At 72.2% G+C, this 115,343-nt stretch carries 89 protein-coding genes, 8 tRNA genes, 1 other RNA gene, 1 pseudogene and 1 riboswitch (1 of these 100 only partly in view); of the genes and pseudogenes, 55 read left to right on the forward strand and 44 right to left on the reverse strand.

All coding sequences use genetic code 11. The features are described from left to right. From ACIQPT_RS13535 to ACIQPT_RS13555, 5 genes are all read right to left on the reverse strand, one after another. Positions 1 to 2,066: DEAD/DEAH box helicase (locus ACIQPT_RS13535; RefSeq protein ID WP_401155615.1), on the reverse strand; the 2,066-nt coding region annotated here is incomplete at its 3' end. 239 nt (positions 2,067 to 2,305) lie between these two features. Further along, the gene (locus ACIQPT_RS13540) at positions 2,306 to 2,878 is read right to left on the reverse strand and encodes a hypothetical protein (RefSeq protein ID WP_401155617.1); all 573 of its coding nucleotides are present in this window, start codon (positions 2,876 to 2,878) and stop codon (positions 2,306 to 2,308) included. 167 nt (positions 2,879 to 3,045) lie between these two features. Beyond that, positions 3,046 to 3,420, reverse strand: a complete 375-nt coding sequence (locus tag ACIQPT_RS13545) for a fluoride efflux transporter FluC (protein WP_401155619.1) — start codon at positions 3,418 to 3,420, stop codon at positions 3,046 to 3,048. Between the two features lie 40 nt (positions 3,421 to 3,460). After that, positions 3,461 to 3,925 (reverse strand): CrcB family protein, encoded by a 465-nt coding sequence (locus ACIQPT_RS13550; RefSeq protein WP_401155620.1) that lies wholly within the window; start codon positions 3,923 to 3,925, stop codon positions 3,461 to 3,463. Then, complete coding sequence (locus tag ACIQPT_RS13555; RefSeq protein WP_032790371.1) at positions 3,922 to 4,272, reverse strand: metallopeptidase family protein; 351 nt, start codon at positions 4,270 to 4,272, stop codon at positions 3,922 to 3,924. Before ACIQPT_RS13555 ends, ACIQPT_RS13550 begins: the two co-directional genes overlap by 4 nt. A 112-nt stretch (positions 4,273 to 4,384) precedes the next feature. Here ACIQPT_RS13555 and ACIQPT_RS13560 point away from each other — a divergent pair, with 112 nt between their 5' ends. From ACIQPT_RS13560 to ACIQPT_RS13575, 4 genes are all read left to right on the forward strand, one after another. After that, complete coding sequence (locus ACIQPT_RS13560) at positions 4,385 to 6,046, forward strand: metallophosphoesterase (RefSeq protein WP_401155622.1); 1,662 nt, start codon at positions 4,385 to 4,387, stop codon at positions 6,044 to 6,046. Between the two features lie 80 nt (positions 6,047 to 6,126). Next, positions 6,127 to 6,199, forward strand: a tRNA-Glu gene (locus ACIQPT_RS13565). Positions 6,200 to 6,237: 38 nt separating this feature from the next. Beyond that, a tRNA-Asp gene (locus tag ACIQPT_RS13570) sits at positions 6,238 to 6,312 on the forward strand. 21 nt (positions 6,313 to 6,333) lie between these two features. Continuing rightward, positions 6,334 to 6,410: transfer RNA gene (locus tag ACIQPT_RS13575), tRNA-Phe, on the forward strand. A 38-nt stretch (positions 6,411 to 6,448) separates the two neighbouring features. Here ACIQPT_RS13575 and ACIQPT_RS13580 read toward each other — a convergent pair. The 3 genes from ACIQPT_RS13580 to ACIQPT_RS13590 all read right to left on the reverse strand — a co-directional run bounded on the left by ACIQPT_RS13580 (position 6,449) and on the right by ACIQPT_RS13590 (position 8,664). Next, the gene (locus ACIQPT_RS13580; RefSeq protein ID WP_401155623.1) at positions 6,449 to 7,321 is read right to left on the reverse strand and encodes a cytochrome c biogenesis CcdA family protein; all 873 of its coding nucleotides are present in this window, start codon (positions 7,319 to 7,321) and stop codon (positions 6,449 to 6,451) included. Next, complete coding sequence (locus ACIQPT_RS13585) at positions 7,318 to 8,148, reverse strand: DsbA family protein (RefSeq protein ID WP_401155625.1); 831 nt, start codon at positions 8,146 to 8,148, stop codon at positions 7,318 to 7,320. Before ACIQPT_RS13585 ends, ACIQPT_RS13580 begins: the two co-directional genes overlap by 4 nt. A 66-nt stretch (positions 8,149 to 8,214) precedes the next feature. Beyond that, on the reverse strand, positions 8,215 to 8,664 hold the full coding sequence (locus ACIQPT_RS13590) for a hypothetical protein (RefSeq protein ID WP_401155627.1): 450 nt from the start codon (positions 8,662 to 8,664) through the stop codon (positions 8,215 to 8,217). A gap of 133 nt (positions 8,665 to 8,797) precedes the next feature. Between ACIQPT_RS13590 and hrpA the strand changes: the two genes are divergently transcribed. From hrpA to ACIQPT_RS13605, 3 genes are all read left to right on the forward strand, one after another. Beyond that, positions 8,798 to 12,730, forward strand: coding sequence for an ATP-dependent RNA helicase HrpA (hrpA, locus tag ACIQPT_RS13595; protein WP_401155629.1), 3,933 nt, complete (start codon positions 8,798 to 8,800; stop codon positions 12,728 to 12,730). A 139-nt stretch (positions 12,731 to 12,869) separates the two neighbouring features. Continuing rightward, positions 12,870 to 12,944: transfer RNA gene (locus ACIQPT_RS13600), tRNA-Asp, on the forward strand. Positions 12,945 to 13,150: 206 nt separating this feature from the next. Next, complete coding sequence (locus ACIQPT_RS13605) at positions 13,151 to 13,444, forward strand: DUF6274 family protein (protein ID WP_401155631.1); 294 nt, start codon at positions 13,151 to 13,153, stop codon at positions 13,442 to 13,444. A gap of 581 nt (positions 13,445 to 14,025) precedes the next feature. Here ACIQPT_RS13605 and bldC read toward each other — a convergent pair. Beyond that, positions 14,026 to 14,232: a developmental transcriptional regulator BldC gene (bldC, locus tag ACIQPT_RS13610; protein ID WP_003949541.1), complete on the reverse strand. Its 207-nt coding sequence runs from the start codon at positions 14,230 to 14,232 to the stop codon at positions 14,026 to 14,028. A gap of 644 nt (positions 14,233 to 14,876) precedes the next feature. Next, a complete protein-coding gene (locus ACIQPT_RS13615) occupies positions 14,877 to 15,722 on the reverse strand; it encodes a hypothetical protein (RefSeq protein WP_401155633.1) in 846 nt (281 codons plus the stop codon). Between the two features lie 175 nt (positions 15,723 to 15,897). On the opposite strand from ACIQPT_RS13615, the gene ACIQPT_RS13620 reads away from it, so the two are divergent. Further along, positions 15,898 to 16,989, forward strand: coding sequence for a Leu/Phe/Val dehydrogenase (locus ACIQPT_RS13620; RefSeq protein WP_401155635.1), 1,092 nt, complete (start codon positions 15,898 to 15,900; stop codon positions 16,987 to 16,989). A gap of 315 nt (positions 16,990 to 17,304) precedes the next feature. Beyond that, on the forward strand, positions 17,305 to 17,562 hold the full coding sequence (locus ACIQPT_RS13625; protein ID WP_007447468.1) for a DUF3073 domain-containing protein: 258 nt from the start codon (positions 17,305 to 17,307) through the stop codon (positions 17,560 to 17,562). A gap of 135 nt (positions 17,563 to 17,697) precedes the next feature. Here ACIQPT_RS13625 and purM read toward each other — a convergent pair whose 3' ends face one another. The 9 genes from purM to purS all read right to left on the reverse strand — a co-directional run bounded on the left by purM (position 17,698) and on the right by purS (position 27,131). Beyond that, a complete protein-coding gene (gene purM / locus ACIQPT_RS13630; protein WP_401155637.1) occupies positions 17,698 to 18,771 on the reverse strand; it encodes a phosphoribosylformylglycinamidine cyclo-ligase in 1,074 nt (357 codons plus the stop codon). A 60-nt stretch (positions 18,772 to 18,831) separates the two neighbouring features. After that, positions 18,832 to 20,358 (reverse strand): amidophosphoribosyltransferase, encoded by a 1,527-nt coding sequence (purF, locus tag ACIQPT_RS13635; protein WP_401155639.1) that lies wholly within the window; start codon positions 20,356 to 20,358, stop codon positions 18,832 to 18,834. 331 nt (positions 20,359 to 20,689) lie between these two features. Beyond that, positions 20,690 to 21,544, reverse strand: coding sequence for an META domain-containing protein (locus ACIQPT_RS13640; RefSeq protein ID WP_401155641.1), 855 nt, complete (start codon positions 21,542 to 21,544; stop codon positions 20,690 to 20,692). A gap of 85 nt (positions 21,545 to 21,629) precedes the next feature. After that, positions 21,630 to 22,433, reverse strand: a complete 804-nt coding sequence (locus ACIQPT_RS13645; protein WP_401155643.1) for a sterol carrier family protein — start codon at positions 22,431 to 22,433, stop codon at positions 21,630 to 21,632. A gap of 10 nt (positions 22,434 to 22,443) precedes the next feature. Then, on the reverse strand, positions 22,444 to 23,298 hold the full coding sequence (locus ACIQPT_RS13650) for a M23 family metallopeptidase (RefSeq protein ID WP_401155644.1): 855 nt from the start codon (positions 23,296 to 23,298) through the stop codon (positions 22,444 to 22,446). 36 nt (positions 23,299 to 23,334) lie between these two features. Further along, positions 23,335 to 23,841 (reverse strand): ArsR/SmtB family transcription factor, encoded by a 507-nt coding sequence (locus ACIQPT_RS13655; RefSeq protein WP_401155646.1) that lies wholly within the window; start codon positions 23,839 to 23,841, stop codon positions 23,335 to 23,337. Positions 23,842 to 23,956: 115 nt separating this feature from the next. After that, on the reverse strand, positions 23,957 to 26,206 hold the full coding sequence (purL, locus tag ACIQPT_RS13660) for a phosphoribosylformylglycinamidine synthase subunit PurL (RefSeq protein ID WP_401155648.1): 2,250 nt from the start codon (positions 26,204 to 26,206) through the stop codon (positions 23,957 to 23,959). Then, entirely contained in the window at positions 26,203 to 26,883 is a 681-nt protein-coding gene (gene purQ / locus ACIQPT_RS13665) for a phosphoribosylformylglycinamidine synthase subunit PurQ (RefSeq protein ID WP_401155649.1), read from the reverse strand. Before purQ ends, purL begins: the two co-directional genes overlap by 4 nt. Next, the gene (gene purS, locus ACIQPT_RS13670; protein WP_401155651.1) at positions 26,880 to 27,131 is read right to left on the reverse strand and encodes a phosphoribosylformylglycinamidine synthase subunit PurS; all 252 of its coding nucleotides are present in this window, start codon (positions 27,129 to 27,131) and stop codon (positions 26,880 to 26,882) included. Before purS ends, purQ begins: the two co-directional genes overlap by 4 nt. Before the next feature lie 421 nt (positions 27,132 to 27,552). Between purS and ACIQPT_RS13675 the strand changes: the two genes are divergently transcribed. The 8 genes from ACIQPT_RS13675 to ACIQPT_RS13710 all read left to right on the forward strand — a co-directional run bounded on the left by ACIQPT_RS13675 (position 27,553) and on the right by ACIQPT_RS13710 (position 32,501). Then, positions 27,553 to 27,888, forward strand: a complete 336-nt coding sequence (locus ACIQPT_RS13675; RefSeq protein ID WP_401155653.1) for an Lsr2 family protein — start codon at positions 27,553 to 27,555, stop codon at positions 27,886 to 27,888. Between the two features lie 235 nt (positions 27,889 to 28,123). Continuing rightward, positions 28,124 to 28,195: transfer RNA gene (locus ACIQPT_RS13680), tRNA-Gly, on the forward strand. 79 nt (positions 28,196 to 28,274) lie between these two features. Further along, positions 28,275 to 28,347: transfer RNA gene (locus ACIQPT_RS13685), tRNA-Gly, on the forward strand. Between the two features lie 153 nt (positions 28,348 to 28,500). Then, a complete protein-coding gene (locus tag ACIQPT_RS13690; protein WP_401155655.1) occupies positions 28,501 to 29,526 on the forward strand; it encodes an ABC transporter ATP-binding protein in 1,026 nt (341 codons plus the stop codon). Next, positions 29,523 to 30,344 carry an ABC transporter permease gene (locus ACIQPT_RS13695; RefSeq protein ID WP_401155657.1) on the forward strand — a complete coding sequence of 274 codons (822 nt, stop codon included), beginning with the start codon at positions 29,523 to 29,525 and terminating at the stop codon, positions 30,342 to 30,344. Before ACIQPT_RS13690 ends, ACIQPT_RS13695 begins: the two co-directional genes overlap by 4 nt. A 1-nt stretch (position 30,345) precedes the next feature. Further along, positions 30,346 to 31,785, forward strand: coding sequence for a sensor histidine kinase (locus tag ACIQPT_RS13700; protein WP_401155659.1), 1,440 nt, complete (start codon positions 30,346 to 30,348; stop codon positions 31,783 to 31,785). Then, the gene (locus tag ACIQPT_RS13705) at positions 31,782 to 32,402 is read left to right on the forward strand and encodes a response regulator (RefSeq protein ID WP_401155661.1); all 621 of its coding nucleotides are present in this window, start codon (positions 31,782 to 31,784) and stop codon (positions 32,400 to 32,402) included. The genes ACIQPT_RS13700 and ACIQPT_RS13705 overlap by 4 nt, the downstream gene beginning before the upstream one ends. 23 nt (positions 32,403 to 32,425) lie before the next feature. After that, positions 32,426 to 32,501, forward strand: a tRNA-Gly gene (locus ACIQPT_RS13710). A gap of 55 nt (positions 32,502 to 32,556) precedes the next feature. Here the strand turns inward: ACIQPT_RS13710 and ACIQPT_RS13715 are convergent. From ACIQPT_RS13715 to ffs, 6 genes are all read right to left on the reverse strand, one after another. After that, positions 32,557 to 33,471, reverse strand: coding sequence for a phosphoribosylaminoimidazolesuccinocarboxamide synthase (locus ACIQPT_RS13715; protein WP_401155663.1), 915 nt, complete (start codon positions 33,469 to 33,471; stop codon positions 32,557 to 32,559). Between the two features lie 84 nt (positions 33,472 to 33,555). Next, complete coding sequence (locus ACIQPT_RS13720) at positions 33,556 to 35,010, reverse strand: N,N-dimethylformamidase beta subunit family domain-containing protein (protein ID WP_401155664.1); 1,455 nt, start codon at positions 35,008 to 35,010, stop codon at positions 33,556 to 33,558. A 192-nt stretch (positions 35,011 to 35,202) separates the two neighbouring features. After that, positions 35,203 to 37,041, reverse strand: a complete 1,839-nt coding sequence (locus tag ACIQPT_RS13725) for a hypothetical protein (protein WP_401155666.1) — start codon at positions 37,039 to 37,041, stop codon at positions 35,203 to 35,205. Between the two features lie 341 nt (positions 37,042 to 37,382). Continuing rightward, positions 37,383 to 38,633, reverse strand: coding sequence for a phosphoribosylamine--glycine ligase (gene purD / locus ACIQPT_RS13730; RefSeq protein ID WP_401155667.1), 1,251 nt, complete (start codon positions 38,631 to 38,633; stop codon positions 37,383 to 37,385). A gap of 277 nt (positions 38,634 to 38,910) precedes the next feature. After that, a complete protein-coding gene (locus ACIQPT_RS13735; RefSeq protein ID WP_401155669.1) occupies positions 38,911 to 41,202 on the reverse strand; it encodes a DNA polymerase III subunit gamma and tau in 2,292 nt (763 codons plus the stop codon). Between the two features lie 80 nt (positions 41,203 to 41,282). Further along, positions 41,283 to 41,377: signal recognition particle sRNA small type (ffs, locus tag ACIQPT_RS13740), an RNA gene on the reverse strand. A gap of 145 nt (positions 41,378 to 41,522) precedes the next feature. Between ffs and ACIQPT_RS13745 the strand changes: the two genes are divergently transcribed. Continuing rightward, a tRNA-Ser gene (locus ACIQPT_RS13745) sits at positions 41,523 to 41,610 on the forward strand. Between the two features lie 144 nt (positions 41,611 to 41,754). On the opposite strand, the pseudogene ACIQPT_RS13750 reads toward ACIQPT_RS13745, so the two are convergent. After that, a pseudogene (locus ACIQPT_RS13750) lies at positions 41,755 to 42,296 on the reverse strand (GNAT family N-acetyltransferase). After that, positions 42,281 to 43,267, reverse strand: a complete 987-nt coding sequence (locus ACIQPT_RS13755; protein WP_401155670.1) for an XRE family transcriptional regulator — start codon at positions 43,265 to 43,267, stop codon at positions 42,281 to 42,283. The pseudogene ACIQPT_RS13750 and the gene ACIQPT_RS13755 overlap by 16 nt, the downstream one beginning before the upstream one ends. Positions 43,268 to 43,774: 507 nt before the next feature. Here ACIQPT_RS13755 and ACIQPT_RS13760 point away from each other — a divergent pair. Then, the gene (locus ACIQPT_RS13760) at positions 43,775 to 44,200 is read left to right on the forward strand and encodes an ATP-binding protein (RefSeq protein ID WP_401155672.1); all 426 of its coding nucleotides are present in this window, start codon (positions 43,775 to 43,777) and stop codon (positions 44,198 to 44,200) included. A 1,356-nt stretch (positions 44,201 to 45,556) separates the two neighbouring features. On the opposite strand, the gene ACIQPT_RS13765 is transcribed toward ACIQPT_RS13760, so the two are convergent. Beyond that, a complete protein-coding gene (locus tag ACIQPT_RS13765; RefSeq protein WP_401155951.1) occupies positions 45,557 to 46,741 on the reverse strand; it encodes an aminotransferase class V-fold PLP-dependent enzyme in 1,185 nt (394 codons plus the stop codon). A 52-nt stretch (positions 46,742 to 46,793) separates the two neighbouring features. On the opposite strand from ACIQPT_RS13765, the gene ACIQPT_RS13770 reads away from it, so the two are divergent. Further along, on the forward strand, positions 46,794 to 48,212 hold the full coding sequence (locus tag ACIQPT_RS13770) for a PLP-dependent aminotransferase family protein (protein ID WP_401155674.1): 1,419 nt from the start codon (positions 46,794 to 46,796) through the stop codon (positions 48,210 to 48,212). A 23-nt stretch (positions 48,213 to 48,235) separates the two neighbouring features. On the opposite strand, the gene ACIQPT_RS13775 is transcribed toward ACIQPT_RS13770, so the two are convergent. After that, positions 48,236 to 48,793, reverse strand: coding sequence for a hypothetical protein (locus ACIQPT_RS13775; protein WP_401155676.1), 558 nt, complete (start codon positions 48,791 to 48,793; stop codon positions 48,236 to 48,238). A 170-nt stretch (positions 48,794 to 48,963) separates the two neighbouring features. On the opposite strand from ACIQPT_RS13775, the gene ACIQPT_RS13780 reads away from it, so the two are divergent. The 3 genes from ACIQPT_RS13780 to ACIQPT_RS13790 all read left to right on the forward strand — a co-directional run bounded on the left by ACIQPT_RS13780 (position 48,964) and on the right by ACIQPT_RS13790 (position 52,905). Further along, complete coding sequence (locus ACIQPT_RS13780) at positions 48,964 to 49,548, forward strand: TetR/AcrR family transcriptional regulator (RefSeq protein WP_218525748.1); 585 nt, start codon at positions 48,964 to 48,966, stop codon at positions 49,546 to 49,548. Between the two features lie 159 nt (positions 49,549 to 49,707). Then, positions 49,708 to 50,142 (forward strand): hypothetical protein, encoded by a 435-nt coding sequence (locus tag ACIQPT_RS13785; RefSeq protein ID WP_401155678.1) that lies wholly within the window; start codon positions 49,708 to 49,710, stop codon positions 50,140 to 50,142. 42 nt (positions 50,143 to 50,184) lie between these two features. Then, positions 50,185 to 52,905 carry a tetratricopeptide repeat protein gene (locus tag ACIQPT_RS13790; RefSeq protein ID WP_401155680.1) on the forward strand — a complete coding sequence of 907 codons (2,721 nt, stop codon included), beginning with the start codon at positions 50,185 to 50,187 and terminating at the stop codon, positions 52,903 to 52,905. Between the two features lie 121 nt (positions 52,906 to 53,026). Here the strand turns inward: ACIQPT_RS13790 and ACIQPT_RS13795 are convergent, their stop codons facing one another. After that, entirely contained in the window at positions 53,027 to 54,481 is a 1,455-nt protein-coding gene (locus ACIQPT_RS13795; protein ID WP_401155682.1) for an MFS transporter, read from the reverse strand. Between the two features lie 90 nt (positions 54,482 to 54,571). Here ACIQPT_RS13795 and ACIQPT_RS13800 point away from each other — a divergent pair, with 90 nt between their 5' ends. Next, on the forward strand, positions 54,572 to 54,967 hold the full coding sequence (locus ACIQPT_RS13800) for a MarR family winged helix-turn-helix transcriptional regulator (protein WP_401155684.1): 396 nt from the start codon (positions 54,572 to 54,574) through the stop codon (positions 54,965 to 54,967). Positions 54,968 to 54,975: 8 nt separating this feature from the next. Here ACIQPT_RS13800 and ACIQPT_RS13805 read toward each other — a convergent pair whose 3' ends face one another. Beyond that, positions 54,976 to 55,458 (reverse strand): hypothetical protein, encoded by a 483-nt coding sequence (locus ACIQPT_RS13805; protein ID WP_401155686.1) that lies wholly within the window; start codon positions 55,456 to 55,458, stop codon positions 54,976 to 54,978. 67 nt (positions 55,459 to 55,525) lie between these two features. Then, positions 55,526 to 55,924, reverse strand: a complete 399-nt coding sequence (locus ACIQPT_RS13810; protein ID WP_401155688.1) for a VOC family protein — start codon at positions 55,922 to 55,924, stop codon at positions 55,526 to 55,528. A 150-nt stretch (positions 55,925 to 56,074) separates the two neighbouring features. Here ACIQPT_RS13810 and ACIQPT_RS13815 point away from each other — a divergent pair, with 150 nt between their 5' ends. From ACIQPT_RS13815 to ACIQPT_RS13870, 12 genes are all read left to right on the forward strand, one after another. Beyond that, positions 56,075 to 57,139, forward strand: a complete 1,065-nt coding sequence (locus tag ACIQPT_RS13815; protein WP_401155690.1) for an Lrp/AsnC family transcriptional regulator — start codon at positions 56,075 to 56,077, stop codon at positions 57,137 to 57,139. A gap of 213 nt (positions 57,140 to 57,352) precedes the next feature. Beyond that, positions 57,353 to 59,239 carry a lysyl oxidase family protein gene (locus tag ACIQPT_RS13820; RefSeq protein ID WP_401155692.1) on the forward strand — a complete coding sequence of 629 codons (1,887 nt, stop codon included), beginning with the start codon at positions 57,353 to 57,355 and terminating at the stop codon, positions 59,237 to 59,239. Between the two features lie 454 nt (positions 59,240 to 59,693). Then, positions 59,694 to 60,422, forward strand: coding sequence for a Crp/Fnr family transcriptional regulator (locus ACIQPT_RS13825; protein WP_401155694.1), 729 nt, complete (start codon positions 59,694 to 59,696; stop codon positions 60,420 to 60,422). Between the two features lie 101 nt (positions 60,423 to 60,523). Continuing rightward, entirely contained in the window at positions 60,524 to 61,420 is an 897-nt protein-coding gene (locus ACIQPT_RS13830; protein WP_401155696.1) for a hypothetical protein, read from the forward strand. A 2-nt stretch (positions 61,421 to 61,422) separates the two neighbouring features. Beyond that, positions 61,423 to 64,113: a hypothetical protein gene (locus ACIQPT_RS13835; RefSeq protein WP_401155698.1), complete on the forward strand. Its 2,691-nt coding sequence runs from the start codon at positions 61,423 to 61,425 to the stop codon at positions 64,111 to 64,113. After that, positions 64,106 to 65,293 carry a hypothetical protein gene (locus ACIQPT_RS13840; protein WP_401155700.1) on the forward strand — a complete coding sequence of 396 codons (1,188 nt, stop codon included), beginning with the start codon at positions 64,106 to 64,108 and terminating at the stop codon, positions 65,291 to 65,293. Before ACIQPT_RS13835 ends, ACIQPT_RS13840 begins: the two co-directional genes overlap by 8 nt. Further along, the gene (locus ACIQPT_RS13845; RefSeq protein ID WP_401155702.1) at positions 65,290 to 65,841 is read left to right on the forward strand and encodes a Pycsar system effector family protein; all 552 of its coding nucleotides are present in this window, start codon (positions 65,290 to 65,292) and stop codon (positions 65,839 to 65,841) included. The genes ACIQPT_RS13840 and ACIQPT_RS13845 overlap by 4 nt, the downstream gene beginning before the upstream one ends. 120 nt (positions 65,842 to 65,961) lie before the next feature. After that, positions 65,962 to 68,241, forward strand: coding sequence for a VWA domain-containing protein (locus tag ACIQPT_RS13850; protein WP_401155704.1), 2,280 nt, complete (start codon positions 65,962 to 65,964; stop codon positions 68,239 to 68,241). A gap of 49 nt (positions 68,242 to 68,290) precedes the next feature. Beyond that, positions 68,291 to 72,268, forward strand: coding sequence for a tubulin-like doman-containing protein (locus ACIQPT_RS13855; RefSeq protein ID WP_401155706.1), 3,978 nt, complete (start codon positions 68,291 to 68,293; stop codon positions 72,266 to 72,268). Further along, the gene (locus ACIQPT_RS13860) at positions 72,265 to 74,979 is read left to right on the forward strand and encodes a hypothetical protein (protein WP_401155708.1); all 2,715 of its coding nucleotides are present in this window, start codon (positions 72,265 to 72,267) and stop codon (positions 74,977 to 74,979) included. Before ACIQPT_RS13855 ends, ACIQPT_RS13860 begins: the two co-directional genes overlap by 4 nt. Next, entirely contained in the window at positions 74,976 to 77,030 is a 2,055-nt protein-coding gene (locus ACIQPT_RS13865) for a hypothetical protein (RefSeq protein WP_401155709.1), read from the forward strand. The genes ACIQPT_RS13860 and ACIQPT_RS13865 overlap by 4 nt, the downstream gene beginning before the upstream one ends. Next, positions 77,027 to 79,024 carry a hypothetical protein gene (locus ACIQPT_RS13870; RefSeq protein ID WP_401155711.1) on the forward strand — a complete coding sequence of 666 codons (1,998 nt, stop codon included), beginning with the start codon at positions 77,027 to 77,029 and terminating at the stop codon, positions 79,022 to 79,024. The genes ACIQPT_RS13865 and ACIQPT_RS13870 overlap by 4 nt, the downstream gene beginning before the upstream one ends. 3 nt (positions 79,025 to 79,027) lie before the next feature. Here the strand turns inward: ACIQPT_RS13870 and ACIQPT_RS13875 are convergent, their stop codons facing one another. Both ACIQPT_RS13875 and cobN read right to left on the reverse strand, forming a co-directional pair. Then, positions 79,028 to 80,188, reverse strand: coding sequence for a DUF4037 domain-containing protein (locus ACIQPT_RS13875; protein WP_401155713.1), 1,161 nt, complete (start codon positions 80,186 to 80,188; stop codon positions 79,028 to 79,030). Positions 80,189 to 80,279: 91 nt separating this feature from the next. Further along, positions 80,280 to 83,885, reverse strand: coding sequence for a cobaltochelatase subunit CobN (gene cobN / locus ACIQPT_RS13880; protein WP_401155715.1), 3,606 nt, complete (start codon positions 83,883 to 83,885; stop codon positions 80,280 to 80,282). Between the two features lie 115 nt (positions 83,886 to 84,000). Beyond that, positions 84,001 to 84,080: riboswitch (cobalamin riboswitch) on the reverse strand. A gap of 246 nt (positions 84,081 to 84,326) precedes the next feature. Between cobN and ACIQPT_RS13885 the strand changes: the two genes are divergently transcribed. Genes ACIQPT_RS13885 through ACIQPT_RS13895 form a run of 3 tightly spaced genes read left to right on the forward strand, consistent with a single transcriptional unit; the run spans position 84,327 to position 87,900 of the window. Then, positions 84,327 to 85,625, forward strand: coding sequence for a cobalamin biosynthesis protein CobG (locus ACIQPT_RS13885; protein WP_401155717.1), 1,299 nt, complete (start codon positions 84,327 to 84,329; stop codon positions 85,623 to 85,625). Between the two features lie 44 nt (positions 85,626 to 85,669). Beyond that, entirely contained in the window at positions 85,670 to 86,296 is a 627-nt protein-coding gene (locus ACIQPT_RS13890; protein WP_401155719.1) for a precorrin-8X methylmutase, read from the forward strand. Beyond that, positions 86,296 to 87,900 carry a precorrin-2 C(20)-methyltransferase gene (locus ACIQPT_RS13895; protein ID WP_401155721.1) on the forward strand — a complete coding sequence of 535 codons (1,605 nt, stop codon included), beginning with the start codon at positions 86,296 to 86,298 and terminating at the stop codon, positions 87,898 to 87,900. Before ACIQPT_RS13890 ends, ACIQPT_RS13895 begins: the two co-directional genes overlap by 1 nt. Here ACIQPT_RS13895 and ACIQPT_RS13900 read toward each other — a convergent pair. Beyond that, positions 87,885 to 88,664 (reverse strand): cobalt-precorrin-6A reductase, encoded by a 780-nt coding sequence (locus ACIQPT_RS13900; protein ID WP_401155723.1) that lies wholly within the window; start codon positions 88,662 to 88,664, stop codon positions 87,885 to 87,887. The two genes, ACIQPT_RS13895 and ACIQPT_RS13900, sit on opposite strands and share 16 nt — an antisense overlap. 16 nt (positions 88,665 to 88,680) lie before the next feature. On the opposite strand from ACIQPT_RS13900, the gene ACIQPT_RS13905 reads away from it, so the two are divergent. The 9 genes from ACIQPT_RS13905 (at position 88,681) to ACIQPT_RS13945 (ending at position 96,183) form a co-directional block, all read left to right on the forward strand. Beyond that, positions 88,681 to 89,796 (forward strand): cobalt-precorrin-5B (C(1))-methyltransferase, encoded by a 1,116-nt coding sequence (locus ACIQPT_RS13905; protein ID WP_401155724.1) that lies wholly within the window; start codon positions 88,681 to 88,683, stop codon positions 89,794 to 89,796. 462 nt (positions 89,797 to 90,258) lie between these two features. Further along, positions 90,259 to 91,353 carry a MarR family transcriptional regulator gene (locus ACIQPT_RS13910; RefSeq protein WP_401155726.1) on the forward strand — a complete coding sequence of 365 codons (1,095 nt, stop codon included), beginning with the start codon at positions 90,259 to 90,261 and terminating at the stop codon, positions 91,351 to 91,353. 82 nt (positions 91,354 to 91,435) lie between these two features. Next, positions 91,436 to 91,672, forward strand: coding sequence for a FitA-like ribbon-helix-helix domain-containing protein (locus ACIQPT_RS13915; protein ID WP_401155727.1), 237 nt, complete (start codon positions 91,436 to 91,438; stop codon positions 91,670 to 91,672). Next, complete coding sequence (locus ACIQPT_RS13920) at positions 91,669 to 92,073, forward strand: type II toxin-antitoxin system VapC family toxin (protein WP_401155729.1); 405 nt, start codon at positions 91,669 to 91,671, stop codon at positions 92,071 to 92,073. Before ACIQPT_RS13915 ends, ACIQPT_RS13920 begins: the two co-directional genes overlap by 4 nt. A gap of 434 nt (positions 92,074 to 92,507) precedes the next feature. Beyond that, the gene (locus ACIQPT_RS13925; protein WP_007446295.1) at positions 92,508 to 92,672 is read left to right on the forward strand and encodes a hypothetical protein; all 165 of its coding nucleotides are present in this window, start codon (positions 92,508 to 92,510) and stop codon (positions 92,670 to 92,672) included. 11 nt (positions 92,673 to 92,683) lie between these two features. Continuing rightward, positions 92,684 to 92,977, forward strand: coding sequence for a Dabb family protein (locus ACIQPT_RS13930; RefSeq protein WP_015610041.1), 294 nt, complete (start codon positions 92,684 to 92,686; stop codon positions 92,975 to 92,977). A 199-nt stretch (positions 92,978 to 93,176) separates the two neighbouring features. Next, positions 93,177 to 94,073, forward strand: coding sequence for an RNA polymerase sigma factor SigF (locus tag ACIQPT_RS13935; RefSeq protein WP_401155731.1), 897 nt, complete (start codon positions 93,177 to 93,179; stop codon positions 94,071 to 94,073). 234 nt (positions 94,074 to 94,307) lie between these two features. Continuing rightward, positions 94,308 to 95,174, forward strand: coding sequence for an RNA polymerase sigma factor SigF (locus ACIQPT_RS13940; RefSeq protein WP_030579030.1), 867 nt, complete (start codon positions 94,308 to 94,310; stop codon positions 95,172 to 95,174). A gap of 133 nt (positions 95,175 to 95,307) precedes the next feature. Next, on the forward strand, positions 95,308 to 96,183 hold the full coding sequence (locus ACIQPT_RS13945) for a hypothetical protein (protein WP_401155733.1): 876 nt from the start codon (positions 95,308 to 95,310) through the stop codon (positions 96,181 to 96,183). 219 nt (positions 96,184 to 96,402) lie between these two features. Here the strand turns inward: ACIQPT_RS13945 and ACIQPT_RS13950 are convergent, their stop codons facing one another. Then, complete coding sequence (locus tag ACIQPT_RS13950; RefSeq protein WP_401155735.1) at positions 96,403 to 96,618, reverse strand: hypothetical protein; 216 nt, start codon at positions 96,616 to 96,618, stop codon at positions 96,403 to 96,405. Positions 96,619 to 96,843: 225 nt separating this feature from the next. Between ACIQPT_RS13950 and ACIQPT_RS13955 the strand changes: the two genes are divergently transcribed. The 5 genes from ACIQPT_RS13955 to ACIQPT_RS13975 all read left to right on the forward strand — a co-directional run bounded on the left by ACIQPT_RS13955 (position 96,844) and on the right by ACIQPT_RS13975 (position 102,553). Continuing rightward, the gene (locus tag ACIQPT_RS13955; RefSeq protein ID WP_401155737.1) at positions 96,844 to 97,356 is read left to right on the forward strand and encodes a MarR family winged helix-turn-helix transcriptional regulator; all 513 of its coding nucleotides are present in this window, start codon (positions 96,844 to 96,846) and stop codon (positions 97,354 to 97,356) included. 31 nt (positions 97,357 to 97,387) lie between these two features. Beyond that, positions 97,388 to 99,937, forward strand: coding sequence for an MFS transporter (locus ACIQPT_RS13960; RefSeq protein ID WP_401155739.1), 2,550 nt, complete (start codon positions 97,388 to 97,390; stop codon positions 99,935 to 99,937). A gap of 241 nt (positions 99,938 to 100,178) precedes the next feature. Further along, entirely contained in the window at positions 100,179 to 100,994 is an 816-nt protein-coding gene (locus tag ACIQPT_RS13965) for a YceI family protein (protein ID WP_401155741.1), read from the forward strand. A 37-nt stretch (positions 100,995 to 101,031) separates the two neighbouring features. Then, a complete protein-coding gene (locus tag ACIQPT_RS13970; RefSeq protein WP_401155743.1) occupies positions 101,032 to 101,502 on the forward strand; it encodes a PPOX class F420-dependent oxidoreductase in 471 nt (156 codons plus the stop codon). Positions 101,503 to 101,509: 7 nt separating this feature from the next. Next, positions 101,510 to 102,553 (forward strand): NAD(P)-dependent oxidoreductase, encoded by a 1,044-nt coding sequence (locus ACIQPT_RS13975; protein WP_401155745.1) that lies wholly within the window; start codon positions 101,510 to 101,512, stop codon positions 102,551 to 102,553. Positions 102,554 to 102,572: 19 nt separating this feature from the next. On the opposite strand, the gene ACIQPT_RS13980 is transcribed toward ACIQPT_RS13975, so the two are convergent. Together ACIQPT_RS13980 and ACIQPT_RS13985 are read right to left on the reverse strand one after the other, a co-directional pair. Then, positions 102,573 to 103,463, reverse strand: coding sequence for a TetR/AcrR family transcriptional regulator (locus ACIQPT_RS13980; protein WP_401155747.1), 891 nt, complete (start codon positions 103,461 to 103,463; stop codon positions 102,573 to 102,575). Between the two features lie 134 nt (positions 103,464 to 103,597). After that, on the reverse strand, positions 103,598 to 105,286 hold the full coding sequence (locus ACIQPT_RS13985) for an MFS transporter (protein ID WP_401155749.1): 1,689 nt from the start codon (positions 105,284 to 105,286) through the stop codon (positions 103,598 to 103,600). 204 nt (positions 105,287 to 105,490) lie between these two features. Here ACIQPT_RS13985 and ACIQPT_RS13990 point away from each other — a divergent pair, with 204 nt between their 5' ends. Continuing rightward, on the forward strand, positions 105,491 to 106,399 hold the full coding sequence (locus tag ACIQPT_RS13990) for an endonuclease/exonuclease/phosphatase family protein (protein ID WP_401155751.1): 909 nt from the start codon (positions 105,491 to 105,493) through the stop codon (positions 106,397 to 106,399). A 148-nt stretch (positions 106,400 to 106,547) separates the two neighbouring features. Beyond that, entirely contained in the window at positions 106,548 to 107,711 is a 1,164-nt protein-coding gene (locus ACIQPT_RS13995) for a serine hydrolase domain-containing protein (protein WP_401155753.1), read from the forward strand. Positions 107,712 to 107,736: 25 nt separating this feature from the next. Here ACIQPT_RS13995 and ACIQPT_RS14000 read toward each other — a convergent pair whose 3' ends face one another. From ACIQPT_RS14000 to ACIQPT_RS14025, 6 genes are all read right to left on the reverse strand, one after another. Beyond that, complete coding sequence (locus ACIQPT_RS14000; RefSeq protein WP_401155755.1) at positions 107,737 to 109,875, reverse strand: glycosyltransferase family 39 protein; 2,139 nt, start codon at positions 109,873 to 109,875, stop codon at positions 107,737 to 107,739. Next, on the reverse strand, positions 109,872 to 111,329 hold the full coding sequence (locus tag ACIQPT_RS14005; RefSeq protein ID WP_401155757.1) for a glycosyltransferase: 1,458 nt from the start codon (positions 111,327 to 111,329) through the stop codon (positions 109,872 to 109,874). The genes ACIQPT_RS14000 and ACIQPT_RS14005 overlap by 4 nt, the downstream gene beginning before the upstream one ends. A 26-nt stretch (positions 111,330 to 111,355) precedes the next feature. Continuing rightward, on the reverse strand, positions 111,356 to 112,969 hold the full coding sequence (locus tag ACIQPT_RS14010; RefSeq protein ID WP_401155759.1) for a sensor histidine kinase: 1,614 nt from the start codon (positions 112,967 to 112,969) through the stop codon (positions 111,356 to 111,358). A gap of 9 nt (positions 112,970 to 112,978) precedes the next feature. Next, positions 112,979 to 113,725 carry a response regulator transcription factor gene (locus ACIQPT_RS14015; protein WP_030576233.1) on the reverse strand — a complete coding sequence of 249 codons (747 nt, stop codon included), beginning with the start codon at positions 113,723 to 113,725 and terminating at the stop codon, positions 112,979 to 112,981. Positions 113,726 to 113,807: 82 nt separating this feature from the next. After that, positions 113,808 to 114,689, reverse strand: a complete 882-nt coding sequence (locus tag ACIQPT_RS14020; protein WP_401155761.1) for an amidohydrolase family protein — start codon at positions 114,687 to 114,689, stop codon at positions 113,808 to 113,810. 23 nt (positions 114,690 to 114,712) lie between these two features. Then, a protein-coding gene (locus tag ACIQPT_RS14025) for a DUF2797 domain-containing protein (protein WP_401155763.1) crosses the window boundary here: on the reverse strand, positions 114,713 to 115,343 show its 3' portion. 281 nt of this gene lie beyond the right edge of the window; only the last 631 of its 912 coding nucleotides appear in the window; the start codon falls outside the window, past its right edge — the gene reads right to left on this strand; it ends in the stop codon at positions 114,713 to 114,715.

Consider the following 115,343-nt stretch of genomic DNA (forward strand, 5'->3'; position numbering starts at 1 on the left):
GAGCGGAAACCACCCGACGGGCGCTCGTCACGGCGGTCGCGGTTAAACGCCGGACGGTCGTTGTCCCGACGCTCGAACGAACGGCCACCACGGTCATCGCGACGGTCGCTGCTGCCACCGGAGCGGAAACCACCCGACGGGCGCTCGTCACGACGGTCGCGGTTAAACGCCGGACGGTCGTTGTCCCGACGCTCGAACGAACGGCCACCACGGTCGTCCCGACGGTCGCTGCTGCCACCGGAGCGGAAACCACCGGAGGAACGGTCGTCACGGCGGTCGTTGCCGCCGCGGTAGCCGCCACGGTCGCCGCCGCGGTTGTCGCGGCGCTCGTAGTTGCCCCGCTCGTCGCGGCGCTGCTCGTCGCGGGCGGCCGGCTGCTCGGGGACGGAGACGGCTGCCACGAGGGCGGCCTCGGCCTCGGCGGCCACCTCGGCCACCGCGGCCTCGGGGTCGTCTCCCCGCTCGCGGGCGGCGCGGGCGACCAGGCGGTCGGCCTCCTCGCGCAGCTCGACGGCGCGGCGCTGGACGCGCTCCAGCTGCTTCGTCAGGTCGGCGGCCTCGCGCTCGGCCTGCTTGGCGGCGTTGTTCGCGGAGTCGGCCTGGACCTCGGTGAGCGAACGGGCGCCGGTGATCTCGGCGACCTCCGGCTCGAAGACGCCCGCGCCCTGGACGATGTGGCGCGAGGCGTCGACGCCCGCGTCCTCCATCAGGCGGAAGATCTGGCGGCGCTGGTGCGGGAGCGCCAGCGAGACGACGACACCGGACTTGCCGGCCCGGGCGGTACGGCCCGAGCGGTGCAGGTAGTCCTTGTGGTCACCGGCCGGGTCCACGTTCAGGACCAGGTCGATGCCGTCGACGTGGATACCGCGGGCGGCGACGTCGGTCGCGACGAGCGCGTTGACGTAGCCCTTCTTGAAGTCCTCCAGGACCCGCGTACGGGCGCCCTGGGTCATGCCGCCGTGCAGCGCGTCGGCCTTCACACCGGACTCGATGAGCTGCTCGGCGATGCGGTCGGCGCCCAGCTGGGTGCGGACGAAGATGATCGTGCGGCCCTTGCGGGCGGCGATGGCGGCCGTGACCGGCGCCTTGTCCTTCGGCTTCACGACGAGGACGTGGTGCGACATGGTCGTGACGTTGCCCTGGGCGCTGTCGACCTCGTGCGTCACCGGGTTGGAGAGGTAGCGCTTGACCAGCGTGCCGATCTCGTTCTCCATGGTGGCGGAGAAGAGCATCCGCTGACCGCCACCGGGGATCTGGTCGAGCAGCTCGGTGACCTCGGGCAGGAAGCCCAGGTCGGACATCTGGTCGGCCTCGTCGAGGACGGCGACCTGGACGCTCGCCAGGGAGCAGGCGCCGCGGTTGATGATGTCGCGCAGCCGGCCCGGGGTGGCGACGAGGACGTCGACACCGCGCTCCAGCGCGTAGATCTGGTTGCCCATCGACGTACCGCCGCAGACGACCTTCATCTTGAGGCCGAGCACGTCGCCGTACGGCTGCAGCGCGTCCGCGACCTGCATCGCGAGCTCACGGGTCGGGGTGAGGATGATGCCGCGCGGCTTCTTCTTCTCGGTGGTGCCACCGGAGAGCGAGGCCAGCAGCGGCAGACCGAAGGAGAGCGTCTTGCCGGAGCCCGTACGGCCGCGGCCGAGGATGTCCTTGCCGGCCAGGGCGTCCGGGATGGTCGCCGCCTGGATCGGGAAGGGGGCGGTCACACCGTTCTGCGCGAGCTTGCGGACGATGCCCTCGGGCAGACCCAGGTCGCCGAAGGTGATGGTCGGCTCGGCGGGGGCCTTGTCGGCCTCGTCGGCGGCGTCCACGATCGCCTCGGCGGAGGCCACGGTCTCGTCGGCGGCGTCCTTGGCCTTCTCGGCCTTCTCGGCGGGAGCCTCGGCCTGTGCGTCGGAGATGAAGTCGGCGACCGACTTCTCGGCGACGGGCTTCTCGACGACGATCGTCTCGGCGACGGCGGTCTTCTCGGCGGCCGGGGCGGTGGCGCCGGCGGGGGCCTCGGTCACAGCGGCCTCGACGAGCTCGATGAGCTCGGCGTTGTCGACGTTCTCGGGCATGACGGTGTGGTCAGAACTGGAAATTGACATGCGAAATGCGAAACCTTCCGGAGTCTCGGCACGCGCCCATAACTCCGTGATTCGCAATTTCGACCGCCTCAATGCGGTCCAGCCACGGCAAGGGAGAGTACGCGCCACACGGCGCTCTTCTGTGTCGGCGCCGGGCAATGGGATCAAACGATCTACTACCATACGCACTCTCACCCACATTGCGCAAACCGGCCGTGATGAACCCCCGGCTACACCGGCCCCACCTGCGGTGATGCCTCCGGGGTCCGCAGCGGCCCGGCGCCCTCCGGTCCGCTCATCGCATGGGTCCGCAGCTGCGCGGCGGGCGAGGCCGAGGGGGGCGGTTCCGGCGGATCCGTGGGCTCCGGCTCGGGCTCCGGGTCCGGGTCGGGCGCCGGTGGGGCCGGCGGCTCCGGCGACGTGGGCGGCGGCTCCCCGGGCCCCGGCGTCGAGGGCGTCGGCGAGGGCGGCGGGCCGCCCCTGGTGGGCGCAGGAGCACCCGGTTCGGGACGCGAGCCCTTGGGGGTGACGGACGGCGTAGCACCGGACGCGTCCGGGCTCGGGCTGCTCCCGGGGGCGGCCCGGTCCGAGTGGGGGTGGGCGTCCCCGACGCGCCCCCCGGCCTGCCCGGAGCCGGGCACCGTGTCCCCGGCCGGATCGGCGGCGGAGCCCTTCGGGCCGGCGGACCGCGAGGGGCCCGGACCTCCCGCGCCGTCCTCGCCGACGCTCATACAGCCGGTGGACGCGGCGATCGTCAACGCGGTGACGGCTGCCCAGCGGACAGGGGCGGACAACTGGCGCACGAGTGGCACCTCCGGGGCGGGAGCGAGGGAGCGGAGAGTGCGGCGCCGGGGCGGAGCGGGGAGGCGGGAGCGAGCGGTACGGCGTCGCACCGTGCCCAACTCCCCCGACCCCGCCGGAGACACGCCCGAAACGCCACACGCCCGCGCGACAACCGCCGAAAGCCCCGCTACCCCCCGAACCCGCCCGCCAGTTCCGCCCCCAGGAACACCGCGCCCAGGCCCGCCAGCAGCGATGCCAGTACGTTGGCCGCGGCCAGGAAGCCCCGGCCCGTCTCGGCCAGGCGGAGGGTCTCGTACGAGAACGTCGAGTACGTCGTCAGCGCCCCGCACAGGCCCGTCGCCAGCAGCGCGTGCGCGGGGGAGGACACCGCGGCGCCGGTCAGCAGCCCGAGCAGCAGGCTGCCCGCCGTGTTCGCCGCGAAGGTGCCCCACGGGAAGACGTACGGGACGCCCGGCCCCTGGTGCGCCTGCACCGCACGGTCCGTCAGATAGCGCAGGGGCGCGCCCACCGCCCCGCCGATCGCCACCAGCAGCCAGTTCACGCGCCCCGCCCTTCGACCCGGGCACCCCGGTCCAGCCGATTCACGCGGCCCGCCCCTCGTCCCGGGCACCCCGGTCCAGCCAGGTCCGTGTCGCCACGGCCGCCGCCCACACCGCCCCGAGCGCGGCCGCCACCGTCGTCACCGCGTACGCCGTCGCCACCGCGGCCTCCTGACGCACCAGCAGGTCCGAGACGCCGGCCGCGTACGTCGAGAAGGTCGTGAAGCCGCCGAGCACGCCGACGCCGAGGAAGGGCCGTACCAGGGGGTGGGCCACCCGGCCGCGTTCGACGGTGAGCACCATCAGCGCGCCGATCAGCGCGCAGCCGCTCACATTGACGACGAACACCGTCCACGGGAAGCCGCCCGCGCCGGGCCACAGCACCAGGGCCCCGTAGCGGGCGAGCGCGCCGAGCGCGCCGCCGGCCGCGACCGCCGCCAGCACCCGGCCCTGCGGGGCGGCGGGCGGACCGGGCTCCGGCAGCTCCCGCGGGGTCTGCTCGCTCACCCGTAGCCCAGGGCGTGGAGCCGCTCGTCGTCGATGCCGAAGTGGTGGGCGATCTCGTGGACCACGGTGATCTCGGTCTCCGCGACGACGTCCTCCTGCGACTCGCACATGCGCAGCGTCGGCCCCCGGTAGATGGTGATCCGGTCCGGCAGCACCCCGGCGTACCACTCGCCGCGGTCGGTGAGCGGGGTGCCCTCGTAGAGCCCGAGCAGGTCGGGATCGCCGGGCTCCGGTTCGTCCTCGACGAACACCGCCACGTTGTCCATCAGCCGCGTCAGCTCCGGCGGAATACGGTCCAGAGCCTGGCTCACCAGCTCCTCGAACTGTTCGCGCGTCATCTCCAGCACCCGGCCATTGTCACGTACGGGGGCCGGGTGCGGGCAGGTGGCGGCCGCCCCGCACTCATGACCGCGGCCGCCGTCCGGCATGGCGCGGGCCGTACCGGGGCATACGGGCCCAATGGTCCGCGTCCCGTTCCGTGCCGCAGCCGACCGCGTCCGGCACCGCCTCATCCAGCTCGTCCGCCCGAAGCCCCGGCCCCGCACCCCGGCCGGCTCCCGCACCGGCACCGCTGCCCCCGGCGACCTGACCGGCCCCGCCCGCCGCCCGTACCTCCGTGCCCTCGGCATGCTCGCCGTCGTCGTGCTGGGGGCCTGGCTGGGACTGCTCGCCGTGGGCAGCATCCATACGCCGGTCGGCCCCATGGACACCAACATGACGCTGCGCCCCTCCCTCACCGGCGGCAGCAAGATCAACGTGTCCCCGCTCGGCGCCCTGGAGCTGGACTCGCACACCGCGCCGCTCCGCCTGGACGTGGACGTGGACCGCCTCGACCCCGAACGCTCCCAGGCCCTGGTCGACCGGCCGGAACGGTTCTCCAGCCTCCAGGACGAGGTCACCCGGGACGTCGCCGCCGGCACCCGGGAGCTGGCCGTACGGTCCTGTGTCGCCGTCGTCTCCGGCGCGACCGCGCTCGGCCTCGCCGTCTACCGCCGCCCCCGCCGCGCCCTGGCCGCCGGCGGGCTCGCCCTCACCCTGCTGGCCGCGTCCGGCGTCAGCGCGTACGCCACCTGGAACCCGAAGTCCGTCCTGGAGCCGAAGTTCTCCGGGCTGCTCTCCAGCGCCCCGTCCCTGGTCGGCGACGCCCGCTCCATCGTCACCGAGTTCGACATCTACCAGCAGGAACTGGCCCGCCTGGTCACCAACGTCACCAAGCTGTACGACGCGACCTCCACCCTCCCCGTCTACCAGCCCGACCCCGGCACCATCCGGGTCCTGCACGTCTCCGACATCCACCTCAACCCGGCCGCCTGGCACATCATCGCCTCGCTCGTCGAGCAGTACGAGATCGACGTGATCGTCGACTCCGGCGACACGATGGACCACGGATCCGCCGCGGAGAACGGCTTCCTCGACCCGATCCGCGACCTCGGCGCGCCCTATGTGTGGGTGCGCGGCAACCACGACTCCCCCGTCACCCAGGCCTATCTGAAGAAGTTCAAGAACGTCCGCGTCCTCGACGACGGCAAGGCGGTGAACGTCGGCGGGCTGCGGATCGCGGGCACCGGCGACGTCTCCTTCACCCCGGACCGGACCGCCCCGGTCGGCGGCAAGGCGGCCGCCCAGCTGGAGGGCGCGCGCCTGGCCTCCGCGCTGCGCGACCAGGAGCACGCCGGCACCCCGGTCGACATCGCCGTCGCCCACGACCCGAACACCGCCCGGGAGACCGACGGCACGGTCCCGCTGGTGCTGTCCGGCCACCTCCACCGCCGGATCAACGAACAGCTGAAGCTCGGCACGCGGCTGAAGGTCGAGGGCTCCACGGGCGGCGGCGGGCTGCGCGCCGTGCAGAACGAGAAGCCGGAGAAGGTGCACGCCTCGGTGCTCTACATGGACCGCTCCACCCGCCGGCTGCAGGCCTGGGACGAGATCACGCTCGGCGGTCTCGGACTGACGACCGCCGAGGTCGGCCGCCACCTTCCGGAGGAGAACCTGAAGAAGGACTCCCCCACCTCACCGACCCCGTCACCCTCCCCGTCGCCGAGCTCCTCACCGGCCTCCCCACCAGCCTCCTCGCCCTCCCCGACCCGCTCCGCGGCGCGCCCGACGCCCTCGCCGTAAACCGTTTTGGCGATAGCTCCACCCATCCCATATGCTTCTCTCGTCCCCGACGCGCTGCAAAGCGAACAGGCGGGCCAATAGCCCTCATCGTCTAGTGGCCCAGGACGCCGCCCTTTCAAGGCGGTAGCACGGGTTCGAATCCCGTTGGGGGCACGTTTCACCGTGTGCGAGACTTGTTTCGCACATTGCTTGGTCCTGTGGAGCAGTTTGGAGTGCTCGCCACCCTGTCAAGGTGGAGGCCGCGGGTTCAAATCCCGTCAGGACCGCTGCAGCCCCAGCGGCTGCGTGGCTGGGTAGCTCAGTTGGTACGAGCGATCGCCTGAAAAGCGATAGGTCGCCGGTTCGATCCCGGCCCCAGCCACCACTCGAAGGCCCCGTCCGATGGACGGGGCCTTCGCCGTGTCACACCTTCTCGGTCTCGTCGGTCTTCTCGGTCTGCTCCGCCGGTACGTCGGCGGCGCGCCGGCGCCACGCCCGTACGCCCAGGACCAGCAGCACCACGAGCACCACCGACCCCAGCAGCACCCCGTCCGGCACCTGTTCACCCAGGTTCCGCGCCCACTGCTCGACCGCGAACGAGTCGTCGACCCCCAGCAGCCCGGGGAGCGCGGTCGTCCCGTCGTACACGAGGAACAGCGCGCCGAGACCGATGAAGAACAGCCCCGACAGCAGCGACGTGGTGTGCAGCTCGAACCGGCCGATACGGACGGCACGGCCGCGCAGCCAGGTCCGGCGGCCGAGGTCGAAACGCTCCCAGAGCAGGGCGAGCACGAAGAGCGGTACGGCCATCCCGAGCGCGTAGACCGCCAGCAGCAGCCCGCCGTAGACCGGGCTGCCGCTGACCGCCGCGACGGTCAGGACGCTGCCGAGGATCGGGCCCGCGCAGAATCCGGCCAGGCCGTAGACCGCGCCGAGCGCGTAGACGGAGAACGCGGTGGTCGGGCGGATCCGTCCGCTGAGCGCCGCGATCCGCCGCGACGCGAAGCCGAGGCCGACGATCTGCGCGACGCCGAGCCCGATGATCAGCCAGCCCGCGCCCGTGACGAGGGCGTCGCGGTGGCCGTAGAACAGCCGCCCGGCGTACGAACCCGCCGCGCCGAGCGGCACGAGGGTCGTGGCGAGCCCGGCGTAGAAGATGGAGGTACGGGCCAGCAGCCGGGAGGTGGAGTCGATGGAGTACGCGAAGAAGGCCGGCAGCAGCAGCGCGCTGCACGGGCTGACCAGGGCGAGCAGCCCGCCGAGGAAGGCCGCGAAGTAGCCGATGTCCGCCGTCACTTGGCAGCGTCCCCGGCGTCCCCGGCGTCCCCGGCGTCCCCGGCGTCGTTGCCCGCGTTGCCGGTGGCCTTCGCCTTCGCCTGCTCGGCGGCGGCCTCGATGGCCTGCGTGAACGTCTCGTCCGGCTGCGCTCCCGCGATCGGGCGGCCGTTGATCAGGAACGACGGGGTGGACGTCGCGCCGATCCCGTACGCCTGCTCCTGGTCCTTCGCGACGGCGTCCCGGGCGGGCTTGCCGTCGAGGTCCTTCATGAAGCGGTCCAGGTCCTTCACCCCGGCCTCCTCGGCGAGCGCCTTGACCCGGTCCTTGCCGAAGCCCTTCTCCTTCGCCCCTTCGGCGTAGGCGGCGCTGTGGAACTCCCAGAAGCGGTCCTGCTGCCCGGCGGCCCAGGCGGCGCGCGCGGCGTTCTCCGACTCCTCGCCGAAGATCGGGAAGTTGCGCCACTCGATGCGCAGGGTGCCGTCCTTCACGTACTTCTCGATCAGCTTCGGCTCGGTGTCCCGGGCGAACTTGCCGCAGTAGCCGCACTTGAAGTCGGCGTATTCGATCAGGACGACCGGGGCGTCCGCGCGGCCGGTGGCCAGCTTGTCGTCCGCGTCCCGGCGGGCGAGCTTCGCCAGCTCCGCGTAGACACCCTCGTTCGGGTCGGCGGAGACCTCGGCGGCCGCGGCGGACGAGGTGTTCGGGGCGGTGTCGTCGGGGGCGGTGGCCCGGTAGGAGGCGACACCGAGGAGACCGGCGGCGACGACGACCGCGGCACCCCAGACGAGGGGCTTCTTCGAGCCGGACGTGGACTTCTTGGGTGCGGGCTTCTTGGGCGTGGGCATGCGGCACTCCGTGCTGATGGTGCGGGAGAGAAAGAAAGGGAAGGGTGCGGGTCGGGGCGGGCCCGCCTACACCCTCAGCACGGAGAGCTCGACCGGGGTCGGTGTGACGGGGACCGGCGCCCCGACCCGTATCCCCGGCGGCGGCTCGGCCGGCAGCGCGCCCGTCGCGGCGGGCAGCCCCCACGGGGCGAGGCCCGGCGCCTGGTCGTACGCGGTCCGGGCGCGGGAGGGGACGCCGGGCTCGCCGTCGTGGTCGCGGAGCTTCCCGCAGCCGGGGACACGGGTGCCCGCGTCGGCGGCTTCGACGATCGGGGCCTGCGCCGGGGATTGCGCCTGGATCTGGGCCTGGGAACGGGCCTGCGCGACAGCGGCCGGGGCGGAATCGGTAGCGGAAGCGGAAGACACGGATGTCCCGCGTGCGGCTTCCGAGGACACCGCTGTCGCCGCCGGTCCGCACAGCAGCCCCACGACCACCGCGAGCAGCGCCGTCAGGCTCCACCACTGCGTACGGGACACGGGGACCGGGCCTTTCTCGCGTGAGCGGGCGGTGACGAGCGTTCGACTGCCCGAAATGGTACGTGCCGCGTGACGCAGCCCGCGCGAAATGAGGTCGCCACTCCCCGGGCCCGGGTGAGATCCTGGGATCCGTATGTCTACTTCCTTTGCCGATCTCCAGTCCCAGCTCGGACAGCTCTCGCTCCGTGACGCGAACCGGCTCGGCCGGCGCCTCGAAGGAGCGCGCCGCATCCGCAAGCCCGAGGCCCGCCAGTCCGTGCTGGACGAGATCGCGGCCCAGGCGGGCAAGGCGGCCGAACGGCTCGCGGCGCGCGCCGCCCGGCTGCCGGCCCTGTCGTACCCGGAAGAGCTGCCGGTCAGCCAGAAGAAGGACGAGATCCTGGAGGCGATACGCGACCACCAGGTCGTGATCGTCGCCGGTGAGACCGGGTCCGGGAAGACCACGCAGATCCCGAAGATCTGTATGGAGCTGGGGCGCGGCGTCCGGGGCATGATCGGGCACACCCAGCCCCGCCGGATCGCCGCCCGTACGGTCGCGGAGCGCGTCGCGGACGAGCTGAAGACGCCGCTGGGCGAGACGGTCGGCTGGAAGGTCCGCTTCACCGACCAGGTGAACCCGGAGTCGACGTATCTGAAGCTGATGACGGACGGCATCCTGCTCGCCGAGATCCAGACGGACCGCGAGCTGTTGGCATACGACACGATCATCATCGACGAGGCACACGAGCGGTCCCTCAACATCGACTTCCTGCTCGGCTATCTGGCCCGGCTGCTGCCCAAGCGCCCGGATCTGAAGGTCGTCATCACCTCGGCGACGATCGACCCGGAGCGGTTCGCGCGCCACTTCGGCGAGGCGCCGATCGTGGAGGTCAGCGGGCGTACGTATCCGGTGGAGGTCCGCTACCGGCCTCTGCTCGAAGACGACAGCGAGGACTCCGACCGGGACCAGATCACCGCGATCTGCGACGCCGTCGACGAGCTGGGCCACGAGGCCCCGGGCGATGTCCTGGTCTTCCTCTCCGGTGAGCGCGAGATCCGGGACACGGCGGACGCGCTGAACAAGCGGAACCTCAGACATACCGAGGTGCTCCCCCTCTACGCGCGCCTCTCGCACGCCGAGCAGCACCGCGTGTTCCAGCGCCACACGGGACGCCGCATCGTCCTCGCGACGAACGTGGCCGAGACCTCGCTGACGGTCCCCGGCATCAAGTACGTGATCGACCCGGGCAACGCCCGAATCTCCCGCTACAGCCACCGCACCAAGGTCCAGCGGCTGCCGATCGAGCGCGTCTCCCAGGCCAGCGCCAACCAGCGCAAGGGCCGCTGCGGCCGTACGTCGGACGGCATCTGCATCCGGCTCTACTCCGAGGACGACTTCGTCACCCGGCCGGAGTTCACCGACCCGGAGATCCTGCGGACCAACCTGGCCTCCGTCATCCTCCAGATGACCGCCGCCGGGCTCGGCGACATCGAGAAGTTCCCCTTCATCGACCCGCCGGACCACCGCAACATCCGCGACGGCGTGCAGCTCCTCCAGGAACTGGGGGCGCTGGATCCGGGTGAGAAGGATCCGAAGAAGCGCCTCACCCCGCTCGGCCGCAAGCTCTCCCAGCTGCCCGTCGACCCGCGGCTGGCCCGCATGGTCATCGAGGCCGACAAGAACGGCTGCGCCCGTGAGGTCATGGTCATCGCCGCCGCGCTCTCCATCCAGGACCCGCGCGAGCGGCCCGCGGAGAAGCAGACCCAGGCCGACCAGAACCACGCCCGGTTCAAGGACGAGACGTCCGACTTCCTGGCGTATCTGAACCTCTGGGCCTACGTCCGCGAGCAGCAGAAGGAGCGTGGCTCGTCCTCGTTCCGCCGGATGTGCAAGCAGGAGTATCTGAACTTCCTGCGCATTCGCGAATGGCAGGACATCTACGCGCAGCTGCGCACGGTGGCCAAGCAGATGGACATCACCGTCGAGGAGCCCAAGGCCGAGGCGTCCATCCCCGAGCAGGCGGTGCACACCTCGCTGCTGGCCGGGCTGCTGTCGCACATCGGGCTGAAGGACACCGAGAAGAACGAGTACGTGGGCGCGCGCAACGCCAAGTTCGCGATCTTCCCCGGCTCGTCGCTGTTCAAGAAGCAGCCGCGGTTCGTGATGTCGGCGGAGCTGGTGGAGACCTCCCGGCTGTGGGCGCGGGTCAACGCCAAGGTCGAGCCCGAGTGGATCGAGCCGCTGGCCGAGCATCTGCTGAAGCGCACCTACAGCGAGCCGCACTGGGAGAAGGACCAGGCGGCGGTGATGGCGTACGAGCGGGTCACCCTCTACGGGGTGCCGATCGTCGCTCAGCGCAAGGTCAATTTCGGACGTATCGACCAGGAGGCCTCGCGGGATCTGTTCATCCGCAACGCCCTGGTCGAGGGCGACTGGCGCACCCACCACCAGTTCTTCCACGACAACCGCAAACTCCTCGGCGAGGTCGAGGAGTTGGAGCACCGCGCCCGCCGCCGCGACATCCTCGTGGACGACGAGACGCTCTTCGACTTCTACGACCAGCGGATTCCCGAACACATCGTGTCCGGGGCGCACTTCGACTCCTGGTGGAAGCACAAGAAGCGCGAGGAGCCGGACGCGCTCGACTTCGAGCGCTCCATGCTCATCAACGAGAAGGCCGGGGCCGTCACCAAGGACGACTACCCCGACTCCTGGCGGCAGGGGAAGCTCAAGTTCAAGGTGACGTACCAGTTCGAGCCCGGCGCGGACGCGGACGGCGTGACCGTCCACGTACCGCTCCAGGTGCTCAACCAGGTCACCTCCGAGGGCTTCGACTGGCAGATCCCGGGGCTGCGCGAGGAGGTCGTCACCGAGCTGATCCGCTCGCTGCCGAAGCCGATCCGCCGGCACTACGTCCCCGCGCCGAACTACGCGGACAAGTTCCTGGACCGGGCGGTGCCGCTCCAGGAGCCGCTGCCGTTCACCCTGGCCCGGGAGCTCCAGCGGATGGTCGGGGTGCCGGTCACCGCCGACGACTTCGACCTCTCCCGCGTTCCGGACCACCTGAAGATCACGTTCCGGATCGTCGACGAGCGGCGGCGGAAGATCGCCGAGGACAAGGACCTGGAGGCGCTGAAGCTCCAGCTGCGGCCGAAGGCCCGGCAGGCGCTCTCCAAGGCGGCCGCGGCGACCGCCGGGCCGTCCGGCGAGTCCATCGAGCGGTCGGGGCTGACGGACTGGACGATCGGGACGCTGAACAAGGTCTTCGAGACCCGGCGGGCCGGACAGCCGGTCAAGGCCTATCCGGCGCTGGTCGACCAGGGCGAGACCGTCGCCGTACGCCTCTTCGACACCGAGGCTGAGCAGCAGCAGGCCATGTGGCGCGGCACCCGGCGGCTGATCATGCTGAACATCCCGGTGAACCCGGCGAAGTTCGCATCGGACCGGCTGAGCAATCAGCAGAAGCTGGCCCTGTCCCGTAATCCGCACGGTTCGGTCCAGGCCCTCTTCGAGGACTGCGCCACCGCCGCCGCCGACCGGCTGATCGCCGCGCACGGCGGCCCCGCGTGGGACGAGAAGGCGTTCCGGACGCTGTACGACAAGGTCCGCGCCGATCTGGTGGACCTGACCGTCCGCACGATCGACCAGGTGCAGCAGATCCTGGCCGCCTGGCAGGCCTGCGAGCGCCGGCTGAAGTCGACGAACAGCCTGACGCTGGTGGCCAACGTCACCGACGTACGGGAGCAGCTGGCCAGACTCGTACCGTCCGGTTTCGTTACGGCCACCGGACTGCGCCGGCTGCCGGACCTGATGCGCTACCTCGTGGCGGCCGACCGGCGGCTCCAGCAGATGCCGACGGCCGTCCAGCGGGACACCACGCGGATGGCGAAGGTCCACGAGATGCAGGACGAGTACGCCTGGCTGCTCGAACAGCTCCCGCAGGGCAGGCCGGTGGGGCAGGAGGTGCTGGACGTCCGCTGGATGATCGAGGAGCTGCGGGTCAGCTACTTCGCGCATGCCCTGGGCACCGCGTTCCCCGTCTCGGACAAGCGGATCGTGAAGGCGATCGACGCCCTCGCACCCTGATCGGCACCCTGGAGCGGAGGCTTCGGCGGGGCCCGGGAAACGGTGACGGCGTCACCACCAGGAGTGAAGTCGACCTGGGCCTCCCACCTCCTGTACAGTCTGGTTTCGCAGCAAGCCGCAAGGCAAGCGGCGAAAACCTGGTCCTGTGGAGCAGTTTGGAGTGCTCGCCACCCTGTCAAGGTGGAGGCCGCGGGTTCAAATCCCGTCAGGACCGCAGTAGAAGAAAGCCCGGATCGTTTTCGATCCGGGCTTTCTTGTGTCGTGCCCCGGTCGTGCCCTGGTCGTGCCCCGTGTCTTGACGGCGGCACCTGCCGCGGGTACCCCGTAGAAGCAGAGGCTGTCCCTGTTGCTCAGCGGTTCTCGGCATTCCTCGGCGCTCCTCACGGCGGGGGCGGCCGGGCCCACCGGGAGGTGGCTCGTATGTCCGCGTCCACAGCACGACACGAGACCCGCGCACTGCTGCGCGCCCATCTGGCGGCCGCTTCCGCCTATCGCCACCTCACCCGGCACTGCGCGGTCTGCCATCGCCTCCTGCGCCTCGCCATGGAGCCCGGGGGCGACGGGGAGAACGGGGAGCGGAGAGCACCCACAGGCCCTTCCGGCGCCCCGCAGGCCGCCGCCGGGCGCCAGGAGTCCGCCGGACAGCCCGACGAGCACGGGGGCGAGAACGAAGCGCAGGCCGGGACCGGGGCCGAAAGACCCTCCGTGACGTGACCATCGGCCGGATGATTCCGCGTCCGGGCAGTGGCAGGCTCGAAGTTGGCAAGCATCGGGCGGTGTGACGGTAGTCACCGAAAGAGTTTTCAGACCGGGGGATTTTACGCCTCCCCTACAACTGGTGAATTTAATATGTGCAATTGCACGGGGGTGACGGGCTCGCGAGGACCGTTCCGTCCGGGGCTGTCCCACCGCGTCCCCACCCCGTCCCCGCCCTGTCCGGGACGCTCACCCACACTCCCGCACAGACCCGCTCACAGACCCACGAAGGCCCCCGTCGGCCGCTCGCCGGCCCCTGTCGGCCCACTGAAGCCGACCGACCGCCCGGTTCTGGGGCCGGCCCGCCCAAAGGGCCGGGAGCGGCCCGGGAAGGCCTGTCCGGGGCATAAAAAAGATCGCGCTGGACCCGGCGGAGTCCAGCGCGATCGATACGACGACACCCGTAGAACACAGGTATGACGCCCGTTGGGGCAGGCGTCCGTCGAGTGGAGCTATGGATGGGCGGCTGGGGTTGGGGGACCTGGCAGCTGCCCGGGTTGTGATGCTGTGCTGCTGTATTGCTGCGTGGCAGGGGTGTGTCAGGCCTCGCTGCGCTGCTGCGGAATACCCGCAAGCAGTGCGCGGACCTCTGCCTCGCGGTACCGGCGATGCCCACCGAGCGTGCGGATGGACGTGAGCTTGCCAGCCTTGGCCCAACGGGTGACCGTCTTCGGGTCCACGCGGAACATCGTGGCAACCTCAGCCGGGGTCAGCAGCGGCTCGGCATCAGGGGTGCGAGCGGTCATGAGCGGCCTCCTCGGGAGAACCGAACCTTCTCGGTTCTTTCCTCTAAATTCTGCACCTTGACCCGCGTTGCCCGAAATGGCGGACGCGGGCCGAGTCGGTTATAGGACGAACGGCTTGTCCTCGGCACTACAACTACACCATCCGTCCAGCCACGTCGGCCAAACCGATGGAATTGCCCTCCCAGGTGTTCATCAGCGACGGAAGCCGATGGACCATGCCATAGCGGACAGTCACGCCCCAGTGACGATCAGTCACAGAGCGATCAGGAGTCGTCAGACCCCCCATAGAGTGCAATGTCGAGCATTCTGCCCTTACTTGGACAGAAGGAGCCCTCCCCGGACTCCTTGTCCTATTTTGGCATGAGGGGTAGGGATAGGCGCAAGGGCCCCGTTAGTGCTGTCCATCACGCTTGAGGCAAAGGCCCGGTTCGGGACGTAGGTCCTGGGCCCAGCGGCGTACGCTTCCGCCTCACACATCACACGCGTCACACAGGACGCAGGTTCACGGCCCGTCAGCTGTCCGTCGAGCCCTCTCCTCCTCCTTTCCTCCTCCTTCCGTGCGGACCGTCCGCCGGCCTCCCGGCCGTCCTGGATGAAGGATGCCCCGGTTCCGTCACCTTGATGCCGCTGTGGGCCTTTTCACGTCAATTGGTGAACTGGAGGTCCCGGACCGCCCGCCAGCGCTCCGCGAGGCGCGCGTACGCCTCCCCCGCGCCCTCGTTGTCGCCGTCCCGCAGTGCGGTGAGCCCTTCCGCCACATCCGCCGCCGACCGGTCCGCCGCGAGGCGCTCCGCCGGCAGGGCGTGGACGAGGCCCCCGTAGTCCAGCTCGACCAGGGAGTGCGGATGGAATTCCTCCAGCCAGCGCCCCACGTCCACCAGGCCCTCGGTCAGCGGGCCTTCGGGAGCGTTCTCGCGCAGGGTCCGCAGCGCCCGCGCCAGCCGTCGCCGGGCCTCGACCATCGGGGTGCGGTAGCGCAGGACCGGCACGGCCCCCTCCTCGTCCGCCGCCGTGTACTCCCGCTCCTCGTCGTGGAAGAGGACGAACCAGCGCACCGGGACCTGCCACACCGTGGTGCGGATCCAGGGCCTCGCGTCCGGGTGGCGCCGCTGCCACCGCTCGTGGTCCGCCGCCGCCTGGCCGCGCACCACCGCGGGCAGCAGGACGTCGAGCACGTTGGCCGGAAACATGCCCCCCAGTTCCTCCAGGGCCAGCCAGCCCCGCAGCCTGGTCCGCCACGGGCAGACGCGCACCGTCCCGTGCAGCTCCGCCACGAACGCGTCGCCGCTCTCGTGCACGGGCACCCCGACCGGCGGCGTCGACGCCAAGTCGGCCAGCGAGCGGCGCAGTTCGTCCTGGGCCGTGGGGAGGTCCTCGCGCTGCGCGTAGCGCGCCCAGTGACTCCGCTCGGGCTCGGCGAATGCGGCGAGCGGCTCGTAGACCCGGAGGTAGGACGTGTAAGGGACGAGCACCGAAGACACCACCGACATGCAGCGCATCGTGTCACGGCGGTGCACCCCCGGGGGGTGATCCTTCGCGCGGGGGCAGATCCGCGCCGCCGGAGGACTTACGCTCTTGACCGTCGGACCGGTCGTGCCGGTCGGTCCGGGGCCCTCCCCACCCCTAGGAGGGCCTCCTCCGCTTCGTTCTTTGGGAGTCACCACAGTGACCGATGTGACTAGCGGGCACGTTGACGTACTGCAGACCCTGTTCCACTCGGATCAGGGGGGCCACGAGCAAGTCGTGATCTGCCAGGACCGTGCCAGCGGCCTCAAGGCCGTCATCGCCCTCCACTCCACCGCCCTGGGCCCGGCCCTCGGCGGTACCCGCTTCTACCCGTACGCCTCCGAGGCGGACGCCGTCGCCGACGCGCTGAACCTGTCGCGCGGGATGTCGTACAAGAACGCCCTCGCCGGCCTCGACCACGGTGGCGGCAAGGCCGTCATCATCGGCGACCCGGACACGATCAAGAGCGAGGAACTCCTCCTCGCCTACGGCCGGTTCGTCGCCTCGCTCGGCGGCCGCTACGTCACCGCCTGCGACGTCGGCACCTATGTCGCCGACATGGACGTCGTCGCCCGGGAGTGCCGCTGGACCACCGGCCGCTCCCCCGAGAACGGCGGCGCCGGAGACTCCTCCGTCCTCACCGCGTTCGGCGTCTTCCAGGGCATGCGGGCCTCGGCCCAGCACCTGTGGGGCGACCCGACGCTGCGCGGCCGCAAGGTCGGCGTCGCCGGGGTCGGCAAGGTGGGCCACCACCTCGTCGAGCATCTGCTCTCCGACGGGGCCGAGGTCGTGATCACCGACGTGCGCGAGGAGTCGCTGCGCCGGATCACCGATCTGCACCCCGAGGTCACCGTGGTGGCGGACACCGACGCGCTGATCCGTACCGAGGGCCTGGACGTCTACGCGCCCTGCGCGCTCGGCGGCGCGCTGAACGACGACACCGTCGCCGTGCTCACCGCGAAGGTGGTGTGCGGCGCGGCCAACAACCAGCTCGCGCACCCGGGCGTGGAGAAGGACCTGGCCGACCGGTCGGTTCTCTACGCACCCGACTACGTGGTCAACGCCGGTGGCGTGATCCAGGTGGCCGACGAGCTGCACGGGTTCGACTTCGACCGGTGCAAGGCGAAGGCGACGAAGATCTTCGACACCACGCTGGAAATATTCGCACGTGCGAAGGCGGATGGGATTCCGCCGGCCGCGGCGGCCGACCGGCTCGCCGAGCAGCGGATGGCGGAGGCGCGCTCCCGCTGACCGCGCGGCGGTGCGGGAACGCCGCACACGCGCCACGCGAACGCCATGCGACCCGTCGGCCGGCGAGACAAGACTCACGCCGGTCGGCGGGTCGTACCTCCACAAGAGGTTAAAATCGCAGTTGACCAGCGAGGACGGGGCTCCTCACTGGCCCTGTGCCGGGGACCGGAATGCGGGCGGCGTACCGTATGGCCACGGAAGCAGGTACCGTTAAAGCTCTACGGGCGCGGTCTCTCTGTCGAGAGTCCGTCCCGAAACATGAACGCGTGTCAAGACTCTGGGGCCGTCGAGCCCCGTCACCGAGGGGGTCGAGCCATGGGGCGCGGCCGGGCAAAGGCCAAGCAGACCAAGGTCGCCCGCCAGCTGAAGTACAGCAGCGGCGGGACTGACCTGTCGCGTCTGGCCAATGAGCTGGGCGCATCGCCTTCGAGTCAGCCACCGAACGCAGAGCCGTTCGAGGACGACGACGAGGAAGATGACCCGTACGCACAGTACGCGGATCGCTACAACCAGGACGATGACGAGGATCAGGACGATCAGTCCGGTCCGTCGTCACAGCGCCGCGGCGCTTGACCTCGCGCTGACACATGAACCCGGTCCGGGCCTGCCCCGGGCCGGGTTCTGTGTGTCCCGATCCGGCTGTCCGTGGTGCCGTTCGTTGTGCGCCGGGCGGGCCGCCGCCCGGCGCACAACGGCGTACGGCCAGGGCTAACGTGCGTAGTCGCCGGTCAGCTCGGCGCCCGTGGTGTGGTCACCGCGGTCGGTGATCTCACCGGCGACCCAGGAGTCGACCCCGCGGTCGGCCAGGGTCGTCAGCGCCGCGTCCACCGAGTCGGCCGGGACGACCGCGATCATGCCGACGCCCATGTTCAGCGTCTTCTCCAGCTCCAGCCGCTCGACCTGACCGGCCTTGCCGACCACGTCGAAGACCGCGCCGGGCGTCCACGTGGAGCGGTCCACGGTGGCGTGCAGCCCGTCCGGGATGACCCGGGCCAGGTTGTTCGCCAGGCCGCCGCCGGTGACGTGGCTGAAGCCGTGCACCTCGGTCGTCCGGGTGAGGGCCAGGCAGTCCAGGGAGTAGATCCGGGTGGGCTCCAGGAGCTCTTCGCCCAGCGTGCGGCCGAACTCCTCGACCTCGCGGTCCAGGGACCAGCCGGCCCGGTCGAAGACCACGTGGCGGACGAGCGAGTACCCGTTGGAGTGAAGACCGGAGGACGCCATGGCGATCACGGCGTCACCCTTGCGGATACGGTCCGGGCCGAGCAGGCGGTCGGCCTCGACCACGCCCGTACCGGCTCCGGCGACGTCGAAGTCGTCCGGGCCGAGGAGACCGGGGTGCTCGGCCGTCTCGCCGCCGACCAGGGAGCAGCCGGCCAGGACACAGCCTTCGGCGATGCCCTTCACGATGGCCGCGACACGCTCGGGGTGCACCTTGCCGACGCAGATGTAGTCGGTCATGAACAGCGGCTCGGCGCCACAGACGACGAGGTCGTCCACGACCATGCCGACGAGGTCGTGGCCGATGGTGTCGTACACGCCCATCTGACGCGCCAGGTCCACCTTGGTGCCGACGCCGTCGGTGGCGGAGGCGAGGAGCGGACGCTCGTAGCGCTTGAGCGCGGAGGCGTCGAAGAGGCCGGCGAAGCCGCCGAGGCCGCCGAGGCCCGCGACCTCGGGGCGCTGGGTCTTCTTCACCCACTCCTTCATCAGCTCGACGGCGCGGTCACCGGCTTCGATGTCGACGCCGGCCGCCGCGTAGGAAGCACCTGTTGTCTCAGACATGGCCTGGGATCTTTCGTGTGGAGATACGGGGCTGGTGGGGGATGCGGCGGCGCGTCCGGGTCACGGACGGCGCAGCGCGTCGGCCGCGGCGGTCGCCGCCGGGCCCGCCGCCAGCTCGGTCTCCAGCAGCTGCTTGCCGAGCAGCTCCGGGTCGGGGAGCTCCATCGGGTACACACCGTCGAAGCAGGCGCGGCAGAGGTTCGGCTTGTCGATCGTCGTCGCCTCGATCATCGAGTCGATCGAGATGTACGAGAGGGAGTCGGCGCCCATGGAGGTGCAGATCTCGTCGACGGTCATGCCGTTGGCGATCAGCTCGGCGCGGGTCGCGAAGTCGATCCCGAAGAAGCAGGGCCACTTCACCGGCGGCGAGGAGATCCGGATGTGGATCTCGGCGGCGCCGGCCTCGCGGAGCATCCGGACCAGGGCGCGCTGGGTGTTGCCGCGGACGATCGAGTCGTCGACGACCACCAGGCGCTTGCCCTTGATGACTTCCTTGAGCGGGTTGAGCTTGAGCCGGATACCGAGCTGGCGGATGGTCTGCGAGGGCTGGATGAAGGTCCGGCCGACGTAGGCGTTCTTCACCAGTCCGACGCCGAACGGGATTCCGCTGGCTTCGGCGTAGCCGACGGCCGCGGGGGTGCCGGATTCCGGGGTCGCTATGACGAGATCCGCGTCGGCGGGGGCCTCGGCGGCCAGCCGGCGGCCCATCTCCACCCGGGAGAGGTAGACGTTGCGCCCGGCGATATCGGTGTCGGGACGGGCCAGGTAGACGTACTCGAAGACACAGCCCTTGGGCTTCGCTTCTGCGAAGCGGGAGGAGCGCAGACCGTTCTCGTCGATGGCGACGAGCTCGCCCGGCTCGATCTCGCGTACGTAGCTGGCACCGCAGATGTCGAGTGCGGCGGACTCGGATGCGACCACCCAGCCGCGTTCCAGCCGGCCCAGCACCAGCGGGCGAATGCCCTGCGGGTCACGGGCGGCGTAGAGGGTGTGCTCGTCCATGAAGACGAGGGAGAACGCGCCCTTGACGTCGGGGAGCACCTTGGCGGCGGCTTCCTCGATGGTGAGCGGCTTGTCGTCCTCGTCGCGCTGCCCGGCGAGCAGCGCGGTCACCAGGTCGGTGTCGTTGGTCGCGGCGACCTGGGTGGCGCGGCCGTCCTTGCGCGGGAGGTCGGCGACCATCTCCGCGAGCTGGGCGGTGTTGACCAGGTTCCCGTTGTGGCCGAGGGCGATCGAGCCGTGCGCGGTGGCACGGAACGTCGGCTGCGCGTTCTCCCACACCGAGGCACCGGTGGTGGAGTAGCGGGCATGACCGACCGCGATATGGCCCTGGAGGGAACCCAGAGACGTTTCGTCGAAGACCTGCGAGACCAGTCCCATGTCCTTGAAGACCAGGATCTGGGACCCGTTGCTCACTGCGATGCCCGCGGATTCCTGTCCGCGGTGCTGCAGGGCATACAGTCCGAAATAGGTGAGCTTGGCGACCTCTTCACCCGGAGCCCAGACACCGAAGACGCCACAAGCGTCCTGGGGGCCTTTCTCTCCGGGGAGCAGGTCGTGGTTGAGTCGTCCATCACCACGGGGCACGGCACCGAGTGTAGGCGAGATCGACCACTGGTCCGAATTGGGGACCGGTGGGCAAACGCCCGATGGAGCACCGGGAACGGGCCTGCCCGTCGCCCGGGGAGGGCGATTCGCGGGACTTCGGCCGGTGACGTTGTGTGACGACCTCGCGGGCGGATCGGGCCTCGCCTGGCGACCGCGGGGCCCGCTTCCGGGCCGAGCGGCCGGTTACCGACTGGTAGGGCGGGTAGGCGGCGGACGGGCGGCCGTGGCGCTCGGTGAACCTTCCCGGTCCCCGCCCCGGCCGTCGGCCGAACGCCCGTTTCGTGGTGAGCCTCACACCGGAGAGCCGGATTCAGCCGTGCTGGGAGCTGGTTTCGGCCCCGGGAGGTGTGGCTGTGGCGCCGATCCCCTTGCCGCCGTCCGCGGTGACGGTGAGCGTGCTGCCCTTGACCGTGTACGTCGTCGAGCCCTTGAGGGCGGCGAGCACGGCGCGCTCCACCTCCATCTCCGGCTCCGGGCACATCTTCCGGGTGCCGACCACCGGGCCGAACGTGATCGTGCCGTCCTTGACCGTGGCCTTGCCGCGGAAGGAGTTGCAGCCGGAGTTGCCCTGCACGGTGCCGTCCTCGGCGAGGGTCAGATGGGGCGCCTTCTCCTTGGGCAGATCCGCCGGGACGGTCGTGGCCGTCTCGCCGCTGAGCAGCGTGGTCACCGTCCACCGGGTGCCGACCAGCTCGGCGGGCTTCTCCTCGCTGAGTGCCATCGTGTCGCCGCTTTCGGTGGTGAGGGTCAGCCGGTCGCCGGAGAGCTTCGCGGTGTGCTCGCCGCCCATCGCGTCGATGGCGGCCTTCTCGAACTTCTCGATGCTCTCCTCGCACGCCATCTGCGTGGTGACGGGCTTGCCCAGGGTGATCCGGTCGCCCTTCACCCGGGCGTCCACGCTGATGTGGTTGCAGCCGAAGTGGGCCTTGGCCCGGCCCTTCGGGTCGATCTCCAGCCGGGCCCCCTCCGGGGCCTCGGTCTTCTTCCCGCCGACGGTCACGGAGTCGACGCTCCACGCCACCCCGGTGACGGGGACGTCGCTCCGCACGGTGTCGCCGCCGTCGCCGGATCCCTTGCCGGAGCCGGAACCCGACTCCGTACCGCAGGCGGCGAGGGCGAGGAGGGCCAGGACACTGACGCTGAGGGTCATACGTTGGGTGCGCATGGCGATGTGACGGGTCGAGGCCCCGATCCGGTTCCGTCCAAGACCTCGATCCGGTTCCGTCCGCTCCGCTTCGGGGCCGGCCGGCTCAGCCCAGCAGCGGCAGCAGCTCCGCCAGGTCCGCCCGCTCCCCGCTCGCGCTGACCTCGGCGTCCTCCAGCGCCTTCGCCCACTCCGTACGTCCGGTGGCGAGCCGGATCCAGGTCAGCGGGCCGGTCTCCACGACATTCGGCGGGGTGCCCCGGGTGTGCTTGGGCCCGCCGATGCACTGGACCACCGCGAACGGCGGGATCCGCACCTCGACCGAGCCGCCGGGGGCCCGGTCGGCGACGGCGTCCGCCAGCAGCCGGGTGCAGGCGGCCAGGGCCTGCCGGTCGTACGGGATCTCCGAGCCGAGCGCCTCGTTCAGGTCGTCCGTGTGGACGATCAGCTCGACGGTCCGGGTGACCAGGAAGTCGGTCAGCCGCATGGCGCCGACCCGGGTGAGCAGCAGGCGCTCCCCCGTACCCGACGCCGGAACCGCTTCGGTGAACCCCGCCTCCGCCTCCTCGTACAGCGTGGTGAGGTCGGGGCGGCCGGCCGCAAGCTCCTCGACGTCCTCGGAGATCCGGGCGGCGTGCGCGGCGGTGGCCGACGGCCACTCCAGCAGGGGGACTTCGGGCTTGGGGCCGGGCGGCTCGGGCTGAGCCAGGGACCGGGAGACGCTGTCGAGCCCCATCGCGACATGCGCGGCGAGCTCGCGCACCGTCCAGTCGCCGAGCCGGGTCGGCCGGGCGAGCTGGTCGGGCGTCAACACAGCGACGGCGTCGCGCACATGGGCGAACTGGGCGAGGACCGCCGTCCGGGTCCTGAGGTGGTCGTAGGCGCGCGGGCGCTTCTTGGCCGGGGGCATGGGGCCGAGACTAACCGGCGGCACTGACATCGGTGCCGACGGTGAACGTCTCGCCGTTCGCGGGAACGCCGACGCCCCGCCAGGTGAACGGGACGCCCCGGGCGTTGTCGAGGTCCGGGCCGTCCATCAGGTGGAAGTGGAGGTGGGGTTCGCTGGTGTTGCCGGAGTTCCCCACCCGCCCGAGCCGCTGCCCGGCGCGGACCGTGTCCCCGGCCTTCACCCGGAGCGAGCCGCGCCGTGCGTGCGCGTAGGCGGCGTACGTACCGTCGCCGAGGTCGAGGATCACGTGGTTGCCGATGATCCGGTGCACGCCGGCGATCGAGCGGATGTTGCCCTCGATGAGCATCAGGTAGACGAGACCCAGCAGCGAGTTGCGGCTCAGGTGGTCGCGCTGGCCGTCGCTCGCCCGGACGACCGTGCCGTCGGCCACCGCGAGCAGCGGGACGCCGAAGGCCGGAAAGGAGCGGTTGCGGCGGAAGAACGGCCAGAGCCAACGGAACGCCGGCCGGGCCGGGGCCTCACCCTCCCCCGTCTCCGGGTCGGCCACGATGTCGATCGCGTACGTCTGCCCGTAGACGTGCGTCCCATGGCTCGGCACCTTGTCCGCCGGGCTGTTCAGGGCCGTCCAGCGTCCGGTGACCGGCGGGTCGACCTCCACCGGGGGCCGCGGTTCACCCTGGGGTGAGGCGGCCCGAACCTGGAGGACCGTCGTCGCCGCCATGAGGGCGAGAACGACCATCGCGGGCAGGAAGGCGGTCGCCCAGCCCGGTCCGGGCAGATCCGTGACGAACTCGCTGATCATCAGCGCGAACAGGACCAGCCAGGACAGTCGCATGGCGATCGGGACGGCTTTGCGGACAGACACGTTTCCCCCTGCTTTCCGTTGGTTCTACGGCTGGTTCTACGGCCGCGCCGCCGTCAGCACCACCAGCAGCGGTACGACCCGGGCGGGCGGCACCTCGTACCTGCCTCGCCCGGCCGCGTGCAGCCATCCCGCGCCGGTCAGCTGGCGCAGGTGGTGGTAGATCTGGCCGGTGGTGCCGGCACCGTCGAGCGCGGCCAGCTCGGCGGCCGTCCTCAGGCCGCCGAGGATCTCGCGGAGCAGGCGCAGTCGGACCGGGTGGCCCAGCGCGGCGAACGACTCGGCCACGTCCGCCCAGTCCCCGTCGAACAGGGCCTCGGTGTAGGCGCCGTACTGCCACCCGTACTGCTCACCGGTGGGCAGCCGGACCGCGCCCGTGTAGAGCACGCCCCCGTCGGCCGCGGCCTCCCCGACCTCGGCGAGCTGCTGTTTCAGCCCGTCCAGCGCCCAGAAGTCGCCGTCGCCCAGGCGGGGGGACTCGGGGTCCTGCCGCTCCAGCGCCGTGAGCCGCCTCTCCAGCTCGGCGACCCGCTGCTCCAGCTCCATGACACCAACCTTACGTAATTACGTAATCTCTATCAAGGGATGTGAAGGGGGAAGGCCGAAGCCCCCGCCCGGGTCATCCGGGCGGGGGCTTCAGAGGTGCCGGTCGGCGCTCTGCTCAGGCGAGCAGCGCGGGGATCGTCGCCTCGTGTGCCGTACGGAGCTCGCTCAGCGGGATGCTGAACTCGCCCTGGATCTCGATCTCCTCGCCGTCCACGACACCGATGCGGGCGACGGGCAGACCGCGCGCGCCGCACATGTCGTTGAAGCGGAGCTCCTCGCTGCGCGGGATCGAGACGACCGCGCGTCCCGCCGACTCGGAGAAGAGGAACGTGAACGCGTCCAGACCGTCCGGCACGACCAGCCGGGCGCCCTTCCCGCCGCGCAGGCAGGACTCGGTGACGGCCTGGATCAGACCGCCGTCGCTCAGGTCGTGCGCGGCGTCGACCATGCCGTCGCGGGAGGCCGAGATGAGGATCTCGGCGAGCAGCTTCTCGCGGCCGAGGTCCACCTTGGGCGGCAGGCCGCCGAGGTGGTGGTGGACGACCTCGGACCAGGCCGAGCCGCCGAACTCCTCGGTCGTGTCGCCCAGCAGGTAGAGGAGCTGGCCCTCTTCCGCGAAGGCGATCGGCGTACGCCGGTTCACGTCGTCGATCACGCCGAGCACGGCCACGACCGGCGTCGGGTGGATCGCCGTCTCACCGGTCTGGTTGTACAGCGAGACGTTGCCGCCGGTGACCGGGGTGCCCAGCTCCAGGCAGCCGTCCGCGAGACCACGCGTGGCCTCGGAGAACTGCCACATGACGTCCGGGTCCTCGGGCGAGCCGAAGTTCAGGCAGTTGGAGATGGCGAGCGGCTTGGCGCCGGAGGCGGCGACGTTGCGGTACGACTCCGCCAGCGCGAGCTGCGCACCGGCGTACGGGTCGAGCTTGGCGTACCGGCCGTTGCCGTCGGTCGCCATGGCCACGCCCAGGTTCGACTCGGCGTCGACGCGGACCATGCCCGCGTCCTCGGGCATCGCCAGCACGGTGTTGCCCTGCACGAAACGGTCGTACTGGTCGGTGACCCAGGACTTGGAGGCCTGGTTCGGGGATGCGACCAGCTTGAGGACCTGCTCGCGCAGCTCGGCGGCGTTCGCCGGGCGGGCGAGCCGGCCCGCGTCGTCCGCCTGGAGCGCGTCCTGCCAGGACGGGCGGGCGAACGGGCGGTGGTAGACCGGTCCTTCGTGCGCGACCGTGCGCGGCGGCACGTCCACGATCTGCTCGCCGTGCCAGAAGATCTCCAGCTGGGAGCCCTCGGTCACCTCGCCGATGACGGTGGCGATGACGTCCCACTTCTCGCAGATCTCCAGGAAGCGGTCCACGTGCTGCGGCTCGACGATCGCGCACATGCGCTCCTGCGACTCGCTCATGAGGATTTCCTCGGGCGAGAGGGAGGAGTCGCGCAGCGGCACGGTGTCCAGCTCGACGCGCATACCGCCGGAACCGGCCGAGGCCAGCTCGCTGGTGGCGCAGGAGAGTCCGGCGCCGCCGAGGTCCTGGATACCGTCGACGAGCTTCTCGCCGAAGATCTCCAGGGTGCACTCGATGAGGAGCTTCTCCTGGAACGGGTCGCCGACCTGGACGGCGGGGCGCTTGGCCGGGCCGGTGGACTCGAAGGTCTCCGAGGCCAGCACGGAGACGCCGCCGATGCCGTCGCCGCCGGTGCGGGCACCGTAGAGGATGACCTTGTTGCCGGTGCCGGAAGCCTTCGCGAGGTGGATGTCCTCGTGCTTCATCACGCCGATGCAGCCGGCGTTGACCAGCGGGTTGCCCTGGTAGCAGGCGTCGAAGACGACCTCGCCGCCGATGTTGGGCAGGCCCAGGCAGTTGCCGTAGCCGCCGATGCCCGCGACGACGCCCGGCAGGACGCGCTTGGTGTCGGGGTGGTCGGCCGCGCCGAAGCGCAGCGGGTCGACGACCGCGATCGGGCGGGCGCCCATCGCGAGGATGTCGCGGACGATGCCGCCGATGCCGGTGGCCGCGCCCTGGTAGGGCTCGATGTACGAGGGGTGGTTGTGCGACTCGACCTTGAAGGTGACCGCGTACCCCTGGCCGATGTCGACGACGCCGGCGTTCTCACCGATGCCGACGAGCATCGCGTCGTTGGCGGGGACCTTCTCGCTGAACTGCTTGAGGTGGACCTTGCTGCTCTTGTACGAGCAGTGCTCCGACCACATCACGGAGTACATGGCGAGCTCGGCGCCGGTGGGACGGCGGCCCAGGATCTCGCGGATCCTGGCGTACTCGTCCTCCTTGAGGCCGAGCTCCTTCCAGGGCTGCGCGGCGTCCGGGGTCTCGGCCGCGTGCTTGACCGTATCCAGGCTCATGCGTTGACCAGCTTCTTGATGATCGAGGTGAAGAAACCGAGGCCGTCGGTGCGGCCGGTGCCGATCAGCGGCTCCACGGCGTGCTCCGGGTGCGGCATCAGGCCGACGATGTTGCCCGCGGCGTTGGTGATGCCCGCGATGTCGCGGAGCGAGCCGTTGGGGTTGCCGTCCAGGTAGCGGAAGGCGACGCGGCCCTCGGCCTCCAGCTCGTCGAGCGTGTGCTCGTCGGCGGTGTACCGGCCGTCCATGTTCTTGAGCGGGACGCTGATCTCCTGGTCGGCGCTGTAGTCCGAGGTCCAGGCGGTCTCCGCGTTCTCCACCCGCAGCTTCTGGTCGCGGCAGATGAAGTGGAGGTGGTTGTTGCGCAGCATCGCGCCGGGCAGCAGGTGCGCCTCGGTCAGGATCTGGAAGCCGTTGCAGATGCCGAGGACCGGCATACCGGCCTTCGCCTGCTCGATGAGCGGCTCCATCACCGGCGAGAAGCGCGAGATCGCGCCGGCCCGCAGATAGTCCCCGTAGGAGAAACCACCGGCCAGGACGACCGCGTCGACCTGGTGCAGGTCCTTGTCGCGGTGCCACAGGGATACGGGCTCGGCGCCCGCGATCCGGACGGCGCGCAGGGCGTCCTGATCATCGAGGGTGCCGGGAAAAGTGACGACGCCGATACGGGTGGTCACTTCTCCTCCTCCACCTTCACGACGAAGTCCTCGATGACGGTGTTGGCGAGGAACGTCCCGGCCAGCTCGTTAATACGGGCGAGGGCGGCGTCGTCCACCGGTCCCTCGACCTCCAGCTCGAAACGCTTTCCCTGACGAACGTCCGCGATTCCCTCGAAGCCGAGACGGGGCAGTGCACGCTGCACCGCCTGTCCCTGCGGGTCGAGGATCTCGGGCTTGAGCATGACGTCGACTACGACGCGTGCCACTGGCACTCCCGGTGTGGTGGTGTGATGCGGCTGTCTCTCCGGGGGGCTCCCCAGACCCCCGCGGGTCCACTCAGCCTACCTGGCCAAAATTTCTACGCGGGTAGATATCGGGCGGGACGGACACCGGTGAGCGCATCGCGCAGATCACGCCGAGATATCGGACACGACACCGCACGGAAAAGGTCTGGGAAAAACCCGCCCGGATTGCACACGGATTGCACACGGACACGCGGATGTAATTGGCTGGGCTTCACAATGCGGTACCCGCCGCTGTACAAATGATTACCGGGGAAAGCACCATTGCCCCGGGGACAACGGAACAGTCGACATCTCGTCGATCCGCATCCGCCCGCCTGACAGCCGGAAGGCCGGCATCCGCGCACGCAACACGCGCCGGTGCCGTAGGAAAGGACCGATATCCGTGGCTCAGCGCGTAGTGGTGACGCTCTCCGACGACATCGACGGGGGAGCAGCGGCGGAAACGGTGACCTTCGCCCTGGACGGGAAGACGTACGAGATCGATCTCAATCCCGCCAACGCGAAGAAACTGCGGAAGACCCTGGCGCCTTACGTGGCAGCCGGCCGTAAGCAGACAAATGCCAGCAAGCACGGCAGGACGCCCACGGCCTACCACCACACCTCCCTCGCCCCGGACCCGGCGGCCGTCCGCGCCTGGGCCCGCTCGCACCGGATGGAGGTGCCGGCCCGGGGCCGCATCCCGAAGAAGGTCTACGAGGCGTTCGCGGCGGCAAGCTGAATCGCGGCTTGCCCGCCGGGGCCGCACCGGCCGTCCGGGTCCGCCGACAACAGACCGGGCCGCCGGACGCTCCGTCAGGCGGCCCCGGACAGCCCGCCGGACGACTCGCGGGCCGGGCCCGGGGGCCCGCTCCGCAGGGTCCGCGGGGAGCCGACTTGCGCGACACCCCCGCAGGTCGGCTAGAGTCTGGAGCACGCCGAGGGGCGAGGCCGCAAAGCCGAATCCCACGCAGCGTGCGGGTGTAGTTCAGTAGTAGAACATCCCCCTTCCAGGGGGAAGGCGCAGTGTGCAATTCCTGTCACCCGCTCTGCACAACTCTTCGGACCACTTCGTTGGATCAGGTAGAGTAGTGCTCGCTCCACCGGTGAAAGCCGAGTGGCTGCACTGCGGACGTAGCTCAGTTGGTAGAGCGCAACCTTGCCAAGGTTGAGGTCGCCAGTTCGAACCTGGTCGTCCGCTCAGCATCAAAGGCCCTGACCTTCTCGGTCAGGGCCTTTGTCGTGCTCCCCGTGTCGTGCTCCCGGTTCCTCCGGACGCCCCCATGACGTTTGTCATGAGCAGTGGTGACAGCGCGCACTGCTCGCGGGCCGGTTCCGGCGGAAACCTTGAAGCATGACCAGCGACGACATTCTCAGCGACCGCGTGAACGGTCCCGTGATCGAGGCGAACGGGGTCCGACGCCGTTACGCCGGCGGCTTCGAGGCCGTGTCCGGGATCTCCTTCTCCGTGGCCCGCGGCGAACTGTTCGCCCTGCTCGGGACGAACGGCGCGGGCAAGACCTCCACCGTGGAACTCCTCGAAGGCCTGGCGCCGCCGACCGACGGCACGGTCCGGGTCCTCGGCCACGACCCGTACCGCGAACGCGCCGCCGTCCGCCCCCGTACCGGAGTGATGCTCCAGGAAGGCGGCTTCCCCTCCGACCTCACGGTCATGGAGACCGTCCGCATGTGGTCGGCCTGCACCACCGGTGCCCGCCCCGCCGCCGAGGCCCTGGAGATGGTCGGCCTGACCGTCCGGGCCGACGTGCGCGTCAAGCAGCTGTCCGGCGGCGAGAAGCGCCGTCTCGATCTGGCGCTCGCCCTGACGTCCCGGCCCGAGGTGCTCTTCCTCGACGAGCCGACGACCGGTCTGGACGCCGAGGGCCGGCAGGAGACCTGGGAGCTCGTCCGGGCGCTGCGGGACAACGGCACGACCGTGCTGCTGACCACGCACTACCTGGAGGAGGCCGAGGCGCTCGCGGACCGCCTGGCGATCATGCATCAGGGGAGGATCGTGACCACCGGGACCATCGCCGAAGTGACCGCGCAGCAGCCGGCCAGGATCCGGTTCGTGCTGCCCGAGGCCGTGCCGGCGGCGCGCCTCCCGCTCTCGCTGCGGGCCGCGGCCGAGGGCTCCCGGGTCGAGATCCGCACCCCCGCCCTCCAGGAGTCGCTGCACGAACTCCTGGAGTGGGCCCGGGAGTCCGGCGTACGGCTGCACGGTCTCGACGCCCGCTCCGCCTCCCTGGAGGAGGCGTTCCTCGACATCGCGAGGACCCAGCACACGCCCCGGGACCAGGACCCGCGCCAGGTCCACGACCGCTCCACCCGCTCCGGCGGCCCGCAGAGCACGAAGAGCACGAAGAAGGTGACGGCATGACGACCACCACGACCCCCGCCCGCGACCGGACGTCCGCCGGCTCCCCCACGGGCGCGGCGGCCGTGACCCGGCGGCTGACCGCCCTCGGCCGCGCCGAGCTGATCCTCCTGCTGCGCAACCGGACCGCGATCGTCGTGGCCCTGCTGCTGCCGCTCGCGATGATCTTCGCGATGCGGTCCTCGCTCGAACAGATCGACCTCGGCGGCACCGGACTCACCGTCGCGGGCGCCACCCTGACCGGCGGCATCGGCATGGTGCTCGTCCAGGTCGTCTACATGAACCTCGTCTCCGCGTACGTCGCCCGGCGCGAGGAACTCGTCCTGAAGCGGCTGCGTACCGGCGAGATCTCCGACCGCGAGATCCTCATCGGCACCGCGCTGCCGTCCGTCGCGCTGGCGCTCGCCCAGTGCGTGCTGCTGGTGGTGGCCGGCGCGATCGCCTTCGATCTGAGCGCCCCGCACCGCCCCGATCTCCTGCTGGCCGGACTGGTGCTGGGCTTCGTCCTGATGTCCGCCCTGGCGGCGGCGACCGCCGTGATCACCCGGACGGTGCAGACCTCGCAGCTCACCACCCTGCCGCTGTTCTTCGTCTCGCTGTTCGGTTCCGGACTGTTCGTCCCGCTGGCGGTGTTCCCCGACAAGCTGGCCTCGGTGCTGGAGCTGCTGCCGATGACGGGCGTGATGACCCTGATCCGGCACGGCTGGCTCGGCGGTGTCGAGAGCGGCGACCTGGTCGTCGCCGGGGTGACCGCGCTGGCCTGGACCGCCTTCGGAGTGTTTGCTGTGCGACGGTGGTTCCGCTGGGACCCGCGCGGCTGACATGAAGGGGCTGAGGGGTGTGATCGGTCGGGTACGGGGCTGGCGGCGCGGCTGGCACGAGCGCAGCAAGCTCCAGCGCATCGACCTCTACACGCGGGTGACGCTCTACTCGATCACCTGGTTCTTCGCGGTGTCCTGGGGCCTGCTGCCGCTCGGCGACGCCCTGGACGAGGGACCGGTGGCGATGGCCATAGCCGCAGCGTTCCTCGTCGCCAACATCACCCAGTCCGTCCTGAGCAACCGCAATCTCGCGTCCGCCTTCGACCACTACCGGGGGGCGGGTCCGTTCCCTCCGCGGCGGTTGCGGCTGCCCGTCGCGCTCCAGGTGGTGATGACCGGCCTGCTGGTGGCGCTCGCGGCGGTGAACGGCATCAAGGACCAGGCACTGGTACTGCTGGTGCTGGACCTGCCCGTGGCGTTCGCCATCCCGTATGTCCTGCTCGTACCGGTGCGGACGTTCCTGGCCCGGAGCGCCGCCTGCTCGGTGGTCGTCGTGTCGCTCCTCGCGGCCGTGGGGGTACCGGGCGGACCGCTGTTCGGGGCGGCCGCCTCACTGGTCGTCGTCACCCTGCTGGTTCTCGTCTCGACCCGGCCGAGTGTCTGGAGCCTGTCCGTGATGTGGCAGGCGGAGGAGGCGCGGGACATGCAGGCCCGGCTGGCGGTGGCGGAGGAGCGGCTGCGGTTCGGCCGGGACATGCATGACGTGCTGGGCCGGAACCTGTCGGTGATCGCCCTGAAGAGCGAGCTGGCCGTGGAGCTGGCCCAGCGCGGGAACCCCGCGGCGATGGACCAGATGGTCGAGGTGCAGCGGATCGCCCGGGCGTCGCAGCAGGAGGTCCGCGATGTCGTACGCGGCTACCGGGAGGCGGATCTGCCGACCGAACTCATGGGTGCGCGGGGCGTGTTGCAGGCCGCGGGGATCGCCGTCACCGTCGAGGGGGCGGACGGCCCGGCCGGTATCGGGGCTCCCGCCGCCGTCCAGGCCGCGCTCGGCTGGGTGGTGCGCGAGACCGCGACGAACGTCCTGCGCCACGGCGACCCGCGCCACTGCTGGATCCGGCTCGCGCGGACCCGGGACGCGGTGGTCCTGGAGGTCGAGAACGACGGGGCCGGCACCACGGATCCGCCCGGCGGCCCGGACGACGGCGGTGGTTCGGGCCTGGCCGGGCTGCGCGAACGGCTCGGGGCGCTCGGCGGGACGCTCAGCGCCGGGCCCGCCGGGGACGACCTCTTCCGGGTGACGGCGACGGTGCCGCTCGTGGCTCCCCGCCCGGACGCGAACGGCCGGCCGGACGCGAACGGCCGGCCGGACGCGAACGGCCGGCCGGCGCCCGGGGACCCTGCGACCGGGGACCCTGCGACCGACGCCGACACCGACACCGACGCCCGCACCGACACCGGGACCGCTTCCCCTTCCGCTCCTCCGGAGGAACGACGATGACCACCGCGCAGCCCCTGCGGGTCCTGCTGGCCGACGACGAGCACCTGATCCGGGGCGCGCTGGCCGCGCTGCTCGCCCTGGAGGAGGACCTCGTCGTGGTCGCGGAGGCGGCGAGCGGCCCCGAGGCGCTGGCGATGGCCCTGGCGCACCGGCCCGACGTCGCCGTCCTGGATCTCGAGATGCCGGGCGCGGACGGTGTGAAGGTCGCCACATCGCTGCGGACGGAACTGCCGCACTGCCGCACCATGATCGTGACCAGCCACGGCCGCCCCGGACACCTCAAGCGGGCGCTGGCCGCCGGCGTACGGGGGTTCGTCCCGAAGACGGTCAGCGCCCGGCGGCTGGCCGAGATCATCCGAACCGTCCACGCCGGGAACCGTTACGTGGATCCGGAGTTGGCGGCCGACGCCATCTCCGCCGGGGACTCGCCGCTGACCGCCCGGGAGGCCGAGGTCCTCGAACTGGCGGCGGACGGGGCGCCGGTCGCGGAGATCGCGGAGCGGGCCTCGCTGTCCCAGGGGACCGTACGCAACTATCTGTCCTCGGCCGCCACCAAGATCGGTGCGGAGAACCGGCATACGGCAGTGCGTCTCGCACGCGAGCGGGGTTGGGTATAGTAGGCATCGCGCTTCGGCGCACTGCGGACGTAGCTCAGTTGGTAGAGCGCAACCTTGCCAAGGTTGAGGTCGCCAGTTCGAACCTGGTCGTCCGCTCCAGATGGAGGAAGCCCCGGTCCTTTCGGACCGGGGCTTCCTGCGTATCCGCGTGCGGCTACGACCAGTTGGTGCCGGTCAGCACCTCGTACGCCTCGATGTACTTGGCGCGGGTCGCCGTCACGATCTCCTGCGGCAGGGCCGGGGGCGGCTGCTCGCTCGCGCGGTCCCAGCCGGAGGCCGGCGAGGTCAGCCAGTCGCGCACGAACTGCTTGTCGTAGCTGGGCTGCGCGCGGCCGGGCTCCCAGGTGGCGGCGGGCCAGAAGCGCGAGGAGTCCGGGGTCAGCACCTCGTCGGCGATGATCAGCCGCTCGGTCCCGTCCTCGGTGGTCTCGAAGCCGAACTCGAACTTGGTGTCGGCCAGGATGATCCCGCGCTCGTGCGCGATGTCCCGGGCCCGGCGGTAGACGTCGAGCGTCGTGCGCCGCAGCTCGGCGGCCGTCTCCACGCCGACCGAGCGGGCGACGTCCTCGTAACTGACGTTCTCGTCGTGGTCGCCGACGGCCGCCTTGGTGGCCGGGGTGAAGATCGGGCCGGGCAGCTCGGAGCCGTTGACCAGGCCCTCGGGGAGGCCGATGCCGCAGACCGTGCGGGTGGCGTCGTACTCGACGAGCCCGGAGCCGGTCAGATAGCCGCGGGCCACGCACTCGACCTCGACCATGCGCAGGCTCTTGCAGATGAGGGTGCGGCCCGCCCAGTCGGCCGGGGCGCCCGGGGGCAGCTCGGTGGAGATGACGTGGTTGGGGACCAGGTCGGCGAGCTGGTCGAACCACCAGAGCGAGAGCCGGGTGAGGACGCGGCCCTTGTCGGGGATCTCGGTGGGCAGGACCCAGTCGTACGCGGAGATACGGTCGCTGGCGACCATGACGAGGTCGCCCGCCTCGTTCCGGTACAGGTCACGCACCTTGCCGGTGTGCAGGTGGGTGAGGCCCGGAACCTGTACGGGCTCGGGCTTTTCTACAAAACCGGACACGGTGCCTCCGCGTAGATTGATCCAGGAGCGGTTCCGATTGTCCCGTATCCGCGGCCCGGTCTTCGCCCGGGGCCCGGCCTTCGGTCAGTCGCGCTTGCAGATCCGGTCGAGGAGGTTGGCCGTGGCCCGCTGGATCCGGGGGTCCGTGTGGCCGGGGCGGTCCAGGGCCGGGGACCAGGCGAAGGTGCCGGAGGCGAAGACGAGCGCGCCGGAGGGGGACTGGTAGAGCGAGGTCTCCTGGTGGCGGGTGGCGCCCTCGGAGTCCTCGTACGGGGAGTGGGCGAGCAGGATCCTGTTGTCGTGCTCGGGCAGGCTGGTGCGCGGGAAGTAGCGGTCGGCCTCACCGGCGACCAGGCCCTCGATCTCGTCGCCCTCGACCGCGCCGGTGGAGTCCCAGAGCCAGTGCTCGGCGTTGCGCACGACCAGCGGGCGGGGATCGGGCACCCGGCCCGCGTACTGGATGCCCAGGAGCTGCTGCTCGGGCCGGTCCACCTCGCGCCACAGCGCGGACTTCCCGGGCCCCCGGCGCTTGCGGCAGGTCAGCAGCCGGTCCGCCTCACCGGAGGCGGACGGGGCGAGGCCCACCTGCCAGTACATGGTGTTGGCGGAGAGGAAGACGAGCGAGGTGCCGGAGTCCCGGGCGCGCTCGGCGGCCCGGCGCATCGGCAGCGACCAGTACTCGTCGTGGCCGGGGAAGACCAGGCCCCGGTAGCGGCTGGGGTCGACGCGGCCCGCGTGCAGGTCGCGGGCGTCGGCGTAGGCGAGGTCGTAGCCGTACCGCTCGGCCCAGCGGATGAAGTCGTACGCGTGTCCCACGTGCAGCGGCAGGCCGGCCCCGGCGTACGGGCGGTCGAAGGAGATCGTGACGGCGGCGTCCTCCTCGCCGAGCAGCCGCCCCCGCTCGTCCCACGCGTGGTAGAGGCTGGCGCCGGTGCGGCCGTCCTCCGGGTAGAGGTTGTACGCCTGCCAGGTGATGTCGGGCAGCAGGAGCAGCAGGTCGGCGGGGTGGTCGTGGCGGACGGTGAAGGGGATGTGCGAGCGGTAGCCGTCGGCGGTGGTCAGGACGGCCACATACGCGCCGACGGACCAGTAGCTCGGGATCTGGAGCCGCCAGGACATCCACCAGTGGTGGCAGGAGACGGTCCGGTCGGCGGCGAGCGGCGGGGGCTGGACGATGCCGGAGAGCCGCGGGCTCGTGGTGATCTTGGCCGCGCCGTCGCCGCCGTAATGACCGATCCGGTAGACGTCGACGGAGAACTGCTGGGGCGGGTCCACGGTGATGTGGAAGTCGATGGCCTCGCCGGGGGCCGCCGCCCCGGGTGAGACGAAGCCCTTGATCTGGCGGTGCACGTCGTCGGCGGTGCGGGTGCCGCCGCCGGTGGAGCGGGCGAGGTCGGCGTACCAGGGGACGACCTGGCCGGTGTCGTCGAAGTAGTTCTCACTGCCGCGCAGCCAGGGCAGCGGGCCCTGCCCGAAGGGATCGCTCACCGCGTGCGCGAGGGCACCCGACTCCCACCGGCGAATCTGCTCCGCCCCCATGCCGCGCCCCTCCCTCGGATCCCCCGGAGCCGGACGACTCCGGGGATCCCCCGGACAACTCTGGTGCGCCGAATGTCAGCGCCGATCCCCAGCACATCACATAACGCATGCACCCCGTCACCCTTCGTCGCGAATTGACGGGAACGGAACCTTTCACTCCGGGCGATGGGTGGTACGCGAGCACGTATGTGGTCACACCAGCCGGACCGGCTTGTCGGAGCGCACGCCCACCTCGGCGAGCCAGGACAGCAGCGGGTCCGGATCGCCGTCCTCGACCAGGCTGAGGACGGGAGTCGCGAGGTCCGCCCGGCGCTCGCCGCCGACGAGCAGCGCGGGGCCGTCCAGCCAGTCCAGGCCGGGGGCCGCGCCCGCCGTGTCCACGGCCGCGCAGCAGACCATGGCCGCGACGTGGTCGGCGAGCAGCTCGGTGCCCGTACGCGGCGGCTGGAGCGGGAAAAGGGGCAGCGGTCCCGGCCCCCAGAGGTCGAGGGGGTCGTCGGCCGCGCCGGACTCCGGGCCGCCGTGCCCCGAGCCCGCGTGACCAGGTCCTGCTTGTCCGGCGCCTGCTTGTCCGGCGCCTGCCTGTCCGGCGCCTGCTTGTCCAGGGCCGCCGGGCCCCGTACCGCCGTGGCCTGTACCTCCGTGGCCCGTACCTCCGTGCCCCGGGGTCTCCGCCTCCTCGCGGGCGACCGCGGCGCCGATGCACGCCGCGAGCTCCTCGCCCGGACCGCCGGGCCCGCCGGGACCGGACAGATGCTCCATGACCCGGGCCAGGGTGGGGACGGCCGGGTCGCCGGCGGAGGCCGGGGGGACGCCCAGGGTGTCCAGGACCCGGTGCAGCCGGGCCGCTTCCGTACGCCACTTCCGGTCGACGACCTCGTCGGGATACTGCTGCCAGTCCACCGGCGCCCAGTCCGGACCGCTCTCGGCGGGCCCGCCGTGGAAGAGCCGGGCGGCGAGCAGGGACGCCGCCTCGTCGGCCACCCCGGGCTCTTCGAGCAGGTCGCACGCGGGCCGCTCGCCGAGGCGCAGGGCGAAGCCGTCGGCCAGCCGGTCCCGGCGGGAGAGCTCGGTGAGCGCGGAGACGACCCCGGCGTCCAGCCGGGAGGGCCAGCGGCCCATCCGCCAGGCGGGCAGCGCCACCCGGGTCAGCAGCCGGTCCCAGCCGGCGTAGGCGAGACCGACCTGTTCCTGGGCGGAGATGCGCAGCCCGTAGTCGACCGTCTGGGCCCGCATGGACGCGGCGGCGGCCACACAGCGCTCCATCTCGGCGGCATGGTCCCGGCAGGCCCGCAGCAGCAGCCGGGCGACCCAGCCGGCGAAGGCGAGCGGCGCCCCGCGCACCGCGCCCCGGCCGGGGGCGTCGGCATCGGCGATCGCGGCGTCCAGACCGCGTACGAAGCGGCGGGCGGCGGCTATGTCGGGGTGCGCGGACGGGCCGGTGCCCGCCACCACGGGGGCGAGGACAGCGCGGAGCTCGGCGACCCGCATCCACCACAGGAACGGCGAGCCGATGACCAGGACGGGCGCGGTGTCCCCGGATCCGGATCCGGCGCCTGCCCCGGCCCCGTCCCCGGCCCCGGCCTTCGCCGAGCCCCTCCGGCCGCTCCGGAGCGCACGGTGGGTCCGGTCCTCCAGCCAGCTGTCGCAGTCCGGGGTCAGCGCTATGGCCGAGGGCGCGGGCACGTCGAGCCGGTCGGCCAGGTCCCGGACCAGGCGGTAGAGGTCGGGGGCCCCTGCCTCCGGCACCGGGACGGTCGGACTCATGGCGGGCCGTGCGCGGGCCACGGAGACGGCGACCAGGACGGTCACCAGCAGGACGACGACCGCGACGCCGAGGACCGTCCAGCGCACGGCGTCCCAGGCCGGACCGGCCAGGTGGCCCTGCGCGCCCGCCGCGAACAGCACGACGGCGAGGGCCGCGGGCAGAATGGCCACCGCCAGTGCCCTGCTGCGGATCCGCAGCAGGGAGAGCGCTCGGGCCTGTGCGGCCCGCGCACCCAGCTCCTCACCCACATCAATACCGGTCATGGCCGGACGTCACCCCCTCTGCCCCTCGACGGTGTTGCTCACTCCCCCACTGTGGCACCCGTCACCGACATCGCAATGCCGGTGGGCCAAGTGCCGGAACGCTTGCGCCGCACCCTAGTTGGGGCTCCGGCACCCGTCATCCGGATGGCCCAGTCGTCACCCGATGGAATGGCTTTGGGCAAAGCTGCTGACGTGTTCGCGTCCATGGGTAAGCGTCCCGGCCGGCCGCCTCCCCCATGGGCTCGGACGGCGCGGACAGGGAGCAGCCCCTCGCGCCTGGCCGCGTACGCCGATGGCGTACGGGGGCGGGCGGAGGGGCTGCGGAGTGTGCGTTACGGGGGTCAGTCCTGGGAGGCCTTGAGCGCGATGTCGGTACGGTGCTGGGAGCCGTCCAGGCGGATCCGGCCGAGCGCGGTGTAGGCACGCTCCCGTGCCGCCGTGAGGTCCTTGCCGGTCGCGGTCACCGAAAGCACCCGGCCGCCCGCGCTGAGCACCGCGTCGCCCTCGGTGCGGGTCCCGGCGTGCAGGACGTACGCGTCGGGCCCATCCTGCGCCGCGACGTCCGCGAGCCCGTCGATCGGGTCGCCGGTGCGCGGGGTGTCCGGGTAGTTGTACGAGGCGATGACCACGGTGACCGCGGCGTCGTCGCGCCAGTTCAGCGGCGGGAGGACGTCGAGGGTGCCGTTGGCGGAGGCGAGCAGGACACCGGCCAGCGGGGTCTTCAGCCGGGCCAGGACGACCTGGGTCTCCGGGTCGCCGAAGCGGGCGTTGAACTCGATGACCCGTACGCCGCGCGAGGTGATCGCGAGGCCCGCGTAGAGCAGCCCGGAGAAGGGCGTGCCCCGGCGGCGCAGCTCGTCGACGGTCGGCTGGAGGACGGTCTGGAGGACCTCGTCGACCAGCTTGGGGTCGGCCCACGGGAGCGGGGAGTAGGCGCCCATGCCGCCGGTGTTCGGGCCCGCGTCGCCGTCCAGGGCGCGCTTGAAGTCCTGGGCCGGCTGGAGCGGCAGCACGGTGGTGCCGTCGGTGATCGCGAAGAGGCTGACCTCGGGGCCGTCGAGGAACTCCTCGATGACCACGCGGTCGCAGGAGAGCGCGTGGTCGCGGGCGGCGGCGAGGTCGTCGGTGACGACGACGCCCTTGCCGGCCGCGAGGCCGTCGTCCTTGACGACGTACGGGGCGCCGAAGGCGTCGAGGGCCTCGTCGATCTCCGCGGGGGTGGTGCAGACGTAGCTGCGGGCGGTGGGGACCCCGGCGCCGGCCATGACGTCCTTGGCGAACGCCTTGGAGCCTTCCAGCTGCGCGGCTTCGCCGGAGGGGCCGAAGCAGGGGATGCCCGCCGCGCGCACGGCGTCGGCGACACCGGCGACGAGCGGCGCCTCCGGACCGACGACCACCAGCCCGGCGCCCAGCTCGGTCGCGAGGCGCGCGACGGCGTCACCGTCGAGCGCGTCGACCGGGTGCAGTTCGGCCACCTCTGCGATACCGGCGTTGCCGGGGGCGCAGTACAGAGCGGTGACATCGGGGTCGAGGGACAGAGAGCGGCACAGGGCGTGTTCGCGGGCGCCGCCGCCGATGACGAGGACCTTCACGGGGTGCAGCCTAGCCGCCGGGCGCGGGGAGCCCCGACGGCCGCCGGTCCGTGGACGACGACGAGGGCCTCACGGCTCACTACGGGCGGCCACCACGGCCGCACGGCTGGTTGGGGGCCCGCCACTGCTCGGCCGCCGGTCCATGGACGAGCCACCGCGGCCCGGCCACCGCCCGGCTTGCCCAGCTGCCGCCTCACTTGCCCGGCCACACCGGCTCACGCGCCAGACCACCGGCTCACGTGCCCGATCACTGGCTCACTGCTCGTTGGGCACTGGCTCACTGCTCGTTGGGGAACTCCTCGACCACCGTGGCGCCCAGCTCGCGGACGATCAGCTCATGGCCGGAGAGGGCGGAGTCGACGAGATCCGGATCGTCGGCCTCCGGGGTGTCGTCCTCGGGGGCCACGGACCGCGGCGGCTCCGCCCCGTACGAACTGTGGGAGGCCTCGGGGGCGGGCGCGGCCTCCCGGCCCTGCGGCGGTGCGGAGGAGGGCGGCGCCTGCTGGGCGGACGGCGCGTGCTGCCCCTGCGGAGCGTGCTGTCCCTGCGACGGGGGCGAGGACTGCTGCGGGGCGGAGTGCTGGGGCCGGGGCTCGTACGCGACCGGGGCCGCCGGTGCCGCCGGGGCGGGCTGGTACTGCGGGGTGGGACGTCCGCCTCCGCCGGACTGCGGGGGCATCCCGCCGCCACCGGAGGGGTCGACGACCGCCTCGATGCGCCACTGGGCGTTGAAGCGTTCGACAAGGGCCTGCTTGAGGATCTCCTCGCTGCCGCTGCCGGCGAAGTTGTCCCGGGCGCCCGCGTTGAGGAAGCCGATCCGGAGCGTCGTCCCGTCGAACCCGGCGACCTGGGCGTTCTGGCTGAGCAGGATCCAGGTGAAGCGGCGGCGGCTCTTGACCGCCTCCAGGATGTCGGGCCACATGTTCCGCACCTGGGCGGCGCCCTGGGCCATGTCCTGACCGCCCGCGGGCGCGGCCGGTGCGGCGTGGGCCGCCGGGGCCTGGGTGACCGGGGCGGCGGCGGGCGGCGGGGTGGCGGCGGGGGCCGGGCCGCTGCCGGGGGTGGACGCGGTGGGCCAGCCGCCAGGACGACGGGCCTGGTCCCCGGCTCCTGCTCCTGCGGCAGCGGGCCAGGACCCGGGCCGCTGGGTGGGCTCGGGGGCCTGCGGGGCGGGCGTGTGAGCCGGGGCGGGAGCCTGCGGGGCGGGCTCGGCGGCGGGCGGCGCGTAGGCGGCGGGTGCGGGGGCGGGCGTCCCGGGTGCGGGGGCCTCGCCCCGTACGGCGGCACGGGCGACGTCCGGACCGGCGGGGGCGTGACCCTGGGGAGCGTGGGCCTCGGGCCCCGGCACGTACCCCATGGGAGCAGCGCCGGCGGGCGGGGCGGCGAACGAGGCGGCAGCGGCGGCGGCCGAGGCCCCGCGCTCCAGCCGGTCGAGCCGGGCCTGCAGCGACCGCTCGTCGTCGTAGGCGGCGGGCAGGAGGACCCGGGCGCAGATCAGCTCCACCTGGAGGCGCGGCGAGGTGGCCCCGCGCATCTCCGTGAGCCCGTCGTTGACCAGGTCGGCGGCGCGGCTCAGCTCGGCGGCGCCGAAGACGGAGGCCTGGGCCTGCATACGCTCGACGACATCGGCGGGGGCGTCGATGAGCCCCTTCTCCCCCGCGTCCGGCACGGCGGCGAGGATCACCAGATCACGCAGCCGCTCCAGGAGATCGGCCACGAACCGACGGGGATCGTTGCCACCCTCGATGACCCGGTCCACGACCTCGAAGGCGGCGGCCCCGTCCCCGGCGGCGAAGGCGTCGATGATCGAGTCGAGCAGCGAGGAGTCCGTGTACCCGAGGAGCGAGGTCGCCATGGCATACGTCACACCGTCGTCGGCCGCACCGGCCAGCAACTGGTCCATGACGGACATGGAGTCACGCACGGACCCGGCCCCGGCCCGCACGACGAGCGGGAGGACGCCGTCCTCGACGGCACTGTTCTCCCGCCCACAAACATCGGCGAGATAGCTGCGCAGGGTCCCAGGAGGAACGAGCCGGAACGGATAGTGGTGCGTACGCGACCGGATCGTCCCGATGACCTTCTCGGGCTCGGTCGTCGCGAAGATGAACTTGAGGTGCTCCGGCGGCTCCTCGACCACCTTCAGCAGGGCGTTGAAGCCCGCCGGGGTGACCATGTGCGCCTCGTCGATGATGTAGATCTTGTAACGACTGGAGGCGGGCCCGAAGAACGCCTTCTCACGCAGATCACGGGCATCGTCCACACCACCGTGCGAGGCGGCGTCGATCTCGATCACATCGATGGACCCCGGCCCGTTGCGCGCGAGGTCCTGGCACGACTGGCACTCCCCGCACGGGGTCGGCGTGGGCCCCTTTTCGCAGTTCAGACAGCGGGCGAGGATGCGCGCACTGGTCGTCTTTCCACAGCCGCGCGGCCCGCTGAACAGGTACGCGTGATTGACCCGGTTGTTCCGCAGGGCCTGCTGGAGCGGGTCAGTGACATGCTCCTGACCGATGACCTCGGCGAACGACTCGGGGCGGTAGCGGCGGTACAGCGCAAGGGACGACACACCTACGAGGTTATCGGGGCCGACTGACAACGGAACCCACGTCGCCCGTGCCGCCCGCCCACTCAAGGCCCCCGGGAACGCAAAGGGCCCCCCACGCACCCGCCAGAGCCAACCTACCCTTGCTGCCTTCCGGCCCTGGGGGAGTTCAGTCAGATAGCGCCACGTGAGGGGCTGACGCCCACCTTAGCGGATCCCCACCCCCTCCGGTCCACCCGCCCGCCCCTGTCGAACGACGGCCGACCGACCTGACGGGCCCCCTCAGGACGATCTCCGGGGAACGTGTTCGCGAGCACCCTCCAACGTCTTGTATTGTTTGCGGCGGAGGATTCGCCTAGTGGCCTAGGGCGCACGCTTGGAAAGCGTGTTGGGGGCAACCCCTCACGAGTTCGAATCTCGTATCCTCCGCCATTGCTCTCACCGGGCAATACGTCGAAGGCCCCCGCAGCTTGCTGCGGGGGCCTTCGACGCTGTACGGACCGCGTTCTCCCGGCCGACTGCGATCACAAGCTGCCGGTACACGGCGTCGCACGCAGGTGACACGGGCGGGACCGCTCAGAGGTGCAGCCTCATGACCATGACCGCGTACACCGGGGAGTCGGCGAAGGGCTGCTGCTCGCCCGCCTTCTCGTAGCCCCACGACTCGTACAGGTCCTGCGCCTTCGGGTGCGTGACGTCGACCAGCAGTACCGCGAGATCTTCGCCGCGTTCCTTCAGCAGGGCTTCGTGGAGCCGCTCCGAGATCCCCTGCCCTCGCCACTGCGGGCGGACCATGACCTCGGAGACGGCGTAGGTCGCGGTGTAGCCGTTGTTCGGCGCGAACGCCGTGGGGCGCCACCACTCACACGGCCCGCCTGGAGCGGGGCGCCGTACGCGAAGCCGGTCGGCTCGTCGCCGTCGAAGGCGACGACGCAGGTGAAGCCGTCCATCCCTGACCAGTGATCGACGAACCACGGGAACCGCTGGTTGAACTCGTTGTCCATCGCATCGGCGTAGGCGTCGGCGTGCACATCGATCAGCATCTGCCTGAAGTCCTCGGGGATGCTTCCCCGTCCGTAGTGCCGCAGGTCGATCACCCTGGTCACGTTCGGCTCCATTCATCTCGCATGCGGTCTGCCCAGTCGCGGGCGTACGTCGTCGACGGCGCCAGCCGGAACAGGTCTCGGTGAAAGTCCCCGATCAGGGTGCGCATCCGCCCCGGCAATGGAGCGCCCTCCATGATCGTGAAAACGGTGGCCGCGGTCGCCGTGGCCTGCTCGGGCTCGCCCTGGCGGAGTTGCGCCAGGGCGAGTTGGCAGGTGGCCAGCGCACGGTTGCGCTGGAACTCCGCCGGGATCCTGGCCAGGGCCCGGTGCGCCATCGCCTCGGCCTCGGAGGGCTCCCCGTAGTGGTTGAGGATGATCGCCGCGAGGTGGTTGAGTTCGGCCGGCCCGTAGAACGCGGTCCATCGGGGACGCTCGTCCTCGGCCGCATTCCGGTAGTTCTCCTGCGCTGCATCCAGGGACCGCCGAGCAGCCCGCAGGTCCCCCAGCGACGAGTGGGCGAGCGCGAGACGGACGCGGCTCATGGAGCCGAAGAACGGATCCCCGCAGGCGGCCGAGGAGGCGTTGGCCGCCTGAGCTGCCGCGAGCTGTTCCGGCCAGTTCTTCCGCTGGTAAGCGAGCATGGCGATGTTGACCCACACGCGCATGCCCGTGGACGGGTCCTGGGAGAAGCCGGCGAACGTGGACGACTCGTGCAGGTACATCCGGGCCTTGTCCAGGTCGCGCAGGTCGATGCACGACCAAGCGGCGACGGTAGTGAACTCGGCCGCGAGCGCGTACAGGGCACGGCGTACACGTTCACTGGCGTTCCGCTGCTGAAGCTCCAGCACCTTGGCGCGAGCTTCGAGGGCCGTGCTCGCCAGGGAGGTATGCCCGCCTTGGCGGTCGTCGGCCTCCACAAGCTGGTTCATGCCGGCCGACGCTCGCGCCACGTCCGCCATGCCCACCGACCGACGTTGCTTGACCACCGGAACGGCTGCGGCTGCCGTTCCGGTGGTGGAAGCGATGAAATCGCGACGCCGCACGGGGCCCTCCGGGGGATGCTGCATGGAGCTGGGTGCGCTGAACCCTAAGTCCGCCACGGGGCAGCCGAACACACGCTCAAGTGCTACGCAAGTGCGTCCGATTGGGCGTCGGCTTGATCCGTTGAGCAGGTTGCGGACCGTCCGGGAGGAGATACCTCCGGGCCGGCCGGTGATCTCCCGTAGCGCGGCGTTCAGGCGACGCGAGCCGACAACTCCTCCTGCGTGAAACCGAGTTGATCCAATCGACCCTCAAGAACGAAATCGCCCCCCATGCACTGAACGTAATCTCGCCATCACTCTGACGCCTAGAGCTCAGGTAATGGGAACGTAAAGTCTTCCGGTTGGCGGGGTGCGCGAATCCGGGACTCTTCCTGTGCGGTGCGCTCATCACTCGTTGACTGGTCATAGGCCGCAAAGCCAAGTTCGACGCGGCGGCACGGAGGAAATCCCAGTCCTGCCTCGCTTGTCCGGACCGGGAACCCAGCCGGAGGGAAAGACCTTGTGACCATGACCGTCGCTCAACCGAATGCGATCGGCTCCCCGGGTTACACCGCGGAGGTGCCCTGCGTACGCGAATCTGTGAGCCGCGCCCGCGCTCTCGTCTCCCATGTGCTGGCGGTCTGGGGCACGGACGACGACGCGACCGGCTACGGAAAGGTCATCGTCACCGAACTGCTGGCCAACGCCGTCGAACACACCGACACCCCGGTGTCGAGAGTCCTCATCGAGCGTCCGGGCAACGGCGCCGTCCACATCGGAGTCTCCGACCGCTCGCACGACGTTCCCCACCTGAAGACGACCGACCTGAACGCTGAGAGCAGCCGGGGCCTGAGTCTGGTCGCGGCGATGAGTTCGCGGTGGGGCTACGAAACGCACCCGTGGGGCAAGGTCACCTGGGCTGCGGTCAAGGCTTCGGCCGGGAGAACGCAGTGACCACCGAGCTGGCTCCGGAACCCCAGCCGAGAAGTGGACGCCACGAGCGGTTCCCGGCATGGAAACCGCTCGATATCGAGGAGGTCTTCGACGAACTCGACTCAGCGATCGGCGATCAGCCGCCACCTGTTACAACGACTGTCGCCCTGCTCGACGACCTGGGACCGAGTGACGCACGCCCCCGCTGTTTACAGATTCCCCTCACTACATCGAGGCTGCTCGCTCCGATACTCGCCCCGCCCAGTTGCTGGCGTTACGAAACATGCGTGCTTGCCATTACCCACACCCAACGCTGTGACCTGCGATTCTCCTGCCCTCGCCCCCTGTCTGATCAAATAATCCATGACGGCGCACACCTAGGGACAGGGGAGGAATTATGAACGAATTCGTGGTCGCTACCGCTGCGGTCGCAGCAGGAGGAGTGGCACTAATCCGCGCCTACTGGGAGGGCCGCACTCGATACACTCTGGCGGAAGCCGCAGCGAAAAGGGTAGCCTTTCGCGACCCGCTCGAAGCACCTAAAGCTCCGATCGAAAATATCCCAAGATGACTAAGATTACAGAGAGTGGCCCCTATTCGACACTGGAGCATGTGCAAGATTTACTCGAGGAACTCAAGAATCCAAGCACTTACGAACTAGATGATCATTCGCCATACGTTTCTCATCGACTGCACAAAATCGCCCTCGCCCTGACGCTATTCCATGCTTCGAATAGCGTAACAGTAAACCGCTTTAAACTAGGGGGACTCATGGCATCGTCCAATCGAGACCGACAACGAGTGGCGCAAATTCTACTTGCAGCTCGAGAAGGAATGAAGACTCAACTAAAACAACACGGCCTCCGCATCGAACACCTTTGGGAGCATCGTCACGAATGCCCTCAAATCCAAGAAGTGGCTCACGATTTGAGGTTCACACTCCACGTTTCCTGCGAGGGGTGTAGCGCAGATATCACAAAGAGTCAGCTTGAATGGAATCCCGGCCCACCGCGAGAATATTGCGACAAAAAGTGCAAACAGAAAGCATACCGTCGGCGACGCAGCCGGGAGAACGCCGCCGCACAATCAAAGGTCCATACTCGGACGAGTTGAAGGTGCTGGGTCGTCTCGGTTTCCGTCTCGTTCAGCGGCGTTCATGACAGGTCCTCACCCCTCACGAGTTCGAATCTCGGATCCTCCGCCATTGCTCTCACCGGGCAATACGTCGAAGGCCCCCCGCAGCTTGCTGCGGGGGGCCTTCGACGTTCGTGGTCGAACCGGGCCTGCGCGCGGTCAAGGTCGAGGCAGAGGTCAAGGTCGAGAAGATTCAAGCTGTCCGGGTCCGGCCCGGCCCCGTGGTGCGGGTCTCCGTGGCCGTCACCGCCGTCCCCGGCCGACGAGGTCCGCGACCGCCTCGGCGACGTGGTCCACCTCCTCCTCGGTGTTGTAGTAGTGCGGCGACAGGCGCAGGCACCATTCGACGTCCTTGTCCGTGAAGTCGAACTGCGCGAACTCGCGGAAGCTGAGGGCCGAGTTGATGCCGCGGGCGTCCATGGCCTCCTTGAACGGGTGCGGCTGCCAGCCCTCCACGTCGAAGGTGACCAGTGCGGCCAGGCGCGGGCCGCGGTCGAGTACGCGTACCCCGGGCAGGGGGCGGAGCCGGTCGCGGAGGCGGGCCGCGAGGGCCGGTGTGCGCTGTTCGATGGCCTCGATGCCGACCTTGCGGGCGTAGCGCGTCGCGGCCGCGCTGCCGAGCACCGTGGCGTAGGGGAACTCCCACTCCTCGAACCGGGCCGCCGTCCCGACCGGCTCGTAGTCGCCCGGCGCGGTCCAGCGGGCGCCGTGCATGTCGATGAACAGCGGTTCGTAGCCGGCGCGCAGGACGCGGTCGGAGACGTACAGGAATCCGGATCCGCGCGGGCCGCGGAGGAACTTGCGGCAGGTGGCGGTGAGCAGGTCGCAGCCGATCTCTTCCACGTCGATGACGAACTGGCCCACCGACTGGCAGGCGTCGACCAGGTAGAGCAGGTCCAGCTCGCGGCAGTGGCGGCCGATTTCGGCGACCGGCGAGACCAGGCCCGAGTTGGTCGGGACATGGGTGGCGGACACCAGGCGCGGGCGGAGGCTCCGCATCAGCGCGGCCATCGCCTCCACATCGACTCCGCCCTCGGGTGCGTCGGGCGCGTGGACGATGCGTACGCCGAAGCGCTTGCGCAGGGACAGGAAGGCGATCTGATTGGAGACGAAGTCGTCGCGGGTGGTGAGGATGACGTCGTCGGCCTCGAACGGGATCGACGACAGGGCGTTGGCGTAGGCGTGGGTGGCGCTGCCCGCGAAGGCGATGTTGTCGGGCGTGGTGTTGATGAGGGCGGCAATCTCCGTGTAGAAAGCGCGGACTTCGCCGGCGCGGGCGGCCGACGCCTCGTAACCGCCGATGCGTGCTTCGAGGTTCAGATGGCCGACCATCGCGTCGAGAACCGGGGCGGCCAGCAGTCCGCAGCCCGCGTTGTTGAAGTGGATGACCTGTCGGCAGCCCGGGGTGTCCGACCGCAGGGCGGTCACGTCCAAGTGAAGTGCTTCCGGGGCGGGTTCGGTAGCGCTATTCTTGTTCCTCATGAATGACGGTAGCACTTCTGGGGAGTTGGCCGACAGCATCCGTACGCTGCTCTCCCGGCTTTCGCCCGGCGACCGACTGCCGAGCAGCCGGGAGCTGATCAGGGAGTACCGCGTCGGCCCCGCGACCGTGGCGCGGGCCATCGCCGCGCTGGCCGCCGAAGGCGCGGTGGTGACCCGCCCCGGCAGCGGTACGTACGTGGCGCAGCGCACCCGGCCCCGCGACGAGGTCACTGCCGCCGACACGGCCTGGCAGACCGTCGCCCTCACCGACCGGGCCGTCGACACCCGTCTGATCGCCGAACCGCTCGGACCGCCGCCGGCCGGGACGATCGCCCTGGACGGCGGTTACGTGCACCGCTCCCTCCAGCCCACCCGGGCCCTGAGCGCGGCCCTGGCGCGGGCGGCACGCCGGCCGGACGCCTGGGACCGCGCCCCGGTCGGCGGCTTGACGGCGCTGCGTACCGTGTTCGCCCGGATCGTCGGCGGCAGCGTGACAGCGGAGGACGTGCTGGTCACCGCGGGCGGGCAGAGCGCCCTGTCGATCGCGTTCCGGGCCGTCGCCGGGCCGGGCAGCCCGGTTCTGGTGGAGTCGCCCACCTATCCGCGGGCCCTGGCCGCCGCCCGCGCCGCAGGACTGCGGCCGGTGCCGGTGCCGCTCGACGCCGACGGCGTACGGCCCGACCTGCTGGCCGACGCGTTCGCGATGACCGGCGCACGGCTGCTGTACTGCCAGCCGACGTACCAGAATCCGACCGGCACCGTGCTGGCGCCCGAACGACGCAGCCAGATCCTCGATGTGGCGCGCGCTTCGGGCGCGTTCGTGATCGAGGACGATTTCGCGCGGCACCTGGGACACGGCGGACCGGTGCCCCCACCGCTGGTCGCCGACGACCCCGACGGCACGGTCGTCCACGTGACCTCACTCACCAAGCCCGCGGCGCCGAGCCTGCGGATCGGGGCGCTGGTGGCTCGCGGGCCGGTGATGGAGCGGATGCGGGCGGTGCGCCTCGTCGACGACTTCTTCGTCACCCGCCCACTGCAGGAGGCCGCACTGGAGGTGCTCAGCTCGCCGTCCTGGGACCGGCACGTACGGTCTCTCGGCGTGGCACTCCGGGAGCGGTGCGCCACGCTGGCCGCCGCCCTCGCCCGGGAAGTGCCCGGTGTGGCCTTGAACGCCGTGCCCGCGGGCGGGCTCCACCTGTGGGTCCGTCTACCGGCCGGCGTGGACGACACCGTACTGACGAGCGCCGCGCGGCAACGCGGCGTCGCCGTGAGCGCCGGCAGCCGCTACTTCGCCACCGAGCCGCCGGCGGCCCACCTGCGTATCGGGTTCGCCGCCGCCGACCACACCGAGCTGACCGAGGGTGCACATCGGCTGGGGGCCGCGCTGGCGGATCTCGGCCCTGGGCAGGGGTGAGGGGGTGCAGGCCGGGCGGTACGTCATGCCCGGCGGGCGCGGCCCAGGCGGAGGGCCGAGACCAGGAAGAAGACGCCGCCGAGGAAGGCGTAACCGGCCAGGTTGGTCAGGGAGGCGCCGTCCTTGCCCGCCTGGGCGATGAACGAGGCGCCGGCGAGCGTGGAGATGCCGCCGCTGGCGATCATCGCCCACTGGCCGCCCAGTTGGCGTCGGGCGACGCCGACGACGAGCTGGACGAGGCCCGCCGTGACGGCCCAGACGCCCCAGACCCGCAGCACGGCGGGGATGCCGGAGGTGGCGGCGACGGCGAGGCCGATGCCGGTGAGGGCGCTGAGCGCGATGTTCACGTACAGGGCGCGTACCGGCTGGCCGTCGGCCCGGGCGGACCGGATGTCGGCGACCGCGCAGGCCACGTCGAACAGGGGATAGATCACCAGCAGTGCGGCCGTGAGCGCGCCCAGCGTGTCGGCGGTCGCGAACAGCAGGGCGGCCCAGACCGCGGCGAACGCGAAGCGCAGGAAGTACAGCTTGCGCAGGGCGGTGGGAACGCTGACGGGAGCGGTACCGACGAGGGTGTCCATGGAGGTTCCTTTCAGGAGGACCGCGTGGCTATCGGCCGGGCGGTCGGCCGGGCACCGGAGGCTCTCCACTCAACGAGGGAGAACGTTCGGTCTCGCTCTCCATTCAAGGGAACAGGGTCGCCCCTGTCAAGACCGAACGTTCTCCCTCACGGGTGCGGTAATCTGGCCGCATGAGTGAGGGCACGGGAAGGGCCAGTACGTCGGCGGCGCGGGCGCGGCTGCTCGACACGGCGACCAGAATCTTCTACGCGGAGGGCATCCACTCCGTCGGCGTCGACCGGATCATCGCGGAGGCGCAGGTCACCCGCGCCACGCTGTACCGCCACTTCACCGGCAAGGAAGAGCTCGTCCTCGCCTACCTCGACCAGGCCGACCGGGGCATCCGGGCGGGCATCGAGGCCGCGCGGGCGGGCGAGCCGTCGGCGGCCGACGCAGTCCGGGCGATCGGCAGGTTCATCACCGGAGGCATCCAGAGCCCCGGCTTCCGCGGCTGCGCCTTCCTCAACGCGGCGGCCGAATACCCCGACCCCGCCCACCCCATCCACCAGGCCGTCCTGGCCCACCGCCGGTGGTTCCTGGAAACCGTCACCGAACTGCTGGCACAGGTCGGCGACGAGCCCGCCGAGGGAGCGGGCCGGCACCTCGTCATGCTCCGCGACGGCGCCATGGCCGCGGGCTGCCTCTCCGACCCGAAGCCGATCGCCGAGACCTTCCTCCTGGGCGTCGAGGGAATCCTGCGGGCACGCGGGGCCTGAGGGCCTCCGGCCTATACAGGCAGGTCCCGCGTACGCGGCCCGGCTCCGTCCGGAACGGATGTCGTCAAAGGCATCTGGCCCCCCGGCACGTTCACTTAGCCTGAAACCGGGGAAACGGGCCGCAGCCGCGGGCCGCCCGCTTCACGGGGCAGGGACGTCATGGACGCGGAGATCATGCAGTGGGTGGACCAGGCCGGGCCGTACCTGGCAGCCGCCGTCGGCGCCTACGGGACGGCCGTTCTCACCCGGGCGGAGGGGACCGCGGTGGATGGCACCGCGGCCCTGGGACGCCGCATCCTGCAGACCCTGTGGCGCCGCCAGAACTCGTCCGGGCGGACCGAGCTGGAACAGGCCGTGGCCGAGGCTGCCGACCGGCCGGAGGACGCGGACGCCACTGCCGGGCTGCGGCAGCAGCTGGAGCGGGCACTGCGCGAGGACGTCGAACTGCGGGGTGAACTGGCCACCTTGTTGGGGGCGGCGATGCCGGGGGTACGGACGGGGGACCACAGTCCGTCCGTCTCCCACAGCGAAATCGGCGGGGACAACATCCAGATCGGGCAGGCGGGCGGAGCCGTGCGGATCGGCCGGACCTGACCGGTGTCGTCGGCGGGTTCGGGGGGAGCGAGGGCAGCACAAGTGAACCGCCCGTCCGTGGACAGCTCGTGGATCGGCGGTCACAACATCCAGATCGGGGAGGTCACCGGCGACCTGTCCATCCTTCTGGAACGGCCCTCGTTCCGGGTGGAGCTTCTCAGCCCGGCGCAGTCGCCCGGGCCGCCGGCGAGCGTGCGGCATCAGCCGAGCTACCTGCTGCATCCGGGAAACCGGGTGGTTCCCTACTCCCCGCCGATCGCCGACCTGCGGGCACTCACCGTCTGGCGGGACGGCCCGGAGGGCCTCTCGGTGCTTCTGCTCCACGGACCGGGCGGGCAGGGCAAGACGCGTACCGCACAGCATTTCGCCTCCCGCGCCGCTGCCGAAGGGTGGTCCGTCGCACAGGCCAGGGACCTCACGACACCGGTGCCGGCGTTGCCTCTCGCCCGGCGGGAGATCGGCGAACAGCTGCTGATCGTCGTCGACTACGCCGAGCGCTGGCGCTACACGAGCCTGCTGGAGATGCTCGCATCCGTACGTTCCGCCGAACAGGACCACACCGTGCGGGTCCTGCTGCTGGCCCGATCCCACACTCACCTCTGGGATCAGCTGGAGGCCGAGCTCGACGGCCTGGGTATCGCGTTCGCTCCGCCGGCCGCGCTGACCGGCTTCCCTGAACGGTCGAGGGAGACGCTCTTCCACGAGGCCGCCACCAGCTTCGCTCAGGCCCTGGAGCTGCCCGGCCTGTCACCGCCCGCCCCGGACGACCTGACAGATCCCTCGTACGCCTCACCACTGACCCTTCACATGGCGGCGCTCGCCGCCGTTGTCGCGGCGGGCAACGACGATGGGCGCCCCGGCGACATCTCCCGCTATCTGTTGCTGCACGAGCAACGTCGCTGGAATGCCTCGACCGATGCGGACACCATGCGGGCGCTCGTGACCCTGGCGACCCTCGTCGGCCCCTTCGCCACCCGGAACTCCGCGCGTGAACTGCTGATCGCCGCCGGAGTCACCGACGGGCAGGCCGAAGCCAACCGAGCGCTGACGGCCCACCGCCTCCTGTATCCGAGCGACCAGCACCTGGTGCCGCTGCGCCCCGACCGATTCGCCGAGGACTTCCTCGGCTGGTACCTGGGCCGCGACGACGAGTTCGCCGACGATCTGGCCATGCTCCTGCTCGGCGGCGAAGTCCTGCGGGACGGCGATGTCCGCCAGGCCCTGCTCGTCCTCGCGAACGCCGCGCGCCATGAGGCCGTACGAGACCTCCTGGACCGCGTGATCATCCGGCGGCCGGAACTCGCCGAAACCTCGCCCGCACTCATGCTCGCGGTGGCTGAGCACCTTTCCCTGGGCGCTGTGCTGGTCGTCGCCATACGTCCGGACCCGGGCGTGGAACTGGCATACGCCCGGCTCGAGCTGACGCAACGCATCGTCGAGGCGGTACCCGAGGGAGAGTCCGACGCCGGTGCAATCCTGGTGTGGGGGATGCTCGGCAGCCGACTGCTGGCCTGCGGCGAGAACGTCGAAGCAGCCCGGGTGCTGGGCGAGGCCGTACAGCTCGCGCGGGAGAACCTGGATCTGCTGGACATCACGTCCCTGGCCGAGCTGATCGATCTCCTCAACTTCTATTCCGAGGCGATCGGGAGGATGGGCGGGAATCCGATACCGATCACCGCTGAGGCGATCCAAATCCTGCGGGACCATGCTGACGAAGGCGCAAGAAGAGCGGGGGAAGACGCCACCACCTACAAGGCCGCCCTGGCGAAGAGTCTGAGCAATCATGCCAAGGCGCTCGTCGACTCTGGGGATCCGCAAGGATCGCTCACCGCCGCTCTCGAAGCCGAGGAGCTGTACCAGGAGCTGGCGGCCCGGAACATCGAGCGCTTCACCCCGGCATCGGTCCGCGCCACTGCGAGGATCGCCAGCCTGATGCACGAACTGGACCGCCCCCATGAGGCGGTCGAGTTCGGCATCCGGGCAGCCGACGCCCTGCGCCGGCTGTCCGCCAGTGATCCCCCGATGCACCAGCCCGACTACGCCAGCACGCTGCACAACCTGGGGTTGAGCCTCGGACGGGTCGGCCGGACCGGAGAGGCCGCCGCCGCTCTGGCGAAGGCCGCCGTGCTCCTACGGCACCTCGCGGAGCATGTGCCGCTCCGCTACCTGGAAGAACTGGGCGGATGCCTTTTCGCGCTGGTGGGCGTGCTGGAGGAGGTGGAGACCACCGACGAGCTGATCAAGGTCCGGCGTGAGCTGGTGGGGGTGGAACGGCAGCTCAGAGAGGCCGGGATCTCACAGGACGACCGCAGGTTCGCCATCACCATGGTCCTGCTCGGCCAGAACCTGGTGTCGGTCACGAACTACGCGCAGGCATTGCCGGTCCTCACCGAAGCGATCGAGCTGCTGCACACCGCGTTCCCGGTGTTCTCCGACGCGCTGATCACGACCCTGGCACAGACATACGTGAATCTCAGCAAGGCGCAGAACGGTCTCGAAGACAGGTCTGCCGCGGCAGATTCCGCCCGAGAGGCGGTCCGCATACTCCGCGCGCTCACCACCGACTCCGACTACTCAGAAGGCTCCGACGACTTCGACGAGGCGATCGGGCAGCTCGGACTGGCGTGGGAGCAGTTGGCCTTCTGCCTGCCCGAGGGCGATCCTGAATGCGCCGCCGCCTGGTCGGAGTTCCATCGGATCTTCGGGGCGGATCCTCAGGAGGCCGAGGACCACGCGGAGGAGCGGTCCGCACCGGACACATGACCCCGGGCGGTTCCCGGTTGTGCGAAGACACGGCCGCCCGGCCCCGGGAGCTCACCGCTGTGAAGGGCGGGAGCTCCCCGGTCCGGGCGAGCGGGTCGAACCGGAGTGGCGTGGACGCCCCTCAGCCGTGGTCCGCCGCGGCGGCCGTCTCGGCGCGGGTCAGCCGGTGCAGCGCCAGGGCGATGCCCGCGGCGAGTGCCGCACAGATCACCAGGGCCAGGAAGCCGTGGCCGACACCGGTGGTCATGGCGTCGGCGGCGGGCGCGCCGGCGGAGGTCTCGCGCTGCAGGGTGGCCGCCAGGATCGTGCCGATCACGGCGATCCCGAGGGCCGCGCCGCTCTCGTTGAACGTGTTGAGGAGGGCCGAGCCGACGCCCGACTCCTCGCGGCGTACGTGGGAGGCGCCGATGCCGTACAGCGGGACGAAGCAGGTGGGCAGGCCCGCGCCGATGACGATCAGCGCGATGACGGCCGTCGGGACGCCGGACGGGCCGGCGGCGAGCAGGGCGGCGCCGGTGATCTGGGCGAGCGCCCCGGCCAGGTAGGCGCCGCCCGGACCGGCCCGGTTGATCAGGCTGGGCACGAAGAGAGCGAAGAGCAAGGAGGCCAGGCCCATCGGCAGCAGGGCGAGGCCGGTGGCGAAGGCGCTCATGCCGTGGGCGCCCTGGAAGTAGTTGCTCGCGAGGTAGGAGCTGCCCATCATCACCACGGCGGCGAGCAGCAGGCCCAGGCTGCTGAGCCAGTACGTCGGGATCCGCAGCAGGTGCAGGGGCAGCAGGGGGTCGGACTTCCCGAGCTCCGTGCGGGCCACCACCGTGAGCAGTACGGCGGACAGCGCCATGCTCGACCAGGCGGTGACCGAGGCCATCCCGTCGTGCAGCTGGATGAGCCCGAAGGACAGGCAGGCCAGGCCTGTTGTGGCCAGGAAGGCCGTGGGCAGACGCAGGGGCCGGCGGCCGGCCGGCGCCATGGCGGGCAGGCTGCGCAGCGCCATGACGCCCGCGGCGAGGCTCACCGGAACGTTGATGAGGAAGGCCCAGCGCCAGCTGACGGCCGAGACGACGAGACCGCCCAGCACCGCACCGAGGATGGCCCCGATGACGCCCAGGCCGCTCCAGAGCGCGAGGGCCGCCTTGCGCTGCTCCTCGTTCTCGTACACCGTCAGCACGATCGACAGCGCCGCGGCCGACAGCACCGCCGCGCCCAGGCCCTGCAACGCCCTTCCGGCGATGAGGAGTTCCTGGTTCCCGGCGAGACCGCACAGGACGGACGCGACGGCGAAGGTCAGCAGTCCGGCCAGGAAGGCCCTGCGCCGCCCGATCACGTCCGAGACCCGGCCGCCGAACAGCAGCAGGCTCCCGTACAGCAGGATGTACGCGCTGATCACCCACGGGAGCGCGGACGGCCCGGCGGGCAGGTCGGCGCCGATCGAGGGCAGGGCCACGTTGACGACCGTCACGTCGAGCATGACCATCAGCTGCGCCACGCCCACAGCGGCCATCGGCAGCCAGGACGCCTTGGCGGGCGTACGGGCCTCTCCTGGTCGGACATCCGTGAGTACAGGGGCTTCGGGCATGGGTGTCTCCTGGTCCGGGGCTCAATCGCGGTAATTACATTCATGCGAATGAATCGATAATGTAGTGCCGGCGGACCTAGACTGCCAAGCGTGGCGAACAATCCTCTTTCCGACCGGTGGCTGTCCCTGGTGCGCGTCGGCGCCCTCATGAACCAGCGGATCGAGCACGCCCTGTCCGAGAAGTACGACCTCTGTGTGAGCGCCTACGAGATCATGGAGGTGCTGTCGCACGAGGAGGCGTGGATCCGCCCGGGAGAGGTCAGCACCCGTACCTCGCGCAGTCAGCCACAGGTCTCCCGGCTGGTGACGCAGATGGTCGACGCGGGGTATGTGGCCCGTGAACCCTCCCCCGGCGACGGCCGCAGCTCCCAGATCCGGCTCACCGATTCGGGACACCGGATCTTCGCGGACGCCGCCGCGACCGTCGAGGACGTGCTCGGCCGGATCGCCGAGGAGAACGCCGACGCCCGGACGTTGATCAGCTGATCAATTGATCAGCTGCGCCGGCCCGCGTCGCGCGTCACGTGAGCCTGCCGCCTGTCGCGGATCCGGTCCGCCAGCACCGTCACCGCCGCCGCGAGGAAGACGAGCTGCGTCAGGGTGCGCGGGATCAGCTCGTCCCACCAGGTGTCGGCGGTGTCCGCCGCGTACACGTTGGCCGGGAACATCGCGATCAGCAGGACGGTGAGCAACCCGGCCGCCGGGGCGGCCGTCCGGCGCCACAGCAGGGCCAGGGCCCCCGCGATCTCGGCGACGCCGGTCACCGTGACAAGCAGCCCGGGGGACGGAAGGTCCGGCGGCACCATGGCGACGAGTTCCTCGCGCATGCCGATGAAGTGGGCTCCGCCGGTCAGCAGGAACATGGCCGCCAGCCCACCGCGCAGAGCGGTGGGCAGCCGCCGGAGGCGGTGGACCCCGCACGCTCCGACGAGCAGCGCGAGGCAGGTGATGCCGACGAGAGCGATGAGGGGTTCCACGGGGGGACTCAATCCTTTCGGGGCGTGGTGGCCCGGGGGGAGCGAGGAGGAATGTCGGTGGCGGCCCTCAGGGGTGGGGCTCGCTCGCCCCTTCCGCCGAGCGAGCCGAGCGTCGGACCGTGGCCCGGTCGATCTCCTGGATCTGGACGATCACGCCGTCCGGATCCGTGACGCGAACGCTGCGGCCGAAGTTCTCGTCGACCAGGTCGTAGGCGTAGCCCGCCGCCGCCAGTCGGTCCGCCACCGCCTCCAGGGGCTCGTCGGTGGCGAAGCCCAGTTCGGTGGTGCCGGGCGGGCGGCCCTGGGAGACCGCGGCGTCATGGATCCCCACCTCTCCGGCCCCCGCGGACAGGTGGGCCCAGACATCTACGCTCAGGTCGGGGCGGAGGGCGAGGCCCAGACCCTCGTAGAAGCGTCGTGACGCGGCCACGTCGGCGACGTATCTGATCGGGAGTACGGTCAGCATGGTGGTGGGTCCTCTTTCTCTCTGCGCTCCCGCGCGTCCCAGTCGGGCACACGGGTCCGTGGTCACCGGCAGTGTCGGTCCGGGGCGGGCCGAACAGGACGCGATCCGGGCGGAGTTTGCGGGAATCGGACGCGGGGAGGGGCACGGTTGATGGAATCCGTCACGCTCGACGCCTTGGACCGCCGGCTGATCCACGCCCTCCAGCTCGACGGACGCCTGCCCTTCAGCCGTATCGCGGCCGCCGTCGGCGTACCGGAACGCACCGTGGCGCGCCGCTACCACCGGCTCCGGTCGCGGCTGGCCCTGCGGGTGGTCGGGCTGGTCGACGGCGGGCGGGCCGGGATGCTGGACTGGATCATCAGGGTCCGCTGTGCGCCCGAGGCGATGCAGACGCTCGCCGTCCTGCTCGCGCGGCGGGAGGACACGTCATGGATCGCGCCGCTGGTGGGCGGCACCGAACTCACCTGCATGATCCGTACGCCGCAGCCGGGCGACGACGGCCGGCGCCCGTTCTTCGAGCAGCTCGCCCGGACGGCGGGGGTACGGGACGTCGACGCGGCCTGCGTGCTGCGGCCGGTCGCGGGTGTCGGCGGGTGGGCGGGGCGGCTGAACGCCCTCGACGAGGCGGAGCAACGCCTGCTGCGACCGCCGCGGCCGGGCCCCGTGCCCGTGGCAGGCCCCACGGAAGCGGCAGCGGAAGCGGAAGCGATGGCGGCGCCCGTGCTCGGCGCGGCCGACAACGCCCTACTGCGCGCCCTCTCGCAGGACGCGCGGGCGGATCTGGGGCGGCTGGCAGCGGTCACGGGGTGCTCGGAATCCACCGTACGGCGGCGCATCGGGCAGCTCCGGGACTCCGGGGTCCTCGCCTTCGAGGTGGAGATCGATCCGGCCCTGTTCGGGTACCCCATCGAAGCGCTCCTGTGGCTCGACGTCCCGCCGGCCGGGCTCCGGGCGGTGGCCAAAGCGCTGGCCGGGCACCCCCAGGTCGCGTTCGCCGCTCTCACCACCGGGCCCAGCTCCGTCTTCGCCATGGTGGAGTGCCGCAGTGTGAGCGGGCTGCACGCCTACGTGACCGGCGAGTTGGCCGCGCTGGACGGCATCACCGGCATCGAAAGCGCCGTGACCCAGCGACGTACGAAACGAGCCGGTCCATTGCTCGTGCCCTTGGCCGAAAAGCGTGCGGGTACGGCATCCGGCGGAGCTGCTGCGCCGTAGCGACACCCGGGACCTCTGGGACTCCTGGGGCTTCTGGGGCTCGGCGTGCCTCATGAGTTTTCGGACAACCGTGGGCCATCCGGGTGAGTGCAGACAACCCGAAGGGTCCGGGCCGGCCTCTCACAGGCCGGACACAGCGTCGCCACAGGTGAGTTGGGGCCGTGCTGAGCGTCCACGTTCCATCACGCACTCGGAAGTCCGGAAGTACGAGGAATGATGACCAGATCCCAGCAGGGCCGCACACACCGCCTGACCCGCCCCTCGATCGCCATCGCCGCGGCCGTCGCCGTGACGGCGGGCGTCGTCGCCGCCGCGCCCGACGCGAAGACGGCGGAGCCGACGCCGAAGCTCGGCCTCGTCGCCGCCTCCACCTCGGTGACGCTCGACTCGTGGAAGGACGACCCCGGCGTCTATCTCGACCTCGGGACGTATGTCACCTCGGAGAACGGCGCCTTCGAGGTCAAGGTGACCCGTAAGTCCTACAAGGACCCGGTGGTCGCCACGCAGATCCTGCGCAACGGGAAGAAGACCACGTCCAAGGCGCTTCCCGCCGGGCTGGTGAAGGACTTCTCCGGGCTGCCGGACTTCGTGAAGATCGCGGTCACCGACGCGGCGGGCAAGACCGTGCTGAGCAAGACCGAGGCCTTCTGCCCGAACAACGCCTCCGGGCGGATCCGGCCGGACGCCCCCGCCAACTCGAAGTATCCGCAGAGCTGTCCGGTGAACCCCTTCACCCTCGGCTCGGTGTGGGGCGTCGAGAACGGCTGGGCGTCCAACACCTACGCCGGGTACTACTCCGACCCGGTCCAGCTGGCCGCCGGGACCTACACCGCCAAGATCTCCGTGACGAAGAAGTACCGCGACCTCTTCGGCATCGCCGACAAGCCGCAGAGCGTCAAGGTCGTCGTGCGCGAGCGCAGTTGGGAAGAGGAGGAGGGTGGGGGCGTGGCCGCCGCGCCCCGCAGCGTCGCCCCGAAGTCCGACACATCGAAGTCCGACGCCACCAAGTCCGACGCATCGACGTCCGACGCATCGAAGTCCGACGCCACCAAGTCCGGTGCGCGGACCGCCTCTTCTGGGCACGAGGGGCACGAGGGGCACGCCGGCCATGAAGGGCACGGGCAGGCCGCCGCACCCTCCGCCCACGCCGGGCACGGCGCTCCCGCCCGTACCGAGGCCCCCGCCGGCCGGACGACCGGCGCCGGCTCCACGTTCAACGTCGGCCACGGGCCCTACCCGCCCGCTCCGCCCGCCCTGCCCTGGGCGCTGAAGAAGGAGTCCCTCCAGCGGCAGGCCTTCTCGGCCGCCAAGGTCGGCGACCACGCCGGGCAGACCGACGGGTCGCGCCAAGCGCCCGGCGTACCGCCCAACGCGAAGCGGCCCACCGGCAAGGCCACCGTGCCCGACGTGCCCAAGCCGGACCTGCGCTCGCTGCCCGCGTACGGCATCACCGTCAGCGACGGCTACGAGGACGTGCCCGGCAAGGACTACCTCGCCTTCAGCGCCAACGTGTGGAACGCGGGCCCGGCCAAGCTCGTCGTGGACGGCTTCCGTTCCCCGGGCAAGGAGCTGATGGACGCCTACCAGTACTTCTACGACGCCGACGGCAAGCAGGTCGGCTACACCCCGACCGGCACCATGGAGTGGGACCCGCGCCCCGGCCACGAGCACTGGCACTTCACGGACTTCGCCAGCTACCGGCTGCTGAAGGCCGACCAGAAGGAGTCGGTGCGCAGCGGCAAGGAGGCGTTCTGCCTGGCCAACACCGACGCCGTCGACTACACGGTGAAGAACGCCAACTGGCACCCGGGCAACACCGATCTGTCCACCGCGTGCGGCCAGGAGAACTCGATCTCCGTCCGCGAGGTGCTCGACGTCGGCTCCGGTGACACCTACACCCAGGACCTGCCCGGCCAGTCCTTCGACATCACGGACCTGCCGAACGGCACGTACTACATCCAGGTCCTCGCCAACCCGGAGAACCGGCTCAAGGAGACCGACCACACCAACAACAGCGCCCTGCGCAAGGTCGTCCTCGGAGGGAAGAAGGGCGCCCGCACGGTGAAGGTGCCCGCCCATCACCTGGTGGACGCCAACTAGCTTTTGTCAGCGGTGCGTTGATTCGCCCGCATGACGTACGTCCCACGTACGTCATGCGTACGTCCCACGTACGTTCCGACGGCCCCGGGAAAGCGTTCCCGGGGCCGTCGGCATGCGGTGACCCAAACCCGAGTTCTCGCCAACTCGCCCGTGCACCCGTAACCCCGGCCCCCGCAGCACCGCGGTTCCGCCGCGCCTCCCCCGCCCCACCGCGATTTCCCCGGTCAGGGACGCACCCGGGTGCACACGAGGCGTCCGGGGCGCCGCGGAAGGCACCCTTCCGTCTCGTGGGTACGGGGAGGGGGCTTGCGGCGGGCACCGTCGTCGACCAGGCAACGCATCGGTTACCTATGCGTAGCGCATGTGTGGCGCAATTCACTCCCCTCCAGGGGTGGTTCTGGAAGCATCTACGCCACGAGATCGGGCCATACATACCGCCGCGGGGGGAGTGGCCATGGGGCTGCTCGGCGATGAGCTGGCGTTCGGGCGGGCTCTGACCGCCCCGGAGTACGAGAGCGTCATGGCCCTGGGGCACCGCAAGGAGTACCCGGCCGACGCCCCGCTCCTGACCGAGGGCGACCGGACCGGACACGTGGTGATCATGCTCCGCGGCTGGGCGACCGTCTCCCGCACCACCGACCGCGGCGCCACCCGGCTCATACTCGGGCTGCGGGGGCCCGGCGAACTCCTGGGAGAAATGGCCGCGTTGGACAGTCACCCGCGCAGCGCCACCGTACGGGCGCTCGGCACCGTCGAGGCGAGCGTCATCGGCGGTGACGCGTTCCGCCGGTTCCTCGCCACGCATCCCCGGGTCAGCGGGCTGGTGATACGGCAGCTGACCTTCCGGCTGCGCAGCGCGGACCAGGAGCGCTCCGCCCTCGCCTCCCTGACCGTCCTCCAGCGCCTGGCGAGCCGGCTCACCGAACTCTCCCGGGTCGCCCCCTCGGGCCCCTACGCGCCGTCCGCGCCGGGCTCCGGGCACGCCGGTACCAGGCAGCCCACCGGGGCCGTCGTCCACCTCGCCCAGGACGAACTGGCCGCCACCGTCGGGGCGACCCGGGAAGCGGTCGCGAAGGCGCTGCGGCTGCTGCGCACCCAGAACATCGTCCGCACCGGTACGCGCATGGTGGAGATCCTCGACCCCGCGCTGCTCGCCCTCCTCGCGGAGGGGCACCGGGAGTAAAGCTCTGCCCCGCCGTGTGTAAACGGCTACAGACGGCCTTCGTCCCGGGCCGGAAGCTGTACGGGACGGCAAGCGGTGGCGGAGAGAGAGCGGGGCACGGGGTGGAGCACGACGCGTTGGATGCCGGTGAGGCACGCTACGAGCTGGTCATCAGCGTGGACGCCAGACGTTCCGGGCAGTACAGCGACTCGGAGAAGCCCCGGATGCGGGAGCGGATCTACCGGGTCCTGGAGAACGCGTTCGCCCAGGCCGGGGTGGTCCGGGACGCCGTCCACATGGAGGACCGCGGGGACGGCGTGCTGGTGTCGGTCCCCGGCCGGTTCGCGGTGACGCGGCTGCTGGGCCTGTGGATGGTGGAGGTCCACGAGAACCTGCGGGAGGAGAACGGCGCCCTCATCGTGCCGCTCGGGCTGCGGGTGGCGATGCACGTCGGGCCCGTACGCCACGACAGCCGGGGCATCAGCGGGCGCGCGGTCGACCTGACCTGCCGGCTCGCCGACTCCACCGTCGCCCGGGACCTGCTGGACCGCGAGCGGGCCGATCTGGTCCTCGCCGTCTCCGACTCCCTCTACGTCGATGTGGTCTCCGCCGGGGGCAAGTTCATCGAGCCCGCGCGCTTCGCCCCGGCGCGGCTCGCCCTCAAGGAGGGCCCCGTCACCGCCTGGTTCCACCTGCCGGGACGGCCCGCGCCGGACATCGGGCCGGTCGCTCCGGAGGAGCCGGCCGCACCGGTCGGTGGTCCGGTCGCCGGACCGGCCGTTCCTCCGCCCGCCGCCGGACCGGCCGTCGCCGCCGATCAGGACGGCGACAGGGGCGGAGGCGGATACGGAGACGTGGACGACGAGGACATGGACGACGTGGAGGACGAGGACGGGGAGGACGGGGAGGCGCCCGCCCGGTACATGGCCAAGGGCGATCTCTCCGTCCACCAGCACAACGTCTACCAGCAGCCCGTACACATCGGCCGCGTCACCGGCGCCGGACCCCGGAAGGACTGAGCATGGCCGACGAAGCAGTGGCCGAGGGCCCGGCCGACCGCCCGGCCCCGCAGCCGAAGGACGCCCGCTCCCCCGAGGCACCGCCGCGCGGTGAGGCGCGCAAGGACGACAAGGCCAAGGACGCCCCGGACGGCAGGGGTTCGCCCGGCCCCTCGGGTTCCCCCGACGCCCCCGGCGCCCCCGACGCACCCGATTCCGCCGCCGACGACGAGGCCGCCGAGCGGGAGAAGGAGCGGGAGCGCGCCGCGGACCGCTTCAAGGATCTGACCCGCGACCCGCTCGCCGAGGACGAGGGGGAGAAGGAGCCGACCGACCTCGCCGCCGCCACGCGCGCCCGGCGGGCCGGGCAGAAACTCCTCACCAGCGGCCGGGACTTCACCAGCTTCGACCGCTCGCGCATCGCCCACGCCCACGTCGGCGACATCAACGTCTCCCTGGACGCCCGTCGTTCCGGCCTCACCCTGCGCGACGGCCCGGTCCCCGAGGACGAGCTGCGGCGGCTGCGCCGGGCCCACATCGAGCCGGAGGGGTACGTACGGCTGCGGCGGGCGCTGGAGTCGCGCCGGCTGCTGGTGCTCGGCGGGGCCCCCGGCACCGGCCGGACCAGCACCGCCCTGGCGCTCCTGGACGAGGTCACCCGTAACGGCGAGGGCGCGGAGAACAGCGAGCGGGTACGCCGTGCCGCCCCGGAGGAAGGGGTGCGCAAGCTGGCCGACGAGGTGGCCTCCGGGGAGGGTGGCCACCGGCGCGGCACCGGGTATCTGCTGGAGCCCGCCCTGGACCGGCCGGGCACCCTGCCGCCCGACGGGATGGACCTGGACCAGCTGGCCTCGGCGCTGGCCGGGCAGGGCTCGTACGCGGTGGTCGTGGTGAGCGTCGGCTCGGCGGCCAACCCGCTGCTGGCCGGGCGGTACGGGGCGATCTGCCCGCCCGCCCCCACCCGTGAACTGGTCGCCGTCCGGCTGCGGGAGCGGCTGGAGGAGGAACACGGCGACCGGGCCCCGGACAGGGGCCGGGAAGGGGGTGGGGGCCGCCACGGGAACGGGGGCCCGCACGGGGACGGGAGCAGGGGCGGGGGCCCGCACGGGGACAGGAGCGAGGGCCAGGACCCGGTCCCGGACCGAGGCTCGGACCAGGACCGGGACCCCGACGGAGCACTCTCCCGTCTGCTCGCACGCGCCGCCGAGCTCCGTGAGGACCCCGAGGTCACCGAAGCGGTCGGGCTCGATGACCTGCGCCCCGCCGAGGCCGAGCTGTTCGCCTCGCTGCTGGCCGGGCATCTTCTCGGCACCCTCGGCCGTGAGGAGTTGCTGTCCGGGTGCCGCGGGCTCGCGGCCGGCCAGGCGTACGAGTGGTTCGCCGGGGTGGACCGGGCCCTGGCCGCCCCTCCGCCCGGCGACAGCCGAACGCCCGGCGACGGCCGGACGCCCGTGCGGTCCGGCACCGCCGCCCTGTTCCACCCGGTGGCGTTCCGGATCGCGCTCGCGGTCCTCGGTGGCGCGTCGCACAGCGCGGTGTCCTTCGCCGCCCATCTGCTGACCTGGGAACTGTCCGTACAGAGCGATCCGGACAGCACCCCGGCCCGCCCCCTGTTCTGCGACGACCCGGAATCAGACCTGGCGCTCTCGCGCGCCCGGCCGGTCGACGGGGACGTCGACGTGGCGGGCGTCGAGGTGAAGGGGCGGCTGGTCTTCTACCGGGGTGCCGCGCTGCCCGCCGCCGTGCTCGCCGAGGTCTGGGACCGGCACTTCCCCGTCCGGGCCCCGGTCGTCCGCTGGCTGCGGCTGCTCGCCGACGACCCCCGGCCACAGGTGTCGATGCGCGCCGCGGTGGCCGCCGGGGAGCTGTCCGTACGGGACTTCGAGCACGGGTACACGGAGGTGATCCGGCCGCTCGCCGAGGCGCCCACGCCGCGCCGCAGGGTCTTCGCCGCCACCGCGCTGGACCAGGCCGTCGGGCATGCCTCGCACCGCCGGGCGGTGCGCAAGGTGGTCGACGACTGGGCGCGGTACGGCTCGGCGTCGCTGCGCTGGACGGCGGCCATGGCGCTCGGCTACGGGCGGTCCGCCGACTCGATGGACGACACCCTGGACACGCTGGCCCGGATCGGGGTCCGCGACGACGGGGAGCTGCTGGCCGTGGCCTCGCTGAACGTGGTCCGGCTGCTGACGCTCCCGGAGTCCCCCGTCGTGCTGAAGCGGCTGGCCGACTGGACCGGGCACCGCGGCGAGGAGTACCAGGACCTCGCCCTGGTGACCATCGTCCGGCTGGCGCTGACCGACGTGGACGAGGTCCTCGACGACGAGCCCGGCACCCCGCTGGGCGACCGGGGCGACTGGCCGCTGCTGCTCGCGCTGACCGCGACCCGGCCCGAACTGACCGGGAGGCTGGCCGACCTGTTCTGGACGGCGCTCAACACCGCGCGGTCCCAGGACGTGGCGCTCGACGCCCTGGAGCACATGCTGCGCTCCGCCACGCGCAAGAACGGCCGCGAGTGGACGCGGCCCGGACTGGCCGCGCTGCTGCCCGCCCTGACCGCCGAGGAGCACGACCGGCGGCGGCTGGACTGGCTGCTGCGCCGAATGATGAGGGATCAGGACCGTCCGCTCACCGAGGAACGGGCGAACGCCCTGTGGTGGCTCGCCGTGCCCGCACGGCGGCGGCGGTCCGACGAGGAGGAAAGTCATGGCTGAGGAGAACGGCGTGGCCGAGGGCGGCGCGCTGGACCTGTCGAGGCCCGCGGGCCCGTTCCTGCGGGAGTACAAGCCGACGGGCTCGTTCCGGAAGAGCGGCGCCCGCACCACGTCGGTGCTGTTCTACCGGCGGGGCTACAGCGTGGCCGGCGTCTCCGGCATCGACCACTACGACAAGCCGCCGCTGGCCCGGCCGCACACCGTCTGCGAGATCGCCGTCGGGACGTTCGTCACCACCCTGAACCTGGAGCTGCCCGCCTCCGGCGGGGCGACGTTCTTCAAGGCGGAGGTGGACATCCACTGGACCGTCGAGGACCCGCACCTGGTGGCGGTGGAGGCGGTCACCGACATCGCCCAGCGGCTCACCGCGCCGACCCTGGAGCGGCTGCGGGAGGTCTCCGCCCTGTACCCGGTGCACCAGGCACAGCAGGCCAACGCCGACATCACCCGGACGTGCAGCTCCGGCCGGTGGAACGACCTCGGCACCGACCTCGGACTGCGGGTGCGGCTCTACGTACGGCTGCAGGTGGACGACCGGACGATCGGCCACGTGGACGCCGTCCGGGAGGAGGCGTCCGAGGCGGAGCTGAAGGCGATCCGCCAGGAGCGCTACCTCGCGATGCTGCGGAGCGGGGATCTGGGGCAGCTCAGCCACATGCTGGCCGCGGACCCCGACGCGGCCAACGCCTTCCTGGAGAAGATCCGCCAGGAGGGCCGGCAGGACGAGAAGGACCGCGCCGACCGGGTCTTCGCCATGATGGCCGACGGCTATATCCACTCCGACCAGATCGAGCGCCAGGCGCTCGACCAGCTCAACAGGAGGCCCGTCAGCGTCCAGGGCCCCATCGGCTCCCGGCCCGCCCGGCGTGCCCCGCAGGAGCTGGGGCCCGCCCGCGACGAGCCGTTCACCCCCGACTGGGTGTCGGACGAGCCTCCTGTACGCCGGCGGCGGCCCGGCCCGGACGCCGAAACCGGCCCCGAGCCCACGCGCCGGCGCCGGCCCGACCAGGATGTCGACACCGACCCCGACACCGGCCCCGAGCCCACACCCCGGCCCCGTCCCCGGCCCCGGGACGCCGATCCCTACCTCGATCCCTACCCCGACTCCGTACCCGAGCCGCCCGCGCCGCGCGCCCGCCCGCGCGACGACGGCTGGGGCTGGGCGGAGGGCGACGGATGAGCGCCGACGGCGGTACACGGACCTCCCCCGCCCCGACCGCGCCGGTGCCGGACGGGGGTCAGCACCGGCCGGACAGGGCGGGGGAACGCATCGCGGAACGGCTGCTGGTCACGGTCCGGGAGGACCTCGGCCGGGCCGACTCCAAGGCGGCGGTGCTGCTTTCGGGGGCCCTCGCCCTGCCCGCCTTCCTCATCGGGCGGCACGGCTCCCCCGACTGGCAGGGCCCCGGTGACCTGGCACTGGTCGCCGCGGGCCTGCTGTGGGTGGTCGCGGTGGCCGCCCTGGTCCGCGCGCTCCTGCCCCGTACGGGCACGGTCCGCGACCAGGAAGGGGTGACGTACTTCGGGGACCTGCTGGCCCCGTTCGACTACGACGTGCTGACCGCCCGGATCAACGAAGCGGGCCGCGACCCGGTCGGCTGGCTGCTCGTCCAGGCCGTGGACGTCAGCGCCATCCTGTCCGCCAAGTACCGGGCGATCCGCTGGGCGGTCGCCACGCTCGCCCCGTCGGCCGTGCTGGCTCTCGCCTGGAGCCTGACCGCGCGCTGACGTCCCGTACGGACAGGTGTGCCGCGTCCAGGGGCACACCACCGCCGACTACAGACAGCAACTGCACAAGTACCTCACGACACCACGCAGACACGGCAACGACAGTAAAAGGGGACGGTCGTGCGAACTGACCGAAGAAGAGACCCGGCCGGCACCGGCCGGGCCCGGCGGGCGGCACTGTCCGTCCTGGCCGGTGCGGCCGTGCTCATCTCCCTGACGGCACCGGCCTCCGCCGGTCCGGAGCAGGCCGCGGCCGCCGCGCCCGCCGCGCCCGCCTTCTCCTCCGTCAACTACGCGGTGGCCGTGGACCAGTCCGCGAGCCTCGCGCCCGAGGACATCAAGGCGGAGAAGGCCGCCGCCGCCCGGATCGCGCTCGGCGACGTCTCGGCGACCTCCCACATCACCGTGTTCGGCTTCGCCGCCGCCGAGTCGGCCGATCAGCGGGCGGTGGACCCGGTCTGCCCCCGTACCCGGCTGGACTCGGCGGGGCGGGAGTCGATCGGGGGCTGTGTGGAGAAGCTGCGCGGCCGCAAGAAGAGCGAGGGCACGGGGACGGACTTCCCGAGCGCGATACGCCAGGGCGTGCACGAACTGAGCTCGGGCACCGACCCGTCGGTCCCCCGGGTGCTGTTCCTGCTCACCGACGGGGAGATGGACGTCACCGGCAGCCCCCAGTACGGGGATCCGGCGCACCGCGAGGCCGAGGGCAAGCGGCAGTTGGAGCTGGAGCTGAAGAACGCCGCCGCCAAGAACGTACAGATCTGGCCGCTCGGCTTCGGTCCCGCCCCGGACAAGGAGCAGCTCGACAAGATCGCCGCGGGCGGCTATCAGAAGGGCTGCGTCGACCTGAAGTCCGCCCGCCCCACCGCTCGTAAGGTGTCCGGGGCCAAGGACGTCGGACCGGTGCTGGAGAAGATCTTCGCCGCCGCGCACTGCCTGCGCTACCAGGCGGGACCGAGCAAGCGCCCGCCCGCCACCCTGCCCATCACCATCTCGCCGCTGGCGACCGTCGGCTCCATCGTCGTCGACAAGGGCTCCCCCGAGGTGACCGTCACCTACACCGACCCGCTCGGCAACAAGGTGCCCACCAACGGCGAGTTCGAGGACTCCACCTTCGAACTCGCGGGCGGCGGCAACACCGTGGAGGCGCTGAAGATCATCGACCCGGTGCCCGGCCGGTGGAAGGTCGATGTGAAGGCCCCCGAGGGCCACCGTTCGCTGCCCGTCGGCGTCAGCGTCCTGTGGCAGGGCGAGCTACGCGGCTCCATCACGATGGACCCGCCCTCCCCGCAGGCCGGGCAGAAGGCGACCGTCACCATGCGGCTCCAGACCCGTGAGGGCTACGAGATCAAGGACCCGGCCGACTACGCCGGTCTGAAGGTCAGCAGCGAACTCACCGGCGACGGCTTCGCGCCCCTGCCCCTGCGGCTCGCCGACGACGGCCAGGGGCCCGACCCCACGAAGAGCGACGGCTCCTTCAGCGGTACGGTCACCGTCCCGAAGAGCGCCGACGGCGCCCTGAAGGTCAGCGGCACCCTCACCGCCTCCGGGCTCAGCGCCGACACCCGCAGCGAGGGCGGCCGGGTCGCCCCCGGGGCCCTGCCCGTCACCACGGCGCTCGGCCCCGTCCGCGGCGACGGCCACCCCGGGGACACCGTCACCGCGAACCTCGCCGTCACCAACACCACCGACGCCCCGCACACCCTGCGGCTCTCCCTCGCGGACGTCCGGGCCGGGCTCCTCGGTGTGAGCCCCGCCGAGATCGTGGTGAAGCCCGGCGCGTCCACCACCCACGAGATCCGGCTGAGGATCGGCGACGCGAAGGCCTTCGAGGGGCGGCTCGACGACGGGCCCCTCGGCATCGGCGGCACCGTCACCGTCCAGGACGCCACCGACGACAACCGCACCCTGGTGCGCACCCCGCTCTCCGTCCAGGTCACCCCCGAACCCAGCCTGCTGGACCGCTATTGGTGGGTGCTGGTCGGCGCCGTCGCGCTGATCGTCGTCGGCGTCCTGCTGGCACTGGCCTGGCTCCGGCAGCGACGCCGCCGCCGCGACCCGTACGGGCTGATGCTCCACCTGATCTCCGAGGACGGCGATGTGCTCGGCGTCCACAAGGCCGGGCACGGCCAGAAGCAGTGGTACGCGTTCGACATCGCCGAGGCGCACAGCAACCCGCGCATCGAGCGGCGCACCCACGGCCTGTACGCCGTGCAGCGCAGCCCCGAGGGCGGCGCGGTGCTGCGCAGGCGCGGCGGCGGCCGGACCCGGCTCACCGCGACCGGCCGGGTCGAACTCACCGACCGGCTGAGCCTCGCCCTCGGCGAGGACTCCGTACGGCCCACCGCCCCCGGGCGGCCCGATCCGGTGAGCACCGGCGGACACGACGACTACCTGTGACGCCCATTGACGAACCGGCCCGACCCCGGCCGGATGCGGGAGGAACCCCATGAAGATCTTCCAGCCGATGCTCTTCGTCGGCCTGGGCGGGACCGGCGGCCTCGTCGGCGCCGAACTGGAACGCAAGCTGCGCGTGGACCTGTGCGGCCCCGACGGCACCGCCCTCCAGCACATCGGCGGCCTCGCCCCCTACCAACTGCCCGACTGCCTGCAGTTCGTGTACGCGGACTTCAGCGAGCCCGACCTCCAGCGGCTGCCGCAGTTCAACGTGGACTCCTCGCTGCGCGCGGCGTACGCCCGCACCTCGCGCGCCACCCACAACCTCCTGCCGAACTTCGACAGTTCGCCCGAGGTGACCCAGATGCTGCGGGCCAGCCTGCGCGACGAGGTCGCGGGCTGGCTGCCCCCGCGCGACGGCGAACCGCGCGTCACCCCGCTGCACAACGGCGCCGGGCAACTCCCCACGGTCGGCCGCGCCGCACTCTTCGCGACCCTGCGGCACTCCCTCCAGCCGGTCCTGGAACCCCTCCTCCAGGCCATCGACGCCATCGCCAAGTCCGCGGGCGAGCTGAGCGAACTGGGCGGCGGCCGGGTCACCGGCTGCGACGTCTTCGTCGCGTTCTCGGTCGCGGGCGGCACCGGGGCCGGGATCTTCCTGGACTACCTCCACCTGATCAACCAGGCGTTCAAGATGCGCCGCTTCAACGGCGTGAAGATCTACCCGCTGGTCGTCATGCCGTCTTCCTTCCCCGCCGCCACCGGGGGCGGACGCGAGGCGGAGCTCAACGCCGCCCGCTCGCTCGTCGACCTGTTCCGGCTGGTCGACGGGCAGAACGCGCCGACCGCCGGCGCGGAGATCGGCGACCTCGACCAGGAGACCGGCCTCGGCATCCGCTACCCGGGCACCACCCCGGTCCGGCTGCGCACCGGGATCCTGCCGACCGCGTTCCTGTTCAGCCCGACCGCGGGCATCCGCCAGGACGATCTGCGCCGCTCCATCGTCTCGCTGGTGATGTCGCTGATCGGCACCGAACTGGGCGACAGCCGCGCCCAGGGCCGGTCGATGGCCGGCGACGACGACTTCCAGACCTTCGCCGCGAGCTTCATCAACCGGGGCGTGCACCGCAGCGCCCTGTCCCCCACCGGCATCGGCCGCCAGGGCGTCTCCACCAGCCTCGTCGCCTCGATGACCGCGCCCATGGACCAGCTGGCCGATCTGGTGGCCGGGCGGCTGCTGCGGGTCGCGGTCACCGAACTCGTGGAACGCCCGCGCAACCCGGCGAAGGACGACGCCGTGCCGCTGGTACGCCAGCTGTTCGCCGACTCCCACCTCGAAGAGCTGTGGGAGCGCAAGCAGTTGCCCGTCGAGGACCCCCAGCCGCTGCCGCGCGGCGGCAAGGCGATCGAGGAGGCCCTCAACAACCGGATCGGGGACATGCAGCGCCTGCTGTCCGAGCTCCAGGGCATCGCCGACCGGCAGGCCGCCACGATGGCGGCCCGCTTCAGCCCGCGCCCGGCGATCGAGACGCTGCTCCAGCGGGTCGACCCGTTCCTCGCCGAACGCCTCGTCAGGGGCGTCCCCGACAGCGAGGACGAGATCGCCCGGCTCGGGTTCCTCGGCATGCTCACCGCCCGCTCCCGCTCCCCGAAGCGGCCCCCGGGCGTCACCGACCAGCCGCCGAAGACCCCCCGGATCAAGGGCCGCATCGCCGGAATGTCCCCGGCGAGGTGGGGCGACGACGACGTACGGGCCGCGCTCCAGGCCCAGGACAGCTGGTACCGCTGGCGAAGCCGGGCCGTGTGGCACGAGGCCTGGCGGGAGCAGCAGCAGCGCTGGCAGTCGCAGGCGGACATGACGGGCACCGATATGACCCGGCTGGTGAACGCCTTCCGCAAGCAGGCCGACCAGGAGCGCAAGTCCGCCGAGCAGAAGGGCCTGGAGCTGTACGCGGAGCGCACCGGCATCTCGTACCTCCTGCCGCCGCAGCGCAGCCTCAACCACTTCTACGAGGACGTCGTGGACCGGCTCGTGCGCGGCGAGGGCCTCCGCGACGGCGACGACGAGGCGTCGCTGCTGCTGCGGCTCATCGACGGGGACACCTGGCGGGACGTCCACGCGCGGAGCCACCGCAGCCCCGACGGGGCGGTCGGCGTCGTCAAGGCCCGGCTGGAGGGCCGCATCACCCGGCTCTTCGCGGAGAGCGGCGCGCAGTTCGAGGAGCGGCCCCTGCTGCCCTCGATGAGCACCCTGCTGGCGGCCGCCGCCGGTGACGCCGACGCCACCGACCAGGTCAGCAAGGAAGCCCTCGACCTGTTCAGCCGCAAGCTCGCCGCCCTGCTGCCGGTCGGCTTCACCCCGGAGGGCACCGGACCGCTGCGGGTCCTGGTCACCCACCCGCGGGTGCAGGCGGCGGAGGAGGTGCAGGAATACCTCACCAAGGCGTTGCGCCTGCCGTCCGACGCGAAGAACTCCGTCGAGTACCGGGGCGTGGAGAGCGACTCGATCACCGTGGTCCTCTTCCGCAGCGAGATGAGCCTCACCCAGGTGCCCGAGGCCCGCAAGGTGCTGCGCCAGTGGGCCAGGGCCAAGGACGACGAACAGGCCCACGACGTCCTGCGCTGGCGACAGCGCCTGGGCTTCGAGGACGACTGGATGGTCAGCAGCGAGGAGGACCGGCGCACGATCCTGCACCGCCTGCTGTGCTGCCTGTGGAACGGCCAGGTCGACGTCCTGGACGGCGACACGTCCTCGCCCTCCCGGGTGCGGCTGCGGCTCTTCCCGGAGAAGGGGGCGAGCATCCCCGGCGTTCGGCTGCGTCTCGGGGACTTCCCCGGCGGCATCTCCAGCTGGTCGGAGCTGCTGCGCTCCTACGAACGCTGGACCGTCCTGGACGACGAGAAGACCGTGGAGGACTACTGCCGCAAGCTGATGAGCGCACAGCCCCTCGGTCTCGCCCGGGCCGGCAGCACACCGCACCCGCTCTTCGTCGAACTCGTCGAGCGCATCGCCCCGCGCCAGCTGGAGCTCCTGGAGGAGCGCCGGGAGCACGGCGGACAGCGCGTGGACGGCTGGATCCGGCCGCTGTGGGAATTCTGGGCCGAGACCCTGCCCGCCGCCCTGGACACGGAGTTCGGCGACCAGCACGCGATCCAGCCCACGCTGCGCACCCTGCTGGAGTACGCACGCGGCGGCACCCCGAAGGCGCCGCCAGCCCGGCCCGCCCCGGAGCGCCGGCGCGCCCCGGCGGACGACGAGGACTGGGGCACGGCGGCCCCGACCACCGACGAACGCCCGGCGGACGACCGGTTCCGCGAGGACACCGTGCCCGCGCCGCGTCCGGCGGCCCGCTCCGTCCCGTACGAGGCGGAGGAACGGTACGGGGAGGAGCGGTACGGAGGCGGGGCGCGGTACGAGGAGGAGCGGTACGGGGCCGCCCCCGCGCGCGACGAGCGGGGCCGGGGCGGGCGGTCCGGCGATGCGGGCTTCGGCGATGAGCGGTTCGGCGATGAGCGCTTCTCGGGTGACCGGTCCGGCGATGACCGGTTCGGCGACGAGCGGTTCGGTGGCTCCCGGCCGTCCGGCGATGACCGGTTCGGTGACGAGCGGTTCGGGGGCTCTCGGCCTTCCGGCGACGAGCGGTTCGGTGACGAGCGGTTCAGTGGCTCCCGGCCATCCGGCGACGAGCGGCCCCGGGGCGAAGCGCGTCGGGACGAGGAGCGCCGGGACGAGCGGTTCGGCGACGAACGGTTCAGCGACACACGGCCGTCCGGCAACGACCGGTTCACCGACTCCCGGCCATCCGGCGACGACCGGTTCACCGACTCACGAACGTCCGGCGACGAGCGGGCCCGGGACGAAGCGCGTCGGGACGAGGAGCGCCGGGACGGCGGCGGGGCGGACGGGTTCGGGGGGCAGGACCGGCCGCCGGTGCGCCGCCCGGCCCCGGGTGGTGGCTGGGACGGGGACGGCTGGGACGCGGACGAGGACGCCGCCGGGCGTTCCTACCGGAACGGGGGCCCGCAGTGACCCCTCCCGAGGACACCACCGCCGTGGTCCGTCTCGACCTGCGCGCCGGGGCCGCGGCCCTGGCCACCGCGCAGGCGGTACGCGACCGGGTGGCCGAGCAGCTGGGCCGGGCCGGACTGCCGGAACCCGACTACCCGTTGTTCCTGGTCACCGACACCCCGGCCGGGCTGACCGACCACCAGCTCCAGTACGAACTGCTCTCCGGCTACCGGGCGGTGGGCGAGACCAGGATCCTGGTGCTGCTGGTGGGCAGCTCCCCCGGCTCGTACGCCGGCGGGGAGGAGGCGTATCTCCCCGACCGCCGGCTGGTGCGGCCCACGACCCTGCGGGCCTCCACGACCGGCCTGGTGTGGGCCGGTGATCTGCGCTCCGCCCGTACCGCCCTGGACCGGCCTGCGCCGGACGACCCCGCGTCGCTGGCCGTCCTGGTGGACCTCCTGTCGGTCCCGGACGTCTTCGTCCGGGTCCTGGAGGGCCTGCGGAAGCTGCCCGACTCCGTCGCCGCCCCCGGGGTCCGGCTGCTGGAGCAGGACCTGCCGGCGGAGGTCCGGGACCGGGCCTGGCGGGACGCGCTGACCCGGTTCGCGGGTGAGGACAGCGGGTCCGGCGACCCGGTCGACGTCATCCCGGACGCCCGGCTGCCCGAACCGCTGCGCGCACTCGTGACGGGGCGGGACGGCCGGGGTCACGGGCACCGCCGGCCGGACGGCCAGGCGAACCACGCGCACCGGACGTGCGCGGAATCCCTGGACCGCGCGGACGAGAACCTCGACGCGCTGCGGGCCTTCCCGGGCCTGCTGCACCCGGCCCGGCGCGAGGCCCTGGAGGCGGATCTGCACCAGGCCCGCGAGGACCTGGACGGGTTCCGCACCCTGGTGGAGCGGGCTCTTTCGGGCGGCGGCGGTGCGGCGGCGCCCACCGCGGAGGCCACCGCCCGGCTCGGCGCGCTCGGGCTGCGGGTACCCGTCACCGACCGTGCGGGGGAACGCGTCGGCGAGGGGCTGCGCGAACTGGCGGGCTCGCTCCTCGGCGACGGGCTCGCGCTGCGTTCGGTGGCCCAGCACTTCACCGCGCTGGCCGGGCGGGTCGAGCCGGTGCCGGGCACCGCGCTGCTGCACCGGCTCGCCGACCACTCCGAGGAGTCGGTGAACCGCGGTTCCGCCACCGAGTACGCCGCACCGCCCCGCACCCCGGGCGCGGTGCTGCTCATGGCGGGCGCGGCGGGGCTGCTGGGCTCCTTGTGGCAGTGGCCCGCCGTCCTGGCGGCCCTGGTGGTGCCGGTGGTGTTCGTGGCCGTCGCGCTGCTGGGCGCGGCCCGGCTGCGCACGGGCCGGCGCGCCGCCCGGTGGCCGGTGGGCCCCCGGGTCGCCGCCGTCGCCGGTGCGGTGGCCGGGGCGGTGGTCGCGTATGCCGCCGACCCGCCGCTCTGGCTCGGCGGGACCGGGCTGCTGGTCGGTCTCGGGCTCACCGCCGAGGCGGTCCGCCGGCTCTGGCGGGACGCCGCCGGCTCCTGGGCCGCCGGGCGCGGCACGACGGCGCTGCGCACCGCGCTGGACGGGCTCGACGCCCTGCTGGCGGAGCTGGTCCGCGAGCACTGGGCGGCCGAGGAGCGGCTGTACTGCGCCGACGCCGCCCGCTCGGTGGCCGGGATGCTGCGGGCGACCGCGGCCGCCGCCGACGCCCAGGCCGCACCGGAGCCCGTCGCCCCGGCCGGGGCGGGCGGTTCCGATCCGTACGGGGACGACGACTGGCTCTCCGCGCCCTCCGCGCTGGAGACCCTGGAGTCCGGCGGTGCCGACGGGGGCGCGGACGACGGCGACTGGGCCGCCGCCTACGCCTGGGACAACAGCCCGGCACGGGACCACGACCGGGACGACGACCGGGACGACGCTCCGGGCGGCGACCGGGACAGCCGGCTGAGCAGCGACCGGTACGACGCCCACTACGCCGGTGACGCCGGTCGCGACGCCGACCTGTACGGCGAGGGCCCCGGCCCGTACGGCGTGCCCTCCCCGGCCGCGTACCCCGCCGGCCCCGACGACGCCCCGTGGGACGACGGCGGGGGCGACCGCGCACCGCGCTGGCTCGACCGGGAGATCGGCGAGGGCGGCCCGGAGCTGGTCGCCACCCTCGCCGGGGACCTCCGCAACACCGCGATGGCCGCCATGGCCCCCTACTGGGGCGCCGTCGAACGCGGTCAGGCCGGGGCGCTCGCCGTCGCGCGGACCGAGGAACGGGTCCGCGAACTGCTGTCGGCCGCCCGCCACCACCTGTGGCGTTACGGGGTGCTGGCCCCGCCGCCGTACCCGGGCGACCACCGGGCCCGCACCACGGCCGCCGGGCTGCTGGGCACCGATTCGCTGCGGGTCGCCGAGCTGGTGGGGCGGGAGGCGGACCGGGGGGCCGTCGTCCAGTTGTCCTCGCCGGAGCAGGGGGCCCTCCTCAGCCGCGATCCGGAGGCCGCCCTGTGGATCCGGTTCGCCCCTGGAACCCTCCAGGGCGAGGTCGAGGCCGCCTGGCGCAAGAGCGGTTCGCCGCCGGTGGAGGAGGCGCTGTGGACCTCCTCCGGGCGGTACGCGGGGCTGATCCGGCTCACGCCGCTGCGGATGGGCGTGGTCGACACGGTCCTGCCCCGGCAGAACACCGGCGGCGCCGACCGCACCGAACCCCCGTCCGTGCACGCCGAGTTCAGGGAGGACGACCGGTGGTGAGCACCACGCCGCTGGGCCGGCCCGCGTCACCGGGGGCCCCGCGCCCCCACCTCGTGTTCACCGACCCCGCCGGGCGGCGGCGCACCGCCCCCGCCCGCTTCGGCCCGCCCTCGCGCCGGGACCCGGCGCTGCCCCAGCGCATCCGCAACGGGCTGCTCGACGACCGGGGCCAGCAGTGCGTCCAGGTGTTCCTGTCGGCGGCCGACGCCGCCAACCCGGCGGCCCGCGCCCTGCTCGACACCGAGGCGGGCACCGCGCTCCACCTCGACCGGACCCTGGAGAACACCCCGTACGCGCACCTGTTCCCCACCGTCATCGGCTACGAACTGGACACCGCCGAGCCGTTCCTGCTGTACGCCGCCCCGCGCGGCACCGCCGCCGGGCGCACCCATGTGATCTCGGCGACCGACCAGCGGGTGTTCGCCCGGGACCTGACGCTGGCCCTGTGCCTGCTGGACGGCCAGGGCCTCGTGGCGCGCGGGATCTCCCCCGCGACGGTGCTCTGGGACGGTACGTCGGTGCAGCTCTGGGGACTTGAGGGCGTCGCCCGCGCCGGACGGCCCCGGACGCCGTGGGGCCGGGCCCCGTTCGCCCCGCCCGAACAGCACCGGGGCGAGGGCCTCGTCGATCCCCGGGACGCGGTGTGGAGCGCCGCCCAGGTGCTCTACCAGCTGGTGACCGGCCGCCCGGGCCCCGCCGACCGGGCCCCGGCCGACCTCGCGCAGCACCGGGTGCTCGCCGGGACGCTGCCCCGCGCGTTCGCCCCCACGGCGGCCGGCCGGCCCGCACCCGGGGCCCTGCTGGAGCTGCTGGCCCCCGAGGAGGCCCGGCGGCTGAGGCCCACGGCCGGGGACGGGGCGCGCCCGCACCGGGAGGCGTTCGACCGGGCGGTGGAGGCCAAGCGGCGGACGCCCGGCACCGCCGGGGACACGACGGACGGGGAGCCCGACGACGGGCCCACCGGCGAGGTGCTCTGCCCGTACTGCCTGGAGGGCATCCAGCTCGACCTGAACAAGCTCTATGTGACGGACGACCAGATGCAGTACAAGCCCCTGGACCTCTCCCGCATCGGCAACCCGGTGCGGCGCGAGGACGTCATGCGGGGCGCGGTCCAGCAGTGCACGGCCGACCCGGACTTCCCCGAGCACCACATCCCGGTGCCCTACCTCACCCACGGCCGCCCGCTGACGGTCGCCATGATCGGCCAGTCCAGCACCGGGAAGAGCCATCTGCTGACCCAGATGATCGCCGAGATCACCGACGGCGGCCTGGAGCGGTACGGGGTGGGCTGGCAGTCCGTCAACCCGGAGCAGCACGCCCGCTTCGTCCGCGAGCGGGTGCAGCCGCTGCGCAGCGGCAAGGTGCTCGACCACACGAGCGGGGTCGGCCTGGACGGCTTCGCCCGGTTCGTCGAGTCGCTGCTGCTCACCGACGCACGGGGGCGGGTGCGCCCGGTCGCCTTCTTCGACCTCGGCGGGGAGGACCTCGTCCGCACCGACGGGGCGTTGCGCTTCCTGCTCGGCATCGACGCCCTGGTCTTCGTCGTCGACCCGGCGCTCGCCCTGCCGCTGCCACAGCTCGACGAGGTGCGCAGGCGCTGGGGCACGGAGGTGGACCGGGACGGCGACGCGGCGTTCGGCACCGTGCTCGACCGGCTGCCGCGCACGGGCCCCTATCTGGAGACCCCGGCGGCGATGGTGCTCGGCAAGTCCGACCTGCTCCGGTTCCAGCCGCCGGTCGACCGCTGGCTGGGCGAGGGCCCGCCCGCCGCGATCGGCCCGGACCAGTTCCTGGAGGAGAGCGGGGACGTCTACGCGCTGCTGCGGCAGCACGCCGGACAGGCCTGGCTGCGGCCCTTCGACGCGTTCCGTCGCTGCACCCTGCACATCGCATCGGCCACCGGTGGCCAGGAGAGCCAGGGCCGCTACCCGGCGGGCACGGGACCGCGCCGGGTGCTGGAACCCCTGGTGTCGCTGCTGGCGATGCACGGGATCATCGAGGCGCCCGGAAGCGCCGCATCATCATTCGGCGTGGGAAGGGAAACGCGGTGAACGACGCCCTCGATCGGCGTGAGGAGACCGGCCGACGCGACCGGCCCGACGGCCCCGACGGACCCGGCCGGCCCGGCCGGCTCGACCAGGTGGTCTTCCGCTGGGACGGAAACCAGGGCCGCTCCAGTGCGGGCATGACGGCGGTGGCACACTCCTGCTCCGCCGAGCGCGCGGAGGACCTCCGCCGCGAACTGGGCCCGCTGCTCTGGGTACCGGGCCCCGGCCCGGCCCCCCGCCCGAGCAGCGTCCGCGTCCCCTCCCGGACGGGCGGGACCGTGCTCCTCCAGCGGTGGCCCACCAAGGACCGGGGCGGCCGGCCCAGCACGGCCTGCCACGCGGTGTTCGGCGACGCGGACACCCTGACGCCGCTGCGCTGCCTGGGCCTCGGCGGCAGCGCCTGGAGCGACCGTGCCGTCGCCGAGACCGCCGCCGGGGGCCTGCCGACGCTGGACAGGGCCCGGCTGCGGGCGACGGCGGCCGAGCGGCTGCGCACGATGGCCCAGGAACTCCCGTCGGTGAAGAAGCCGTTGATGGTGGTGACCGCCGAGTGGCTGCGCGACCCGTCCCGGCGGCTCTCGCTGCTCGCGGAGGAGCACGATCTGCCCGGCTGGCCGCGCCTCAACACGGCGCCCCTGCTCTATCTCGGGCTGCTCTCGGTGTTCGGCGACTGGTTCGGCACGGAGTGGAGCTACGCCACGTACGACACCGTGGACACGCACTCGCTGCGCCTCACCTGTGTGCCCCGCTGGACGTCCCAGGCGGCGGGCGCCCGGTCGCTGGCGCGCATCCGGCTGCGGCTGCCCGCCGAGGGGGACGTCGAGATGGCCGCGGCGAAGGAGATGGTCGAGTACGTGCTCGACCGCCCCGGCGCGGCTCCGGGCGTGCCCCACCTGACCGGCGAGCTCCTCTCCGGGGCCCACCTGCCCCGGCAGGAACGGCGCGACGCCCTGCGCCGCATGCTGAACACCCGGCACGCACCGGCCGAGCACGAGCTGCGCCCCGTACCGGAGGAGCGATACGTACCGGAGCAGCGATACGAGCACGAGGAGCGCCGGGCACCGGCAGACCGCCCCGTACCGGAGGAGCGATACGCACCGGAGGCGCGCCACGAGCAGGAGTACCGCCGCCTGTTGGAGGAGCTGCTGGTCCACCAACGCGTCGACGCCACCCAGACCGCACGGCTGGCCGCCCGGCTCCGGGACCTCCGGGACGCCCCGCTGCTGTCGCTCCTGAGAACCGACGGGCTGCCGTGGGCCTCCCGCGATCTCGTCCTCGCCGAGCTGGCCCGCCCCGACCGGCTGCGGTCCCGCGACCGGGCGACCGAGCACGAGCTGTGCACCGAAGTGCTGCGGCACAACCTGTACTTCAGGCCCGCCCGGCACGAGCCGGGCAGCCCGTCCGGCCCCGAGATGCGGGAGCGTGCGGCCGAGCTCTTCTCCTGGGCCGTCGCCCCGCTCGTACGGGACCCCCACCATGCCCCCGACCTCCGGCCGCTGTTCAACATCTTCCTCAAGGACGGTCGTGACACCGGCATGGAGTGGCTGCGCCGCGTCCTGGTCACGCCTCCGGGCGGCCGGGCGCCGGACCTGCCCCCGGAGCTGTGGCAGCAGGTCGTCGCGGACCTCCTCGCCCACCCCGCACCCGCCCCGGCGAAGCCCCCGGTCCCCCTCCCGCCCTCGTACGCGGCGTCGTCGGCAGCCGCACCGCCCCCGCGCACGGCACCGACGCCGACACCATCCCGGACGACGACCGCACCCCCGCCACGAACGCCACCGGCGCACACGACGCAGGTGTCAGCACAGCCGGCACAACCATCACGACCGGCACAGCCGACGCAACAACCGGTGCCATCGGCCCACCCGGCACAGGACGGGCACTCCCGGCAGGCCGGCGGCTTCTCCGACCTCCTCTACAAGACCTGGTTCGTGCCCACGTTCGCCGGGGTCGTCGGAGCGGTGATCATCAGCCTGCTGGTCCTGATCATCACCAACTGACCGTCAGCCGACCGCGTCGGCAGTGCCACCGGTGCCGATCGCGTCGACCGCCGCCCGGACGGCCCCCCGCCGCCCCAGGAAGTCCGTGCTGTCCGCCCACTGGTCCACGCTCCCGGTCAGCGGCAGGGCCCGCAGTTCCGGGTCGGTGAGGCCCCGGGCCAGCGCCCGGGCGAAGCGCTCGGCGTGCAGCACCTGGAACGGGCGGCTGTGGTACGGCCGCCGCCCGGGGTCCACCGCCTCCGCGAGGCCCGTACGGTTCTGGAGCGCGGCCACGGCCTCGTACGCGTCGCAGAGATGTCGCTCGCGCGCCGGGTGGTCCGTGGCTGTGACGGCTCCCCGCAGGGCGGGCAGCAGCTCGTCGGCCCCGGGCAGCCGGGCGAAGGCGCTCCCCAGCCACTTGCCGTACGGCGCGTACCGCCGCTCCAGGAGGAGGCACAGCCGCATCAGGTCACGCACGAGCCGCCCCGCGACGACGGCGGACCCCAGCTCGTCCCCCACCTCGGCGCAGCGCCCGACGAACGCCTCCTCCTGGGAGATCCGCTGCCACTGGCAGGCCAGCAGATAGCGCCACACCTCGTCCGGGTACCAGGCCAGCTCCCGCCGCGCCCGGGTCAGCGCCCCGACGCCGTCGTGGAACACCGCGCCGCCCGTGGTCTCCGCCAGCGCCTGCTGCGGCATGGCCAGCCAGTCGCGGACGGTGAGTTCCAGCGACTCACGGCCGGGGCCGGGGCCGGGGCCAGGGCCGGAAGCGCGGAGCCCGAGCTGCCGTTGCAGCCACCCATCGACATCGCCCACCGAGACCCGGTGGTCGACCGGCCCGTCCGTCAGCTCCATGTGCCCGACCGGGTCCGCCGGATCGCCGTGCCGGAAGTGCGTCGGCCAGCCGCGCACCTGCTTGGGCAGCCGCTCGGCGAGCAAGCGGTGCAGCCGGTCTCCGTACGCGGCGGCATCAGCCGGCTGCAGGAACAGTTCCAGGCGCGGGCCCCACTCGTGGTCCGCCGACCGGGCGGTGTCGAAGCCGAGCACCTCGGAGCCGGAGCCGATCCGGGCCGCGGCGTACCGCAGCCCGGGATACTCCGCGTCGAGGACCGGCCGCACGGCCTCCTCGTAGAGGATCCGGGACAGTTCGAGGCCGGGCAGGAACTCACGGGCGGGCGTCGTCATACGGACACCTTGCGCGGCACGGGCGGCGGGAGCCAGCCGATTTCGCGGCGCGCGCCGCCCCGCTCCGCCCCGCCCCGCCGCGCCGCGTCCGTCAGTCCTCGCCCTCCAGGTTCCCTTCCGTCTCCAGGTACACCTGGCGCAGCGCGTCCAGCACCGCCGGGTCCGGCTTGGCCCACATGCCGCGCGACTCGGCCTCCAGCAGACGTTCCGCGATGCCGTGCAGGGCCCAGGGATTGGCCTCCTGGAGGAACTGCTTGTTCTCCGGGTCGAGTACGTACGTCTCGGTGAGCTTGTCGTACATCCAGTCGGCGACGACGCCGGTCGTGGCGTCGTACCCGAAGAGGTAGTCGACCGTGGCCGCCAGCTCGAACGCGCCCTTGTAGCCGTGGCGGCGCATCGCCTCGATCCACTTCGGGTTGACGACCCGGGCCCGGAAGACGCGGGAGGTCTCCTCGACGAGCGTCCGCGTGCGGACGGTCTCGGGGCGGGTGGAGTCCCCGATGTACGCCTCGGGGGCCTTGCCCTTGAGCGCGCGCACGGTGGCCACCATGCCGCCGTGGTACTGGAAGTAGTCGTCGGAGTCCGCGATGTCGTGCTCGCGGGTGTCGGTGTTCTTCGCGGCGACCTCGATGCGCTTGTAGGCGCTCTCCATCTCCTCGCGGGCCGGGCGGCCGTCGAGCTCGCGGCCGTAGGCGTAACCGCCCCAGACCGTGTAGACCTCGGCGAGATCGGCGTCGGTGCGCCAGTCGCGGGAGTCGATGAGCTGGAGGAGGCCCGCGCCGTACGTGCCGGGGCGGGAGCCGAAGATCCGGGTGGTGGCCCGGCGTTCGTCGCCGTGCTCGGCCAGGTCGGCCTGGGTGTGCGCCCGTACGTAGTTCTGCTCGGCCGGCTCGTCGAGGGAGGCGGCCAGCCGTACGGCGTCGTCGAGGAGGCCCACCGTGTGCGGGAACGCGTCACGGAAGAAGCCCGAGATGCGCAGCGTCACATCGATGCGGGGGCGGCCCAACTCTTCGTACGGGATGGGCTCCAGGCCGGTCACGCGGCGCGAGGCGTCGTCCCAGACGGGCCGGATGCCGAGCAGCGCGAAGGCTTCGGCGATGTCGTCGCCCGCCGTGCGCATCGCGCTGGTGCCCCAGAGGGAGAGGCCGACCGAGGTGGGCCAGTCGCCGTTGTCGGTGCGGTAGCGGGTGAGGAGCGAGTCGGCGAGCGCCTGCCCCGTCTCCCAGGCGAGCTTGGAGGGGACGGCCTTCGGGTCGACGGAGTAGAAATTGCGGCCGGTCGGGAGGACGTTGACCAGTCCGCGCAGCGGCGAACCGGAAGGACCGGCGGGCACGAACCCACCGTTCAACGCGTGGACAGCGTGGGTGAGTTCATCGGTCGTGGCCGCCATGCGCGGGACGACCTCGGTGGCGGCGAAGGTGAGGATGTCGGCGACCGCGTCCGGCAGCCCGGCGGCGACGGACGCCACGGCGGCCGGGTCCCAGTCGGCGTCGTCCATCGCCTGGACGAGCGCGCGGGCTTGCTCCTCGATGGTGTCGGCGGCGGTGCGGGTGGCGGCCGACTCGTCGAGCCCGAGCGCCTCGCGCAGCCCGGGGAGGGATGCGGTGCCGCCCCAGATCTGGCGGGCACGGAGGACGGCGAGCACCAGGTTGACCCGGTCGTTCCCGGCGGGCGGGTTGCCCAGCACGTGCAGCCCGTCGCGGATCTGGACGTCCTTGATCTCGCAGAGCCAGCCGTCGAGATGCATGATGAAGTCGTCGAAGCCCTCGTCCTCCGGCCGGTCCTCCAGGCCGAGGTCGTGGTCGAGCTTCGCGGCCTGGATCAGCGTCCAGATCTGCGCGCGGATGGCCGGGAGCTTCGCCGGGTCCATGGCGGCGATCTGGGCGTGCTCGTCGAGGAGTTGCTCCAGGCGGGCGATGTCGCCGTAGCTGTCGGCGCGGGCCATCGGCGGCACCAGGTGGTCGATCAGCGTGGCGTGGACGCGGCGCTTGGCCTGCGTCCCCTCACCCGGGTCGTTCACGAGGAACGGGTAGACGAGCGGCAGATCACCAAGAGCGGCATCCGGACCGCAGGCGGCCGACAGACCGGCGTTCTTGCCGGGCAGCCACTCCAGGTTCCCGTGCTTACCGAGGTGGATCATCGCGTCCGCGCCGAAGCCGTTGTCGTCGGCGGAGGCGGCGATCCAGCGGTAGGCGGCCAAGTAGTGGTGCGAGGGCGGCAGATCGGGGTCGTGGTAGATCGCGATCGGGTTCTCGCCGAAGCCGCGCGGCGGCTGGATGAGGATGAGGAGGTTCCCGCGCCGCAGGGCCGCGAGGACGATGTCGCCCTCCGGGTTGGCCGACCGGTCCACGAACATCTCGCCGGGCGCCGGACCCCAGTGCTCCTCGACCGCGCTCCGCAGCTCCTCGGGGAGGGTGGCGAACCAGCGGCGGTAGTCGGCGGCCGGGATACGGACCGGGTTGCGGGCCAACTGCTCCTCGGTCAGCCACTCCTGGTCATGGCCGCCCGCCTCGATCAGCGCGTAGATCAGCTCGTCGCCGTCGCCGGAGACCAGCCCCGGGATGTCGGCCTCGGGCCCGAAGTCGTACCCCTCGGCGCGCAGCCGCCGCAGCAGGGCGACGGCGCTGGCGGGGGTGTCGAGGCCGACGGCGTTGCCGATCCGGGAGTGCTTGGTCGGGTAGGCGGAGAGCACGAGCGCGATGCGCTTCTCCGCGTTCGGGATGTTCCGCAGCTTCGCGTGCCGTACGGCGATCCCGGCGACCCGGGCCGCGCGCTCGGCGTCGGCGACGTACGCCGGGAGCCCGTCCTCGTCGATCTCCTTGAAGGAGAAGGGCACGGTGATCAGCCGCCCGTCGAACTCCGGCACCGCGATCTGGGTGGCCGCGTCCAGCGGGGAGACGCCCTCGTCGTTCTCCTCCCAGGCGCTGCGCGGGCTGGTGAGGCAGAGCGCCTGGAGGACCGGCACGTCGAGCCCGGTCAGCGCGCCCGCGTCCCACGACTCGTCGTCGCCGCCGGCGGACGCCTCGGCGGGCTTGGTGCCGCCCGCCGCGAGGACGGTGGTCACGATGGCGTCGGCGGCGCGGAGCGCGTCGATCAGCTCGGCCTCCGGCGTACGGAGGGACGCCACGTACAGCGGGAGCGGCCGGGCCCCCGCGTCCTCGACCGCCGTGCACAGCGCGTCGATGAACGCGGTGTTCCCGCTCATGTGGTGGGCGCGGTAGTAGAGGACGGCGACGGTCGGCGCACCCTCGGGCAGCTCACGGGCATCCCGCTCCAGCGGGCCCCACGCGGGGGCCGGGGCGGGCGGCTCGAAGCCGTGGCCGGTCAGCAGCACGGTGTCGGAGAGGAACCGGGCCAGCTGCTCCAGGTTGGCGGGCCCGCCGTGCGCGAGGTAGGCGTGCGCCTCGGCCGCGATGCCGATCGGCACGGTGGACGCGGCCATCAACTGGGCGTCGGGGGCCTGCTCACCGGTGAGGACCACGACCGGGCGGCCGGTGGCCAGCACCGCGTCCAGGCCCTCCTGCCACGCCCGTACGCCACCGAGGAGGCGTACGACGACGAGGTCGACGCCGGTCAGCAGGTCCGGCAGTCCGTCGAGGGAGACACGGGAGGGGTTGGCGTAGCGGTAGCTGACGGGTCCCTCGGAAGCGCGGGCGCTCAGGAGGTCGGTGTCGGACGTCGACAGGAGCAGGATCATGCTGCGTCAGGCCTTCCTCGGGGTGTCCACGCCCCGGGCGGTGTCGGAGGGTCTCCCCACGCCCGGCGGAAGGCCGGGTGCCGCGCCCGATCGGAAACCGGGCGCTCGGGGAAGGGAGTTCCTGACTCGCCCGGCCGGTGGTGGCGGCCGTGCTCACAGTGGCGGGACCGCGCCGGAATCTCACCGGGCTTCCTCCCCTGTCGCCGTCTGGCGATGGCGGCCTGAACGGACCACCGTCTGCATCCTAAGCGGCGGGGGTGGGGCGGGGCAGGGGGCGGGGGTGCGGCGGTGATCACTGTTCCGGCCGTCCACCGCACGCGGGACGGGATCCTGCCCCGCAGGTCACCGGAGCCCTGTCCCCCGGTACGGGTCGGGCTCGCCACGACCGGCTGTCCCGCAGGTCACAGATGCGAGCCCACCAGGGGGACCGGCCCGGTCGGTATGCTCGCCGCCATGCCCGATTCCGCCCCCTCGCCCCTTTCCACGGGCGGCGTCTCCCCGCACAGCAGCGGCGACGCCTGCCCGGGGACGCTGCGGCTGCACCGGGCGGACGACGGGGCGCTGGCCCGCGTACGGATCCCCGGCGGCGTGCTGAGCGCGGACCGGGCGGACGCGCTGCTGGCGGCGACCACCCGGTTCGGGGACGGTGAGCTGCATCTCACCTCGCGGGGCAACGTACAACTGCGCGGCCTCGGTGCGGAGTGCGGCGGCGAGCTGGCCGACCTGCTCACGGCCGCGGGCCTCCTTCCTTCCGCGGCACACGAGCGGGCCCGCAACATCGTGGCCTCGCCGCTGGCGGGCCTGGACGGTTCGCCGTCGCTCAGGCCCTGGCTGACCGGGCTGGACCGTCTGGTGTGCGGTTCGGCGGCCGCCGCCACGCTCTCCGGCCGCTTCCTCTTCGCCCTGGACGACGGGCGCGGCGACGTGGACGCGCTGGGGGCGGACGTGACGCTGATCGCGGAGGGGCCGGAGACCGCCCTGCTGCGGATCGGGGCGGAGGACGAGGTGTTCCGGCTGCCGGCCGAGGACGCCCCACGCGCCGCGCTCCTGGCCGCCGAGGAGTTCCTCCGCGCCGCCCGGGGCTCCGGCGCGTGGCGGGTGAAGGACCTGCCCGACGACGTCCGGGCCGAGGTGGCCCGCGCCGTCGGGCCGACGGCGGGCCCGACCGTGCACCGCCCCCGCCCCCGTAAGGCGGCCGCTCCCGTGCCCGGACCGGCCAACTCCACGGCCGCGATCAGCATCGACGTACCCCTGGGCCGACTGTCCGCCACCCAGTGGCGGCTGCTCACCGATACGGCCCGCCGGTACGGGAACGAGCTGCGGCTCACCCCGTGGCGCGGGATCGTCGTCCCCGGCCCCTTCGCGCACGACGAGGCGGCGGAGACACTCCGCACGCTGGACGCGGCAGGGCTGATCACCGCCCCCGACTCCCCGTGGACCGGCGTCGGCGCCTGCATCGGCCACCCCGGCTGCGCGAAGTCGCTGTCCGACGTACGGGCCGAAGCGGGGGCCGCTGTCGGACCGGTCGGGCGGCTCCCTGTGTACTGGTCCGGGTGCGAACGCCGCTGCGGACACCCCCACGGGGAGTGGATCGACGTGGTCGTCACGCCCGACGGGCACCGGATCTCACACGTACGGGGCGAACGCCGGGACCCCCCGGCAGCGGTCCGCAGCGATCACGCGACGTTCCGGAACGACCCGGCGGCACTCGCGGCGACGGTGGCCGCGGCCCGCGCCTGAGCACGCTCCCCCTCCCCATACCGGCAGAAGAAAGCGACAGCACTGTGCACCAGTACGAGAAGGACGGACCGGCGATCTACCGCCAGTCCTTCGCCACCATCCGCGCGGAGGCGGATCTGGCCGGGCTGCCCGCCGACGTGAGCCAGGTCGCCGTCCGGATGATCCACGCCTGCGGCATGGTCGACCTCGTACGCGACCTCGCCTTCTCGCCGAACGTCGTGGCCGACGCCCGCGCGGCCCTGCGCTCCGGTGCGCCCATCCTCTGCGACGTGGCGATGGTGGCCAGCGGGGTCACCCGCAAGCGGCTGCCGGCCGACAACGACGTGGTGTGCACGCTGTCCGACCCGTCCGTGCCGGAGCTGGCCGCGAAGATGGGGACCACGCGCAGCGCGGCGGCCCTGGAGCTGTGGCGGGACCGGATGGAGGGGGCGGTGGTCGCGGTGGGCAACGCCCCGACCGCGCTGTTCCGGCTGCTGGAGATGATCGAGGAGGGCGCCCCGCGCCCGGCCGCCGTCATCGGCGTCCCGGTCGGCTTCATCGGCGCGGCCGAGTCCAAGGAGGCCCTGGCCGAGCACGCGTCGGGCCTGGAGCACCTGATCGTGCGCGGCAGGCGCGGCGGCAGCGCGATAGCGGCGGCGGCGCTCAACGCCATCGCCAGCGAGGAAGAGTAATGACCTCCCCAGCGACCTCTCCCGTGACCTCTCCCGTGACCGAGTTCAGCAGGAGCGGCGGTGGCGGCAAGCTGTACGGCGTCGGGCTCGGCCCCGGCGACCCGGACCTGATGACCCTGCGGGCCGTCCGGGCCATCGGCGAGGCGGACGTCGTGGCGTACCACAGCGCCCGGCACGGCCGCTCGATCGCCCGGTCCATCGCGGCGGCGCACCTGCGGCCCGACCACATCGAGGAGGCCCTGGTCTACCCCGTCACGACGGAGACCACGGACCACCCGGGCGGTTACCGGGGCGCGTTGGAGGAGTTCTACGAGAAGGCCGCGGCCCGCCTCGCGGCGCACCTGGACGCGGGCCTGACCGTCGTGGTGCTCGCCGAGGGCGACCCGATGTTCTACGGCTCGTACATGCACATGCACAAGCGGCTGGCCGACCGCTACACCACCGAAGTCATCCCCGGCGTGACGTCGGTCAGCGCGGCGGCGGCCCGCCTCGGCACCCCGCTGGTAGAGGGCGAGGAGATCCTGACGATCCTCCCCGGCACCCTCCCCGAGGAAGAGCTGACGGCCCGTCTCGCCGCCACGGACACGGCGGTCGTGATGAAGCTGGGGCGGACGTTCCCGGCGGTGCGCGGGGCGTTCGAGGCGTCGGGGCGGCTCGCGGAGGCGCGGTACGTGGAGCGGGCGACGATGGCCGGGGAGCGCACGGGCGACCTCGCGGACATCGACCCGGCGTCGGTCCCGTACTTCTCGGTGGCGGTGCTGCCGAGCCGTATCGACGCGCCGCGCCCCTCGCCTTCGGCGGGTGGCGAAGTGGTCGTCGTGGGCACGGGCCCGGCGGGCCCGCTGTGGCTGACACCGGAGACGCGCGGAGCACTCGCCGCCGCCGACGACGTGGTCGGCTACACGACCTACCTGGACCGGGTGCCGGTCCGCCCCGGTCAGGCGCGGCACGGCTCGGACAACAAGGTGGAGTCGGAGCGCGCCGAGTTCGCCCTGGACCTGGCCCGCCGGGGCCACCGGGTCGCGGTGGTCTCGGGCGGCGACCCCGGGGTCTTCGCGATGGCGACGGCGGTGCTGGAGGCAGCCTCGCAGGAGACGTACGAGGACATCCCCGTACGGGTCCTGCCCGGCGTCACCGCGGCGAACGCGGCGGCGGCCCGCGCGGGCGCACCGCTGGGCCACGACTACGCCACGATCTCCCTCTCGGACCGGCTCAAGCCGTGGGAGGTCATCGCGGAACGCCTGCGCGCGGCGGCCTCGGCGGACCTGGTGCTGGCCCTGTACAACCCGGGCTCCAAGTCCCGTACGTGGCAGGTCGGCAAGGCCCGCGACCTGCTCCTGGAACACCGCTCGCCGGACACCCCGGTGGTGCTGGCGCGGGATGTGGGCGGCCCGACGGAGTCCGTACGCACGGTGCGGCTGGACGACGTCGACCCGGCGGAGGTGGACATGCGGACGCTGCTGATCGTGGGCTCGTCGCAGACGCGCTGGGTACGGCGGGGCGGTTCCGGCGGTTCTGGCGGTTCTGGCGGCCCCAGCGGTTGTGGCGGCTCCGGCGCGGACCGGTCCATCGTCTGGACGCCGCGCCGCTACCCGGAGGCGTAGAGCTTCCGCAGGACCCACTGCACGGCCTCGTCGGGTGTACGGGCCACCGGCACCCCTTCGGGAACCGGTGGCCGCCGCACCACGACGACGGGGATCTCGGCCTCACGGGCGGCGGCGAGCTTGGGGGCGGTGGCGTCCCCGCCGCTGTCCTTGGTGACGAGGACGTCGATGCGATGGCGGCGGAGAAGCGTCCGCTCCCCCTCCGGCGTGAACGGCCCCCGGTCGAGCAGAACCTCCATCCGGGCCGGGCAGGGCGGCTCGGGAGCATCGACGGACCGCACGAGGAACCACAGCGCATCGAGCCCCGCCCCCGCGAAGGCGGCGAGCCCCATCCGCCCGGTGGTGAGGAAGACCCTCTTCCCCAGCCCGGGCAGCAGCCCGGCGGCCTCGGCGAGCGATCCGGCGGCGTGCCAGCGGTCACCGTCCTGGGCGACCCAGCCGGGCCGGCGGAGGGCGAGGAGAGGAACATGGGCCTGCGCGGCGGCCTCGGCCGCGTTCCGGCTCATGGCCGCGGCGAAGGGATGGGTGGCATCGACAAGAACATCCACGCCGTGCTCACGCACCCAGGCGGCGAGCCCGTCGGGACCACCGAACCCGCCGACGCGCACGTCACCGGGCGGCAGCCGGGGAGCGGAGACGCGCCCGGCGAGCGAGCTGGTGACCCGGATCCGCCGGTCACCGGCGAGGCTCTCGGCCAGCCGGCGGGCTTCGGTGGTACCCCCCAGAACAAGCACGTGCACAGTACGCACGGGCAGCACAGGCATCGGAACGGACTCTCTCTTGAACGCTGAGGCGCGGGGCGGTCGCAGTGCCCAACTCAAGCACACCGGTCTGCGCCCCGGCTGGACGACCGGTGCCTGTGCGACGGCGGCGACGACAGCCGCGTACACGGCACTGCTGACCGGCGACTTCCCGGACCCGGTGAGCATCACGCTGCCGAAGGGCCAGACACCGGCGTTCGCGCTGGCGGTGGAGGATCTGACGGCCGGGCGGGGCTCGGCGACGGCCGGGGTGGTGAAGGACGCGGGCGACGACCCGGACGTGACGCACGGGGCGCTGGTGAGGTCGACGGTACGGAGGCTGCCGCCGGGCTCCGGCGTGGTGTTCCGGGCCGGTCCGGGCGTGGGCACGGTGACGCTCCCCGGCCTGCCGCTGGAGGTCGGGGAGCCCGCGGTGAACCCGGTCCCGCGCCGGCTGATGCGCGAGCACGTGGAGCGGGTGGCGGCGGAGCACGGTGAGGCGGGGGACGTGGAGATCACGGTCTCGGTCGACCACGGCGAGGAGATCGCCCGCTCCACGTGGAACGGCCGCCTCGGCATCCTGGGCGGCCTGTCGATCCTGGGCACGACGGGGGTGGTCGTCCCCTACTCCTGCTCGGCCTGGATCGACTCGATCCGCCGGGGCGTGGACGTGGCGAGGGCGGCGGGCCTGACACACGTGGCGGGCTGCACGGGCTCGACGTCGGAGAGGACAGTGGTGGCGGAGCACAACCTGCCGGACATCGCGCTCCTGGACATGGGCGACTTCGCGGGCGCGGTCCTCAAATACGTACGCCGCCACCCGATCGACCGCCTGACGGTCTGCGGCGGCTTCGCCAAGCTCTCCAAACTCGCGGCGGGCCACCTGGACCTCCACTCGGCCCGCTCCCAGGTGAACAAGCCGTTCCTGGCCGACCTGGCCCGGGAGGGCGGGGCGAACGAGGAGCTGGCTTCCCGGATCGCCACCGCCAACACGGGCCTGGAGGCGCTACGCCTGTGCGAGGCGGCGGGGGTCCCGCTGGGCGACCTGGTGGCAGCACGGGCCCGCGACGAGGCGCTGGCGGTACTGCGGGGCGCGCCGGTCGCGGTCGACGTGATCTGCATCGACCGGGCGGGCGTGGTGGTGGGGCGGGGGTAGCGGCTCGAGTACCGAGCCCCGAGACCCGGGCTTCGGGTTTCGGGCTTCGGGCTTCGATCCCCGGGATGCGAGCTGCGAGCTGCGAGCTTCGGGACGGTCGGTTCACTCGTCCGGGTGTACGTGAGTGGGCCCCGCCCCGAAGCTCGGGTCCCGGACTTCGGGCGTCGGGATGCGAGATCCGGGATTCGAGCGCCTTCTTTAACCGGCGGGTAGATACCGGGGGTTGGGAAAAACCTCCCTACCTCCCTACCCCGTCACGGCGAGCAAGTATGACTAATCGTGACAGCTTGCGGCGCAGCGTCACGACTGCTTACGGTGCGAGAACTAATCGACCCCGACGCGGTGTTGGAAGCACCAGGCCGGGGTCTCACCGCAAGATCGTTAACCCAGAAAGCCGACCTCGTGGCTACCCAGCACACTAGCTCCGCCCCGCACGCCCCCGCACGCTCCGCCCCGTACCCGATGGCCAAGCCCGGCTACGGCAAACGCTCCGCGCCCGGCCAACAGGCCCGTACACGCGACGACTTCTGCCTCCTGCCAACCCGCGAACGCTACGTCGCCGGATTCGTCGACCACCTCCCCGAAGGTGCGGCGATGAGCGTCAAGCAGCTCGCCAAGCAGCTCCCGCTCTACGGGCAGCAGGCCATCTCCACCGCCCTGACCGCCCTTTCCGTCGCCGGACACCTGCGACGCGTACGGTGCTCCGTCGGCGCGGGCGACGAAACCCGCTGGGTCTTCCGCACCTTCTGGTCCCGCACCGCCCACGACAACGAGTGGTGGAACACCTACCTCGCCACCGAGAAGGCCGCCCGGACCGTCGACTCCACACCGGACACCGGCATCCCGGCATCCGGCACCCCGGCGTCCGGCCCAGCGCTCCCGCCGCTCTGGGGTCCGGCCGAGGAACCGGCGCCCGCCCCGGAGGACCCCGGTACGGAACAGGCCCCCGAAGCCACCGGCGTACCGCAGCAGCGCACCCCGGACCAGGAACCGACACCGGAGGCCGAGCCCGCCCCGGAAACAGCCCCGGACGCCGAGCCCGCTCCGCCTGCCCCGGGCACGGTTCCCGCGACGCCCCCTGCCTCCGAAGACGGCCGGTCTCCCGCCTACCTCGCCCTGGCCCGCCTCGGCCGGGACGACCACCGCCTGGCCCTCTCCGCCGACGACTGCACCGCCCTCGAAGCACAGGCGGCGGAATGGCTCGCCCGGGGCGTCACCATCGACTACCTGACCAGCGCCCTCACCGCAGGCCTCCCCGCCAAGGTCGACTCCCCCCTCGGCTTCCTCCGCCGCCGCCTCACCGACAAGATGCCGCCCCGGCTGCCCACCACTGAGAGCCCCTCACCCATCAGCCCTGCCCCGGCCCGCCACATCCTCTTGGAATGCACCGACTGCGGCCGCCCCGGCCACCCGGAAGCCCTCCCCGACGGACTCTGCCGCCCCTGCCGAGCCGACCACCGCCCCGGGGCGGACCCGGTCGACCCCGCCGAGGCCGCCGAGGCCGCCGACGTCAGGGCGCGCATGGCCGACCTCCGCGGCCTGCTCAAATCCGTCTGAGCCGGGAGCCGCGGATCAGCTCGCCCCTCCCGGCCGGCCGAAGGCACTAGCAGAGTGCAGGCAATGGGACTAAAATGCTTGCATGGCTACGATTCATCTCCGAGCGGTCCCGGACGAGACGATGACGACGTTGAAGGTCCGGGCCGCCCGGTCCGGGCAGTCCTTGCAGGCTTACCTCCTCCAGCTCCTGGTCGGCGAAGCAGCCTTGCTGACCCCGGAGGAAGCGGCCGAGCAGGCACGCGGGATTGCCGCACGCGGACAGGTCACCGCCGACGACGTGTCCGATGCCCTGGTCCAGATGCGTGAGGCGCGTTCGTGAAGGTGCAGGTTCTCGACACCTCCGCGCTCGTGGAGTTCCTCGTGGGGTCGGACCCCCTCGCCGAGCGGGTCCGGAACCACACGGCCGGCAACCGGCTCGCAGCCCCGCACGCGGTGGATCTGGAGTGCGCCTCAGTGCTGCGGGGCCTGGTTCGCGGAAACAAGCTTCCCGAGAACGAGGCCACCCACGCACTGGACCTGCTGGGCCGCATGCAGGTGCACCGCTACGACCACACTCCCCTCATGCCTCGCATCTGGGAGCTTCGGCACAACATGTGGCCCTACGACGCCGCTTACATCGCCCTGGCGGAGACGCTGGACGCCGAACTCGTGACAGCGGACCGGAAGCTCGCGGGAGCCCCCGGCCTGCGCTGCACGGTCACTGACCTGCGGGACAGCTGAGGCCCTGCCGACGGCCCTTCCCGTTCGATGCGGCCGGACAGCAGAGCGCCCGGCCGCCGTACAGAGGATGTACGGCGGCCGGGCGCTCCGGGTCAGGTCGGGGGAAGCGGCATCGGGGGGACAAGCCGCTTCCCCCGATGAGAACAGGGCCTGCCGGCCGTCCGTCGCGGTCAGGGGGAATCGCGCGGCGGTGGCCCCACAGAGAGGCCCTGTTCCAGCCCTTCGGGTCCTGCCTGGTCCCGTCGGGCTTCGTTATCCATCCTGCCGGGCGGCAGGAGCCCTGAGGCCGGGCAAAAGGCCTCGATGGCGGGGACGTAGGTCCTTAAAGAGCGCATCAGTGATCAGAACCGGCCACCGGATACGACCAGCGGATACGGCCATCCGTGCGGATACAATCGCCCGATCGCACACGAGGTCGACGGGGAGGCAGGATTGTGGCCAAGGCAAAGACGATCATCATCTACATACTGGTGGTCTTCGTGCTGTACACGATCATCATGTCTCCGCAGCGGGCCGCCGAGCTGGTCCAGGTAGGGTTCGAAGGCATTTCCACCGCCGCGCAGAGCGTCGGTGACTTCATGTCAGAACTGGTGAAGTAAGGAGACGAACGATGATCCGCCACCTGGTCCTCTTCAAGCTCAACGAGGGCGTCGAGCGGGACGACCCGCGCGTCGTCGCCGGGGACCGGGCCTTCCGGGAGCTGGCCGGGCAGGTCCCCGAGCTGGAGTTCTGGGAGTGCGCCTGGAACATCACCGACCGGCCGATCGCGTACGACTACGCCATCAACTCCGCGGTCGCCGACGAGGACGCGCTCAAGCGGTACATCGAGCACCCGGCCCACCAGGCCGCCGCCGGGCAGTGGCGGGAATTCGCCACTTGGGTGATCGCCGACTACCCCTTCTGACGCCCTCCGCGTCTCCGGTTCGCCCCGGTTCCGCCGACCCCTCGCCGTTCAGGCGGGGGGTTTCTTTGTTCCGTTTAAACCCTTATGACCTCAACACGGCACTTTGCGGTGCTTGCACACAGTGGACATGTCTTGTGATGCTATGACCGCTTTTGACGGATGAGTTGACCGTAGTTGACCGCAAAGGGGTGGCGTCACCGTGCCGGCCAGTACAGCGCCTCAAGTGCCTCCCCAGACCGTCCAGACCGTCGAGAATGTCCAGACCGTCCCGACCGTCCGGCCCGAGGACATCCAGACCGAGACCCCGGACCCCTCGGCCAGGCCCGCCAGGGCGCGCGGCGCCGACACCAGGGCGCTCACCCAGGTCCTCTTCGGCCAGCTCAAGAACCTGGAGCCGGGCACCGCGGAGCACCGCCGGGTCCGGGCCGCCCTCATCGAGGCGAACCTCCCCCTCGTGCGGTACGCCGCGGCGCGGTTCCGCAGCCGCAACGAGCCGATGGAGGACGTCGTCCAGGTCGGCACGATCGGCCTGATCAACGCCATCGACCGGTTCGACCCGGAGCGCGGGGTCCAGTTCCCCACGTTCGCGATGCCCACCGTCGTCGGCGAGATCAAACGTTACTTTCGCGACAACGTGCGCACCGTCCACGTCCCCCGCCGGCTGCACGAGCTCTGGGTCCAGGTCACCGGGGCCACCGAGGACCTGACGACCGCTCACGGCCGGTCCCCGACGACCGCCGAGATCGCCGAGCGGCTGAAGATCTCCGAGGACGAGGTGCTCGCCTGCATCGAGGCCGGGCGCTCGTACCACGCGACCTCCCTGGAGGCCGCCCAGGAGGGCGACGGGCTGCCCGGACTGCTCGACCGGCTCGGCTACGAGGATCCCGCGCTCGCGGGCGTCGAGCACCGCGACCTCGTCCGGCACCTCCTCGTCCAGCTCCCCGAGCGCGAGCAGCGCATCCTTCTCCTGCGCTACTACAGCAACTTGACCCAGTCTCAGATCAGCGCGGAACTGGGCGTCTCCCAGATGCATGTGTCAAGGCTTCTCGCCAGAAGTTTCGCCCGACTGAGATCCGCAAACAGGATCGAGGCGTAACCGGAACGGGTAGACCGTCCAGAGAGCAGTTCTGACGGCATAAAAGCCCTACACCCCCTGTTTCCAGGGCGGATTCGGCGCTGACTTGTCGACATGTCACTACAGCGTGTTGCCGACATGTGACATTCTGCTCGAAGCGCGTTTGCCGCGGCCCCGCCTCCGGTATTCAGGTGGAGGCTGCGTTCCTCCGATGGTCGCGGCCACCGCGACCGTCCGCGACCTCAAGGGGGTGGCATGTCCGAAGAACAGGGCAGCTCGAAGGTGCTCACGCTCACGAAGAGCGTGCCGGCACCCGCCGTGCTCACCAGCTCGCCGGAAGCCATCGACACCCGCACGCTGTCCCGCTCCCTGTTCCTGCGGCTCGCCGCGCTCGGCCCCGCCTCGGGCCCCGAGGGAACGGACAGTCCGGAGCGGACCTATGTGCGGGACACACTGATCGAGCTGAACCTCCCGCTTGTGCGGTACGCCGCGGCGAGGTTCCGCAGCCGCAACGAACCGATGGAGGACATCGTCCAGGTCGGCACGATCGGCCTGATCAAGGCGATCGACCGGTTCGACTGCGAACGGGGCGTGGAGTTCCCCACGTTCGCGATGCCCACCGTCGTCGGCGAGATCAAACGCTTCTTCCGCGACACCTCCTGGTCCGTGCGGGTCCCCCGCCGCCTCCAGGAGCTGCGACTCGCGCTGACCAAGACCAGCGACGAGCTCGCGCAGAAGCTCGACCGCTCGCCGACGGTGCCGGAGCTGGCCCGCGCGCTCGGGGTCTCCGAGGAGGACGTGGTCGACGGTCTCGCCGTCGGCAACGCCTACACCGCCTCCTCGCTGGACTCCCCCTCCCCCGAGGACGACGGCGGCGAGGGCTCGCTCGCCGACCGCCTCGGGTACGAGGACACGGCGCTGGAAGGCGTCGAGTACCGCGAGTCCCTCAAGCCGCTGCTGGCCAAACTCGCTCCGCGCGAGCGCCAGATCATCATGCTGCGGTTCTTCGCGAACATGACGCAGTCACAGATCGGCGAGGAGGTCGGCATCTCCCAGATGCACGTCTCCCGGCTGCTGACCCGCACGCTCGCACAGCTCAGGGAAGGGCTCATCGCCGACTGATCCCGGGACGGACGGACCGGCAGGGGCCCTGATCTCCCCGATCCCCGATCTCCCCGACATCCCCGACGTCCCCGGTATCCCTGATCCCTGCATACGGGTTCAGATTTGACGGTGCGTCAGACACACTGGCGCGATGCGACGTCAGACATGCGGCTCCACCGGCCGCCGAGGCAGCACCATCGCCGCCTCGGCGGCCGCGCTGTGCCTGGGCACCGGCCTGCTGACCGGCTGCGGGAGCGGGCCGGGAGAGGGTTACGTGGCCGTGGGCGCGGCCGCCGAGCGCTCGGAGAGCCCCCCGGGCGGGGACGGCGAGCCCTCGGGCAAGGTGACGCTCACTCCCCTCGACGGGAGCGGGAACGGGAGCGGGAGGGGCGGGAACGGCGGTGGCGGCGGGAGCGGCGAGCGGGGGCCGGGCGGGCGTGGAAGCGGTACGTCCCCGTCCGCGCCCTTCTCCCCGCCCCCGGGTGCGAGCGAGTCGGGGCGCGCCCCGGACGGGCCCGGTGGGGCGCGTACGCGGACGTCTGGCGGTCAGGGGGCGGCCGGTTCGCCCGACAGGCCGGGTGCGAAGCCCTCGAAACCCGCGACGCCTTCGACGCCCTCCGGCCCCTCCCGGCCCTCGAAGCCGGGCGGCGGATCCGGCACCCCCTCGCCACCGGGCAGCGGCACTCCCGGCACCCCGAAGCCTCCCCCACCGCCCGCGACCCCGGCCGCGCTGAAGCTGAGCGCCCCGCAGCGCGCGGCGGCCGACAAGCGGTGGTGCGAGAAGGTGACCGTGGAGTTCCGCAACACCGGCGGCACCCCGGCGCGCTCGGGGACCGTCACCTTCGCCACGCACATCATCGGCGCCCTCGGCGTCGACTGGGCGACCATCACCTCGTCCCAGCCCCTGCCCGCCCCGATCGGCGCGGGCTCGGTGCGCTCGGAGACGTACACCGTCTGCGTGGAGTCCTGGCGGGTCCCGCTGGGGATGCGCGTCGAGACGCAGGACGTCTCCGCCGAGTGGGAGTGACCCGAGGGGGAGTGGCCCGCGTGGGAGTGACCCGCGTGGAAGTGACCCGGCCGCCCGCAACGGCCTGAACGCACGAAGGCCGCCCGGGGGCGGAGCGGTGGGCCGATTGTCGCGGCTCCGCTGCCCGTCCCCGTGCGGCCGGATCGTACGGTCGTCGGTCGTGCCGGCGTACGGTCCTGCTGTCCTGCTGCCGGCCGTGCCGTGTCCTGCTGTCGTGGGTCAGCCCAGTGCGAGCCAGGCCACCGCACCGAGGACGACGACGACCGCGATCACCGCCGCGATCACCCCGGCTCTCGGCCCGGACGAGGTCGCCGCGGGCTGCTGCCGGCGCTGCGGCTCGCCCTCGTCGACGAAGGCGCGGAACATCTGCGTGCTGCCCGCCGGATCGGGGTTGCCCTCGGGGCCCGGCTGAGGGGCGTGGGGGTTGTGTGCCATGGGGCAGGACCCTAGCGAACTCGGGCCCCCGGCCCAACCCCCGGGGCCGCCCGGCACCCCGCCCGACCTGCGGCGGCGGACGCGGAGATCGGGCTTGACCTCGACCCGACAGAGGCTTTTGCGTTCCTTTACTTCTGCAAGACCGTTTTCGTTTGCCTGTAGCAACCAACGGCTTCTATCGTTGCCCTAAGCAACAACATAGTCGTGGATGTGCTGGGGGTTCCCGTGGCCGCACAGAGTAGTTACGAGGAACTGGCGCGGCAGCTCAGCGCCGTCGGGGCCGTCAAAAGGGGGCTCGCCCGAGCCCTGCCCCCCGAGTGTCCCGCGGGATCCGCCGCCGTACTGACCCTCCTGGACCGGCACGGCGAGATGCGGATCAGCAGGCTCGCCGAGCTGCTGTCCGTGGACATGTCGGTGACCAGCCGCCACGTGGCCCACGCGGCCGATCGCGGCTGGATCGAACGGTCTCCGGACCCGGCGGACAAGCGGTCCCGCATCCTGCGGCTGACCCCCGGCGGGCACGAGCAGCTCGACGAGCTGACCCGGCGGACCACCGAGGTGTTCGCCCACAACCTCCAGGACTGGTCCGACGACGACGTCGGCCGGCTCGTCGCACTGCTGTCCCGGCTGCGCGACAGCTTCGCCTGTCGTGGATCCGGCGGCTGCGCCCCCGGAAGCCACACCGGCGAGTGCAGGACCCGCCTCGGCGACGAGGCTCACACCCGTACACCTGTGTAACAGAAGCAAATACGCACGGATAAGGAACTCAATGGCTACGACCACACCCACCGGTGTGCGGGGCGGCCACGCCAAGCACGGAGGGCACGGAGGCACCACCGCTTCCGACGCCTCCGACGGCACGCCGATGACACACCGGCAGATCATGGAAGCGCTGACCGGGCTGCTGCTCGGCATGTTCGTCGCGATCCTGTCGTCGACGGTCGTCTCCAACGCCCTGCCCGAGATCATCTCCGACCTCGGCGGCGGCCAGAGCGCCTACACCTGGGTCGTGACGGCCTCGCTGCTGGCCATGACCGCCACCACCCCGCTCTGGGGCAAGCTCTCGGACCTCTTCAGCAAGAAGCTGCTGGTCCAGATAGCCCTGATCATCTACGTCCTGGGCTCGGTCGTCGCCGGTCTGTCGACCAGCAGCGGCATGCTCATCGCCTGCCGGGTCGTCCAGGGCATCGGCGTCGGCGGTCTCTCCGCCCTCGCGCAGATCGTGATGGCCGCGATGATCGCCCCGCGCGAGCGCGGTCGCTACAGCGGCTACCTGGGCGCGGTCTTCGCCGTCGCCACCGTCGGCGGTCCGCTGCTCGGCGGCGTCATCACCGACACCAGCTGGATGGGCTGGCGCTGGTGCTTCTACGTGGGCGTGCCGTTCGCGATCATCGCCCTGATCGTGCTCCAGAAGACCCTGAAGCTCCCGGTCGTCAAGCGCGAGGGCGTCAAGGTCGACTGGACCGGCGCGTTCTTCATCAGCGCCGCCGTCTCCCTGCTGCTGGTCTGGGTGACCTTCGCGGGCGACAAGTACGACTGGCTGTCGTGGCAGACGTACGTGATGGTCGCGGGCTCGGTCCTGCTCGGCCTGCTCTTCGTCCTCGTCGAGTCGCGCGCCGCCGAACCGATCATTCCGCTGCGCCTCTTCCGTAACCGCACCATCACGCTGGCCTCGATCGCCTCGCTGTTCGTCGGCATCGCGATGTTCGCGGGCACCGTCTTCTTCAGCCAGTACTTCCAGCTGGCGCGCGGCAAGTCGCCGACGATGTCCGGCGTCATGACCATCCCGATGATCGCGGGGCTCTTCCTCTCCTCGACCGTCTCCGGCCAGATCATCACCAAGACCGGGCGCTGGAAGGCGTGGCTGGTCAGCGGCGGCTTCCTGGTCACGGCCGGGCTCGGGATGCTCGGCACGATCCGGTACGACACGGAGTACTGGCACGTCGCGGTCTTCATGTTCGTCATGGGCCTCGGCATCGGCATGATGATGCAGAACCTGGTCCTCGCCACCCAGAACCAGGTCGCTCCCGAGGACCTCGGTTCCGCGAGCTCCGTCGTCACCTTCTTCCGGTCCCTCGGCGGTGCGATCGGCGTCTCGGCGCTGGGCGCGGTCCTGGGCAACCGGGTCACCCAGTACGTCAAGGACGGCATCGCCGACCTCGGGCCGGAGGGTGCGGCGTTCGGCCACGGCGGTACCGGCGGCGGGGGCATCCCCGACCTGGACAAGCTGCCCGAGCCCCTGCGCCTGATCATGGAGGCCGCGTACGGGCACGGCGTCGGCGACGTCTTCCTGTACGCCGCTCCGTGCGCGCTCGTCGCCTTCATCGTGACGATCTTCATCAAGGAGGTCGCACTGAAGAGCAGCGCCGCGAACGACACCCTGGTCGACGCTCCGGCTGCCGGTGCTTCGGCTACCGGTACTCCGGCTGCCGTCGAGGCGGCCGAGGTCCCCGTGCCCGCCGTCGTCGGCGCGGCCGGGGTCACCTCGGTCGACACGGCCGACGCCGGTACCGGTGCCGGTGTCGGTGTCGGCGCCTCGTACGAGACCGTCCAGGGCACCCCCGTCCACGGTGTGGTGCGCGGTGCGGAGGGGGCTCCGGTCGCCCGTGCGGCCGTCACCCTGATCTCGCTGGGCGGTCGGCAGCTCGGGCGCTCCGTGGCCCGGCCCGACGGCGGCTACACCCTGGACGCCCCCGGCTCCGGCAGTTACGTGCTGATCGCCTCCGCCGACGGCTTCCAGCCGCAGGCGTCCACGGTGGTCGTCGGCGAGGAGCCGCTGGCCTTCGACATCCTGCTGTCCGGTACGAGCGGGCTGGCCGGCATCGTCAAGGCCGACGGGTCCGGCGCTCCGGTCGACGGCGCGATGGTCATCGTGACCGATGTCCGGGGCGATGTGCTGGCCACCGGCTCGTCCGGCCCGACCGGTGAGTTCGCCTTCGGCGAGCTGGTCCCGGGCTCCGTGACCGTCGCGGTCAACGCGGCCGGCTTCCGCCCGCTGGCGCTTCCGGTGGAGATCGGCGGCCAGGGCGTCAGCCGCGTCGAGGCCGTGCTGCGGTCCGGTGCGCTGGTCCGGGGCACCGTGCGGGCCGGGTCCGCCCGGAGCCCGCTGACCGACGCGCGGGTCACGCTGATCGACGCGGCGGGCAACGTGGTCGCCACCTCGACGACCGGCGAGGACGGGGCGTACGCCTTCACCGACCTGGACGCGGGTGAGTACGCGGTCATCGCGACCGGCTACCCGCCGGTGGCCGGATCACTGACCGTCAGCGGCCCGGGAGTCGACGGGCACGACATCGAACTCGCCCACCCGGGTGAGTGATTGATCCCACCGGCACGCGCGCGCACCTGAAGGGATGCGCGCGTGCAGGTGAAGGGATCGCGAAGACCCCTGGTCGGACGGCACTTTCAGCGGAGAGGCTGTCACGACCGGGTGGAAAGAGGCCCCGGTGGCGGGTACGGCAGGCAGGGGACGGCCGGCCGTGACCGCCCCGGGGTCGACTCATGTGCCCCGGGGTTCCTCGGGCCGCCTGCGGGTCATCGAGCTAGGAGAGAGATACGGGATGGGACTTCGCGCACAGGTACGGACGCGGGACGGCTGGGCGGTCCAGCACGCCGTCGTGACGGTCACCGACATGACCGGCGCCCAGGTGCTGCGGGCCGCGGCCGACGAGGACGGGGCCGTCCGCACGGACGGATCCCTGGCGGCCGGCGCGTACACGGTGATCGTCACGGCGGTCGGGTACGCCCCCGCCGCCTCCACCGCCCTCGTCACCGCGAGCGGCCGGATCGAGGGCGGCCAGATCGTGCTGGCCCGTCAGGGCGGGGTGGAGCTGCCGCCGCCGGGCGCCTGGTCGCTGGATCCCGCGCACTCCTCGGTCGGCGCGGTCGCCCAGCACCTGGGGATCTCCAGCGTGCACGGCCGGTTCACCGACTTCGGCGGCCGGATCGAGATCGCCGAGGAGATCGGCAGCTCCCGGGTCGACGCGGTGATCAGGGCGGCCAGCATCGACACCGGCAACGGCATGCGGGACAAGCACCTGCGCTCGCCCGACTTCCTGGACGTGGAGCGGTATCCGGAGATCGCCTACAGCTCCACCGGCCTCGCCCCGGCCGGGCCCGACCGCTGGACCGTGCACGGCGAGCTGACGATGCACGGCGTCTCCCGCCCGGTCGACCTGGACCTCAGCTACCTCGGCACCGGGCCCGACCCGTGGGGCGGGGTGCGCGCGGCCTTCCACGCCACCGCCGAACTGCGCCGCGACGACTTCGCGATGAACTACAACCAGGTCGTCCAGGCGGGCATCTCCGCGATCGGCACGACCCTGCGCGTGGAGCTGGACATCCAGGCGGTCCAGGGCGAAGCACTGCCCGGCTAGCGCCTTGGGCACCGGGCCCGGTCGTAGGGTGGTGGGCATGGCACCGAACATCGCGACCAACACCGCCGTGGACCTCGACGCGTTGCTGGCGTTCGTACGCCCCCGGCACCGGGCGGTCCTGCTCACCACCCGGGCCGACGGCCGCCCCCAGGGCTCCCCGCTGACCTGCGGCGTGGACGACGCGGGACGGATCGTCATGTCGACGTACCCCGAGCGTGCCAAGACCCGCAACGCGCGCCGCGACGAGCGGGTCAGCGTGATCGTGCTGTCGGACGAGTGGGACGGGCCGTGGGTGCAGGTCGACGGTACGGCGGAGGTCATCGACGCCCCGGACTCGGTCGAGCCGCTGGTGGAGTACTTCCGGAACATCTCGGGCGAGCATCCGGACTGGGACGAGTACCGGGCGGCGATGGTGAAGCAGGGCAAGTCGATCATCCGGGTCACCCCGGAGCGCTGGGGCCCCGTCGCCACCGGCGGCTTCCCCGCCCGCCTGGCCCCGGGGAGCTGACGCCACGATGACCACGGCTCCGCTGCCCGCGCCCGACGCCCTCGCACGGGCCCTGCTGCTGGTCGCGCCCTCGCTCGACGGTGATCTCGTACGGGAGGTGGAGCGGATCACCGGGCGCGGCGCGGAGCCGCTGACGGACACTCCGCCGCCGGACGACGCGCCCCTCCTGTGCGTGGGCGAGACGCTGCCCGACGCGCTGCGGACGGACCGTCTGCTCTGGTTCCACAGCGTCAACGCCGGGACGGACCCGCTGCTCTCCGCCGGACCCTGGCCCGCCCCGGCGCTCCTGACCCGGACCGTGGGCCGGATGGGCGAGCGGATCGCGCAGTACGTCCTGGGCTGGATGCTCGCCGAGTGCCAGGCCGTACCGGAGTTCACCGACCGGCACGCCCGCGCGCACTGGGAGCGCCTGCCCACGGAGCTCGTCGCCGAGCAGACCGCCCTGATCTACGGGACCGGCCGCATCGGCGCGGCCGTCGGGCGGCTGCTGGGGGCCTGCGGGGTGCGCACGGTCGGCGTCGCCCGCACGACGCGGTCCGGGCCGCCGCAAGGTTCCGGCCCGGTGGTGCCGGGATCCGCCCGGGTGGTGCCGGGCTTCGACCGGGTGGTGCCGGGCTTCGACCGCGTGGTGCCGGGCTTCGACCGCGTGATCGGGGCCGGTGAGGACACCGAAGCGCTGGGCGAGGCCCGTTGGGTGATCTCCACCCTGCCGTTGACCGGGGCCACGGAGGGCTTCTTCGGGGCCGCCCGGTTCGCGGCGGTGCGCGGGGCGACGTTCGTCAACGTGGGGCGCGGCGCGACCGTGGACATGGGGGCGCTGGAGACCGCGCTGCGGGACGGCCGGCTGCGGCGGGCCGTGCTGGACGTGCTGCCGACGGAACCGGCCGCACCCGGGGACCCCGTGTGGAAGCTGCCGCGTACGGTCATCACCTCGCACTCCTCGGGGATCACCACCGACGAGGACATCCACACCGACTTCGCCGCCTGCTGGAAGACCGTGGCGGCGGGCCGGCGGCCCGAGCTGACGGTGGACGTGGGGCGCGGCTACTGAGCGGTCGCCGGAAGACCGGCTACTGGGTCGGAGACGTGGTCCGGTCGCGCACCGTCTCGATGCCCGCGATCACCATGTCCAGCGCGAAGACGAAGTCCCGCTCGCGCATCTCCTCGACCGTGTCGCCGCCCCGGGCCGCCATCACGGCGTCGGAGTACTCGGTGATCTCCCGCAGGTGCGGCTGCGCCCTGATCGTGCCCATCGCCCGCTGGTGGTACTCGTCCTGGGTGAGCCCGGTCGCGTCGCACCGCGCCTTGAAGTGGCCCTCGACGGTGCCGAATCCGTACACGAACTGGAAGACCGCCGAGAGCGCGCCCGTCTGCCGCTCCAGGGGCAGGCCGGTGGCCCGGACGATGTCCTGGACGGCGTACGAGAACAGCATGGAGTTCGGGCCGATGTTGAGGAAGGTCCCGGCCAGCGGGGAGATCCAGATGTGGCGGACGAGGAGTTCGCGGTAGCTGCGGGCCACCTCCCGCAGCCGGTCCTGCCAGTCGGCGTCCTCGCGGGGCGGGGCGATCTCGGCGTAGACCGAGTCGAGCGCCAGTTCCAGGAGGTCGTCCTTGGTGTCGACGTACCAGTAGAGGGACATCGCGGTGACGTCCAGTTCGGCGGCGAGCCGGCGCATGGAGAACTTGGCGAGGCCGTCGGCGTCCAGCAGCCGCACCGACGCCTCGGTGATCCGGTTGCGGTCCAGGCCCGCCGGGGACTCCGACCTGCGGGAGCGCGAAGGGGGCCGCCGGTCCAGCCATACGCTGGTCCGCGCGGCGCTGCCCGCACGGCCGGACGCGGAGGCAGAGGTGGAGGTGGAGGTGGAGGTGGAGTCCGGCCCTGAGTCCGGCCCGGAGCCGGACGCGGAGGTGGAGCCAGGCTCGGAGCCGGTCTCGGGGCCGGTCTCGGACGCGGACACCATGGCGCACTCTCCTCGTCTCGCTCGGACCGCCCACCGAGCTGTCCTGCCGAAAGGGGGCGGGACCTGGCGGGTCCTGCCGGAAGGGGGGCGGCGTACCGGATGCCGACGGTCCGGTACGCGCGTCCCGTCCGATGCTATGCCGCCGGTCCCGGCGGGTCCGACCGGTCCCCGGCCTTCTCCAGCCGTGCGGCCCGCTCGGCAGCGGCGTCGCTTGCCGCCCCTGCAGTCTCCCCAGCAGGCGCGGCGGCACTCGCGTCGGCGGTCACGGGGACGGTCACGGGGGCCGTCACGGGGGCGGTGGTCCCCGCCTCCGTGAGCGCCGACGCGGCCGACGCCTCCACCCGCTCGGCCCGGCGCAGCAGGAGCGCGGCGAGCAGACCGCCCGCCAGCACCGCGACCGCGCCGACCAGTTGGCTGACCTCCAGGCCCGAGGCGAAGGCGTCCTTGATCTGCTCCCGGGCGGCGGGCCCGTCGGCCGCGGCCAGGGCCGCGGGCAGCGAGGCGGCGCCGACGGCGGCCGGTACGAGGGCGGCGAACCGGGCGTTCATCACCGCGCCGAGCACCGCGACCCCGAGCCCGTTGCCGAACTCCGCGAGCGTCCCGTTGACCCCCGCGCCCACCCCGGCCTTCTCCGGCGGGATGGCGCTCATGATGGCGTTAGCCATCGCGGGCATCGCCAGCGCGATCCCCGCCCCCATCACGACCAGGCCGAACAGCATGCCGCTGTAGCCGTGCCGGCCGAGCAGCGCGATGGCGGCGAGTCCGGCCGCCAGGCAGCTCATCCCCGCCGCGATGACGACGGGCGTCCCGATCTTCCGCACGAGCCGGGCGCCCAGGCCGGTCAGGTTGAGGGCGATCACGGTGAGCGCCATCGGAGCCGTCCGCAGGCCCGCCTCCAACGGCCCGTACCCGAGCACGAACTGCAGGTGCTGGGTGAGCAGGAAGAGCGAACCGCCCATGCCGAAGGCGACCAGGATCGCGCCCGCCACCGCGCCGATGAACTTCTGGTTCCGGAAGAAGTGCATGTCGAGCATCGGGTTCGGGATGTGCAGCTCCCACAGGACGAACCCGGTCATCACCGCGGCCCCGATGAACACCGTCAGCAGCACCCGGCCGGACGCCCAGCCGTGCTCGGGCCCGGAGATGATCGCGAAGACGACGGCGGTCATACCGATCGTGGAGAGCAGCGCGCCCAGCAGGTCGGGCCGCTCCCCCTGGCCGCTCTTCGACTCCGGTACGAGCCGGACGACGGCTGCCAGGGCGATCAGGGCGACCGGGATGTTGATGAGGAAGATCGCGCCCCACCAGAAGTGGTCGAGGACGAACCCGCCGAACAGCGGCCCCGCCGCGAAGCCGAGGGAGCTGACGGTCGACCAGATGCCGATCGCCTTGACCCGCTCGGTGTCGTCGAAGATCTGGACCACGACGGCGAGCGTGGTGGTGAGCAGCAGCGCGCCGCCGACGCCCATCCCGGCGCGGGCGGCGATGAGCTGGCCCGAGGACTGGGAGAGCCCCGCCACCAGCGAGCCGATGCCGAACAGGGCGAGGCCCACGATCAGCATCTTCTTGCGCCCGTAGCGGTCGGCGGAGCTGCCCGCGGTGAGCAGCAGACCGGCCTGGACGAGGGAGTAGGCGTTGATCATCCACTGCACGTCGGCGGTGGAGGCGTTCAGCTCCGTGGTGAGGGAGGGGATCGCGACGTTGAGGACGGTGTTGTCGAGCAGCACCGTGAGCTGGGCCAGGCAGATGACGCCGAGGATCAGCCAGCGCTGCGGATGCCCCTGGGGGGCGAGATCGGTTCGCTGTGCGGCGGGCGCCGTCATGCGGGCTCCTTGGGCTCCGGGGGGTTAGTTGTACGGCGTACAAGACTGAGCGATGTACACCGTAAGGCAGCTCTTGTACGACGTACAAGTCGAATATCCGTGCCGACGGACCGGCCGCGCCGGTGGGACCCGCGCGGTGACCGGGCGGTACGGTTCTCGCCGCTGACCTGACAAAGGCCGCGATATCCGGCTGGTTGGAGAGCCATGTCACTGCGTCGACGCACCTCTCGACTCCCTCAACTCCTGCTCGCCACCGCCCTCTTCGGGGCGCTCATCGCACCGCCCGCCGCCGCCGTCACGACGCCCCGCGCCCCTTCCGGCGGGGAGTTTCCGCTGCGGGTCGCCACGTACAACATCCACGCCGGGGCAGGCATGGACGGCGTCTTCGATCTGGACCGTCAGACCGCCGAACTCCGGTTACTGGACGCGGATGTGATCGGGCTTCAGGAGGTCGACCGGCACTGGGGAGACCGCAGCGGCTGGCGGGACCTCGCGGGCGAGCTGGCGCGGCGGCTGCGCATGCACGTCTCGTTCGCGCCGATCTACAGCCTGGACCCGGCCGAACCGGGCGGGCCCCGGGCGGAGTACGGGGTGGCCGTGCTGTCGCGGCACCGGATCGTGAGCGCCGAGAACCACGAGATCACCCGCCTCTCGACCCAGGACCCGAACCCGGTCCCGACCCCCGCGCCGGGGTTCGGCGAGGTCGTCGTACGGGTGCGGGGGCTGCCCGTACACGTGTACGTGACCCACCTCGACTACCGCCCGGACCCCGCCGTCCGCGTCGCCCAGGTCGCCGACACCCGGCGGATCATGGCCGAGGACCGGGGCCCGCGGATCCTGCTCGGCGACTTCAACGCGGAGCCCGCCGCCCCCGAACTGGCCCCGCTGTGGCGGGAGCTGGCGGACGCCGACCCGGGCGCGCCCACCTTCCCGGCGCAGGACCCGGTCAAGCGGATCGACTACGTGGCGGTGTCGAAGGGCGGGCCGGGGAGCGGGCCGGGGAGCGGGCCGCGCGGCGGGATCAGGGTGCGGAAGGCGTGGGTGCCGGAGAGCGTCGCGTCCGACCACCGGCCCGTGGTGGCGGACCTGTTGGTAGGGGGGCGGGGCCGATGAATCCGGACCGCTACGGGAGTCTCCATCGGCATCTTCGGCATCTTCGGCTTGAACGCTTCCTTTTACGGCTGGAGTGCGTCTTCCAGCCCGGGGGCGGGCGAAGAGCCCCGAGAGAACACGCGGTACCGGACGAAGGGCGACGACGACCATGACCACCACCACCCTGACCGAACTGCTGGACACCCACATCGCCAGGGGATCGATGCCGGGCGCGGTGGCCCTGATCGCCCGGGGCGAACGGGCCGAGGTGGTGTCGGCCGGTACGGCCGGCCTGGCCGGGTCCGCGCCGATGCGGCGGGACTCGCTCTTCCGCCTCGCCTCGATCACCAAGCCGATCGTGGCGGCGGCCGCCATGACGCTCGTCGACGACGGCCTGATCGCCCCCGCCGACCCGGTGGCCGCCTGGCTGCCCGAGCTGGCATCGCCGCTGGTCGTACGGACCCCGGAGAGCCCGGTCGACGACGTGGTGTCGGCGGTCCGCCCGATCACGCTGCTGGACCTGCTGACCTTCCGGGCCGGATACGGCTTCCCGTCCGACTTCTCGCTCCCGGCCGTCGCCCCGTTGTTCGCCGAGCTGAAGCAGGGCCCGCCGCAGCCGCAGGACGGCCTCGCGCCGGACGCCTGGATGGCCGCGCTGTCCCGTGTCCCGTTGCTGCACCAGCCGGGCGACGGCTGGCTCTACAACACGTGTTCCGACATCCTCGGCGTCCTCGTCGCCCGGGTCGCCGACCGCCCGCTGCCCGCGTATCTGGCGGAGCGGCTGTTCGAGCCGCTGGGCATGACGGACACCGCTTTCGCCGTGGAGCCCGCCGCGCTGGACCGGTTCACCGGCTACTACCGGGCCGGGGCGGACGACGGAAGCGATCCGGAGCTGGTGGACGCCCCGGACGGGCAGTGGAGCAGCCCACCCCCGTTCCCGTCGGGCGCCGGCGGCCTGGTCTCGACCGTCGACGACTGGTACGCCTTCGGCCGGATGCTGCTCGCCGGGGGCCTGAACGACGACGGTCACCGGGTGCTGGCCGCCGAGTCGGTCCGCCAGATGATCACCGACCACCTGACCCCGGAGCAGCGCGCGGGGAGCGGGCTGTTCACGGAGGGCCAGGGCTGGGGGTTCGGCGGTGCGGTGGACGTCGAGCTCACGGCCCCGTGGAACGTCCTCGGCCGCTACGGCTGGGTCGGCGGCACCGGCACCACGGCGCACATCATCCCGTCCACGGGCACGGTCGCGGTCCTGCTCACGCAGATGGCCATGGGCGGGCCCGCCGCACCGGAGGTGATGCGGGACTTCTGGACGTACGCGGCCGGGTTCTGATCCCGGCCGCGTACGCCACCGGGCCTCAACTCGTCGGCTGCGTCAGGTCGTAGAACGTGGCGCTGCCGACGGTGACCTCGGTGAAGTTCTCCGTCACCCAGGAGGAGATCCGGGAGGAGGTGCCGGAGGAACCCCCGGGGCCACCGCCTGTACCGCCGCCCATGCCACCACCCATGCCGCCGCCCGAGACGAAGTAGTGGATCTTCCCCTCCGCGACGTACTTCTTGAACTGGGCGAGCGTCGGTGACGGGTCGCTCCCGTTGAAGCCGCCGATCGCCATCACCGGCTCGCCGGTGGCCAGTTGGTAGCTGGCCGCGTTCTGCGCGCCGACGGCTGCGGCGACCCAGGTGTAGTCGTCCTCGCCCTTCTCCAGCAGCGCCTTCGCCTCGGCGTCGACGGTCGCGCCATTGAGCAGCCCGCCCATGCCACCGCCGCCGGCACCACCGCCGCCTCCGGCCCTCATGCCCTCGCCGAAGCCGGGGTTCGCGCCGGTGCCCGTACCCGTGCCCGTACCTGTCCCCGTACCCGTGCCGCCGGGTGCGGTTCCTCCGGGCTGCGTGGGCATACCGCCCGGAGGCTGCCGCATGCCGCCGCGCTGACCGCCGTCACCGCCACCGTCACCGGTGCCGGGACCTCCGGGGCCGCCCCGGCCACGGCCGCCACCGGGCCCGCCCATGCCGAACCCGCCCGCCGTCGAAGGCCCGGCGGTCACGATCGACCCCTGGTGGCCGCTGTTCAGGGTGCTGACGGTGTACGCCGTCGGCCCCGCCAGCGACGCCGCGCAGCTCAGGGCCACCACGCCGAGGGCCAGGCCCCGCCCGCCGAACCGCCCCACGACCAGCAGCCCGAGCGCGCCGACGATCCCGCCCGCGAGCACCGCCCACCGCAGCCACGGCAGGTAGTCCGGAGTGCGGCCCAGCAGGACGTACGCCCAGACCACCGTCGCGACGACCGTGCCCGCGAGCACCGCACGCGGCCACCACGCACCCCGCTCCTCCCACAGCACCGTGACGCCCATGGCGACGAGCGCCGCGACGTACGGGGCGAGGGCCACCGTGTAGTACTGGTGGAAGATCCCGGCCATGAAGCTGAACACGGCCGCGGTCATGATCAGCGCACCGCCCCAGGCGACGAACGCGGCCCGCGCGGAGTCGGTCCGGGCCGCCTTCCGGGTCAGCCAGAGACCGGCCACCAGCAGGATCAGCGCGGCGGGCAGCAGCCAGGCGATCTGGCCGCCGATCTCGGAGTTGAACATCCGCCCGATGCCGGTCTCACCCCAGCCACCCCCGCCACGGCCACCGCCCCCGCCCCCGACGCTCCCGGTCTCCTCGCCGTTGATCCGGCCGAGCCCGTTGTAGCCGAAGGTCAGCTCCAGGAAGGAGTTGTTCTGCGAGCCCCCGACGTACGGCCGCGAGGACGCGGGCATCAGCTCCACGATCGCGACCCACCAGCCACCGGCGACGACCATCGTCAGGGCGGACAGGGCGAGTTGGCCGAGCCGCTTCCGTACGGGAACGGGGGCGCACACCGCGTACAGCACGGCCAGCGGCGGCAGGATCAGGAACGCCTGGAGGGTCTTCGTCAGGAACGCGAACCCGACCGCGGCCCCCGCCCACAGCAGCCACGTCGTCCGCCCCTGCTCCAGCGCCCGCAGCACGCACCACACCGTGACGGTCATCAGCAGGGCGAGCAGCGCGTCCGGGTTGTTGAAGCGGAACATCAGCGCGGCGACGGGCGTCAGCGCGAACACGCCCACCGCGATCAGCCCGGCGACCGGCCCGAAGCGACGGCGTACGGCGGTGTTCAGCACGGCCGCCGTGGCGAGCGCCATCAGGACCTGAGGGGCCAGGATCGCCCAGGAGTTGAGCCCGAAGAGCCGTACGGAGAGAGCCATCGGCCAGAGCGCGGCGGGCGGCTTGTCGACGGTGATGGCGTTCGCCGAGTCGAGCGAGCCGAAGAAGAGGGCCTTCCAGCTCTGGCTGCCCGCCTGGACGGCAGCGGAGTAGAAGGAGTTGGCGTACCCGGAGGCGCTGAGGTTGTAGAGGTACGCGAGCCCGACGGCCAGGAGGAGCCCGTACAGCGCGGGTCGCGCCCAGCGGGGGCCCGGGGCGCGTTCCGGCGGGGGTGCCTGAACCGGCGGCGGGGCGGCGGCGGTCGTGGTCATCGGACGTCCTCGGAGTCGGGTTCGGGTTCGGGCTCGGGCTCGGGCTCGGGTTCGGGTTCGGGCTCGGGCTCGGGCTCGGGCTCGGGCTCGGGCTCGAGTTCGAGTTCGAGTTCGAGTTCGAGTTCGGGTTCGAGTTCGGGTTCGGGGCAGGCGCGGGCCGGGAAGACCCAGGCGCGCAGGAGCAGGAAGCGCAGCACGGTGGCGGCGAGGTTGGCGGTGATCAGGACGGCCAGTTCCGTGGAGTGCGAGGGCGACCCGGAGGCCGCCCCGAGCGCCGCGAGCGAGCCGCTGGTCAGCGCGAGGCCGATGGCGAACACGACCAGCCCCTGCGCCTGATGGCGGACGGCCCCGCCCCGGCCGCGTACGCCGAAGGTGAGCCGGCGGTTGGCGGCGGTGTTGGCGACGGCGGAGACGAGCAGCGCGCCGCCGTTGGCGAGCTGCGGGCCGACGCCGAGCCGGAAGAGGGAGTACAGGGCGAGGTAGAAGAGGGTGGACAGGGCCCCCACGACGCAGAACCCGACCAGCTGACGGGCCAGTCCGCCCGGCACCCCGGTCAGCGCCCGGTCGCGCGGATCGTCCCCGAAGGGCCGGGCCAGCCGGTCCAGCGGCAGTGCGCCGACGGCCAGCGCCCGCCCCACCCGCCACACGCCTTTCAGGTCCTCGGTGGCCGTCCGCACGATGTGGACCGTCGAGTCGGGGTCGTCGATCCAGTCGACGGGCACCTCGTGGATGCGCAGCCCGGCCCGCTCGGCGAGGACGAGCAGCTCGGTGTCGAAGAACCAGCCGCTGTCCTCCACCATCGGCAGCAGCCGCTCGGCCACCTCGCGCCGGATCGCCTTGAACCCGCACTGGGCGTCGCTGAACCCGGCGGCCAGGGAGGAGCGCAGGATCAGGTTGTAGGCGCGCGAGATGAACTCCCGCTTCGGCCCCCGCACCACCCGCGAACTCCGGGCCAGCCGCGAGCCGATGGCCAGGTCGGAGTGGCCGGAGATCAGCGGGGCGACCAGCGGGAGGAGCGCGTTGAGGTCGGTGGAGAGGTCGACGTCCATATAGGCGAGGACCGGGGCCTCGGAGTCCGCCCAGACCGTACGCAGGGCCCGCCCGCGGCCCTTCTCCTCCAGCCGTACGCACCGCACCCCGGGCAGCTCGGCGGCGAGCGAGGCGGCGACGGCGGGGGTGGAGTCGGTGCTGGCGTTGTCGGCGACGGTGATGCGGAAGGGGTACGGGAAGGTCCGCGCGAGATGGCCGTGGAGGCGCAGGACGCAGGGGCGGAGGTCCTTCTCCTCGTTGTGGACGGGGACGACGACGTCGAGCACGGGGACGCGGGAGGGGGCGGCGGCCGTCTGCCGGGCCGGGAGGTGCTCCCGGCCCGGCAGGAGACCGCGCTCCGCGCCGTCCCCGCTACTGCGGCCGGTCGCGCCGGGGCCGCTCCGGAGGCTGCTGTCGGTGGTCATGGCTCCGACGTTCGCCAACCGCGCTGTCACACCGGTGTGGTGAGCCTGTCCCTGGCCTGTGAGTCCGTACGGATCGCTGGTTCCTCCGCCGGCAGCTCGATCACGAACTCCGTGCGCCCCGGCCCGGACTCCACCGCCACCCGCCCGCCGTGCGCGGAGACGACGGCCTGCACGATGGCGAGGCCGAGTCCGGTGGACCCGGTCGCGGTGCCCGTACCGGCCCCGCGCGAGCGGGAGACGTCGCCCCGGGCGAACCGTTCGAAGACGTGCGGCAGCAGCTCCGCCGGAATGCCGGGCCCGTCGTCCCGTACCGCCAGCGTGACCGGCCCTCCGGCGGACACGGCCGGCGTCACGGAGACGGTGATGGTGGTCCCCGGCGGGGTATGCGTCCGGGCGTTGGCGAGCAGGTTCACCAGCACCTGCCGGATCCGGTCGGGATCGGCGCGTACGGTCACGGGCTCGGCGGCCCCGGGCAGCTCAAGCCGCCAGCGGTGAAGGGATTCCGCATCCGGCCCTCTCGCATCCGGCCCTCCCGTGTCCGCCGCCCGGGCGTCGCTCACCGCGTCCACGACCAGCGGCAGCAGATCGGTGGTGCCGTACGAGAGCGGCCGCCCGGCATCCAGCCGGGCCAGCAACAGCAGATCTTCCACCAGGCCCGTCATCCGGTCCGCCTCGGACTCGATCCGCCCGAGCGCGTGCCGGGTGACCGGATCCGGCTCCGGCGCTTCCCGCCCTCCGGTGGCGCGCCGGGTCAGCTCGGCGTAACCCCGGATCGAAGCCAGCGGGGTGCGCAGCTCATGGCTGGCGTCGGCGACGAACTGCCGGACCCGCATCTCGCTCTCCTGCCGGGCCACGAGCGCCGAACCGACGTGCCCCAGCATCCGGTTGAGCGCCGCGCCCACCTGCCCGACCTCGGTGCGCGGGTCGGCCTCGGCGTCCGGGACGCGTTCGAGGAGGGCCACCTCACCGCTGTGCAGGGGGAGTTCGGATACCCGGGTGGCCGTGGCGGCGACCCGGCGCAACGGCCGCAGGGCGACCCCGACGAGCACGGTGCCCGCGATCGACGCGGCGAGGAGCCCGGCGGCGGTGACGCACACCTCGACGACGATCAGGGTGGTCAGCGCACCGCTCACCTCGGCGCTGGGGATGCCGGCGAGGACGGTGTGTCCGTCGGCGGTGGTCGTGGCCTCCACCCGGTAGCCGCCGAGCCCCGGCAGATCGACGCTCCGGGTCCCCTCACCGGTGCTCGGAGCGGCCTCCTCCAGCGCCTGCCGCTGCTCGCCGGTCAGCGGCTTCGCGCTCTCCTGGGCGCGGAGCCCGCTGTCCTCGACGACCTTCGACGCGGTGACGGACCCGTCGTCACCGACGAGCGCCCCGAACGTGCCGAGCGGCTGCCCGCCCCCGCCGACGAAGCCGAGCGGACCGGCCTCGCGCAGCGCCTGGGGCGCGGGCCCGGGCGCGGGCGGGCGGCCGGCCCGCTCGACGACGGAGTGCAGCTGGTCGTCGAGCTTGCCGTACATGTAGGTGTGGAAGGCGATCGCGGTGACGGACCCGATGACCGCGGCGACGACGGCGATCAGCGAGACGGCCGACACGACGAGCCGGGTCCGCAGCGTCCAGGGCCTGCGCTGCGACTTCATGCGGGGCCCCTACTCACCGGGCTTGATCAGATACCCCGCGCCGCGCCGGGTGTGGATCATCGGCGTGCGACCGGCGTCGATCTTCTTGCGGAGGTACGAGATGTAGAGCTCGACGACGTTGGCCTGGCCGCCGAAGTCGTAGTTCCAGACCCGGTCGAGGATCTGCGCCTTGCTGAGGACCCGGCGGGGATTGCGCATCAGGAAGCGCAGCAGCTCGAACTCGGTGGCCGTGACGTGGATCGCGTCCCCGCCCCGGCTCACCTCGTGGCTGTCCTCGTCCAGGACCAGGTCCCCGACGACGAGCGTGGACTCGCTCCGTCCGGCGGCGACGGCCGAGCCCGAGCGGCGGATGAGGCCGCGCAGCCGGGCCACGACCTCCTCCAGGCTGAACGGCTTGGTGACATAGTCGTCGCCGCCCGCGGTGAGCCCGGCGATCCGGTCCTCGACGGCGTCCCGGGCGGTCAGGAAGAGGACCGGCACATCGGCGTACTCACGGCGCAGCCGGCCCAGCACGGACAGCCCGTCCATGTCCGGGAGCATCACGTCCAGGACCACCGCGTCCGGCCGGAAGTCGCGCGCGGCCCGGACCGCCCCGGCCCCGTCCCCGGCGCTGCGCACCTCCCAGCCCTCGTACCGCAGGGCCATCGAGAGCAGCTCGGTGAGCGGAGCCTCGTCGTCCACGACCAGGACCCGTACGGGGGTACGGTCCGGCCTGAGCAGTTCGGTACGCCCCTGGGGCGAGGTCGTCGTCGTCATGGGAACCACTCTGTGAGGCACCCGTGAGAGAACCCTGACCCGTTCCTGTGAATTTCCTGAGAAAGCGGTCCGTGCGGGCTCGTCACGTACGGGTGGGGAACAACGCGGCGGCGTTCCCATGACAGACCGCCCGCAACCACGCATCGCCCAGCCCGAGCCGTTCCAACGCCTCCAACTGGTGGACGTACGGGTACGGAATGTTCGGGAAGTCCGTCCCCAGCAGGATCCGGTCCCCGAGATCGGCGAGCCGCCCGCGCTCCGCCGCCGGAAAGGGGCTGAACCCCTCACTGAAGTCGGTGAACGCCATCGTCGTATCGAGCCGGACCTCCGGATACGCCTCCGCCAGCGCCAGGAACTCCGCGTACTCCGGCATCCCCATGTGCGCGACGATCAGCCGCAGCCGGGGATGGCGCGCCAGTAGCCGCCCGACCGGCCCGGGCCCGGTGAACTTGCCCGGCGCGGGCCCCGACCCGCAGTGCATGACCACCGGGATCCCGGCCTCCGCGAGCAGCCCCCACACCGGGTCCAGCAACGGATCATTGGCGTCGTAGGCACCCACCTGGAGGTGTGACTTGAACACCCGGGCCCCCGCCTCGACGGCCTCCTTCACATACACCTCCACGTCCTCCTCCGGGAAGAGGGTCGCGGTGTGCAGGCAGTCGGGCGTCCGGGCGGCGAAGTCGGCGGCCCAGCCGTTCAGCCAGCGGGCCATGCCGGGCTTGTGCGGATAGAGCATGGCGGTGAAGCGCAGCACCCCGAAGGACCGCAGGACGGCCAGCCGCGCGTCCTCCTCGTACCGATAGGTGATCGGCCACTCCAGACCGGTGAGCGGCCCGGCGGAGTCGAAGTAGGCCCAGACCTTGCGCAGGACCTGCTCGGGCATGAAGTGGGTGTGCACGTCGATGATCCCGGGCAGCCCGAGCCGCTCCCAGAACCGCACCACGTCATCGCTACCCGTTTCCATGCGCAGTCCCTTTCACCGGTCGTTCAGAACAACCCACCCTGCACACCGCCGCCGCCGATGTCGATGAGGGGGACACGTACATCGCTGTCGGTGACCGCCGTCAGCTGTCGGCCGGTGATCAGCCGCGTATCCAGCACCACCACGCCCGCGCCCGCTCCCGCGGCCTCTCCCCCGCCCACGCCGTCCACCGCGAGGTGCAGATCGGGCCCGGCCGCCGCGACGAGCCGCCCGGCGACCACGCCCCCGTCGACCAGCTCCCGCACCGACCGGACGGGCGCGGGCGACCGGTCGATCCCGAAGATCCCGGCCTGGTCGACGACTTCGAGGGGCAGCCGCTCCAACGACTCGGGCCAGCCGCGCCCTTCGAGCTCCGCCGCCCGCCCGTACAGCTCCGCCACCTCGGCGGCCCGCTCGTCGGGCCCCGGCAGCCGCCCACGCTCGGCCCGCTTCCTGGCGTACGGGATCCGGTCGGGCACCCCGAGGGCCGCCCGCAGCACCTCCTCGGTCCGCCGGGCGGCCATGAGGGGCCCGCGCCCCAGCCAGCCGAAGACCACGGCCCCCTGCTCCCGCAGCCGGGCGGCCCCGCGCTCCTCGCCGGTGATCCCGACCTTGACCAGGCCGGGCCCGAACCACGCGAGGTACACGCGGTACGTC

Source organism: Streptomyces sp. NPDC091289 (assembly GCF_044757365.1).
Taxonomy (GTDB): Bacteria; Actinomycetota; Actinomycetes; order Streptomycetales; family Streptomycetaceae; genus Streptomyces.

What these genes read in the sequence shown, in the direction of transcription:
- ACIQPT_RS13560 (WP_401155622.1), top strand. Translation starts at nt 4,385, where the DNA reads ATGGTCCGCGTCCCGTTCCGTGCCGCAGCCGACCGCGTCCGGCACCGC.
- ACIQPT_RS13585 (WP_401155625.1), bottom strand. Translation starts at nt 8,148, where the DNA reads ATGCCCACGCCCAAGAAGCCCGCACCCAAGAAGTCCACGTCCGGCTCG.
- hrpA (WP_401155629.1), top strand. Translation starts at nt 8,798, where the DNA reads ATGTCTACTTCCTTTGCCGATCTCCAGTCCCAGCTCGGACAGCTCTCG.
- ACIQPT_RS13605 (WP_401155631.1), top strand. Translation starts at nt 13,151, where the DNA reads ATGTCCGCGTCCACAGCACGACACGAGACCCGCGCACTGCTGCGCGCC.
- bldC (WP_003949541.1), bottom strand. Translation starts at nt 14,232, where the DNA reads ATGACCGCTCGCACCCCTGATGCCGAGCCGCTGCTGACCCCGGCTGAG.
- ACIQPT_RS13615 (WP_401155633.1), bottom strand. Translation starts at nt 15,722, where the DNA reads ATGTCGGTGGTGTCTTCGGTGCTCGTCCCTTACACGTCCTACCTCCGG.
- ACIQPT_RS13625 (WP_007447468.1), top strand. Translation starts at nt 17,305, where the DNA reads ATGGGGCGCGGCCGGGCAAAGGCCAAGCAGACCAAGGTCGCCCGCCAG.
- purM (WP_401155637.1), bottom strand. Translation starts at nt 18,771, where the DNA reads ATGTCTGAGACAACAGGTGCTTCCTACGCGGCGGCCGGCGTCGACATC.
- ACIQPT_RS13640 (WP_401155641.1), bottom strand. Translation starts at nt 21,544, where the DNA reads ATGCGCACCCAACGTATGACCCTCAGCGTCAGTGTCCTGGCCCTCCTC.
- ACIQPT_RS13645 (WP_401155643.1), bottom strand. Translation starts at nt 22,433, where the DNA reads ATGCCCCCGGCCAAGAAGCGCCCGCGCGCCTACGACCACCTCAGGACC.
- ACIQPT_RS13655 (WP_401155646.1), bottom strand. Translation starts at nt 23,841, where the DNA reads ATGGAGCTGGAGCAGCGGGTCGCCGAGCTGGAGAGGCGGCTCACGGCG.
- purL (WP_401155648.1), bottom strand. Translation starts at nt 26,206, where the DNA reads ATGAGCCTGGATACGGTCAAGCACGCGGCCGAGACCCCGGACGCCGCG.
- ACIQPT_RS13690 (WP_401155655.1), top strand. Translation starts at nt 28,501, where the DNA reads ATGACCAGCGACGACATTCTCAGCGACCGCGTGAACGGTCCCGTGATC.
- ACIQPT_RS13695 (WP_401155657.1), top strand. Translation starts at nt 29,523, where the DNA reads ATGACGACCACCACGACCCCCGCCCGCGACCGGACGTCCGCCGGCTCC.
- ACIQPT_RS13700 (WP_401155659.1), top strand. Translation starts at nt 30,346, where the DNA reads ATGAAGGGGCTGAGGGGTGTGATCGGTCGGGTACGGGGCTGGCGGCGC.
- ACIQPT_RS13705 (WP_401155661.1), top strand. Translation starts at nt 31,782, where the DNA reads ATGACCACCGCGCAGCCCCTGCGGGTCCTGCTGGCCGACGACGAGCAC.
- ACIQPT_RS13720 (WP_401155664.1), bottom strand. Translation starts at nt 35,010, where the DNA reads ATGGGGGCGGAGCAGATTCGCCGGTGGGAGTCGGGTGCCCTCGCGCAC.
- ACIQPT_RS13725 (WP_401155666.1), bottom strand. Translation starts at nt 37,041, where the DNA reads ATGACCGGTATTGATGTGGGTGAGGAGCTGGGTGCGCGGGCCGCACAG.
- ACIQPT_RS13760 (WP_401155672.1), top strand. Translation starts at nt 43,775, where the DNA reads ATGACCGTCGCTCAACCGAATGCGATCGGCTCCCCGGGTTACACCGCG.
- ACIQPT_RS13770 (WP_401155674.1), top strand. Translation starts at nt 46,794, where the DNA reads ATGAATGACGGTAGCACTTCTGGGGAGTTGGCCGACAGCATCCGTACG.
- ACIQPT_RS13775 (WP_401155676.1), bottom strand. Translation starts at nt 48,793, where the DNA reads ATGGACACCCTCGTCGGTACCGCTCCCGTCAGCGTTCCCACCGCCCTG.
- ACIQPT_RS13780 (WP_218525748.1), top strand. Translation starts at nt 48,964, where the DNA reads ATGAGTGAGGGCACGGGAAGGGCCAGTACGTCGGCGGCGCGGGCGCGG.
- ACIQPT_RS13785 (WP_401155678.1), top strand. Translation starts at nt 49,708, where the DNA reads ATGGACGCGGAGATCATGCAGTGGGTGGACCAGGCCGGGCCGTACCTG.
- ACIQPT_RS13795 (WP_401155682.1), bottom strand. Translation starts at nt 54,481, where the DNA reads ATGCCCGAAGCCCCTGTACTCACGGATGTCCGACCAGGAGAGGCCCGT.
- ACIQPT_RS13810 (WP_401155688.1), bottom strand. Translation starts at nt 55,924, where the DNA reads ATGCTGACCGTACTCCCGATCAGATACGTCGCCGACGTGGCCGCGTCA.
- ACIQPT_RS13815 (WP_401155690.1), top strand. Translation starts at nt 56,075, where the DNA reads ATGGAATCCGTCACGCTCGACGCCTTGGACCGCCGGCTGATCCACGCC.
- ACIQPT_RS13820 (WP_401155692.1), top strand. Translation starts at nt 57,353, where the DNA reads ATGATGACCAGATCCCAGCAGGGCCGCACACACCGCCTGACCCGCCCC.
- ACIQPT_RS13825 (WP_401155694.1), top strand. Translation starts at nt 59,694, where the DNA reads ATGGGGCTGCTCGGCGATGAGCTGGCGTTCGGGCGGGCTCTGACCGCC.
- ACIQPT_RS13835 (WP_401155698.1), top strand. Translation starts at nt 61,423, where the DNA reads ATGGCCGACGAAGCAGTGGCCGAGGGCCCGGCCGACCGCCCGGCCCCG.
- ACIQPT_RS13840 (WP_401155700.1), top strand. Translation starts at nt 64,106, where the DNA reads ATGGCTGAGGAGAACGGCGTGGCCGAGGGCGGCGCGCTGGACCTGTCG.
- ACIQPT_RS13845 (WP_401155702.1), top strand. Translation starts at nt 65,290, where the DNA reads ATGAGCGCCGACGGCGGTACACGGACCTCCCCCGCCCCGACCGCGCCG.
- ACIQPT_RS13855 (WP_401155706.1), top strand. Translation starts at nt 68,291, where the DNA reads ATGAAGATCTTCCAGCCGATGCTCTTCGTCGGCCTGGGCGGGACCGGC.
- ACIQPT_RS13875 (WP_401155713.1), bottom strand. Translation starts at nt 80,188, where the DNA reads ATGACGACGCCCGCCCGTGAGTTCCTGCCCGGCCTCGAACTGTCCCGG.
- cobN (WP_401155715.1), bottom strand. Translation starts at nt 83,885, where the DNA reads ATGATCCTGCTCCTGTCGACGTCCGACACCGACCTCCTGAGCGCCCGC.
- ACIQPT_RS13885 (WP_401155717.1), top strand. Translation starts at nt 84,327, where the DNA reads ATGCTCGCCGCCATGCCCGATTCCGCCCCCTCGCCCCTTTCCACGGGC.
- ACIQPT_RS13895 (WP_401155721.1), top strand. Translation starts at nt 86,296, where the DNA reads ATGACCTCCCCAGCGACCTCTCCCGTGACCTCTCCCGTGACCGAGTTC.
- ACIQPT_RS13900 (WP_401155723.1), bottom strand. Translation starts at nt 88,664, where the DNA reads ATGCCTGTGCTGCCCGTGCGTACTGTGCACGTGCTTGTTCTGGGGGGT.
- ACIQPT_RS13910 (WP_401155726.1), top strand. Translation starts at nt 90,259, where the DNA reads ATGGCCAAGCCCGGCTACGGCAAACGCTCCGCGCCCGGCCAACAGGCC.
- ACIQPT_RS13915 (WP_401155727.1), top strand. Translation starts at nt 91,436, where the DNA reads ATGGCTACGATTCATCTCCGAGCGGTCCCGGACGAGACGATGACGACG.
- ACIQPT_RS13930 (WP_015610041.1), top strand. Translation starts at nt 92,684, where the DNA reads ATGATCCGCCACCTGGTCCTCTTCAAGCTCAACGAGGGCGTCGAGCGG.
- ACIQPT_RS13940 (WP_030579030.1), top strand. Translation starts at nt 94,308, where the DNA reads ATGTCCGAAGAACAGGGCAGCTCGAAGGTGCTCACGCTCACGAAGAGC.
- ACIQPT_RS13945 (WP_401155733.1), top strand. Translation starts at nt 95,308, where the DNA reads ATGCGACGTCAGACATGCGGCTCCACCGGCCGCCGAGGCAGCACCATC.
- ACIQPT_RS13950 (WP_401155735.1), bottom strand. Translation starts at nt 96,618, where the DNA reads ATGGCACACAACCCCCACGCCCCTCAGCCGGGCCCCGAGGGCAACCCC.
- ACIQPT_RS13960 (WP_401155739.1), top strand. Translation starts at nt 97,388, where the DNA reads ATGGCTACGACCACACCCACCGGTGTGCGGGGCGGCCACGCCAAGCAC.
- ACIQPT_RS13965 (WP_401155741.1), top strand. Translation starts at nt 100,179, where the DNA reads ATGGGACTTCGCGCACAGGTACGGACGCGGGACGGCTGGGCGGTCCAG.
- ACIQPT_RS13970 (WP_401155743.1), top strand. Translation starts at nt 101,032, where the DNA reads ATGGCACCGAACATCGCGACCAACACCGCCGTGGACCTCGACGCGTTG.
- ACIQPT_RS13975 (WP_401155745.1), top strand. Translation starts at nt 101,510, where the DNA reads ATGACCACGGCTCCGCTGCCCGCGCCCGACGCCCTCGCACGGGCCCTG.
- ACIQPT_RS13980 (WP_401155747.1), bottom strand. Translation starts at nt 103,463, where the DNA reads ATGGTGTCCGCGTCCGAGACCGGCCCCGAGACCGGCTCCGAGCCTGGC.
- ACIQPT_RS13985 (WP_401155749.1), bottom strand. Translation starts at nt 105,286, where the DNA reads ATGACGGCGCCCGCCGCACAGCGAACCGATCTCGCCCCCCAGGGGCAT.
- ACIQPT_RS13990 (WP_401155751.1), top strand. Translation starts at nt 105,491, where the DNA reads ATGTCACTGCGTCGACGCACCTCTCGACTCCCTCAACTCCTGCTCGCC.
- ACIQPT_RS13995 (WP_401155753.1), top strand. Translation starts at nt 106,548, where the DNA reads ATGACCACCACCACCCTGACCGAACTGCTGGACACCCACATCGCCAGG.
- ACIQPT_RS14000 (WP_401155755.1), bottom strand. Translation starts at nt 109,875, where the DNA reads ATGACCACGACCGCCGCCGCCCCGCCGCCGGTTCAGGCACCCCCGCCG.
- ACIQPT_RS14005 (WP_401155757.1), bottom strand. Translation starts at nt 111,329, where the DNA reads ATGACCACCGACAGCAGCCTCCGGAGCGGCCCCGGCGCGACCGGCCGC.
- ACIQPT_RS14010 (WP_401155759.1), bottom strand. Translation starts at nt 112,969, where the DNA reads ATGAAGTCGCAGCGCAGGCCCTGGACGCTGCGGACCCGGCTCGTCGTG.
- ACIQPT_RS14015 (WP_030576233.1), bottom strand. Translation starts at nt 113,725, where the DNA reads ATGACGACGACGACCTCGCCCCAGGGGCGTACCGAACTGCTCAGGCCG.
- ACIQPT_RS14020 (WP_401155761.1), bottom strand. Translation starts at nt 114,689, where the DNA reads ATGGAAACGGGTAGCGATGACGTGGTGCGGTTCTGGGAGCGGCTCGGG.